The sequence below is a fragment of the Cupriavidus malaysiensis genome (assembly GCF_001854325.1).
Lineage (GTDB): Bacteria > Pseudomonadota > Gammaproteobacteria > Burkholderiales > Burkholderiaceae > Cupriavidus > Cupriavidus malaysiensis.
In genome coordinates this window covers 344898-460240 of the sequence record NZ_CP017754.1, presented here as the reverse complement: position 1 = coordinate 460240, position 115343 = coordinate 344898, and the positions used below count along the sequence as shown (strand labels likewise).

The window sequence follows — 115343 nt, the reverse complement described above, 5'->3', positions numbered from 1 at the left end:
TGCGCATCGTTGAGCGGCCCCACGGCGATGCCGTGCAGGCCCTGGCGCAAGGCTTCGCGCAGCACCGCCATGTCGTCGCAGGTGCCGCCTGACATGCAGTTGTCGCCATGGTCGAGCAGCAGCACCGGGCCGCTGCCGCCGCCCGCGGCCAGCGCCGCCGCGCGCGCGATCGACTGCGCCAGCGGCTCGCTCTCGTAGACGAAGCCGGCGCGCTCCTGCCAGATCTGCGCGGCCAGGCGGTCGGCGGCCGCCTGCGCGGCGGCGGCATCGCCATCGGCCACCGCCAGCACGCTGAGGCAGGGCGCGGCGATATCGGCCAGGCTGAAGCCGGCCAGCACCGACACCGCCAGCATGCCCTGCGCCTCCATGCGCTGCGCGGCCTCCACCGCGCGCCGCATCGCGCCTTCGGCGGTGGCGCTGCGCAGGGTGTGGCTGAGCAGCGGCAGGCGCCGCCACGCCAGCGCGGGACGCGCCTCGCCGCGCAGCCCGGCCAGCAGCAGGCGGCCGGCGTGCGCACCGCTCTCGTACATGTCGACGTGCGGATAGGTCTTGAAGCTGACCATCACGTCGGCGTGGTCGACCATCTTCTGCGTGACGTTGCCGTGCAGGTCCAGCGAGACCGCGATGGGCGCCTGCGGCAGCACCGCGCGCAGCCGCTCCAGCAGATCGCCTTCGCCGTCGTCGCTGTTCTCCGCCACCATGGCGCCGTGCAGGTCCAGCATCACCGCGTCGCAGCCGGGCGCGGCGGCGACGATGGCGTCGCACAGCGCGGTATAGGCCGCGGCCGCGACCGTGCCGCTCGGGTTGGCGCCGGCCGCCAGCGCCACCACCGGCGTATGGCCGGCCGCCTCGACCAGGTCGATGAAGGCGGCGATGGCCGTGCGCGTGCCCCGGCTGGCGCGGCAGGCATCTTCGCCGTAGCGCGGATGGAAGGATGCCAGCGGCGTGGCGATGGGCGAGAAGGTGTTGGTCTCGTGGTTGAGGCGGGCGATCAGGATTCTCATGGCGGGGGATGGCTCCTGGGGATGGCTGTGGCGACGACGGTCGGGATGCGCTGCGATGAGCCTCAGTCTAGCGACAGCCGCGCCGGCTGGAAATGGCGGAATTGCCACTTGCACGCTGGCCCCGCAGGACTGCCGCCTCGTGCCGGAGCCGGCACCACAAGTGCACCGCACCAGACACCACAAGTGGCGCATATGGCACGAATCCAGGCGAAGCCGCAAAAATGTCCAGACATTACGCCGTCGCCCCTCAAGTCCGCGCCGGGCGGGCCGTAAATCCCTCCGATTTGCCGCGCCCCCCGCCCTACCCGGGCAACAGCACAGGAGCACTCATCCATGTTCGCATCCCTACGCGCCCGCATCGTGGCCCTATCCGTGGCCATCGTGGTGGCAGCGCTGACCATCAATGCCATCCTCAACTACGTCGTCGCCGACCGCTACAACGACGCCTCCATCAGCGAAACGCTGTCCGCCATCGAAGGCGGCCACGTGGAAGCCATGGGCGAATGGGTGGCCGGCCACGTGCAGATGATCGTGTCGCTGCAGGACGCCGTGCTGCAGCCCGAGCCCGAGGCCGCGCTCAAGCTGGTGGCGGCCGCCGGCGGCTTCACCAACGTCTACGTCGGCTATGCCGACCACACCGCCCGCTTCTCCAACCCGACCGGCATCCCGCCCGGCTACGACCCCACCGTGCGCCCCTGGTACCAGCAGGCCGCCAAGGCCGGCAAGCCGGTGGTGACGCCGCCCTACGTGGACGCCGGCACCGGCAAGCTGGTGGTGGCCTTCGCCGTGCCGGTGCTGAAGGACGGCGAGCTCAAGGGCGTGGTCTCGGGCGACGTCAACATGGACAGCGTGGTGGCCAACGTCAAGTCCATCCGCCCCACCCCGGCCAGCTTCGGCATGCTGGTGGCGCGCAGCGGCGAGATCGTCGCGCACCCGGACGACAAGCTCACGCTCAAGCCCGTGACCGACCTCGTGCCCGCGCTGGACACCGGCAAGCTCGCCGCGCTGGCCGGCGCCGAGGCGCCGCTGCCGGTGCAGGCGGGCGGCGTGGCCAAGCTGCTGTTCGCGCGCCCGGTGCCGGGCACCGACTGGCTCGCCGTGCTGGCGATGGACCAGGCCGAGGCCGGCGCCGGAATGCGCTCGGTGCTGTGGACCTCGCTGCTGGCGCTGGTGGTGATCGCGGTACTGGCCGCCATCATCGTGGCCGGCGCCACCGGGGTCTCCTTCCGCCGCCTGACGCAGATCCGCGATGCCATGCGCGACATCGGCCGCGGCGAAGCCGACCTCACGCGCCGCCTGCCCGCCGACGGCCGCGACGAGACCGCGCAGATCGCCCAGGCCTTCAACGCCTTCGCCGACCAGCTCGCCGGCGTGATGCGCCAGATCCGCGACGCCAGCGCCTCCGTGCATGCCGCCGCCGACGAGATCGCCGCCGGCAACAACGACCTGTCGCGCCGCACCGAATCCGCCGCCGCCAGCCTGCAGCAGACCGCCGCCTCGATGGAGCAGATCACCGCCACCGTCGGCCAGTCCGCCAGCTCCGCCCAGCAGGCCGACCATCTCGCCGTTGCCGCCGCGCAAGGCGCCGGCAACGGCGGCAGCGCCATCCAGGACGCCATCGTCACCATGGGCGCCATCGAACAGGCCGCGGTCAAGGTCTCGGACATCATCGGCGTGATCGAGGGCATCGCCTTCCAGACCAATATCCTGGCGCTCAACGCCGCGGTGGAAGCCGCCCGCGCCGGCGAACAGGGCCGCGGCTTCGCCGTGGTGGCCGGCGAAGTGCGCGCGCTGGCCCAGCGCAGCGCCCAGGCCGCCAAGGAGATCAAGACCCTGATCGAAAGCACCGTGGGCAGCGTCAGCACCGGCTCCGGCCAGGTACGCCGTGCCGGCGACACCATGCAGCGCATCGTCGGCGACGTCGGCAAGGTCAGCCGCATCATCTCCGAGATCTCGCAGGCCGCCGGCGAACAGACGCGCGGCATCCAGGAAGTGAACCAGGCCGTCAGCCAGCTCGACCAGATGGTGCAGCAGAACGCCGCGCTGGTGGAGCAATCGTCCGCCGCCGCCGAAGCACTGCAGACGCAGGCCGCCAGCCTGGCGGGCGTGGTGGGGGGGTTCCGGCTGCACTGAGGCTGGAGACAGCGGCGGCGCTGCGGCGATGCGGCGCGGCGGCGCGTTGTCGCTTGGTGCGGGCGCCGGCCCTCACCCCCGCCCCTCTCCCGCAAGCGGGAGAGGGGAGCGAAACAGCGCGGTGCGAACCAGGTCGCGCTGGACGAAGCCGACGAGATACGCCAACACCGCGCGCCAAGCACGAGGTCTTGGCTCCCTCTCCCCGCATGGGGAGAGGGTGGGGGTGAGGGGTGGTTTAGCAAGGCGCCACATCCAGCGAAGCCCTCGGTGTGGTCCAGCACGCGAGCGCACAGACGAAGCCGCCAACGCGCTCCCAACCCGCCTCCACTCAAACCTCCTGAAACAACCTCGCACAAGCGAAATCGACGAACACCCTGAGCTTGGGTGACAGCTGCCGGCTCGATGGCCACAGGATGGAGAACTGCCCCGGCGCCTTGCAGTGCGCATCCAGCACCGGCACGAGCTGCCCCGCTTCGATCGCGTCGCGCACCAGGAAGTCGGGCATGTAGCCGATGCCGAAGCCGGCCATCACCGCGCCGCGCAGGGCTTCCATGTTGTTGCAGGTCATCGCCGTGCGCAGGTCCGGCGGCTCGCCGCCGTCGTCCGCCAGCGCCCAGGGCTGCAGCTTGCCGGTGGTCGGGAAGCGGTAGCGCACGCAGGCATGCGCCACCAGCTCGCGCAGCGTGCGCGGCGTGCCGGCGGCGGCGAGATAGCCGGGCGTGGCGCACAGCTTGAAGCGGAAGGGGCCGAGGCGGCGCGCCAGCAGGCTGGAGTCGCTGAGCGTGCCGCTGCGGATCACCGCGTCGAAACCGCCTTCGATGACATCCACCAGCCGATCGTTGAAATCGAGGTCCAGCTCGACCTCGGGATAGCGCTGCGCGAATTCCGGCAGCACCGGCAGCAGGAAGCGGTAGCCGATCGCCGGCAGGCTGACGCGCAGGCGCCCGCGCGGGCGCTCGGCGGCGGCGGACAGCGTGGCGCGCGCCTCGTCGAGTTCGTCGAGCGCGCGCCGGCAGCTGGCGTAGAAGTGGCGCCCCTCCTCGGTCAGCGTGACGCGGCGCGTGGTGCGATGGAACAGGCGCACGCCCAGCGAGCGCTCCAGCCGGGCAACGGTCTTGCCCACCGCCGAGGCGGAAATGCCCAGCGCGCGGCCCGCGGCCACGAAGCTGAGCGCCTCGGCCGCGCGGACGAAGGCGGCGATGCCGCCGAGCGGGTCCGCGCCTGCCTGATCATTCATGGTCGCTCCGATGATTGCCGGCACATCGGCAGGCCGGCCGGCAATGCCCGGCCGTCCCGCGCGCGGCCGGTCCGGCTTCGGTCCGCGCATGCATTGCGGAATTCTATTCCGCAGTCAGCGGAAGCTGGCGTGGTTTTTCCCTGATTCATTCCCCTCTATCGTTCATCGCTCGCCCGGCGCGGCCCCGGCCATATGGCACGACGGCAGGCACGACGGCAGGCACGACAGCGGGCACGACAGCGCGCCGGCCACCTTCCCCAGGCCCTTCCAACCCATCCAGGAGCGACCATGGATCACCCCCACCCGGCCGGCCCCGCGCGGCGCCGGCTCGCCATTCTTGCGGCGGTCTGCCTCGCGGCGCTCGCCCTGCCCCTCAGCTTTTCCGGCGGCGCCGTCGCCACGCCGGCCATCGGCCGCGATCTGGGCGGCAGCGCGGTGGCGCTGCGCTGGATCACCAATGCCTTCATGCTGACCTTCGGCAGCCTGCTGATGGCGGCCGGCACGCTGGCCGACCGCTACGGCCGCAAGCGGCTGTTCGCGCTGGGCACGGCCGCTTTCGCCCTGTGCTCGCTCGCCCTCGGGCTGGCGCCATCGCTATGGGCGGTCGACCTGCTGCGCGCGGCGCAAGGCGTGGCCGCGGCGGCGGCACTGGCGGGCGGCACCGCCGCGCTGGCGCAGGAATTCGACGGCCCGGCGCGCACACGTGCCTTCAGCCTGCTGGGCACCACCTTCGGCATCGGCCTGGCCTTCGGCCCGGTGCTGGCCGGCTGGCTGATCCACACGGTCGGCTGGCGCGCCATCTTCCTCAGCAGCGCGGCAGCCGGCGCGCTGGCGCTGGCCGTCGGCGTGCCGCGCCTGCGCGAATCGCGCGACCCGCACGCCGGCGGGCTGGACCGCGCCGGCACGGCCACCTTCACCGGTGCGCTGTCCTGCTTCACCTTCGGCCTGATCCAGGCGCCCGAGAGCGGCTGGTCCAGCCCGCTGGTGATCGGGCTGCTCGGCGCCGCCGCGCTGCTGGCGGCCGCCTTCGTCGCGGTGGAGCGGCGCGCACCGCGGCCGATGCTGGATCTCTCCCTGTTCCGCTATGCGCGCTTCGTCGGCGTGCAGGTGCTGCCGATCGCCACCTGCTACGGCTACATCGTGCTGCTGGTGCTGCTGCCGCTGCGCCTGATCGGCGTCGAGGGCTTCGATGAGATCGATGCCGGCTGGATGATGCTGGCGCTGTCGGGCCCGATGCTGGTGGTACCGCTGGCGGCCGCCGCGCTCACGCGCTGGCTCGCGCCCGGCATCCTCTGCGGCCTCGGCCTGCTGCTCGCGGCGGGCGGCCTCTGGTGGCTCAGCCTCGCGCTGCGCGCGGGCGCCGGCCCGGCCGCGCTGGCGCCGCTGCTGCTGATCGGCCTCGGCACCGCCCTGCCCTGGGGCCTGATGGATGGACTCTCGGTCAGCGTGGTACCCAAGGAGCGCGCCGGCATGGCCACCGGCATCTTCAGCACCACGCGGGTGGCCGGCGAGGGCATCGCGCTGGCGGTGGTCAGCGCCGTGCTGGCCGCGTTGACGCAGCAGCGCCTGCTGGCGGGCATGCCGGCGGCCGACGCGGGCCGGACGGCATATGACGCCGCACAAGCCGCAGCGCAACTTGCCGCCGGGGACTTCGCCCATGCCGCGGCATGGCTGCCGTCGGTGGCGGGCGCCACGCTGCGGCAAGGCTATGCCGACGCCTTCGGCCTGCTGTTGCGCGGGCTGGCGGTGGTGACCGCCCTGTGCGCGATCGCCGTGTTCGTCTTCCTCAGCGGCCGGGAGCGCAGCGCGCCGGATGCGGCCGGCGCTGCCACGGCGCCGTGACGCCGTGACGCCGCAGCGCCATGACACCGTCACGCGGACGCGGGCAGGCCCCGGCCCGGCGGGGCCCGCCAGGGCTCACCGCTCAGCCGCAGCTCAGGCGTGCACGCCCGCCGCCCCGGCATCCGCCGCGCGCCGGTACGCCTTCAGCCACAGCAGGTCCACCAGCAGCATCGCCGCCGAAGTCATGCCGAGCATGAAGAGCGCGGACTTCACCACATCGTCGCCGAAGGGCCGGAAGCCGGAAAACGGGTCGCGGGAGAGCGAGCGGCCCGATGCGGCCAGGCCAGCCGCCATCCGGCCCGCATGCAGACCCGCATGCGGACCCGCGGACCGCATGCCGGCAAGCAGGCGGCCCCGGCCGTATATCACCACGGCCGGGACCGCCGCCCGACGACAGCGCGCCAGGCACGCTGGATGACCCCGCCGACGCGTCACCGCGACGGGGATGCCGCCGGCAGCACCGCTGCCATCCGGCGACCAGCCGCCGCCGGCAGGCGCCACCGGCCGGTGCCTCGGCACCGCCGGTACTCGCCGCCTGCCGGCGGCCGCTTGTGGAAGCCCGACCGTGGGGGGGCGCGCCCGCCCTCGCTCTCTTCTCGGGCAAGGTAAGGGACAAGCCGCGGACGGACTTCCGGCAAAGCGGCGGGCCGTTTCCACCGGCCCGCCCCGTTACGCGGCCGCGCGGCGGCGTAACGAGGGGCAGCGGGAAACGCCCGGGACCCGGCACAGGGTGGCATGCGGGAGGCTGACAACGCCGCCTCCTCTGGGACCCCTCCGTACCCTGCCCCGATCCTCTTAGCGATCTTCATGCTATCCGCTCGCGTGAGTGCAAAGCTGACGAAATCTGACAACCAAGGGAATGTCCGGGGTATGGCAGGCATGTGGCGGGCGAATATCGGGCAGCTGGCGGGCCCGCTGCAGAGGTAGGTAGGGCGAAGGGGCGAAGCGCGGCCGCGCTTGCCGGTCCGGCGCCCGGGGTTCAGGGCCGGAGGATCAGGTGAAGGGAGAGATAGCCGAGCGCCCCGCGCCGCACACGAAGGGGGGGCGCTCAGCGCTTCGCGGACGTCGCCCGCAGCGGTACCTCAGGCAGGCCCCGCACCGGCGCGCCCAAGGCAGCGAGCCGCTTGGCTGCCTGGATCCGCACGAAGGTGCGCAGCGCCTCGCGAAAGAGTTCGGCCTCGTCCATCGGCGGATCGGCCGAGGCCAGCGCCTCCAGCGCCTGCTGGGTCAACTCGTCGTCGATCGTGATCGTGGTCTGCATCGGGTGCCTCACGCTGCCATGCCGGCCGGAGAGACCAGATGGTATCCATCGCGGGCAGGATCGCGTGAGCCCCAGATTGCACCAAGGCACCTGGTAGACCGGCGCCTGCGCAGCTCCACCTAGTCCAGCTTGGTGCCGGACTCCTTGATCACCGTGGCCCAGCGCCCGATGTCCTGCCGCACGCGCGCGCCGAACTGCTCCGGCGTGCCGCCCAGCACCGCGGCGCCCTGCTCGCCCAGCTTGCGCACCAGCTCGGGCGACTGCAGTGCCTTGTTGAAGGCGGCGTTCAGGCGCGCCACCACCTCCTTGGGTGTGTCGCCGGGCGCGACGAAGCCGAACCAGGTGGTGGCGTCGAAGCCGGGATAGCCGGATTCGGCAATGGTCGGCACCTGCGGCAGGTCGTCGATGCGCCTGGCCGAGCTGACCGCCAGCGCGCGCAGCTTGCCGCCCTGGATATGGGCCAGCAGCGTCGGCACCGACGACATATAGAGCTGCACCTGCCCGCCCAGCAGGTCATTGAGCGCCTGCGAGACCCCCTTGTACGGCACGTGGGTCAGGTGGATGCCGGCGGCCTTCTGCAGCAGCTCGCCGGTCAGGTGCGCCACCGTGCCGTTGCCCGGCGAGGCGAAATTGAGCGCGCCCGGCTTCGCCTTGCTGGCGCGCACCACGTCGGCCAGCGTCTTGTAGGGCGAGCCGGCCGGCGTCACCAGCACCAGCGGCGCGCTGGCCACCAGGCCGATCGGCGTCAGGTCCTTGAGCGGGTCATAGGGCAGGCGCGGATACAGCGTGGGATTGATGGCGAGGTTGCTGGTCTGCCCCAGCGCGATGGTGTAGCCGTCGGCGCGCGACTTGGCGGCGGCATCCACGCCCAGGTTGCCGCCCGAGCCCGGCTTGTTGTCCACCACGAAGGTCCAGCCGGTCGACATCGCCACGGTATTGGTGATCTCGCGCGCGATGATGTCGGTGCCGCCGCCCGGCGGGAACGGCACGATCACGCGGATGGGGCGGGACGGATAAGCGGTGCCGCCGGCGCTGGCAGAGGCGGCTGCAGGAAAGACGGTCAGGGCTGCACTCAAGGCCGCACTCAGGACCACAGGAAGGGGAACGCCCAGGGTGGCGCCGAAGGCGCGGGCGAACAGGCTACGGCGGGATGCGCGCATGGATGTCTCCGGATCTTATGGGTGGTTATGCCCCGGATTGTTGCCGTGCGTTTCATCTCCTACAATGCCGTTTCCCACAGCGAAACACGTTCTGCGCGATGAAATCCAAGACGGCCGCTCCGCCCGCCCCGCCATCCCGGCCTGCCCGGGCGCCACGCAGCACGCCCGAGACCGCCGCCGCGCCCCCGCCCGCCGGGCCCGCCGCACAGGAAGACAGCACCGGCGGCGTCGGCGCCGTCACGCGCGCGCTGCGCGTGCTGGAAGCCTTCGGCGTGAACGACCCGCAACTCTCGCTGGCCGAGCTGAGCCGGCGCACCGGCATCCACAAGACCACCGTGCTGCGCCTGGCCCGCACCCTGGCCGCCGACCACTACCTGGTGCAGACCGAAGACGGCGGCTGGCGCCTCGGCCGCGCCGCCGGCTGGCTGGGCGCCTGCTACCAGGCCACCTTCAACGTGCAGGAAGTGGTCGAGCCGGTGCTGCGCGAACTCGCCATCCAGACCGGCGAAAGCGCCTCCTTCTACGTGCGCGAAGGCGGCCAGCGCATCTGCCTGGTACGTGTGGAAGGCCCGCAGGCGATCCGCCACCACGTGCGCATCGGCGCCGCCCTGCCGCTCGACAGCGGCTCCCCGGGACGCGTCATCCTGGCCTTCTCCGGCGAATCCGGCGAACCCTACGAAATGATCCGCCGGCGCGGCTTCCACCTCTCGCTGGGCGAACGCGAGCCCGAAGTCTCCAGCGTCTCCGCCCCCGTGTTCGGGCTGCACTGGCGGCTGCTGGGCTCGATGTGCATCTCCGGCCCGACCGCGCGCCTGGACGAAACGCGGCTGACGGAACTGGCGCAGACCGTGATGGACGCCGCCAACCGGCTCTCGTACGCGATGGCGGGCAGCCAGCGCGAGCCGATGCAAATCGGGCGGCCGGCGACGTGGCATCCGTGAGGGGGGCGGCGGGCGGGCGTCCTGAAGCTTGCGCCCCCCTTGTCGAGGCGACGCGCGTTCGCCGTTGAGAACCGGCACAGATCATGGCCAGCAGTGAACACGGCCATTTCCTGCCCCTCGCCACCCGCGACGAAACCAGGCGAGTCAAGCCCGACAGCATGCTCGAAACCGGACAGCACGACTGCCCCTCATTCGAGCTATTCGCCTGCCCCATTGGCGGGCACAGAATGCGCCGATCCGACAACGATCATAAGAAACAGGGAGAGATCATGCGCGCCATTCTCGCCATATTGTTCGCTGCCGCGCTGCTTACGGGATGCAGCACGGTGCCGGACCAGCAATACCAGACTGCCGGCTTCCGCGACAAGTCGTGCTCGTTGAACGGTTCGGGGCGAGAGGCCACCTGCCCGCCGGACAGCAGCCGTGGTGAAGAAGGCCAGCGCATCGAGCGGAAGTTCAGCGTGGCCTTCCTCGAATATTGCGAGCTGGAAAGCGCCGCCTGCAAAGCCCCGGGCCAGTTGTTCGCTCCCGGGCAACTGCAGGCCATCCGGCAGCGCATCGAGAGCGCGAACGCCGCCGGCCAGGCCACGCTGGTCGCTGTCTACGTGCATGGCTGGCACCACAACGCCAGCACCGAAGACGGCAACGTCAAATATTTCGATCACATGCTTGCGCGCTATGCCGATGCACTCGCCCGGGCGGGGCGCACTGACATCCGCGTACTCGGCATCTATGTCGGCTGGCGCGGCGAACTGATCGAGGCGTCGATTCCCAGCGTGTTCACGGTGGCAGATCGTGGCCGCGCCGCAGATCGGATCGCGCAAGGCACCGTTGCCGCGGACCTCGCCACCATCGCCGCCGCTGTGCAGGCGGGGCCGGCTTCGAGCCGCATGCTGGTGACCGGGCATTCGTTCGGCGGCCGGCTGGTGTCGCGCGCCCTGCTACCCAAATTCCGCGAGAACTATCAGCCGCTGGGAGACAAGGCATTGATCGTCACCTTGAACGCGGCCATCGGCGCCGATGCCTACTACGACCTCTACCAGGATCCGGCCCGTCTCTCCCCCTCGGCTGGAAAGCCGACCTGGGTGAACATCACAAGCCTGGACGACTGGGCGACCAAGTGGACCTACCCGATCGCCCGCTACGTCGGCAACCTGCAACCCGACCACCCGGAGGACGACTCGAGCGGAAGGACGATCGGCCACTTCGGCCCATACAAGACGCATCAGCTCGGATTCGCGAACTGCAACGCCGTCGGCTGCGGAGATCCGGCGACCTTGTCCGGGTTGCTCAACGTCGACTACTGGTCCCCAGCTCCCTTCCACTTCTTCGTGTTGCGCTACGCGGTGGAGACCGGTGCCGATACGCTCGACATGTGCGGACTAGTGCGTGAGTACCCGTACAACCAGAAGGCCGTCGACGCCATGGAGCGTCCCGGCGTGTGCAAGGACCTGGTGGGCAGCGAGTCGCCATTCACCGGACGCAAGCGCTACCCGGCAAACGGCCACTTGTGGAACATCGAAGCCGACAAGAGCGTCATCGACACCGACGGCCTGCAGCCGACCAGCACCGCCGTGCACAACGCCACCACCCAGACCAATCTGGCGACGATGCTGGTGCGCTTGTTGTACGCCGAACGCTAAGCGCAAGTGGCCACGCACCGCGTTCCGCAATGCCCAGCGGAATCGCGGTGCGCCCGTCGGCCACAGGTGTGGCCTTACTCCCCGTCCGTCCCGTCCTTGCGCACGAAACGCGCCTCGAACAGCTCGCTCATTGACATAGCGCTGCTGGAACACCGGCAGCGTCGCCTCCCAGCCGCGCAGGCGCTGGCGCCGCTTGTCGATCTGGCGGATCAGGGATTGGAAGGTCTTCTGCGCCCGCGACAGGGCAGGTCCGTTGAGGCCGGGCGCAAGGCTGACCGCCGGAGTGACGGTTTGGCCATGGCTGGGGCTGCAGGATGGGGCGCTGAGCGCCATCGATCCGCATCCTGATGGGGTACGCCGGAGGCGCCCGGCGGCTGCTTCAATACTCCCCCAGCACCCGCCCGCTGATCAGCGCGAAATACTCCCGCAGCCAGGCGTTATAGCGCAGGTACAGCGGCGTCGGCGCGGCCGCGCCCGCCACCTGCGTGAAGCCCGCCTTGCGCGCGATGCGCTCGGCACGCATCAGGTGGAAATCGCTGGTCACCACGATGACCGGCTCGGTGGCCGGCACGCCCTGTTGCGCCAGCAGCTCGCGGCTGAAGCGCAGGTTCTCGTCGGTGCTGGTGGCGCGGCCCTCGCGGATCAGGCGGATGGGCGCCAGGCCGCGCGCGAGCAGGTAGTCGGCCATCACGTCCGCCTCGCGGCAGCCGCGCAGGAAATCCTCGCCGCCGCTCACCACCACCCAGGCGGCCGGCAGCTGGCGCGCCAGCATCAGGCCCGCGTCCAGGCGCGCCGCCAGCGTGGGCGAGGCCGCGCAGTTGGGCGTGCCGGCGCCCAGGATCACGATGGACTTCGCCGCCGTCGCGCGCGCCGCCGCAGCCTCCGGCGCCGCCGCGACGATCTCGCCGTGCAGCGTGTGGAAGAACACCGCCACCGACACCAGCCACAGCCCGAAGGCCGTCCACCCCGCCCGCCACAAGCGCTGCCGCCACCGCCGCGCCGCGCGCCAGCGCGCCACGGCGGGCCAGCGCCAGCCCAGCAACAGGAAGGCCGCGCCGATCGCGGTGGGCAGGATCACGCCGAAGTTGAACAGGCCCAGCGACATCAGGCCGACGGCGTCGCCCAGCAACAACGCGCCCAGCAGGACCAGGCCGATGCGGCCGATGCGTTCGAGACGCTCGATACACCGCCCCCGGGCGGTCCCTACGTGCTGCGGATTTCCTGCAAACGGCATCTTGCTCTGCATTGCCTGCGTGACGGTGATGAAGCAGAGCATACGGCATCCGCGCGGCAGGTTCCTGCAGCCGCTTCCCCTCAGCGCTGCGGCATATCCTTCGCCGAATACCCCAGGCTCACCAGCGCCTCCTCCGGAATCGCCGGCATCTGCGCGTTCCACGCCAGCCACGCCTCACGCATCGCCGCCAGCCGCCCGGGCTCGCGCGCGGCGCGGTTAGCGCGTTCGCGCTCGTCCTGGCTGAGGTCGAACAGGTAGTCGTGGCCGTCCACCTGCAGGTACTTCCAGTCGCCGTCGCGCAGGGCGCGCTGGTCGCGGTGCTTCATGCGCCAGTAGAGCGGGCGCGGGAAGCGGTGGCCGGCGTCGCGCAGCAGCGGCAGCAGCGAGATGCCGTCGAGCGGGTAGTCGGGATGCGGCGCCACGCCGGCGGCGTCCAGCATCGTCGCGGACCAGTCCATGGTCATGCAGGGCTGGGCGCTGCTGCCGCCCGGCGCGATCACCGCCGGCCAGTGGGCGATCCAGGGCACGCGGATGCCGCCTTCGGTCAGGTCCATCTTGCCGCCCACCAGCGGCCAGTTGTCGGAGAAGCGCTCGCCGCCGTTGTCGCTGGTGAAGACGATCAGCGTGTTGTCGAGCCGGCCGAGCCGGCGCAGCGCCTCCACCAGCCAGCCGATGCCTTCGTCCATGTGGTGGATCATGCGGCGGTAGGTGTGGATATTGCCGCCGTCCAGGTGGAACAGGTTGTCCTTCACCTGCGGCGCCAGCGCGGCGTCGTCGCGCGTCTCCCACGGCCAGTGCGGCGCGGTGTAGTGCAGGCTGAGGAAGAAGGGCGCGTCCTGCGCCGCCATGCGCTCCACGAAGTCCACCGCGCGGCGCGACAGCAGGTCGGTCAGGTAGCCGGGCTCCTGGTGCGGTTCCTCGTTGTGCCACAGGTCATGGCGGCCGGTGGAATCGCAATGGGTGAAGTAGTCCACGCCGCCGGCCATCGGCCCGAAGAACTCGTCGTAGCCGGACAAGAGCGGGCCGAAGTCCGGCGCGAAGCCCAGGTGCCACTTGCCGATCAGCGCGGTGCGGTAGCCCGCATCGCGCAGCAGCGACGGCAGCGTCGGATGCGAGGGCGGCAAACCCTGCGGCCTGCCGATACGCTTGCTGCTGATGGGCTCCTCCGCCGCGCCGCGCAGGCGGTACTGGTAGCGCGCCGTCATCAGCGCGAAGCGGGTGGGCGAGCACACCGGCGAATTGGCATAGCCCTGCGTCAGCAGCAAGCCGTTGGCGGCCAGGCTGTCGAGGACTGGCGAGACGGGCACGCGGCCGCCGTAGCAGCCGAGGTCGGCATAGCCGAGATCGTCGGCCACGATGTAGATCAGGTTGGGTTTCATCGTTCACTCGATAACCGGCGCGGCGCGACGGACACGCGCGCCGGCGTTCAGAAAGTCATGCGCGTGGCGGCCGCGGCCGGGCGACGCTCAGTCCTCGATACTCAATCCGCGCCGCTCAATCCGCGCCCCTCAATCCGCACGAATACCGGCGGCGGCAATCAACTGCCGGTAGCGCTCCGACAGCGCCGCCATGCGCTGCGCCGCCGCCGCGCCGACCGCGCCATCCGGACGCATATCCAGCGCCGCCAGCCGCGCGCGCACCTCCGGCCGCGCCAGCGCATCCGCCATGGCGCGCTCCAGCACGCGCTGCACCGGCTCCGGCGTGGCCGCCGGCACCATCGCCACGTACAGCACCTCATGCTCCAGCGCCTTGAAGCCCAGCTCCGTCACCGTCGGCACCTCCGGCAGCAAGGTCGAGCGCTGCGCGCCCGTCACCGCCAGCGCCTTCACCCGCCCCGCCTTCACGAAAGGCAGCAGCGCCGGCGTGGCCAGCATGCCGCCATCCACCTCGCCCGCCACCACCGCCGTGGCCGCCGGCGAACTGCCCTTGTACGGCACGTTGTTCAAAGTGGCCCCCGTGGCGCGGCGGAACGACTCCACCGCGATATGCCCCGGGCTGCCGCTGCCCGCCGAACTGAAGTTCAACGTCTTCGCCTTGGCGCGCGCCAGCAGGTCGGCCATGCTGCCGATGCCCGTGGCCGGATTCACCCCCACCAGCAGGCCCGAGGTAGCCAGGATCATCAACGGCTTCATCTCCCCAGGCTGGAACGGCATGCTGGCGTAGAGGTGCGGATTCACCGTGAAAGTGGTATCGATGCCGAACAGCACCGTATAACCATCCGCCGGACTGCGCGCCACCGCGCCCGCCCCCAGGTTGCCAGCCGCGCCGGGCTTGTTCTCCACCACGAACGGCTGCTTCAGCTCGCCCTGCAGCACCTGCGCCACCGAACGCGCCAGGATGTCCGACGGCCCGCCCGGCGGGAAGTTGTTGACGAAGCGGACCGGCTTGCTGGGATACAGGTCCTGCGCGTGCGCCACGCCAGCAGCACCAGGCAGGCCCATCGACAGCAAGGGCAGCGCCGGCAACCAAGACAGCGCGCCCAGCAAGCGGCGCAGCACCGCGCGACGCGGACGGCCCGCGGACGGCGCAAGCGACAACGGCCGGCGCAGCGACGCGGCAGGCCATCGGGACCGCCAGCAGGAACGCGGCCCGTCCTGCGGGCCAGGGGGCAGGGAACGGCAAACAGACATGTCTCCAACTCCTCTAAGCGCCGGTTGGAAAGCGATGGCGATGACGATGCGCGCCCCGCGCAGGGCCCACGCATCCGCGATGCACAGCCCCCATCGCCACACACGAGGCCACCGACCGCGTACGGACGGCCAGCGGAACCCGCGCGCCGCCACGACATCCCTCCTCCACCGGCTGGTGGGCACCCTGGGCCAGGCCGCCGGCGCCACCGCGCCGGCCTGCCGACAACCCGGGTTGTCAGGGCAATGTACGTTGCGCACAATCAGTTGTTCAAAACAACCATCCCCCGTGTAAACCAGTGGCCAGTAACCCATGGCCACCCGCCCCACCCCACCATGCCGGACCGCACGCGCCTGACCCAGCCCCAGTCGATCGAAGACCTGCTCCTCTACCGCCTCAGCGCCGTGCTGGCCGGCGCCGGCGGCATCGTCATCCGCCAATGCGAAGGCCGCTTCGGCATCACGCGCCGCGAATGGCGGCTGCTGGCCCTGCTAGGCGCCCACGCCAGCGGCCCCGCCCCCACGCTATCCGCCCTGGCCACGCTGGCCCACCTGGACCGCCCGCGCGCCTCGCGCACCGTGTCCGAGCTGGTGCAGAAAAAACTGGTCAGCCGCACTACCCGCGCGGGCGACGCGCGCCATGTCTCGCTGGCGCTGACGGCCGAAGGGCTGGCGCTGTATCGGGAAGTCTTTCCGGTGACGCAGGCGGTCAATCTTGAACTGCTGGGGGCGCTGGAAGCGGGGGAAGTGGCGCAGCTGGAAGCGATCCTGGGGAAGCTGGAGCAGCGGGCGGCTGGGATGGCGGAGCGGGGTGGGTTGCCGTTGGCGGATCGGCGGGCTGGGGGGAGTCGGCGTGGGCGGCAGGGGGGTGGGGGCTCGACGTAGGCTAGGGTCCGCGCGGTTGTTTGCTTGGCATTGGGCCAGGACTCGGTCTACTGGCTAGTCCCAATACAGCTTGGGCGGCACTCTCCAACAGCGCACAGCCCTGTCTGCAACGTTCCGCAAACGTCGCCGCAGATTCGGAAGCGCCTGATTGTCTGTCTTTTCTGCTCCTGCTTTATTGGGACTCGAATCGTTTCCGTATCGAGAGCGCAGAGAACGTGGCCACCTACATCGTGGGGTTCCGGGATGATCGTACCTAAGCCGCTGATGGCAACGGCATGCCTGGCCGTCTCGCTGAACGCGCTCGCCTGCAAGCCCCTGGGACTCGATACCGAGGTGCAGTTCGAGCGCGGAGCCTCCACGCTCACGGCATCCAACGTCCGCAAGCTCGCGCATTGGCATGCCGCCATCGAGGAGAACTTCCATGGCAAGGGGGCCTATCTGGGTGAACTGAAGATCGCGCCATCTCTCGGGGTATCAGTACACCTCACACAGCAACGCGAAGGCCATCTCAGACTTCTGCTCGGTCAGCTTGGCGTCAAGCCAGATCGCCTTGAAATCCGAACCTTTGCATTCAAAGGCTCGAAGCCTGAGCGAGCCGACATCGCAGGCATTGGCTTCGAGCCGGACTGCCCGAACCCTTGTTGTCCCGGTCCTTAGCCGACGGAAAAGAGGTGACGGTGGTCAAGGCACTTTGGCCGCATCAAGCCAAGAGCCAGCGCGACACGACCCGGCGGGCATCGCGACCGGCCCGTCATAGGTGACCGCGGGTCGGCTTCGATCCCTCAAGAGGATCCCAGCGCGCGCATGCTGTGCAAGTTCTTATTCAGACATCATCAAGGAGCCAGCCATGGCGATTTCTGCCGGAGACCTGATTCCGCTGTCGCAAGCCAGAGCGAATCTGTCCGAACTGGCTGACCAGGTGAAGGCCGGCGCCGAGAAGATCATCACCAAGCACGGTGAAAGCTACGTGGCCATCATCGACGCCCAGCGGTTGGACTACTACCATCAATTGGAACGCGAACGCATCCACCGGGCGCTGATCAACGACGCCAGCAGTGGCCTTGCCGATGTCGCTGCCGGCAAGGTCAAAGACGCGCATAGCGCCCTTGCGGCCATCAAGCGCCGCCGCGCCGCCAAAGTCGCAGGGTGACCAATGGCTTCGTATCCTGATCGCGAAACACACCATCAAGCTCACTGCCAACTTCGAACTCAATCCTGAAGAGGTGGAAGCCCTCTATTGCCGCTCTCCAGCCTGTTCTGCCTGCGGTGTTGCCCGGCCTGCGCCGGGCCAGGGCTGCCCTGTATGAGACATGGGTCTTGAGGCACAGGCTGTCGGCCTCGAACTGCTGACGGTGCTGGAAGTGGGCGAGACGACACCGTTGGACGCGGCCCTGAACAAGCTGGAGTGATGGGCGGTGGGGATGGCGGAACGCCGGGATGGGGAAGTCAACGAGGGCGGCAGGTGCGCACGGGCGGTGGCTTTGGGGTAAGCCAGGGCCCGCGCGGTTGTCTCCTCGATGGTTCAGTACAGGGCCTGGACGCGGTCTACCGCCTCATCCATCTGCAACTTCAGCGGCAGGAGCAAGGCGTGAAGGCCATTGCTGTCAAAGCTCTCGCCTGCCTGCAGTTCCAGCAAGGTCAGCAAGGCATCCAGGCCGGCGCTGACGCGCAGGAGTTCGTCGCAGGATTGGAGGATGATGTCGCGGTGGGGTTCGTCTTCCTCATGCTCCAGTACGGGCTCGTCGAGCGTCTCAAGACGGTCGGCCAGCAAGGAGGCATCTGCGGGAGCGGTGGCAACACGTAGGCGGCGTTGACGAGCGGTCATGGGCAACTCCTTTGAGCAAGGTTTTGGGTAAGATCGTCCGTGGTTAGATCGTCATCATAGCGACAGGATCACGGGATGCCAATCGCATCCCCTCGGCACGGCGGTGCCGCACCTCTCGTCCAGTTAGGACAAGCCATCAGACAGATCCGCAAGGAACACGGAATGTCACAGGAAGAACTTGCACTGCGTGCCGGGATTGACCGGTCTTATATGGGCTCGGTGGAACGGGGCGAGCAGAACATCGGGGTGATGCACTTGGTTGCGATTGCGGAGGCGTTGGGGGTTTCGGTGGTGGAAATTGCCACAGCTGCGGCGCTGTAGCCCTCAATACGATCCCCGCCCAATCCCTCCGCCAATCCATTTGCACTACGTCGCGCATCCATAGCGATGCCACCCGCCCGGCCTGCTGGCATGGGCGATAATGCGGCGGCTATGCCTTCGACATGCGCGATATGCGTGGCCGTGCTCGCGCTTAAGCGTATCGCGCGGATGCAGATAGCCCTCAGTCCGATGCTTCGTCATCGGACTGTCTGTTTGGCTTCGCGAGCCATGCTCGCAAGAACCGGAATTCGATGAGTGAACAGGCTCTCGGCTGTGACCGCCATGCTGCACGAGGCTTCTGACCGCCCTCCCGGGACTGATCAGTGCTACGCGAAGGCTCGTCGGCAGCCCCGCCTGATTAGCACAAATTTAGACGATGAGCACAAATTATGCTAATAGATATGCGCCATCGGGTTGTTGAGTTGATAGATTTCGTGACGGATAGTCATCGTCGGTTCAAGCACATGGAGGATCTGACTGGTATCAAGGCTGCCAGTTGGAAGAACACCTATCACGATGATCAGCGGGTTGTTCAAGGCATGGTCGAGGCGATCGGCCGAGTCTGGCCGCAGTATGCGTACTGGCTTGTCACTGGAAAGACGGACGAGGAGCATGGGCATACGTCGCCAGTTCGGGAACGGATTGCCAGGGACTTGGAAAAAGTGAAAGAAGCCGAGAAGTAGTTGCGAGAAAGTCACGTCTCCAGCGGCACACGTCTCCAGTACTCGTAGCATCCTCACGGCGCCGCGTCGCACCCTAGCCAGCCCCACAACTCAATAGCCTCAAGCCCTTCAGCGCCTCGCCGCGGAAACCGCCCCTTCATCTCGATATCGACCGCTTGACGGCTTGGGGGCGGTGCTAGGCGCTTGGCGCGACGAAGCCCCCCACATTCCGACATCGAAAAAATCGCATAGGGAAATCATTCCGCCCCTATCAGTACGCTCCCCAAATGTTGCATAGGAAAATTCTTAGCGACATACTGATACGCAAGAAAACGAGCATGCCTGTGCATGCCGAAATCTCGGGCAATTGGGGGCAAGACGTTGAGTATTCCAAGGGTCGACAGGTCTGCTATCACCTTGGCGATGAAGGAGTTCGATCGAGAACTCCGCGCAACCAAGGAGTGGGAGGGATGGGAACGCAAGAGGTCGCAGTTGTACGCGATCTCGGAGGAAGGCTTGCTGTATCCACCGAAACAGATTGTTTCCATGGCTACCGGTCTCTCGGTCAGCGGCTTTTACGGTGGCAACCCCACAAATTCCTATCTTGAGGAACGGGGCTTCAAGATCGTGCGGCTTCCAAACGAACGCCAAACGCGGGAGCACGCTGAAGCGCCATTCTTTTCGCTCGGGAAGATTTACGACAGACGGACCGACATCCACGAACCCTTCGGCGGCAGCTACCAGAGTGGCATTGCACCATCGAGTACTGCACGAGCCATATTCGTTTTCACAGGGGAAAGCGGCGAGCAGTATGGCTATGTTGATGGCCGCGATGAACTCGGCGTGTTCTCATACACCGGCGAGGGCCAAGCCGGCAACATGACGTTCACTCGTGGCAACTTGGCCATCCGCGACCATGCAATACATGGAAAAGCGCTGCACTTGTTCAAATCGCTCGGCAAGGGCAAAGGCCAGGAATACCTCGGCGAGCACGCCTATGCTGGTCACTCAATTCGACGTGGCCCCGACAAGAATGGAGCGCAGCGCGATGTGATTGTGTTCCAACTTGTCCCTGTAGCACTGCTGGATGATGAGAGCAGCGCTGGTTTCGACGAAGAAACAGATGATCCGATGCCTGTCAACTTGGAAGAGGCTCGTCAGCGAGCTATGGAGGCGTTTCACGATGCGCAAAGCGCAACGGGGAAGACTGCGCTCAGGCGGCTCTACCATCGCAGTAAGCGGGTGAAGGACTATGTATTGCTGCGTGCGGCAGGAATCTGCGAGTCATGCCTCCAACCGGCGAACTTCCAGCGGAAGGATGGAACTCCCTACTTGGAACCCCATCACACGACACGCGTTTCAGACGGCGGTCTCGATCATCCGCGTCACGTGGCGGCAATCTGTCCAACGTGCCATCGGCACATTCATCATGGGCTTCGGGGGTACCAGAAGAATTTGGAGCTGATGGAAGCGATTGCGGCTAAAGAAGTCGGGCAGTAAGCGTCGAACCCGCACCCAAGACGAGCGAGCATCTGCTGCTCTCCCGGGAATCCGTGCCATGTGAAGCTGGAAGATTTCAGCGTAATGTTCACCTTGGAGACAAGGAAGTCGTGCCATGACGAAGAGCAAGTACACCGAGGAGCGGTTTGCCTACGCGCCGAAGTAAGCGGAGCCCGGTACCCTAGTGGCGGAAGTCTGCCGCAAGTAAGACTTCGTCGGCGCTTGTCCCTCGCGGGCCTTACGCACGAGCGCAGCCGTCGAGGCTTTCGCCTCAGGGTCGAGTAGTGTGGCCCCAGACTCGGCTCTAGGGATTGAAGCGGCGGCCGGCCTGCTGAATCGCTACTCACGCTGAAAACAGCACATCTGGAGTGATCGGCAATGATTTCTGAATATTGCAAGCCCGCATCTTTGCCTTTCAGATCGAACACCGCGTATAGCCCGTTGTTCGCGTTCAGTCAAACGTGCGTCAATACTGGTGGGTCATGCGGGCATGACTCCAACACGCGACCAACGGATTGAATGCTCTCTAGCTTATTGATTGCTGTCTCCCCTATCCTCCCTCCCCGCAACTCGCACACGCTGTCACAAATTCGAGGCACAAAAGGTGCGTCCGACAGCTCTTAAGGCCCCCTTGCCACCTCCCCCCTTCGTCAGACGGATTGGGCCCAGTAGCGGTGTGTGCTAAGGTCGTGGCACCTTGGAAGCTAGGCTTCCACACGAGGGACGAACGAAAGAGAAGGTGAAGCCTTGCCCTATACACCCAACTCCCAGCACAGAAATCAGCAATTCGCCGCTCAGAAATCGCAATGGCACATTGGTCTCCCGGAAGAGCAGGCATGCTACCAACAATCGCTGGCCGAAACTTGGACATGTGGGCGCTTCTATTGGGGGGTACACGCGGTTGGCAGTCGTGCGGCAAAGTTAGGGGTCTCGCCTCACCCGGATTGTGAGGATTTGTTCGTGGCCAAATTTGTTGGCGACCAACAGGACAACTGGCATGGCTATCCGGTAGCGCCCTGGCTATCTCCATTTGACAAGCCGAGCCATGACGTCTTGGCCGCATGGTGCGAGATCGGCTATATCACGGTTGCGCAGAAATCTAAACTCCATCGAGGCAAGAGATGCGCCCTGTGAAGCTAACCATTCCCGGTGAATTCTGGGATTCGCAGATATATTCCGGCGAGCTGCTGCTTCTCGAGGATAACGGCGCAATCAACAAGATTGATTGGCGCCAAGCAGTTAATGCGATTGCTGACAAAAGCAATGACATTCAGACAGCCGTTCGCGTTGCATTCTCCGACAGCGATCTCTTTTACAACCCAAAGGTTCGAAAAATCCTTCTGGACCCTCAGATAGCAACCCCCATAAAGGCACAGCTATCAAAACTCGCCTCAACCGCCCTCAGTTCGAATTTCAGAGACTGGGCCGGATTTTGGCAAAAAGAGCGAAGCCCATTCAATTTTCTGCCGATAGACACAGAAATATACTATAACCAATTTTTTGCATGTGGCGACGAAGGTCTCTACTCCACCCCGCGGGGTAGCGCATCTTCGAAGGGACCCAAGAGTTCTGGCATCAAGCATCATGATGCTAGAATTTTTCAAGTCAAGGCCTCCGATAGATATACTGCGATCGCCGCTGCAGCCGGCGATGACGGGCTCTTTGAATTTTCGTTTAACCGAAAAGAGACAGATGACGTTCTCAGCAGCGAAACTAGGCTATCCAAACAGCCGTGCAACGCATGTGAATGGGCCTTTCAGAGCGTGATGGGCTGGACGGCTAAGGGAGCATTCCTGGCCAAATTCAAAGAAGAAAAAGAAAAAAATACCTCGAAGACTGTTCGCACTTTTGACCGAGTCGTTAGTGTAGGTGATTATTTTAACGTCACAAGCAGCCAGGCGCCCAGCAGCGATGGATTTTCTTGGGGAGCACGAGAAAAGATATATCGAATCACCGAAAATGGAATTGAGGTTGCAGATTACCAACACTCGACACCAAAAAAGTCACCAAATGCGCAGATCAAGTTGATCGATGATGAGACATTTGATCGTCGCGGCACCATTAACACAAAAATTGGCGCTAACCAAGTAGTCGCAACGGGAACCGCACCGTTCGGCGCGATCATTGAATTGAACGACAGGATAATCGTAATTCGAAGTGACAATGAGGTCGATGAGTTTCTAGGGGAGCCGGTTCACTGGCGGGTATTCCCCAGATCAGAGCACTACAGCAATCAGCTCCACATCATTTACGAAGATCGCCTTGAGGTCATTTCCTTCGTCCATGATTATTTTGTCAATCAGAAGAGTAAACTTGCTGGCTTTGCACGAGGCACAACCGACGAGCTAACCGAGGCCTTCTAAGAACAACACGCTGGAAATATAGACTCCACAAGCCAGAAGGAATCTAGCAAGGATGCCTAATAAGTTTCACAACGAATAACTCCCGTTCAATGCGCTAAACTACCGCTTGCCACGAAGGTTCAGGCGCGCCAAGGAACTATCAACCCAAGGAGGTGACCGCGTCCAAGGATACGGTCACGATTCGTTTAAGAAGCTGTAGCTCAAAGATGTGCGTGCTGTTTGCCATCTGGCGCCGGCGTCCGCAAGAGGAATCTAGAGCTGATTGCACTCATGAAGGACGAGGGGGGCAATCACTCCTGAGAAAGCCTATGGTTCGTGGCCGCACCGACGCGACGATATGTGGCACCTGTTGGCAGAACGATTTGCTGAGGCCAGCACAGTCAAGCGCGCGCTCGCAGCGCCTCATACAACTGCGCCGGCCCAAGCAAAATCTCCCTCAACCCCTGCCGCACCCTCTCCGACCCCAACGCCTGCGTACTCATACTCGTGTGCGCCTCCAGCGCATCCATGATCGCGTGCATCAGTGCATCCTTCAGGTCCGGCGAATTGGCGAACTGCTCCTTGCTGTTGCTGGCCGCTTGCTGCACTAGCGTCTCGTTCTCCAGCAGCTTGCCCTTGAGCACACCATTCACATAAACGAGCTGGTCATCGTCGGTCAGTTCGCCTTCGAAGAGACCGTTGACCTTGTCGATAATCTCGTCGAGGTAGGCTTGCTGCTTCTCCTGCACCGAGCCGCTGCCGACGGCGTCCATCGGCGTCAGCTTGTAGCTGCCGTCGTGGTTCAGGCCCATGGGTTGCTTGCCGCGGTGCTTCAGCGTGTGGTGCGTGAGCACGACCTTGCTCAGGTCTACGGTGTCGCGCTCGCGGCCGAAGTCCAGCAGGGGGATGAGGCGCTTGTAGAAGAGGAAGCGCTTTTCGATGTCGGTGTTGCCGTAGTCGAAGATCTGGCTCAGGAAGGCATACAGGCGCACGAAGGCGCCCATGTCGTTCTTGAACAGCACCAGCGCATCGAGCTGGTCTTTTGCGGCCTTCGCGGCTTTGTCGTCGCCGGCCTCTGTGGCGGCGGACTGTTCCTGCTGCGCGGCCTTGTAGCGCTTGAGCAGGCGGTCGGCCACCGGCGCGATGGCGGCGTCGAGGGCTTTTTGCGTGCCGTTGGGGTCCAGGTCTACCTTGGCGACGCGGTCTACCTCGAATTCGTCGTAGTAGCCCGCGGCATCCAGCTTGGCGCGCAGGTCGTAGACGAGGTGGGGGTCGGTCTGAGCCTCCAGTTCGGCCGTCTCGTAGTAGGTCTTGAAGGCCTTGAGGATCTCGGCCGGTTCGTTGACGAAGTCGAGGATGTAGGTGGTGTCTTTGCCGGGATGGGCGCGGTTCAGGCGCGACAGGGTCTGCACGGCCTGGATGCCGCCGAGCATCTTGTCGACGTACATGCCGCACAGCAGCGGCTGGTCGAAGCCGGTTTGGAACTTGTTGGCCACCAGCAGCAAGTGGTAGTCCGGCTCGGCAAAGGCATCGCGGATGTCGCGGCCCTTGAGGCCGGGGTTCAGGTCTCGGCTAGCCTCGGTGACGGGCTCCGGGTAGCTTTCGGGGTCATCCACTTCGCCGGAGAAGGCGACCAGCACGCCCAGCGGGTAGTTCTGCTTGGCGATGTAGGCTCGGATGGCCTTCTGCCAGCGCACGGCCTCTTTGCGGCTGCCGACCACGACCATGGCCTTGGCCCTGCCCTCGAGCAGCGGCTGCACGTTCTCGCGGTAGTGCTCGACAATGATCTGCACTTTGCTGGCGATGTTGTAGGGATGCAGCCGCACCCACTGCATCACGCCTTTCATGGCGGCGCTGCGTTCGACCTGCTTGTCGTCGAACTCCTGGCCGTCGTGGGCGAGCTTGAAGGCCAGTTTGTAGCTGGTGTAGTTCTTCAGCACGTCGAGGATGAAGCCTTCCTCGATGGCTTGGCGCATGGAATAGACATGGAAGGGCTGCGGCATGCCATCCGCCCCCTTGCGCCCGAACAGTTCCAGCGTCTTGCCTTTGGGGGTGGCGGTAAAGGCGACGTAGGTCAAGCCCTTCGCGCCGGTGCGGGCTTCCATCTGGGCGGCCAGCAGCGCTTCCGTATCCACCTCTCCTCCGTCCTGGAGCTCCGCCCACTCCTCCGCCGACAACAACTCCTTGAGCTTGGAGGCGGCCTCGCCTGTCTGGGAGCTATGGGCTTCGTCAGCAATCACCGCAAAACGTTTGCCCTCCGTGGCAGCCAGGCTCTGCACGGCTTTCAGCGCGAAGGGGAAGGTCTGGATGGTGCAGACGATGATCTTCTTGCCGTCCTTCAGCGCCTGCGAGAGTTGGGCGCTCTTGCTGCCGTGCTCGTTGGTGACGCTAGCCACCACACCGGTGGTGCGCTCGAAATCGAAGATCGCTTCCTGTAACTGTGCATCGAGCACGGTGCGGTCGCTCACCACCAGTACGCTGTCGAACAGCTTGTTGTGCTGGGCGTCGTGCAGGTCGGCCAGGAAATGCGCCGTCCAGGCAATGGAGTTGGTCTTGCCGGAGCCGGCGGAATGCTGGATCAGGTAGCGGTTGCCGGGGCCGTTGACAAGGACGTCTGCCACCAGCTTGCGCGTGGCGTCGAGCTGGTGATAGCGCGGGAAGATGACGGCCTTGAGCTGCTTCTTGTCGTCGCGCTTGCCGATCAGATAGCGATGCAGGATGTCCAGCCAGCTCTCGCGCGACCAGACTTCCTCCCACAAGTAGGCCGTGCGGAAGCCATCGGGGTTCGGCGCATTGCCGGCGCCGCCGGCATTGCCTCGGTTGAAGGGCAGGAAGGTGGTGGCCGGCCCCGCCAGCTTGGTGGCCATCATCACTTCCGACTGGCTGACGGCGAAGTGCACCAGCGCGCCGCCCGGGAAGGCAAGCAAGGGCTCCAGCACACCGCCCTTGGGCTGCGGCGGGCGGTCGAAGCGGTACTGGTCCACCGCATCGTGCACGCTCTGCGTGAAGTCGGATTTCAGCTCGGCGGTAGCCACTGGAATGCCGTTGAGGAACAGCACCAAGTCCAGCTCGTCCTTAGGCTGGTTCGGCGAGTGGCAGACTTGCCGCACCACGCGCAGCCGGTTGGCCGCGTAGTGCGCCTGGATGGCTGGGTTGATGGCCAGCGCCGGCTTGAACTGCGCCAGCATCAGCGGCTCTTTCAGGCCCAGCATCTCCACGCCGCGCCGCAGCACGTCCAGCGTGCCGCGCTCGTTGAGGTTCTTGCGCACGCGCTCGGCCAGCACCTGGGGCAGCGCAGCGCCGTGAGTCTTGGCCAGGCGCTGGTAGCTCTCAGGCTGAGTGGCTTCTACCCAGGCCAGCAGGTCTGGGCGGAACAGACCGTTGGCGCGGTCGAACTGGGCGGCATCGCCTTCGGCGTACAGCCAGCCATGCTTGGCCAGGTGCTGGCAGATCTCCTCCTCGAAGTGATGCTCCTGGTGCAGGTTCTTCTGGCTCATGGTCTTCCCTGATGCGTGTTCTTCGAATTGTTCGGTGCGGCCTGCTTGCCGATGGCAGCGTCAGTTCTCTGTGTAGCTTCGCTCCAGCAAAGGCTTGGCGCGCTCCAGGTCGTGCGCGTTGCGCAGGCTGAGCTCCACGTCGCCGGTGCCCCAGTGGCCGACCTGGCTGACGTCTCGGCTGAACTCCCCTTCCATGACGACCGTAGCGGGGTCAAGCTTTAGCGTTACGACGAGCCGATAGGGGTAGACGATCACACAGGCGAAGTTCTTCAGGCGCCGGAAGGCGGTGTAGAGCTTGAGTTGCTTCTCCTGAACGTCTTCGCCCAGCGCCTGCAGGAAGGAGACGATCTGCGTGTACAGGGCGCGGATTTCCGGCGTGGCCAACTCCAATTGCTCGGCCAGGGACTTGTCCTTACTTGCAGCCTTCGGCTGGACCGGTTCTTCGGGCAACGCCTTCGCCGCGGCCGGCTTCACGGCCGTTGCGTCTGGCACGCTCTGCGCATTCACCAGCTCCAGCAACAGCAGGTCGTCACCGAACAACTTGTAGCGGAGGAGCTCGATGTTGCGAGGGATCTGCTGGACGGCGTGCTGGTCGTAGCGGGTGTAGTCGGCGGCGATGCACAGCAAGCGCGTGCCGGACCACTCGATCTGGTCAGCCACTGCCTTGCCCAGTTTCTCCATCACCAGCCAGCGGAACTCGGCCTGATGGTCCAGCAGCCAGTCGAGATAGAACAAGCCCTGGTTGATGACGTTCTCATTGCTGTGGCGCTTGTATTCGACGATGACTGGGCAGCCGTTTTCGTCCAGGCCCAGCGAGTCGATGCGGCCTTTGTGGGTTTTGCCGGTGGTGTACTCGGTCGCGAGGAAGCGCACGCCTAGCAGGGGCTCCATCTGACTCTCGAAGAGGGTCTGCAGGGTCTTTTCCAGTGGGGCCGCTTGGCCGGTGAGTTCTGTGACTTTGCCGGCGTTTAGGCGGAAGAGTTGGATGTCGCTCATGCAGCTGCGAGTTCCCGTGCGACCATCGGGCGGGCACCTGCCTTGCGAACGTCGATCTGGCCGGTGACGGCCGCCGCGATTATGGCGCCGCGCCGTTCCTTGAGAAGAGATATCATCCGCTCCGCTTCGCGCTTAAGCACTTCAAGCTTAGCAAGGGAAAAATCGAGAAATTCGACGATCTCCTGCTGCTCATTTTTTGGGGGCAAGGCCATTGCAAGCTTCGCAACATCTGGCATATAGATAGTCTGATGTGTAGAGCCCATCATAAGTCTATCGAACTCCGACCTCATCCCACGTAGCACATACAGGAGAAATTCCGGCACAAGTTGCGGCCCGCAGACCCAATTAATGAAGTCCTGCGTAGTCGCCATATCACACCCCATGATGGCAGAGTAGCCAACAGAGGCTGTCCGAGAGAGAATCACCGTACCCGCCGGAAGCAATCGAGCCGAGGAGTTCGCAATACCCAACTCACTAATCATCTCCTTCGTCTCATAGACATATCTGACGTTACCTTCCCGTATTTGCCAAACGTCAGCGAGTGAGAACCAAGGAATCGTGCAATTTTTCCAGTACTCAGGATTTTGCCGGCTTGGCGTGTGACCCGACTCACGACGCGCGAAGGACTGGATCTTCCCCGTCTTCCAGTGCACTGGAATTTCCCCGAGCCACTCCACCCCAGAATCCTTCAACTGGACATCAGAGTTCAAACCACGTGCGACAGCGTGAGCGATCGTAGCTTGATGCTTCTCGACCAGCAAGGCGATGAGCCTTTTCTGTTCAGAAATAAGTGCGTCAATTTTAGCGACTTCATGGTCAAGAAAGCTAACAACAGCGGTCTGTTCATCGCGACTCGGCAGCGCAATTGTGAACCGCATAAAGTCGCTTTGGGCCAGATTTTGCATGCTTGAGCTGGTACCATCACAGGCCATTTCAACCTGAGTGCGATAGGCAAGTGAAAGCGTCCAGTAGTGAACAAAAGCCGGGGCAACCGCATCGAAATGAACTTGCCAAAGGCGATCTGGCAAATACAGATTTTCATTACTTTCTCGAACTAGGCCCGCAGCTCCAACAAGAGCAGGCGTATTCATCCGACTTACAATTAAAGCCCCCGCCTTGACTGGACAAGCGACGCGACCGAATTCGTCTTCGAGCACGGCCTTATTCTCACTGGGGTCGAACACCCCCCCATAGACACAACTAGTCTTAAGAACACCCGGAGAGTACGGATTCGCCGGTGCATCAACTGCATTAACGCTGACACCGGACTCGACCTTGAGAACAATCCGCTTAAGAGCACATATCTCCCAAGTCGATGGCACCTCCGCACACCAGTGCACCCCACTCTTTCTGTACTCTGGATACCTTGGCATTCTCATTCCGCCAACTCCGCTAGCATCTTCATAATGCTTGCCGATGTCACCTTCAACTCCTCGTCTATCGCGCACAAGCTCCTCGGTGCCTCAAACACATAGAAGTGCCGGTTGAACGGGATCTCGTAGCCCACCTTACTTTTCTCCTCGTCGATCCAGGCATCCGCTGCGTGCGGCAGTACCTCACGCTCGAAGTACGCACCAATGTCTTCGGCCAGCGGCACATTCTCAGTATCACGTAGCGCGCTATCGGGCTGCGGCTTGCCTTTCTGCTTGCCCTTCAGTCCCACCACGACCTCGCCCGCCTCATCGCGCAGCGGCCGTTCAACGGTGATGGTCGTATAGCCGAAGTCCTCGTTCTTGAAGATCCGCGCAATCGGCACACGCTTGAGCTTGCCGCCCTCCGGCACAGCCGGCGCATTGTCCGTACCCGTGACCAGCTTCGCTTCGCCGACCTGCTGGCCTGCCGCATCGAACACCGTCACCAGCTCGGCTTCTGTGAAATCACCGAACAGGCGAGTCACGGTGGCGATGTGGTCGTCGCTCATCTCCTTGCGCTTGCTGCCCAGGCTCTTGCGCATCTTCTGCCAGAAGCTGCTGGCATCGATCAGCTGCACATAGCCCTTGCGGTCGGCCGGCTTCTTGTTGGACAGGATCCAGACATAGGTGGAGATGCCCGTGTTGTAGAACATGTCGGTGGGCAAGCCGACAATGGCTTCCACCAGGTCGTTCTCCAGTACATAGCGGCGGATCTCGCTTTCGCCAGAGCCGGCACCGCCGGTGAAGAGCGGCGAGCCGTTGAGCACGATGCCGAAACGGCTGCCGCCGTCCTGCAGCGGGCGCATCTTGGAGATCAGGTGCAGCAGGAACAGCATGGAGCCGTCCGACACGCGTGGCAGGCCCGGCCCGAAGCGGCCGTCGAAGCCCTTGCTTTCATGCTCCTGGCGCACGACCTTCTCGACCTTCTTCCACTCCACGCCGAACGGCGGATTGGAGAGCATGTAGTCGAACTGGCGTCCGCCGTGACCGTCTTCGCTGAGCGTATTGCCGGCGATGATGTTCTCCACCGGCTGGCCCTTGATGAGCATGTCTGCCTTGCAGATGGCGTAGGACTCGTCGTTGAGTTCCTGGCCGAACATGGTCAACCGCGCCTGGGGGTTGTGTTCGAGCAGGTACTCGCCCGCCACCGAAAGCATGCCACCCGTGCCGGCCGTCGGGTCATAGATGGTGCGCACCACGGCGTTGCCCGGCGAAAGCACGTCGTCATCCTCGATGAACAGCAGGTTCACCATCAGGCGGATGACTTCGCGCGGGGTGAAGTGCTCCCCTGCCGTCTCGTTGCTGATTTCGGCGAACTTGCGGATCAGCTCTTCGAACACCAGCCCCATGCTGGCGTTGTCCACCGTCTCGGGATGCAGGTCGATGTTGGCGAACTTCTCCGTTACCAGATAGAGCAGGTTCGACTTGGCCAGACGCTCCACCTGGGTGAAGAAGTCGAAGCGCTCGAAAATATCGCGCGCCGCTGGCGAAAAGGCTTGGACGTAGGCATAGAGGTTCTGACGGATGTGATCCTGGTCGCCCAGCAGCTTGATCAGGTCGAGCTCGCTCGTGTTGTAGAAGCCAATGCCTCCCGCCTTGCGCAGCAGGAAGGGATCCGGATTCAGGCCGGCCTTGGTCTTGGCATCCCGCTCGGCGAGGACTGCCTTCTTGGTCGGCTCCAGCACGCAGTCCAGGCGGCGCAGCACGGTGAACGGCAAGATGACGCGGCCGTATTCCGACTGCTTGTAGTCGCCGCGGAGCAGGTCTGCGACGGACCAGATGAATGACGAGAGGGCTTGGTGGTTCATCGGTTCAGGTGCGGGCTTGGAGGATATGGCCCGGCAGTGCGATGTTTCGTGGGAAACATCTGATTTTCAGTACGTTGCCACGGCATTTTACTCAAGGCCGGCCGCCCTCGTCCCCTTGTTCTTGAGGGATATGCAGTAGGACGGCTGCATCCAACGTCGCCTTCAAAAAACCCCCGCTTTTCACAGCCTCGCTACGTGATCGAGAGTGCGAGAATATGCACAGAGACAAACAAACAGCCAAGACCAGGGAATCCTCAACGCATGGCCGAACAAGAACAACTCCTCGACATTCTCGATTACTGGCACAAGATCGAGTTCTTCATCCCGTTCGACCTGAAGCAGGTGCTGGACAAGGCGGACGAGGACGACGGTGCGGTCCGATGGATCCAGCCTGATGCCCTCGCGCCCGACGGGCCCATGCCCTGGCAGAACGTGACCGTGCCCGAAGGGCGCGAGCTGACGGGATTCAAGCTGTATCTCGGCGTGTTCGACATGCAGCGGATCATAGATTTCGCCCGTGCGTTGCCATCCGACGGTACGTCCGATGCCGTGGAGGAGGAAGAGCGCACCACGTTGGATGGCCGCACGTGCATTGCGCGCGTATCGCTGAGCCCCTATGGGGAGCCGGTGCTTGATCCAATTTCCGTGTCGACCGTGCCGTGGGCGATCGGCACCGCAGAGCAAGCGGGACTCGGCGCTCTCAGCGCTGGGACCTTCGACGCAGCGCGACGCGGCCTGGCGGACCGTTTGGCCGATTTCGCATCTGAACGCCGCCAGCAACGCACCAGCGGCGGCGACGAGGCCAAACCGCTCCCCCTGACGGGCGACGAGCTACGTACGTTGAATGCGTTGCTGCTGGATTGGGCGGGCTGCTTGTGGCCGCCGTCGTCTCTTGTAGCACTTCTTGAGATCAACTCGAAGGAGCGAAAGGAGCACGGAGAAACGGCAAGCCGCGGCACGCCAGCGAGCGGGAGTGGTCCAGCGTCGTTGTCGCCGAACAAGCCTAACGGTCCGGCGAAAAATGAGAGCGGTGACGAAGACGACGACGATACCGAAGAGGAAGCGCAGAAGATCGACATCCTGAACAGCTTCTTCATCGAGGACATCGAGCGGTGCATAGCGTCCGTGCGTGAGGGAAAAGTTCCTGAAACCGTGCGCGCCTACTTGCTACCGGGCGATCCCAGCCGGCGCGTCGACCTGTACACCGATGCCGGCCGCCAGGAGATCATACGGGCACTGCATCCCGCCAAGATGAATGCGGGGCACTGGCCGGAAGACGCGACGCGCAAGATGAGCCTGATGCAGCAATTCGCCATCAATACGGCGTTCGATCGGCTCAAGGATAGCGGACTGTTCTCCGTCAACGGCCCGCCGGGCACCGGCAAGACGACGCTGCTGCGGGACATGATCTGCGAGAACATTGTCCGCCGCGCACGCGAGCTGGCCCGCTTGCCAAGCGCCGACCGCGCATTCCCAGTGCGCGAGCGCGTGGAGTTTGCCGATGGCAGCCATGCGACCGTCGGTGTCCTGCGCCAGGAGCTCACGGGATTTGAGATGGTGGTGGCATCGTCGAACAATGCGGCAGTGGAGAACATTTCCGCCGACTTGCCCAAGCGCAAGCAGCTGGGCGAGGCATGGCAGGAGATCGGCTATCTGCAGCCGGTTGCGCACAAGCTCGCGGCACAGAACAGCCGTGCCAAGTTCACCAGACTGCAGCCCAAAGACGTACCGTGGGGACTGGTGTCCTGTGCGCTGGGCAATTCGAAGAACCGCCGTCGATTTGTGGATCGCGTCTTCTTCGACGCCCGGGGTTCCGACAATCGGACCGCTTCCGATGACTACCAGACGATCTGGACATGGCGCGCCCAGTATGTTGGCCCGACCTTCGACGAGGCCAAACGGGCCTTCCAGCGCGCAGACCAGGCCTTGCAGCAGGCACTCGACCAACGAAAGGACTACGCCGAACTGCAGGCCGCCTGGTCTGAGGTGACGGAGGAAGCGGCCACGCGGACGGCTTCGGCGGCGCTCGCCTCGTCATCGCAGCAGGTTGAGCAGGCCAATGCCGCCGCCGAACGCAGCCAAAGCGCCCATCAGGCAGCCGACAGCGCCCTCGCCGACCTGCGCGAAGAAGAGCGCCTGCTCGATCGCGCGAAGCCAGGGATGCTGTCCAGGCTGTTCCGCACGGCCGCCGCTCGGCAGCATGCCGGCGATGTGGCTCGTAATGCCGGGGAACAGATCGCGGCGCGTAAGCTGGCAGCCCGCTGCCGCGCCGAAGCCGCCGCAACAGGTTCGACCCTACGCGACGCACAAGCGCTCCATGCACGCGCCGAGCAAGACCTGCACAAGGCCCGCACCAGCTGGCGTGAAAAGCAGGACAAGCTGGCCGCATATCGCGAGCAATTCCCCGAGATGCGCGTGCCGGGTGTCGCCGAAACGATCGAAGCTGACGAGGTACAGCGCGACGGGCTCTGGCAAGACTCAGCCTTGGCGCAACTGCGCTCCGGATTGACCGTGGCTGCCTTGGCCTTGCACGAGGCCTGGCTAGCCGAAGTCTTAAAGAAGGGGGGCGGCTTCGGCGGGAACTTGGTCGCGCTCAGCAAGATGCTCAGCGGCCCGCCGTTACAAAGGCCAGAGCAAGCTCTGCTCCTCTGGCAGAGCTTGTTCTTGATGGTACCCGTGGTCTCATCGACCTTTGCGTCGTTCGCACGGCAGTTCCGCGGCATGGGCCCCGGCTCGATCGGCTGGCTGTTCATCGACGAGGCCGGCCAGGCCGTGCCGCAGGCAGCGGTCGGTGCGCTATGGCGATCACGAAGGGCCATGGTCGTCGGCGACCCGCTACAGATCGAGCCAGTCTTCACCGTGCCGAGCCGATTGATCGACGCACTGGCGGAACTGTCGGCACACACCTCCGACAAGCGCTGCGCACCCACCATGACCTCCGCACAGCAATTGGCCGACTCTGCCAATCCGTTTGGTACTGCGGTACCCGTGGAGGGCGCGCCGCCGCTGTGGATCGGCAGCCCATTGCGGGTCCACCGGCGCTGCCTCGACCCGATGTTCTCGATCGCGAACCGGATCGCCTATCACGGCAAGATGGTGTACGGGCTGACCGAGCGTATGCCGTCATCCGATCCGCTCCGCCTGGGAAACAGTGCGTGGATCGATGTGTCCGGCAAAACAGCCAGCAAGCAGGTGGTGCCCGAGCAGGTCGAGATCGTGGCGAAGCTGGTAGTGCGGCTGTATCAGGCCTCCGGCACACTGCCTCCACTGTATGTCATCTCGCCCTTCAAGGCGATCAAGCGCGCGCTGCAAGATCGCTTGCGTGCGATCGATTGGCAAGCGGAGGCCGGCGAGCGTGCTCCGAGCAAAAAGGCCTGGGCGTCCTGGTGCAGGGAGCGGATAGGCACAGTGCACACGTTTCAGGGCAAAGAGGAATATGTCGTCGTCTTCGTGCTCGGTGCCGATCACGACAGCGCGGGATCGGCGAAATGGGCGGCGACCAAACCCAACCTCCTCAATGTCGCCGTCACGCGCGCGCAGAATCGCGTGTTCGTCGTTGGGGACGCATCACTGTGGGGTGACATGCCGTACTTCGGCGAAGCGATGGCGCAGCTCGGGACGCCGATTGGGGAGCGGCAGTGGTTCGATAGGCTGGGTGCGGCAGTGTCCGGCTCCGAGCTATACGCCTAGGTTCCTTCGGCCTCGCCTCGGTGAGAGGCGAGGCTCTCGATTGGGCCTAAGTGCCGACAACTGCCCCCCGAGCCTTGGCGGCTCGTCCTACAAGCCTTATGCGGGGGGGGGGCCGGCCGCCTCGCCGAGGTCATCTGGCCCGATCTCAAGGCGCTCTCCTTGTCCGATTACCTCGGCATTGGATTTACTATGACCGACTCTGAAATCACGGCCTCGTCGTCGCCTTCCCCTGCTCTGGGTAAGACTGCTTGGTGCCGGCTCCTTACTGCGGAGAATTTCGGCAAGGCAATCTAGGGGCGGCTTCAAGTGCGAAGTGCTCAGTTCGGCGTGCCGGGTCATCTCCCGGTCCTGGTCGTAAGTCAGGGTCTGACGCAGCGGCGCCACCAAGGATCGCAGCTTCACGGTAAAGCCGGCCAGAGCCGATCAGCGGTAGCGTCCTGCATCTTGACCAGCAGTACGACGCGGCTCATGCACTCGACCAGTACGCCTACGGCCGATGGGTTGCCCCCCTTAGTGAGGTCGCCCTCCCTGTGCCCGGGCATGAGCCGATCATTGACCTCAAACGGGCGCACGTAGACGCTGACCATGTCGGGACATCTGGCTGCACCGGTCGGTTCCGCGCGAGCGCGGCAGACGCTTGGCCCGGACCTGTCGCAAGCAGGCGATGAGTTAGCGGCGCGGCTCACCTCGCGGATAGGCGTAGATGGCGATGTAGATGGTCTCGTGGGACACGTTGAGGTCGGGTTGGTCAGGAAAGCCCCGCTTGAGCGTAGCGGAGATTTCCTGAGGCGACCACATCTGATCGAGGAAGTGACGCACCACGCCCCGCCGCACGCCATCAGTAGCAAGCCTAGGGGCTGGACGGCTGGCTTTGAGGCGTTATGTACGGCAGGCTTGCGCGCGCATTGCGCCATAGCCGCCACGGGCGGTGGCATTGCGACGAAGCTCACGCATCAGTGTCGAGGGCGCGTGACCAAGCCTGCGAGCAATGCCTCCCAGGCTGAGATCTGCTGCCTTCCAAATCTCGATGCGCATGCGCTCTTCGAGTTGTAGTTGTTGGTACTTCGCTTTCGTCATTCATTACACCTTACCGAATGGCAAGGTGTTGCACTTCAGATTTGAGGCCGCCTAGCATATCTCGTATCAAGTGCCATACACCCCCACATTATGGTGGCACTAGAATTGATTAAAATCTGATAGGCTCCAATATTCATAAAAAGGTGGCGTGAATGGACAAGTTCACTCTTGCTGTATTTTCTTCTGCGGCCGTCTTCGGCGTCATGCTGCTGACGTTGGTTTATCAGTTTGCCGGGGTGCAATGGAAAAAAAGACCATGGATCCCGCTATGCCTTGGCATTGCCCTGCTCCTAACGATGTTTCTTTTTCATTGGTGGCTGGAGACTGTTGCCAGCCACGATACCAAGCTGCTTGAGGTACACGCTAGAAAGCTGGATGATGGCGCAAAAGGAATACTCATGTCCTTGTCTATTGCCTACACCCGGCAGGCAAAATTTGTGGAGTTGGCGGTTATTCCTATGGCTATGGCGCTGATAGGCGTCGCACTAGCCCTCCGAATCGAGAATGATTTTTACACAAAACTCAATGAAATCGATAGCAATAGGAAAATAGCACTGCGACTAGAAGCGGAAATCCGAGAAGCGGAGAACGATGTGGTTGACGCATTGTCTTCCAATAGACGCGGCATTCAATTGCTACATCTTCACGAACAGGTTCAATCGCTCAAGAATGACCTACTAAATCAATTGGAAACAATCCGGATATTGCAGCGGAACGCTGGGCTTCGTGTGGAGTATGGCCTTGGCGGACATTGATCATGGACTTGCTTCCGTAGCTCAGGACACCCGGACATTGCTAAATTGATGGCGGCAGCTCGCCGAAGCTCCCCCGGTGTGCAATATCTCAACGCTTTGTGCGGGTGATGTTCGTTGTAGTGTTCGAATGCAGCGGTAAATTGGGAGAGTGCTATTGGCGCTTCCGGCTTGTCCATGACGACTATGTAGTCACGCTGCATGGCCTTGACGAAGGACGCGGCCATGCCATTGCTCTATGGGTCGTCAGCGGTTCCGGCCCCGGCCCCGGCTCTCGCACGAATCTGCACGTGCAATGGCCGATGTAGGCGGAACATAAAGCAAGCCATCGTGCATCCAAACTACGCGGGGCTCTGGGTGCTCGTACAAGCGTTCAGCTGTTCTGCTGCACCACGAATCGAACTTCCACTCGCCGGTTGCGCGCGTCTTCTGACGCGACGTTCGCTAGCGGATGCGAGTCGCCGAAGCCCGCCACAACCACGCGCTTAGCAACTTGACTACCGAGCTTGCCGATCAGCAAGCGCCGAGCTTCACGTGCACGAGCCGCGGACAACGTGTAGTTGTCATCATAGACGGTGCAATAGTGAGCGAAGTCGGTCACTGGCCGGGAGACTTGAAGATTGTCGGTATGGCCTTCCACGTAGATTTGACCGCCGGGGATCCGCGCAAGATAGTCGGCGACTTTCGCTTCTATCTGTGCGATGGCCATCTTTGCCTCAGGCGTGATGCAGGCGCTTCCACGTGAAAAGACGCCGTCGCGCAGCGTGATCTTGCCGGCGTCCGAATCGATTGAAACTAGCCCCTCCAAGCCCTGGCTTGAGAACGTCTGTTTCATGTCCTGCAGCATCTCGGTGATGTGCTTGCGATAGGCGGCCGAACCCTGTTCCATTTCCGCCTTGTGGCGAATCTCCGCGTACTGTCGCTGAACGACCGATAGGACCAGCAGCAACATCACCACAGCCATCACGCCAGCCATCAGGTCCGCAATGGCCACCCACTCGTTTGGCTTCTCTTTCATGGAATGTGCCTTCAGGCATCAAGGGTGAGGCGGCGTCTCGACGCGGCCGGGCGCGATGCCTTGCCTAGCAGATCCGAAACCTGGCGGTCGATGCTGTTCACGGCTTTCACAAGATCGTCCTGTCCCACGTTCTTCTGCAGGGCTATTGCAACGCCTTGCATGGCGCTCGTCGCGTTGCCGAGATCGCTGGATATCGCCTTGCTATCTTCGACGGTCTTGCCGATAGCCATGACAGTCTTTTCGCTCGCTTCGACGATTGCGGTGGAAATCTCAGCGATCTTCCGGCCTGTTGTTGCGACTGATCCTAGACCGTTGGTAATGTCTTTGCGCAGTTCTGTCACCAGGCCGGTCATGGCCTCAATATTGCCCTCAAGCGTTGTGCTTGTGCTATTGAATAGGACGAATGCCTTGGTTTGAGTCGCCTGCGAATCCTCGATCGATTTTTTGACACCCTGCAGCGTCTCGTCGACGTTGGACGATAGTCGATTGATCGAACTCGATATGTCGTTGGCGGCGCCCCCCAGACGTTCCGAGATGATGTTCATATGCTCGGCGAACGAGTGCCCCATGTTGTCGATCGTCTTGCCCAGCTCCCGATTCATGTCGCCGATCACCTCACTCACGCCGGTGCGCAACTCGCCGATGACAGACTGGAGATCATTGGTCGAGCGAACGGTGTCAGCTGCTGCTTTGGCCATCTTCTTCGCGGCGTCGGCGACAGCAGCGGTGCTTCCCGATACCCCGTCAACGAACGATTCCATGGCATCACGCGTCTTCTTCGACTCGTCGGCTACGTCGCTCAGCTGCGCAATCTGCTGTTTGTGCGCGTGCTTCTGGGCTTCCAGCATTTCTAGGTGCCGCTCGACGATCGCGTTGGCCTGCAACTCGGCGATCTGCTTCATCGTACTTCCCAGCATTCCGATGGCGTCGACAATGCGCGCATTGTCTTCCTGCTGCAGGTTGCGTGCTTCACTGTGCCGACGGTCAACCTCGCCCTTCATCTTTGCCACGCACCAGGACAGGCGGTGCCCGTCGTAGTTGACGCGGCTGCTCCAAGTCTTGAGGATCAGGAAGGCCGCAATGCCCCAGGTCGATGTTTTGAACTTGGACCCGAGGCCGTGCATCATCGACATAAGGTTGCCCATCATGGCGTCCACGTTGCCGCCACCGGATGCATCAGACAGGATCATCGAGGCCTTGTCCAGTGCCATGCCCAGGCCGATGAACGTGCCGAGCAGACCCACGATGAGAAGCATGCCGGGCATGATATCGGCCAGCTTCTCCTGCTTGGTAGCCACTGCTGCGCAGAGGTCGTTGACCGAACCATGCTCGACGTCTAGGTTCGCTGCATCATCGCCCGCTTCGCGATGCCAGTTGCGCTCCCAGTTCTCCGGCTTCGCGTGTCTGAGCCCGAGGCAGGTGTACGCCGCGAAACCAAAGATGATGGTGAAGAATGCTATCTGCAGAGGTTCCAGCGGTTGCAATTGAGGCGTCAGGAAATGGCGCAACTGATCCAGTAGCTCAAGCATGGCTCTCTACCTCCAACAGGTTTCCGCGTGCGTGCGATGCGCTTTCGAAGATATTGGCAAAGTCGATGATGAGCGACTGTTGCTCGGCGGTAAGGCCATCCCACGGCTTCCCGTTCTGAGCGCAGTCGATCAGGATCATGCCGACCTCACGCCCCTGGCTGATCAAGTACGTCTTGTCTTCGCTTGCGAGTTGCTCTTCGCTCTTTTCCAGCAGTTGCAGGAAACCTTCGCTCGCGTACACGTAGTTTCGGCGCTCCCGATTGAGCTTTGCGAGGGCTTCGGTGGCAGCCGTGAGGCCGGGAACTGTCGCCTGCAAATCTGTCAGCATTGATGCCTCCTCTGCCGACAGTTCACCCAGAAGCTGCTGGGTTTCGAGTTGGCGCTTAAGCACGCGGTCCTTTGCCACTCTCCGATTTTCCAGCTCCCATCGCTTCTCGTCCGCCTGAAGAGCCAAGTCCCAGGACTTTGTGAGCTCTTCGAACACGAACGGCAGTAGGTTCTTCCGGTAGCGCTTCTGAATGATCTGGTCCAGATGTTCCCCCTCGGACTGCGTCAGTGTCGGCGTCGGCGCGATTAGTGCAGAAGCAATCCTTACCAAGAAGATATCGTCATCGGAAATGGATTCCACGTCCTTGGCTGAGCGAAGCGTGTCTTCGGCCATGCGCAACAGTTTTTGAGTGGCACGCAGGCGGAGGTAGTGATCGAAGTCGGCAATTTCTTCGGCTTCGAGCATTGCCTCAACGCCCTCGCAAGCCAAGGCGTAGTCATTGATCAGTGACGCCATATCAATTTCGCGCTTGACTTTCGCGGGAAGGCTCGCCTGGGCTTCGTCAAATATCTTGCGATGACGGCGCGCTTCAGCAGCCTCCGCCTCTGTCATGCGCGACTTGAATTCACGTGCCCAGCGGATGGACCACTGGATTGCGGCATCGAGCCTTTTTAGTACCGGGCTGTTCTCGAGCTTAAACAGTTCCGTCAGCACCCTGTCCAGCACGAGGATGGCGGCGCCGAGCCAAGGGAGGTTGTTCTTCAAGGCTAATGCTGCGGCGTCTTTGAAGTATGGCTTGATGGCAGCCAACACAGGGCGCACCTTCTTCCAAGTTTCCTTGACTGAGCCCACGAAAGTTTCGGCCTCGTCCGCCAACCATCCAATAGCCTTGCCCGCCACCTCCTTGGCCGTTTCATAGACCTTTCTGGCGCCGGTAGCTACTGCTGAGACCACACTCCGAAAGCCGGATGCGATCGAGGACAGGAATCCCATTTTTTTCCTCTTCTTACTGTACGTGAGTGACGCCAAGCAGCTGCCGGCTGATGGTTACATCGCCGGCTGCCGATTTAGCAACAGGCTGAGTACTGGAGATCTCCGTGTTTGCACGGCGGACTTCGCCGATCGCTGCTTCGATGTGCGTGGTGGCAAGGGCGGCTGGACGCGACAGGCGCTCGGCATCTTGCAGTGCCTTGGGCAAGGCCAAGCGCATGCACGTGCGGATCTCGCGTCCTGAGAACCCGTCGCTTAATGTCGCAGCATGAGTGACCAACGCATCGCGCGTGCTTTCGATCGGGATATCGGGCACCAGCATCCGGCCCCACAAGCGTTTGCGTGCAGCAAGATCGGGGAGGTCGAAATGCACGTGATAGCTGATGCGGCTGCGGAATGCCTCGTCGTAGTTCTTGGCGAAGTTGGTGGCGAAGACGACGATGCCGTCAAAACGTTCGAGTTCGATGAGCAACGTCGAGCGCATCGCATTGACCTCGTTGTCGACGCCCTGCGTGACAGACGACAGCCGCTTCCCGAGCAAGGTGTCCGCTTCGTCAAAGAAGAGTAGCGCGCCTTCCATGCGCGCCGCCTCGAAGGCCGCCTGTATGTTCTTCGCAGTGTCGCCCATGAACTTGCTTTCCAGTTCAGCGATGCCTAGAGGCATGAACGGCATTTGCAGGGTGCCTGCGAGGGCCTCGGCAGCCATGGTCTTGCCGGTGCCGGGCGGCCCATAGAAATTGAGGATGGTGCTGAGTCCCATCGGATCGACTGAGCCGAAATTCCAGTCGACATAGATCGTCTTGCGATGACGGAGTTTGGTGAGGCATTCAGAGAGCCGCAGCGAGGTGCCTTGAGATAGCACCAGATCGCGATCCAACTGGAAACGGGGCTCTTGGGTAAGGAACTGCTGATTGGTCGGTGCGCGCAGGGGCTCAGCAGGTCTGGGGCGCTCAGGCGCGGGTCGTTTTCCAGCCTGGGACGCATGATCACTCATCGTGTGCACAATGATTTTTGCTTGGAATTCAAAACGGGTTGGACTGCCGTGTGGAACGATAGAACTGACACCGCACGCTATCTATCAGCCAATGGATTACGGTTCGAATGACGTCCCCTGGGATACCTCTAAAGTAGGGAACGAGGGGCGACGGTCGAAGCGGCTTTGGAACTAGCTCAGGCTCTTGCCAAGAGCGGTCCGGTCAAGCCGCATCTCAGCTGCGACATCGGTTGCGGACGTCAGCAAGGCTTGCATGACATGCATGACATGCGTCATTTCATGGGGCGCCGCGAGCGGTCTGTCGAAAGGATGCCGCACGATCTGCGCACGTCTTGCGCAGATCGTGGCTACCATTGCCCCCCCAACGGTACGATCGGATCGTGAGGTAGGCGGAAAACGTCTAGTTCAAGAGTTGCCGAGATCTACCGATGTAGCTCGGGGGCAAGTGGCCACCGCCTCGACGTACGGGAAATAGCAATGTGTCATCGAAATGACACCGGGCAAATGGCGGCCGTGTTGGAGAGGAAGGAAACGGCTACTGGAGAACCTTGATCTGCCTCGAGACGATCGCCCTCCTATCACCATGGCATACGGAAGGCAGGGGCATAAGCCGGCGGGAAAGATGTCGTAGGACTATAAGTCGAGCAGAATGCGGAAGCGCTGCGTCTCGCAGCGCCTTCAGCTTAACGACGCACCCCGTGCCTGGCCGGCAATTGGCCGGCTAGAACACCAGCCAGGGCGAGCGCAGCGAAGCTTCCATCGGTCATGGCGTGAATGTCGCGGGGATTCGTCTATTCACCTGAGTCAAGCCTGTGCCAGAGAATCGCCGCAGGTCATCGCTTCGCTTGTGCCGCTCTGTGTACCATCCGACGGCACCTAGCGAAGGTTCCCTTGATCGCAGCAGAGATGCGGGCAGCGTGGCTGAAGAATCAACGATGCAGTGTTGAGGAATCGCTCGTGCTCCATGACGAGGATCTTTTCCCTGCTCTGATACACGTCTTCCGGGCCGATATCCCGACGCGCCACGCCCAGGTTCTCAAGCAAGCCGCGCAGGAACGCCACGCGACGCGAGACGAGCGATGGTGGGATACCTGCACTGGGGTTTTCCCACACCTCAATGAGAACCTCGAATCCTGCCGGGAAGGCCTGGCGCGTCTTGTCGCGCCAATCCAGCATGCGTCGTATCTCCTCGCTGGATAGTGATCCCGAGCCGGACTCGAAGAACGATTCATATTCTATGTACGGAGGCTTGCAAGCGCAGGCATTCAAGGAAACGCCAAGAATCAAGAGCACGGCCAATTGACGCATCATGGCTTGTGTATAAGACGATGCCCTCTACCTGAGATCGCCCAGGTCGCAGCACGCATGCGGACAGCGCGGAGCCAGGTGTAATTCGGCACGGTTGAAGAGCGCCTCAGCCCCGGGCTTGCTAAGCCGCATGGTGTTTCTTCGAATCCCCACCTCTACGATGTCGTCTTGCGGTACGCCGAGATTCCGTAGCAGGGTTCTCAGATGCTCGGACCGATCCTATGCAAGTGACGCCGAAATGCCGGCGTAGCTGTTCTGCCAAACCACGATGTCTACGCGAAAGCCTGCGGGAAAGGCTCGACGTGTATCGCTGCGCCAGAAGGCCATACGCTTCACTTCGCTTCCAGACAGAGCACGATCCCCAACCTCGAACACCGGCTCATACTCGATATAGGGGAGCTTGCACGCGTAGGCGTTCCATGAAAGCCCGACGAGCAGCAAGACAATGGCTTTCAGCATCTCGGTCTCCGTAGCGGTGGTACGCCAGGTCGTCGGCGCGGATCTTCAGGTCGATGGCGTGCAGCTTGGCCGGCGGCTCCTGCAGCAAGGCGACGCCGGAGGCAGCGCGGAGTGCCTTCGGCAACCGCGCTTTCGCGATCTTCATCATGCTTTGGCCTCCGCGTGCCTGCTGTCCGTTGCCCTAGGGCTACTTACTTCACGATGGGCACCATTCCAGGGCAACACGGATGCGGGCAGCCCGGCATGAAGTCCACTTGCGCGAAATTCAAGGGCTCATACGTTACCCCTGGCCGATAGCGGCCGACCTCCACGGAGATATTGCTCTCCGGCACGCGGAGCGTGGTCAGCCAATGTTGCAAATGGGATGCCCGCCGGTGTGCCAGGGCTTGACTGACGCCCAAGCCAGGTGCGGCATACAGGAAGATGTGGAACTCCTTTTGGTTCTCGTACTTTCCCGGAGAGTCGATCAGCCACTCCGCCATACGACGGACTTCCGATGCCGCAAGACGATCCTTGCCCGGCTCGAACTCGGAGTTGAAGGAGATATCGAAGCTACAAGCCAGCGCGGGCATAGCAAGCAGCATGGCAATGCCCGCGACAGCGTGGAATGCCTTGGGCAACTGCGCTTTCACGATCTCCGAGCCCCTTGGACCTCCGCGTTTCATGCTGTCCATTGCCCAGTGCTACTTCACGATGGGCACCATCCCGGGACAGCACGGATGCGGGCACCCCGGCAGGAAATCCACTTGCGCGAAGTTTGGTGGCTCGGCCGATTTCCCCGGCTTGTAGCGAGCGACCTCCTGGATGATTCTGCTATCTGGCACATGGAGCATTGTCAGCCAATGCCTCAAATGAGAGGCACGCTTGCGCGCCAGCGCATCACTGATGCCTGAGGTGGGTGCGGCATACAGGATGATGAGAAACTTGTCTTGGTTCTCGTACTTGCCCGGCTCGTCGATCAACCACTCTGCAAGCCTGCGCACTTCAGAGGCCGGCAGGCGGTCTGCGCCGGGCTCGAACTGCGTATTGAATGCAATGGTGAAGCTGCAGGCCAGCGCCGGCATCGCGAGAAGCCCGGCCAGGAGACCAACCGCAACGCGAAGTCTAGACAATGACATAGCCGGCCACGTTATCCGCATTTTCGATGCATTGGGGATTTTCAGCTTTAGCTTCCAGCTGAGCGATGAGCGACGAGCAGTGGATAGTTCACACTCTGGGAAATTCGTCATGCCGTCCGCCTCCCCTCACCCAACCTCGACACAAACACCTCAAACGGAATGAAATGCCACTGCGCAGCCTCCGGGTCATACATGGCCAGCTGGTTGACCTGCGCATCCGCCGTCGTTCTTTCCGGCATGTTCTCGATGGCGCGTCCCACCTGTTGCCTCCGGCTGCGCTCGTCCAGCGCCAGGATCTGCTCGAAGGTCTCGGTGTAGGCGTATAGCCCGGCTTGTTCGCGCGTGTAGCGGTGGTGCGCCAGGTCGTCGGCGCGGATCGTCAGGTCGATGGTGTGCAGCTTGGCCGGCGGCACCTGCAGGGTCTCGCGCAAGTACACGCTCGCCAGGCTGCCTTGGCGGCGCATGACCAGCTTGCCGTCGCTGGCGCACCAGCCGAAGTGCAGGAAGTAGTGGAGTTTGCCGTCGTGCTCGCAGATCATCTCGCGCGGGTCGAAGGCCACCGCGGGGACGACGTGGAAGGGCTCGCCTGGGGCGGACCGGAATGCCGCGTCCAGGTACGCGTCGAACGGCGAGAGGTAGAAGACCAGTCCGTTGCCCATTTCCGGGTTTTCGGCATCCAGGGCTTCGCATGAGGCCCGGCAGTAGTCCGGCTCATCCGGGCGGGGCGCGTAGCGCGCGAGCACGTAGAGGTGGGGATCGGTGTGGAGGACATGGCCGCAAGGCCGGCTGGTCGGTTTGGGTTTCCGCATCGCAGCGCGCTCCTGTCGCAAAGACAATGCGGTCCTTTTACGTCCATCGCATTCGCCCAGAATTCGGAATCGTCGGAAACTGATCGCGCTTGTTCCTGAATGCGCTGAAGCGGGGGGCCTTGGTCTTTTCCACGGCCACAAGCACAACGAGAATGAACGCCGTCCTGCCACGCAGGACGCCCGTTCTCTTCTGGCTCGTAATGGCTGCTCGGCAGCTTGCTTCGATGACTCTCGCTTGGCGCCTGCCCTTCTTCCGCTTCCGTTCATTCGCCAGTGCCGCCCTGGCCTGCCCGACAATCACCCTCGCTTCCGCCGCCCCCGCCTGCCCACCTTCCACCCCAACGGTGACCTTCGCCGACCTCTGGCAGGGCTACGTCACCGGCAACCCGTATCGCGATCCCGCCAGCGGCGGGGTGCCGCCCGGCTTCGGCAACCAGTGCGCGATCCGCTTGAGCGTGACCTTGCACAAGCTGGGCGTGGAGATGCGGTCGTTCACGCCGGCCAACGTCACGGTGAAGCCGGGCAATGTGTTCGGGCGCATCCTGCTCGATGGCAAGTTCACCGCGGTGCGTGCCGACCAGATGGGCTCGTGGCTGGCCAGGCGGCCGTTCTGCGGCTTGCCGGCGCGGCCGGAGGACATCACCGGCAGGGACTGGCAGGCGCGCATCCGGGGCCGGACGGGGATCGTTGCCTTCGATGGCTATTGGGCGCGGACCGGGGAGTCGGCGGCGCGGGCGAGCGGGGGCCATATCGATCTGTGGAACGGCTCGCGGCTGACGAACCACGGCATGGCGAGTTCCTTGCTGAACGGGCTGCGTTTCGCGCTGGGCATCCAGGATCCGTGGATTCCGCTGTACTCCGACCTGCGCCGGGCGAAGACCATTCTCTTTTTCGAGATCCGATGATGAAGCGGGCTTTCCTTCGCGTGCTCCTGCGGGCTTTGCTGCGGGCGTTCCTTTTCCTGGTCGGGCTATTGCTCGGCCTTGTCTTCGACATGGTGGTCGGCGTTGTCGAGCGCCTGGCGGGCACCGATGTGTGCCGGGAGTCGTGTCCGCCCTGGTTGACCAGCGCCTCGCTGGCCGTGTACGTGGCCATGCCGCTCGGTTGGGGGGTGCTTCTGGCCATTGCGGGCAGCAAGCCTCGGGCGGGAAGGGTCCTGCTGGCTTGGGCCTGCGCGTCCTTGCTGCTGATGCTGGCGCTGACATGGTTGCTGTATCTGGCCCAGCATCCGGTGAGGTAGGGCCTGCCGCGGCGGCATTCGGTCATCCGGCCCGGCTCCGGTGAAGCGGGCCGGCGAGACCCGCCGGATGGAAGGCGACTGCTGCGGCGACGGCATCGGCAATCCAAGGAATGACGTCCCTCACAAATGTCTGCCAACCGAAAGCCCGATGCCGGAAGGCTGTGACGCCGGCGCCCCTCCGCACCGCAGCGGCTGCCGCTCCCCCTGCCGCGCGCGTTCCCCGCTCGGACCAGCACGGGCCCCACCGTCGCTAAACTTTCGCCCCCCACTGCCGTTAGGCACCCGGACTCCCGCCCTCCCCGCCCTCGCTGCCAGATGCTGCCCTCCTTCGCCCTAGCGCCTCCTGAAGCACATGCCTCGGATTCCGCCAGCGACAACCCCGCCCCTTCCGTCACCGAGTGGCTGCTGCATGACGACCAGGTGATGCGCGAGTGCTTCCGCCACGCGGCGGAGATCATCAAGGTGGCGACCGGCGCGTCGCTGGCGCTGGTGACGCTGATCGACCGCAACCACCAGCACTACCGCGGCGAGGCGGGCCTGGCGGTGCGGCCCATCCCGCGCCACAACTCCTTGTGCGAGTACGCGATCCGTTCGGGCGGGGTCTTCGTGGTGGAGGACACGATGCTGCGGCCCGAGGTGCAGGAGTGCATGCTGGTGCAGGAGGCGCCGCATGCGCGTTTCTATGCGGCGGTGCCGATCCGCCTGCCGGACGGTGAGGTGGTGGGCGCGCTGGCCGCGCTCGATCCGCAGCCGCGCCGGCTGGAGCCGCGCCAGGTGGACGCGCTGCGCCACCTGGGCGCGATGATCGAGAACGACCTGAAGCTGCGCACCGCGGCCGCCGTCGATCCGCTCACGCAGCTCTTCAACCGCCGCCAGACGCTGGAGCGCATCCACCGCCAGTGGCAGGACACGCGCGCAGGCGAGGGGCTGGGCGCGGTGATGATCGACGTGGACTGGTTCAAGCAGTACAACGACGCCTACGGCCACCCGGCCGGCGACGCCTGCCTGCGGCAGGTGTCGGCGCTGCTGCGCGAAGAGGCCGAGAAGCACCAGATGGTGGCCGGCCGCGTCGGCGGCGAAGAGTTCGCGCTGCTGGTGGGCGCGGCGCAGCGGCCGGCGCTGGGCGCGGTGCTGGAGAGCGTGCGCGCCGGTGTGGAGCGCTTCGCCATCGCGCATCGGGGCTCGCCGTATGGGCGGGTGACGCTGAGCATCGGCGGCTCGCACACCTTGCGCAACGGGCCGTGCGATCGGGGGTATCGCGAGGCCTTCGTGGTGGCGGACCGGGCGTTGTACCGGGCCAAGGAGGCGGGGCGGAACCGGGTGTGGATCGAGTAGTTGTCGCCCAGGCCCACCCGGTCCAACGGCTCCGGCCACGGCTGCCGCCTGCTGCCGCCAACTACCGCTAACGGCCGGGCTAGCTGGCGCCTGCTTCGACGCGGCGGGCCGAAGGCCATGCAGCCCGGCGGCACGGCAAAACTCTCCACGGCCGCTGGTGAACCACCGTCACAGGCTCAGGGCAGCTTCGTCCAGGACCAGACCAGCCATTTGTAGTACGAGACCTCGGCGGTCTCCTTCGTGTAGCTCATGCGCATGTCGCCTTGGCGGGCGAAGATGTCGAGCCTGGGACCGGTGCCCTGGTCCAGCCAGAGCGATCCGTCGTGGAACGTCCACTTGCCGCACCAGACGCAGCGCGCGGCAGCCCCATCGCCGGGCTGGTGGAAATTGAAGCTGCCGTCCGGCTTGATTTCCAGGTAGTCGAAGGCGCGGTAGAAGGCCAGCGTGGTCTGCTGCCAGGCCGCGGCGCCGTTCTTCTGCTCCGGCGTTTCCGGGCTCTTGAGATCCGGCGGCCGGCGCAGGCCTGCGCCGGTGAGTTCCCATCGGCCGATGAAGTCCTGCGCGGTGGGGACATATTCCGCCTCTGCCGCTGCCGCTGCCGCTGCCATTGCCCCTGCCCCTGCCCCTGCCGTTCCCTGGGCGGCAGGCGGCGCGGCGAGCGCCTGGGCGGAGAGTGCTGTGATGCCGGCAGCGAGGCAGAGTGAAGCGAGGAAGGAGGTCGATTTCATGGGGGTGAGCATGGTGGCATGTCTACAGGGGTAAGCGTTTGGCGTGACAGGGTGCCTTGCCGAGCTCCAGTGCGGCCGCCCCGGTCCGGCACCCTGGCGCGCGCCCCAGGTGCTGCCGCAACAGCCCGCACAGGCGCGGCAGGACGTGGCCATCGGCGTCGGCACGCTTGGGAATCACGAAGCAATAGCTCGGCTGGATGAACAGCAGCAGCAGCCGCTCGTCCTGGTACCAGCGCACGATGTCCGCCCATTGCAGCCGCATCCGGCCGCAGGCGGAGGCCAGGGCCACGCCATCGTCGTCGACGCGCATCGTGGCCGCCATGCCCAGCGTTGGAGAGCGGCGATAGCAGCGGCGTGACAGCGGCGTGGCCACGGCGTAGCGCAATACCCATGGCGATACCGCGTAGGCCAGCGCGCCGGCCATCCACACCAGTTCGCCGCGCGACCAAGCTACGCCGGCAAAGACCGCGCCGGCGATGGGGTAGATGACCAGCGCAAGCAGGCGGACCCACGCCTGGGGCCAGGCCAGCACGCGCCGCACGGCAACAAAGTCGTCTTCCGAAACACGGTAGTGCAGTTCAGCGGGCTCGGGCATGGATTGGCGGGCTGGGATTAGCGGGCTGGGATTAGCGGGCTGGGAATGGCGGGCTTGGAATGCCAGACAGAGCATGGCGGGCAGCGAGTCCGGTGCGCCTGTCGGCGTACCGATGGCATCGACGCCGTGCCTGCTGCACCGTCTGCAGGCGCGCGATCCAGCCCGGCATCTTGCGGCCAACGGCGGATCGTGCGGAACCGAAGAATCCCAACTGGGAGCACCACATTTCCCATCGTCAGCAGCGGCGGTGCGGGAGGCTGCACGTGACGGGCCCGCGAGCGCGGCCAAGCGTGGAGGCTGGAAGGCTGTCAGGCCGAGCAGACAGCAGGCATGGCAGGACGATCCTGACGATAGCGCTGGCGCCATATCCGCGCCATATCGGCACCAGGAACGCCCTGGGCGAGCGGGTAGGGATCGAGCCCGCTCAGTCGGCCGGCCGCTGCAGGACCTGATCCAATGCGAGCGACGCCGGCAGCATCAGCCGCTTTGTCTTCAGGCAGAACGGCAGCACCCACATCCGCATGCCCGGCGTGCGAGGGAAGTCGAACACGGGCAGTGCCTGGGCGAAGGCGTCCGTGCGCGGATAGATCAGGGCCAGGTCGCCCTGGCCGTCCAGGTAGTGGTGGCCGTAGGCATAGAGCTGGTAGAAATCGGCCTGGCTGAGCTGGTACTTGTCGCGCGCCGTGTTCTGGCTCGCGTCCAGCAGCTTCCATTTGGTGTCCAGCACCACGCGGGTATTGCGGCCGGCGCGGATCAGCAGGTCCGGCTTCAGGCGGAACCATTGCGCCTGCCGGTGGGAAACAAGATGGTGCTGGCTGGCCTGGGCCGTCAGCACGTGGCCATCGCGCAACTGGCTGGCGAGGTGCTTGCGCACGTAGGCTTCGAAGAGTTGCTCCATGGGGAACAGCAGCGATGGCGCCTGCTGCGCACCGGCGCTGGTGACCGGGCCGAAGCCCTGCAGGATCAGCCTGGCCCAGTCGAGCGCCGCTTCGTAGTGCGCCATGCCGCGATCCAGGCGGATCGCGCGCAGGTCGCCGGAAATCGACGACGACGGCGGTACGTCGGCGAAGACGAAGCACAGTTCGCGGGCCAGCCGCTGGTTCTCCTGGGCGCGCGAGATGGCGATGGCGGCGCGCAGGGCGGCGTGCAGCAGGCGGTTCTCCGGGCGATTGGGCGAGTACTCGTCGTGCGCGGTGAAGAAGCGGTCGCGGCGGGCCAGGTTCTGCGTCAGGTGCGGCGCCATCAGCAGCTTGCCGCGCAGGGCCGCCAGGTTGTCCTGGTGCGTGACGTAGTCATTGCGCACACCACGCTTCACCACGCTCTGCACGCTCGCCAGGAAGGAGCGGATGAAGACGTCCAGCAGCGGCATGCGCACTGTGGACAGATCGGCCTGCGCCGTCTGCAGGTGGCGGAAGCCGCCCAGGCACTTGAGCATGTCGATCAGCCGCGCCCTCGCTTCGTCCGCCGAGGTGTGCCTGCCGATCTTGGGCAGCACCTCGATCTGGAAGCCGCAGGGGGCCTGGACCACGCCGGCGTAGTGGCGCACCTGCACGGCCCTGCGGCCATCGACGCGCGCCGGCCGCAGCCAGGCGGGGCGATCGTCGCCTTCGTGGAAGCACTGGCTTTCCAGCCAGGCGAACACGCGTTCCGGCACGGCGTGGCGGGTGGCGCCGTGCGCCTCGCTCACCACGCAGTCGAACTCGTGCAGTGTCAGCGCGTTCATTCTTCCATCTCGGAGCGACGCGCCGCTTCGCGATAGATTCCGACATATGCCTCCGGATCGGAGAAGGCAGAGATGTTGAGCTCATAGCGCGGTCGAACGGAGTATTGATCCAGGTTATGCCCCGAACCGAACAACGCAGTCAGGTCATCTGACTTCTGGAGCGCCCGAATAAACTGCTTCTCCTCGCTCGTCTTCTGGTTGTCGCCAAGGACCAGGCGGATCTTCTGCCAGTCTTCGAAGAAGTATTCCTCCAGCAGCGGCAGTATCTTGCGGCGGAAGATGGCGGCCAGCTGTTGGAAGGCGTCCGCTCCCTCGGGCAGCGTCTTCAGCGGCATCAGGTAGGCGTGGCCGATGGTGTGGTCGCGGTCGTACAGCGCTTCGATGCGCTGGTTGATCTTGGCCAGCATCGCTTCCAGGTCGATGTCGATGCCATGGCGCGAGACCCTGATGCCCGTCAGCAACGACGGATCCGGCATGTACTCGATGAACTCGAAGCGCCGACGCAGCGCGGTGTCCACCAGCGCCAGCGAGCGGTCCGCGGTGTTCATCGAGCCGATGAGATCGACGTTCGGTGGAATGGTGAAGGATTGCTGCGAATAGGGCAGCGTCACCTTCGCCTCGTAGGGTGCGCCTTCGCGCTTGTCCGCCTCGATCAGGGTGATCAGTTCGCCGAAGATCTTGCTGATGTTGCCGCGGTTGATCTCGTCGATGACCATGGCGTAGCGCTGGCCCGGGTCCTGGCGGGCCTGGTCGCAGAGATTCCAGAAGATCCCGCGGCGGATCTCGTACTGCACGTCGCCTTTGGCTTCGGTCGCTTGGGTCGCTTCGGTCGCTTCGATCGCTTCGGCCTTCTCCTCTCCATTCGCCCCTGCGGCAATGCGAGCCGCATCGTCGGCCAGCACCGGGCGCAGGCCTTCGACGAACTCCTCATAGCCATAGGACTGGTGAAAGGTGACGAAGGCGTGCCGGGCGCCGGACTCTCCGGTGTAGTGTGTCTTGATCCATTCCTGCAGCGCGCGCGTCTTTCCGGTGCCGGGCGGGCCGTAGAAGATCGTGTTACTCGCGCGCTCCAACGCCCCCACGTCCGGCTCGTCCGGCTCGTCCGGCTCGTCGGCTGCCTCGCCCGCATCGCCGTTCGCCAGGTAATCCACCGGCCAGTGTCCGGGCCGGTCCGGACGATTGCCCAGCCGCTCCTGCCAGCCGCCGTCGCCGTCGATGACCGCCTCGATCCGCTGCAGCAGATCGTCCGAGATCATGGCGGTCTCCGCTTCGCCGCCGGGCGACGTCAGCACCTGACGGACGCGGATGCCTTCATGCTGCAGATAGAACGATCCGACCGGCGTTCCTTTTCCCGCTCCGAGCTCCTTGCGGCCGAAGCGCAGCTGGCTGTTCGTTGCGCGCGTGTACCACCAGTCCAGCCCGGCTTCGTGCAGGGCGCTTGCCATGCGCAGGAACAGCGCGGTGGTCTGCGCGCTCCATTTCGGCTGCCGCGCCTCGAAATCCTGGTGGCCGCGGAACTTGGCCAGCAGGCTCCGATCGTCCTGGCCGTTGGCGAATCCCAGTCGCTCCACCAGTTGATCGTAAGTCGGGGTGAAGGACTGGATCGCCTGCACGGCCCAGTCCACCAGGCCATCCAGTCCCATCTGCACACCCTGCTCCGTCGGCATGACCTTGACGATCCCCGATGCCGTGAACTCACCGCGCATCTCCTCGTACCGGCCACGCAGCGAGGGATCGCTCACCGCCTTGTTGACGACGTCGATCTTGACGACAAAGCCGTGCCCGGCCTCCATCCCCACGGTGTACGCCAGTCCGGCAGGTGCGTCCTTCGTCGGGTAGATGCGCGCCCAGTTATAGGAAAGGAAGCGCTCGGTCCATTGGTGGGTCGGACGCTGCACCACACGCGTCTTGCCCTGCGGAAACAGCCTCTTCTGCACCCGTTCCGCCCACTGCTTGGTCAGCCCGTAAGCCGCCTTCAGCCTCTCGTAGACGTGCTCATGCTGTGCGTCGTTCTTGTCTCGGACCTCCCCTTTCCAGGAGTTGAGCAAGTGGAAATGTTCAATATCAAAGGCCTGGTCAGTCATCGCTTGCTTTGCCCGTCTGGTGTTCGTCTGGTGTTCGTCTGGTGTTGATCTGATGCTCGTCTCGTGTCCTCTTCCCGTCCGCCGCCTCGGCAAACTCATCGCTCGCCGGCAGACTTCCCGCTTCAGGAGTCACATGGAGAGTGCCTCTCGCCTGACCTCCCCCACCGCCTCCCCGAACCCCCGCAACCACCACTCCAACTGCGCCGTCTCCACCACCGTCGCAGAAATCTCAAAACCATCCCCCACCTCCCGCACCTGCTGATCGCTCGACAACGGCGACTCCAGCAGATGCAGGCCGGCCTCCTTGGCGATGCGGAACATGAGCCGGATCCGCTTGCCATCGCCGAAGCCGAAATGCCCGTCGGCGTCGTATCGCTGCAGATCGAAATCGCGCGGACGCTCAAATGTGTGCACGGATGCCTCGGCCGACAGGATGCGGTGCAGCGCCAGGATGCGTTCGTTGTCATAGCCTTCGTAGCGGCACACCAGGTAGAGGCGCACGCCTTGCTGCGCGAGGCCGAGCGGCATCACGCTGGCGGTCTTGCGCTTGCCGGCGGCGTTCTTGTAGTCGAGCGCCAGCCAGCGGTTGGCGTAGAGGGCGTTGCTCACCGTTTCGAACACGCCGGGCCGGATCTTGGGCGGCAGCAGGGGCTGGGTGGTGCTGACCACGCGCACCTTGTTGAGCCATTCGCGCTCGCGCCGGTTGCCCCTGCCCGTCACATTGCCCGTGGCGTTGCCGCCGTGGGGTGAAAGGTTGGCGCGGGCCTGCTGGAAGAAGCCGTCCATGGACTGCATCAGGCTGCTGGGCAGCAGGTGGCGCAGGTGCTGTTCGGCCAGCATCAGCATCAGCGATTCCTGTTCGCTGAGCACCGGCAGCGAGAGGCCGCTGGCGCGCTCTTTCCAGCGGTAGCCGAAGGGCTTGCTGCGGTCGTCGCGTTCGATGTCGAACTGTTCGCTGAGCTTTTCCAGCTGGCGCTGGATGGTGCGCAGTTCGCGTTCGATGCCGGCGTGCTTGAGCTGTTCGTGCAGCTCGACGGCGGAGATCTTGCGGTGGCGCGGGATGCGGCGCAGCAGTTCCACGGCCAGCAGGGTGGTCTCCAGCGTATCCGGTCGCTTGGGCATGTGGCGGTGCGTGGGAGCTTGCCCGCCATCCGCGCGAAGGCGGATGGCGTGTCGTTGTTGGGGTCGGGTTCCCGTGGCACGGGACCCGTGTTTCGATGATGCCATGTGCGATCGCGCCGCGGCTACCGGAACCCGATCGCCGCCTTGCCGCCGTCCTTGAGCGCGCATTCGCCCTCCAGCGCCGCGACGAAATCGGCGGCCGAGGCCAGCGCGTTGAAGCGGTGCCGCCGCGCCACCGCGGCGTAGTCGCCGGGCGTCAGCGTGGCCAGGCGCGCCAGCTGCGACACGCGGGGCAGCAGCGCGGCTTCCGGCGCCGGCAGCGCGAGCTGCTCTGCATATCGGCACAGCAGCGTCCAGGCTTGATCGGATTTCAGGGGGTGGAATGCCACCTTGAGGTCGAAGCGGCGCAGCGCGGCGGGATCGAGGCCGTCCATCAGGTTGGTGGAGGCGACGAAGACGCCGGGAAAGGCTTCCATCTGCGTGAGCATTTCGTTGACCAGGCTGACTTCCCAACTGCGCTGCGCGCCGCGGCGGTCCTGCAGGAAGCTGTCGACTTCGTCGATCAGCAGCAGCGCGCCGTCTTCGGCCGCGCGGCGGAAGGCGTGGGCGAGGTTCTGCTCGCTTTCGCCGACGTAGGGCGAGACCAGGTCGGAGACGCGCTTGACGTGCAGCGGCACCGCGAGCCGCTCGGCCAGCCAGCGCCCGAAGGCGGTCTTGCCGGTGCCCGGCGGGCCAACCAGGCACAGGCGGCCGGCGCGGGAGCGCTGCAGGCCGGCGGCCAGGGCGTCGAGATCGGCGTCGGCGTGGACCAGGGTGGGATCGTAGAGCTCGGGCAGGCGCTCGGCGCCCGGCCGGGCGAGGTCCGGGTGGCCTTGCGCGCGCAGGGTGTTGCCGATCAGCAGTGCCATCGCGCTGGCGGTGCCGTCCGGGCCGAGCTCCTGGCGGATGGCCTGCACCACCGCGGCGGCGCGCGTGACGACGGCAGGCGCCAGCACTTCGGACTCGGCCATGCGGGCCACGGCGCGGGCGTCCAGCAGGCCGGCGCAGGCGCCCTCGATGATACGGGTACGCTGCCGGCGCGGCGGCACCGGCAGTTCCATCACCATGTCGAAGCGGCGCAGGAAGGCGCCATCCAGGCCGCGCGCCGAGTTGGACAGCCACAGCGTGGGCACCGGGTTGGCTTCCAGCGTGCGGTTGATCCATGCCTTGCGCGTCTGCGCGGTGCTCTTGCGCCCGCCCAGGCCGAACAGGCCGTCGCCATCCTGGAACACGTCTTCGACTTCGTCGAACAGGATCAGCGCGCGGCGCTGGCCGAGGAAGCTCTGCCCGGCGCGGTAGGCGCGCAGGCGGCGCTCGCCGCTGATGGGATCGCCGTCGTCGTCTTCGCTGGCCACCTCGAACAGCTCGGTGCCGATCTCCCGCGCCAGCACCTTGGCCAGCTCGCTCTTGCCGGTGCCGGGCGGGCCGTAGAGGAAGACGTTGACGCCCGGGCGGCCTGCCGCCATGGCCTGGCGCAGATAGGGCAGCAGCACCGCGAGCGAGCTGCGCACGTGTTCGTAGTCGTCAAGCCGCAGCGTGGCCGGCGCCGCCACCGCGACGGTGTCGCGCAGCAGGCCGATGGGGTCGGCATCGGTGGAGACGATGTGGTCGGCGAAGCTGTCCGAGAGCAGTTCGAGCTTGCCGTTCAGGGTGTAGCGGCAGCTGCGGTCGATCGACACCAGGCCGGAGCGGGCCAGCACGCCGTGCGGGCCGAGCGCGGCGCGCACCGCGGGCTCGGGCTCGTCGAGCAGCACGGCGAGGGTGTCGAAGACCTTGGCGGCCGACAGGGAACCGAGCCAGTCGGCGGTGTCGTCGAGCAGGCGCTCGTTCTTGAGCAGGACCACGAAGGCCAGGATGCGGCAGTCCAGCGCCGACAAGCCGACCACTTCGGCCAGGCGGGCGATGTTGCGCGCCAGGAAGGCGGGCATGTCGCGATCGCCGCCGGCGCCAGCATCACCGGCGTTGCGCTCGGCCTCCTGGTGCAGCTTGCGCAGCCGGCGGCGCACCGCCTCCGCGTCGAACTCCAGGTCTTCCGGGTCGACAAAGGCACCGAGGCCGATCGCGTGGGCCAGCGCATCGTTGCCGAAGCCCGAGCGCTGGATGAACTCCCGATGCGCGCCGAGCGGCACCAGCAGGCGCAGCAGCCAGAGCCGCACGGCGGGCGAGACGTCCTGGGGATCGCGGTGGGAGCGGCTTCGGTGGTGGCGCAGCATGGGGCGGTTCTCCGTGGGCATGGCAGGCCATTGTCCACGGGGGTGCGACAGGATGTGTCGCTGGGCGGAGCGCGCAGTTGCGCACCGAACTCGCCACCGTTGCTGCTCCGCCCCCCAAAGAGCCGGCGCGGGCAGGTCGCGGCAATCGCGAGCGTGCTGCCGGTACCGCGAACCTGCCTGCCCGCCCGCCGCTCAGAACCTCGCCGCCGCGAAACCGTCCGCGATGGCCGCCCAGCGAACCCGGTCGCGCTCCAGCGCCGACGCCTCGGCCTCCGCTGTCTTCAGGTCGGCCTCCACCGGCTGCGCCTGCTGCGCGAAGATGCCGTCGATGGCTTCGTACAGGCTGGCTTGCAGGCCGGCGAAGATGTCGGCCGAGATCTGGTCGAGGCACTGGCTGCGCTGGATGGCGCGCGCGCGGGCGCGCTCGTTCTCGCGCCGCTCCTCCATTTCGGCCAGCCCCATCTGGCCGAGTGCGACCACCACACTGATGGCCGGGCCGGCACGGCCTGCCCATTTGTCGAACGTCTTCTCCCAGCGACCCTTGAGGCCGGGGATCTTCAGCTGGCGCCCCCACATCAGCAGTTGCTTGATATGGCCGCTGTCGACGTTCTTGAGCTGCTCCAGCGCGGGGCCGACCAGGCGCCCCCAGGACTTCTCGTCGAGCGACTGGAACTGGGTGGCGTCCAGCACGTTGTCGCCCAGCGCCGCATCGATGCGCGCCTTGTGCTGCGAGGCGAGTTCAAGCTCCAGCCATTTCCGCATGGTCTCGGCCAGCTCCCCGACCAGTGTCGATGCCTTTGCCGTGAGCTCGGCCTCCGAACCCGCTTCATCGAGCGCGACGCCGAGCGCGGCGCGGCTCTGCTGGAGCTCTCGCCGCAGCCGGCTGGTGGCGGCCAGCCGCAGCACGTTGTGGTCGCGCCGCAGGTGCGCTAGTTGCGCGGCGAGCAACTCGGCCTTGCCATCCGCGCCGCCCGCGCGACCGTTGCCGAGCGCCGCCCGCACCGGATCGAGCAGCTCGCGCGTGATCAGCGCGTGCGTGCCCGCCAACCGCTTGTGCTCGTCCTCGTACTCACCCAGCCATTGCGCGAAGCGGTCGATGAACATGTCGTAGCGCGCGTGCTCGAGCAGCAGCGGCTTGCCATCGACACGGCCACGCTCGGCCGAACGGAGGTTCATCATCAGCACCGGCACGGCGGCCAGCATTGCCTCCGGAATGCCGCGCGCCGCACCGGCGCGCGCCAGCGTTGCGGCGAAGCGCTCGATCAGCGCGGCAATGTCCGCTTCGCCCCGGTAGTTCAGCAGCACGAAGAGCGGATGCCCGCTTTCGATGATGTCGAGCAGGCGCTCGACGATGTCCTGCGCATCCTGGTCTTCCTGGCGCAGCACGAAGAGCACCAGGTGGGCCTGCTCGCGCATTTCGTCCAGCGTGACGGTCTCATGCTCGATCGGTGCATTGATTCCCGGCGTGTCGAGCAGGACATGGCCGTTCCACGGATAGGGCTGCACCGCGGCCGTGGTCGGCACGTCGTCCACCTTGGCAACGATGGCGCCGCTCAGCGCATTGATGAGCGTGCTCTTGCCGGCGTTGTAGGCGCCGAACAGCATGACGTGGATGGTCTTCTCGGCGACGGCCGCGCGTAGGCGGGCGATCACGGCCGGCGCGCCCTCCAGATGGCGTGCCGCGAGTGGTTCGGCGTCGTTCAGCAGCACCTGGTAGATTTCAAACGGACTCATGGCGGATAGCCTCCTTGATGACGGCGAGATTGCTGCGGCTGGCGTCGACGATGGCCGCCAGTCCGCGGGCCTCCGCTGCGACGAAGCCGATGGCCTTGCGGCATTCGCCGACGCAGGTGGCGACGGCATCGGGCAGCACGCGGCGCAGTTCCTGCTCCAGGCTGGCGTAGAGCCGGTCGTAGCTGATGCCGACCGGGATGGTCTTGCGATGGGTTTCCAGCAGGCGATCGCCGCCCTTGTCGCCCAGCCAGCCTGCCACGGCACCGCCGATCACGCCACCGAGCGGTCCGCCCGCAAGAGTCCCCAGCACCGTGCCGATCAGTCCCGCGCCGGTGGCCACGGCGGCCTTCTTGACGCCGCCGCTGCGCACCATCACTTCGATGGTCTCTTCATCGTATTGCGCGCCGTCGGCATTCAGGTCGAGGGCGATCTCGCGCAGCTGCTCGGCATAGTCGGCCAGTTCCTTCCGCACATGGTGCTCGACCGCGTCGCGCCCGCGCGCCGACAGCGCACGATAGAGCGCATCGATGTCGCGGCTCTCCTTGTGCGCTTCCAGCAGCTCGGACAGGCCGCCCAGCACTTCCGCCACCACGGCCGACGCGATGCGCGGCGTGCGCTCGGCCAGCAGGGCGGTCGCCTGGTGCGCGGAATCTTCGAGCCTGGCCAGTTGCGGCAGGATGTCGCGCTCCAGCGGCGCCAGCACATCCGCTTCGAGATGGTTGAGGACGAGCGTGGCCGCCTTGGTGCGCTTGTAGCCGCTCGCGGGGGCGACGATCTCGAGCAAGGCCCGGAACAGCGTATCGATGCCGGCCGCCGCGCGCCCGGCGGCGGTATCGTCCAGACGCGCCATCTGCACCGACAGCGACACCGGCTCGCGCACCAGCGCGGGGTCCAGCTGCGCCGCCTCCAGGCACTGGCGCGCCCGCTTCAACACATCTGCCTGCTGGCTGTGGCGGTTGTCGGCAGTCTTGTTGATGCAACGCATGACGATCTGTCCGTCGACCTCGTCCTCGTCGTCGATATCGCTCTTGGTGATCACCGGCAGCAGGGGCTTGCCTTGCGCCAGCTGGCGCTTCAGTTCCGCCAGCTCCTGCACCTGGCCTGGCGACGTGGAGCTGGTCAGCCACAGCACGCCATCGGCACTGTCGATGAAGCGCTGTGTCAGATCGCCGTTCTCCGCGGTGATCGAATGCAGGCCCGGCGAATCGAGCAGCACCAGTTGCTCGCCGACGCGGACGCCCTGGATGGTCGCCGTGGTCTCCGTGGCGCCGACGCTGAAGGGCTGATCGAGTGCCTCCAGCGCGCCATCGCGCACCACGAAGGCCTCGACCGGCATGCCCAGCGCACGGAACCTGTCGACCAGGTAATTGCAGAACGAACTCTTGCCGGCGTTGACCTTGCCGAATACCAGCAGCACCGCGCGGTCGCCGAAGGTCTCGGCCAGCTGACGCATGGGGGCGCGCCGGGCGAGATCCTCTTCCCAGCGGGCCATGCTGTCGCGCAGCAGGGTGCGCACGTGCTCGGCCTGGCTGGCCAGCGCGCTGCCTGGCTTCAGGCCTTTCGGCGGCGGTGCAAGTTCCAGCGCGGTCCGCAGCGTGCTGCGCCAGTGCTCCAGCCGCGCCACCTGCGGCGCCACGTCCCGGGCGATCACGTCGAAGCTGGCGAGCGCATCGAGAAAAGCGCGTTCCGGCGTGCGGGCCTTTTCCAACGCGCTCATCGGACGTCCCCGTTCAGCAGGCGTTGCAGTGCCAGCTCGGCGGCATCGAACGTGTCGAGTTCCTGGGAGGCGGCTTCGACGCGGGCCGCCAGCTCCCGCATCGGCGGTGTGCGAGCGAAGTGGTCGGTGAACGGATTCTCCTCGCTGGCGGCGTTGTGTGTCACGAAGCGCTCGACCAAGCGCTGGATGGCAGCGTCGCCGGGATCCAGCCCGTGGCGTGCCAGCAGGCTGTTCAACTGCACGGTGGCATTGCGGCGCACCAGTGCGCGCTGCGCGGCTCGGCGCTCGCCGTCTTCGTCGCGCTGGGAACCTCCGGACGACGAGTGCGACGTGTCGTCATCGCTGGAGAAGTGCTTGACGGCGGCGGTGACGGCCGCGATGGCTGCCGCGGCAGCCAGAAAGGGCAGCATGATTCAGTTTCCCTTGAGTTCCCGTCGAAGCCTGGTGCGCATATCGACGTAGTCGTGCTTGAACGCCGCCAGGCGCGAAGCCATGTCCTTGCGCAGGCGCCCGCGCGCAGCCTCGCATGCCGCCCGCTTTTGCCGCACAGCTTCGAGCAGCAGCTCACCCAGCGCGCGGCGCGAGCGCTCGCGCCGCTCCGTTACCTCGTCGGCGCATTCGCGCAGGAAGGCCAGCAGCTCCGGCACGCCGCTGCGGCCCGCCAGCAAGGGCTTGTTCTCGCGGGTCCCGCGCGTATAGCGCGATGCGGACACGGGAAACACGGGCAGGTCGCCGGTCTGCTGGCGCAAGGCGCCGAGGATCGCTGCCATGTCGGCCTCGTCGACCTGCGCCATGCGGGTGAGCACCACGACAGTCTGCCGGGACGAGCACTCGTCGTCCGCGCACAGGGCCTCCAGGCACGCCTGCTCCTCGGCATCCAGCTCGCCCTCGCCGGCGGCATGGATGAACAGGCGGATATCCGCCTCTCGCGCATTGCCTTCGCGCGCGAGCGCGTCGTCACCACCGGCCACGTCGGCGCCGAGCCCCGGCGTATCGAGCCAGCGGATGCCCTGGCTCTCGTGAGCCTGCACGCGCACGGTCTCGCGCACGTCGGACACCTTGAAGACCTCGTTGCCGATCAAGGCATTCAGCAGCGTGCTTTTGCCGTGGTTGTACTTGCCCAGCACGGCGACCGTCGGCAGCCGGCCGCTGCTTGACAGCAGTTGCAGGCGCGCGATGTCGTCGCGCCGCTCGGGCAATGCGGTGGTGATTGCCGATATGTCCATTGCATTCCTCTTCGCTGCGGCCGCGGCCGCCCATGCGTATCCGGCCCCGCCGCCGCCGGGAAGAGCTTTGTCCGCGCAGCCCTATATCGGAAGGCATGCGCGCATCCTTAGCCCCCCATGCGAGGGGGACCGCCTGGCCGGATGCATCGACCTCGCCGATTGCATCGCACATGGAGCGGGAGCGCTGCCTGCAGCGCCATGCGGTATCCTCCCGCCACATCATCCACATCGGCTACATCGGCTACATCGGCCACCTCACCAAGACGGAGAATCCAGATGGCACGCGTCGTTCCCGACGGCTGGGAGACCATGGAAGCGGACGGTCCGCTGCAGCGAGAGCTCGATACGCTGGCGGTGCTGGCCAAGGGCCTGCCGGACGGCTACACCGTCTACCACGCGGTGCACTGGACCAATGTGGAGCGCGCCCACGCCATCTACGGCGAGATCGATTTCGTGGTGATGAACCGCGCCGGCCACCTGATGCTGATCGAGCAGAAGAGCGGCTACCTGGTCGAGACCGACGAGGGGCTGGCCAAGAACTATGGCGGCAGGCTGAAGTCGGTGCCGGTGCAGATGGGCCGCACCGCGGACGGCCTGCGCGGCAAGCTGGGGCGCGCGCTGCCGGCGCAGCCGATCCGGCTGGAGCACCTGCTGTACTGCCCGGACCACGTGGTGCGCTCGCCGGCCACGGCCGGGCTGTCGCCCGAGCGCATCATCGATGCGCAGCGGCGCGACGCGCTGTGCCAGTGGATCCAGCAGGTGCTGCCGGTGGGCGAGGACGATGCGCTGGCGGCGCGCGTGGACCGCTTCCTGTGCGACATCATCCAGCTCGAGACCGACGTCAGCGCCCTGGTGGGCCAGGCGCGCGCCATGGTCACGCGCGTCTCGGGCGGACTGGCGCACTGGGCGCGCCAGCTCGATCTGGAGCCCTTCCGCCTGCGCGTGACCGGCACGGCGGGATCGGGCAAGACGCAGCTGGCGCTGGCCGAGTACCGCGCCGCCATCGAGGCCGGCAAGCGCCCGCTCTATGTCTGCTTCAACCGCCCGCTGGCCGACCACTTCGCGCGCATCGCGCCGGCCGGCGGCCATGTCGGCACCTTCCACATGCTGTGCGACCAGTTGCTGCGCGCGGCCGGCATCACGCCGGACTTCCAGCAGCCGGATGCCTTCGGCCGACTGGTGGCCGCGGCCGCGGAACGGGAGGTGACGCCGGCCTTCCTGTTCGACAGCGTGATCGTGGACGAGGGCCAGGACTTCGCTCCCGCCTGGCGCGACCTGGTGCTGCGCCACGCCCGCCCCGACGGCCGCGTGCTGTGGCTGGAAGACCCGCTGCAGAACCTGTACGGCCAGCCGCCGGTGGAACTGCCCGGCTGGGTGCGGCTGCGTGCCGAGAGCAACTTCCGCAGTCCGCGCCCGGTGGTGAAGCTGCTGCAGGCCATCGTGCCGCCCGAGGTGAAGATCGAGGCGGCCGCGCCGCTCGCGGCCGCCGAGGTGGAATTCCTGGTCTACCGCGACGACGCCACCCTGCGCGAATGCGTGAAGGACGGCATCCGCCAGTGCTACGCGGCGGGCTTCCGCAAGGGCGACGTGGCCCTGCTCAGCTACCGCGGCCGAGAGAGCTCGCGCCTGCTGGGCTTCAACCAGCTCGGCCCGCATACGCTGCGCACCTTCACCGGCGAGTACGACGTGCACGGCCGGCCGGTCTACTCCGACGGCGACGTGCTGGCCGAGACGGTCCACCGCTTCAAGGGCCAGTCGGCACCGGCCGTGGTGCTGGCCGAGGTCGACTTTGAAACGCTGGACGACCAGGCCGTGCGCCGGCTCTTCGTCGGCGCCACGCGGGCGACGATGAAGCTGGTGCTGGTGTTGTCGGAGCGGGCGGCGGGGATCCTGGTGGAGCGGCTGTAGCAAGCACCCTGCCCGCCGTCCCGCGCGATCAGCGTTCGTGTGTCCGGCTCGGACTGTAGGTGCACCCCGAGCCGGTGGCACTGGAACCGCACCAGCGGCACTTGTTGTTGCCACTGCCATGGCGGTGTGTTTTGGTCGGGCTGTAGGTGCAACCCCGTCCATGGCTGCTCGATCCACAGAACTCGCACTTTTTTTCGTCGCCATTGTGTTCGTGACGCTTGTGCGGACTGTAGGTGCAACCACTGCCATAGCTGCGCGAACCGCAGAATCGGCATTGACTCATCTTCTTGTCTCCTCTTGGAAAATCGGCCTTGTCAGGCCCGGATCAACCCACCAGGCGATCGCTGCGATGTCTCGCTGCGATCCCGGTGCAGGCAAACGCATCACCAAGTCCAACCTCCCTCAGAACCGCTCCGCCCAAGCCTCCCAGAACCCCGGCTCGTCATGGTGCGCATTGCGCATCGCCACTTCGAGCGAGACCGCCCAGAACTTCATGCCGGGCAGGCGCAGCGTGCCGTCGGGATGCTCGAGGAAGGCGGCCAGCGCCTGGTAGGCCGGGTCGGCGAGATCGAAGGGCACGTCGAGATAGAGCGTGCCGCCATAGCTGCGCATGGCCGTTTCGCTGGCGATCTCGCCGCACTCGCACCAGCCGACGCCGTTGGCATCCAGCCAGTCGATGACCTGGGCGCGCGTGGGGTTGGCCCGCCAGTTGCCCGGCCGGCGCCAGTCGGCGTCGTCGTCGAAGAAGGAGAGATAGAGGACGTCACGCTGCTTGCGGCGGGCGATGGCGTCGATGTGTTCGATCAGTTGGGGCATGGTGTTCTCCTGCTGGCGCTCTGGCGTGGTGTGCTTGTCATGCGCGGAAGCTCTCCACCTCGATCACCCGTCCCGACGTCACCATCACGATGAGCCCCCGCCGCGCCCCGCTCATGGCCAGGTACTGCCGCACCTGCGCGCGGTAGTGCTCGACGGTCTGCGGCGCGGGATCGACGTCGCTCTTCCAGTCGATGACCACCTGCGGGCGGCCGTCGTCGCCGAAGGCGATGGCGTCGGCGATGCCGGCGGTGGCTTCTTCCTGGTCGTCCCAGGCGGTGGCCGCGTACAGCGTGTACTCGGGTACCAGCGCGGACCGCAGCGCGGCGACCTCGGGCAAGGCCAGGGTGCGGGCGACGCTGGCGGCGATCTCCTCGGCGGCGGGACCCCGGGCGGGGTCGGCGCACGGCGGCAGGCCCAGCATGCCGATCAGCTCGGCGGCGCGCGCGGCGAGCGTGTCGGGGACGTCGGCGGTTTCGCCGTTCAGCACTTCTTCGAGCAGCTTGTGGATCAGCAGGCCGCGCTCGCGGCCGCCCTGCACCTTGGCCTCTTGCACCTTGGCCTCTTGCCGCTCGTCCTGTGCCGTCGCCTGCGCCGTCGCCTGCGCGCAATCGGACGCGGCGGCGGACGGCGCGTCGTCGAGGCTGCTGGCGATGCGCTCCGTGTCGAGCGGGCGCAGCAGCGGCGTGCCGGCGCCTTCGTCGCGGCTGGGGGCCACCCAGGCGAGCCGGCGCCGGCCGGCGGCGATGGCTTCGGCCTGCTGCGCGAAGACCTCGGGCGTCTGCGCGCTGGCGGTTTCGGCGGCGCCGAGGCCGCCAGCGCCGGGGTCGGCAGGCAGGTGGGACAGGTCGAGCGCGGGCAGTGCCTGCAGCGGGAACTGCGGCAGCGCGATCCACGCGTTGCTGCGCGGCGGCGGCACGTCCAGGCGCGGCAGCACCAGCAGTTCGCGCGCGCGGGTGGCGGCCACGTACCAGAGGCGCAGGCGCTCGCGCTGCAGCTCGTCCTGCTCGGCCTGGCGCGCGGCTTCCAGGCCGACCGGGTCGGTGCCGAAGACGGGGCAGAAGAGATGGCCGGTGTGGCGCTCCACCACGGTGCTGTCGGCCGCCTTCACCTGGGTCATGGTGTTGATCGGCACCACCACCGGCCATTCGAGGCCCTTGGCGGCGTGCATGGTGTAGAGCGCCACCGCCTCTTCCTGCGCATCGGGGCGGCCTTCCGGGGCGCGCGCTTCGTCGCTCCAGGCGGCGGTCATGGCCTGGGCCAGCGCGCGCAGGCCGCGCACCGCGTAGGCGCGGCAGAGATTGAGGTAGAGGTCGACGTTGGCCAGCGCGCGCTCGGCCTGGCCGCGGTGGCGCTGCTGCAGCAGCGGGCGCACGCGCAGCGCCTCGACCGCCTGCGCGATCAGCGCGTGCGGGGTGGTGGCGTTGGCGCGGCGGCGCAGCGCCTGCAGGGTCTCGACGATGTGGCGTGCGAGCGGATGGGCGATGGCCTGCGCCTCGAGGTGGAGGGTGAGCGCGGCCAGCTTGCCGGCGGCGATCTCCTCGTCGGTGCGCGGCAGCGCCCACACGATATCGAGCAGCTCTTCCTCGCTCAGGCCGACCAGCGGCCCGCGCAGCAGCGCGCCCAGCGCGAGCGTGTCGCGCGGGTCGGCCAGCACGCGCGTGACGGCGATCAGGTCCTGGATCTCCTGGCGCCGGTACAGGCCCTTGCCGGCCTGCGTGGCGACCGGCACGCCGCGCCGCTCCAGCGCTTCTTCGTAGCGCCACAGTTCGCTGCCGGTGGGGGCCAGCAGGGCGATGTCGCCGGGGCGGCAGGGGCGGGCCTGGCCGCTGCGGCGGTCGATGACGGGCTCGCTGCCGATCAGGCGGGCGCACAGCTCGGCCACGGCTTCGGCCTCGGCGTCGCGCTGTTGCTCGGCGCTGGCGGCGCCGTCCTCGTCGGCGGCCGCCACGTCCAGCGCGGCCACGCAGGGCCGCTCGCCGGCATCGGCATGGAAGGGCTGCAGGGCGGTGAAGCCGGGCTGGCCCTGCGCCTCGGACAGCAGGTCGGCGAAGCGCGCGTTGACCCAGTCGAGGATGGTGGCGCGCGAGCGGAAGTTGGTGGCGATGGCGAGCACGCTGTCGCCGTCCTGGCGCGCGAAGGCCGTGCGCGCCTCCACATAGGCGGCCACGTCGGCGCCGCGGAAGCGGTAGATGGCCTGCTTGGGATCGCCCACCAGGAACAGCGCGCCCGGGCGGATGCGGTAGGCGCGCCAGTCCGTGCCGCCGTCGCCGCCGTCGCCACCGTCGCCGCCGTCGCCGCCGATCTCGCCGCCATCGCCACCGGCGACGGGCTCGCCGCACAGGCGCCAGAAGATCTCGGACTGCAGCGGGTCGGTGTCCTGGAACTCGTCGACCAGCACGTGGGTGAAGCGCCCGGCCAGCGCGCGGCGCACCGGCTCGTGGTCGCGCAGCAGGTCGCGCGCGGCGTGGATCAGGTCATCGAAGTCGAGCAGGCCGGCCTGGCGCTTGTAGTCGCGGAACTGGTCGGCGACCGGGCGCAGGGCCTCGACCAGGCCGGCCAGCACCCACGAGGCGGTGTGCTGCTGCAGCGCCAGCCAGGCATCGCGGCAGGCGGCATAGCAGGCGGTGGCACGCTGGGCCATGGCCTCGCCGTCGGCAGCCCGCAGGCCGGCGGCGCGCGCGGCGGCGCTCCACTTGCCCTTCTTCTTGTAGGCGGCAAAGCCGCCGCTGGCCGTCAGCAGCACGGCGGCGGGCCGCGTGAGCACCAGCGCGGCCAGTTGCTGGGCGGCGTGCTCGTTGCCGTGTCCTTCCCAGCGCGCGGGAATGGCCTGCGCCATCCCGGCAAACCCCGCGACGATGGCGGCGGTCTCGGCTTCGTCCACCGTTGCGCACTCGGCCAGCAAGGCCTGGAAGTCCTGCACCGCGGCGCGGAAGGCCGCCAGCCGCGGCGCCAGTGCCTCGGGCGCGCGCACGCCGGCCTGGCGATGCTGGCGCAGCAGGTCCAGCACCTTGCCGGCCAGCGCTACGGTGGCCGCCGGCTCGCGCCAGGCCAGCTGGGCGAGCAGGCTGCCGCCCTGCGGGTCGGCCGCTCCCGCTGCGCCGGCATCGGCGAGGGCCGCGCGCAGCCAGGCGTCGGCCAGTTCGCGGTAGACCAGGTCGGCCTGGTCGCGGTCCATCAGCGTGGCGCCGGGGTCGATGCCGGCTTCCACCGGATAGGGCCGGATCAGGCGCTGGCAGAAGCCGTGGATGGTGGAGCACGTCATCTCGTCGATGGCGTGGCTGGCGGCCTGCAGGTGTTCGAGCTGGCGGGCATCCGGACCGGCGGGCAGCGCGGCGCGCATCTCGGCCGGCACCTGGCCCGAGGCCAGCGCGGCGACGAACTCGCGCACGCGGATCAGCAATTCGCTGGCCGCCAGCTCGGTGAAGGTCACCGCGGCGATGTGCGCGGGCGCGATGCCCCGCGCCAGCAGCAGCGCGATGCGGCCGGCCATCACGGCAGTCTTGCCGGAGCCCGCGCCGGCTTCCACCAGCAGGGAGCGCTCATGCGCGGCGATGGCGGTGCGGCGGGCGGCTTGGTCGAGGAGGACAGGCATGGCGGTGGTCATCATGCGGCTTCCCAGATGCGGGCGGCGTCGCCCAGGCGTGCGGTGGCGGCGGCGAGCTTGCGCCGCAGGTAGCCGGCCTTGGCATTGGCCGGCAGGGCGAAGCCCAGGTCGTCGTAGTCGCTGCCGCTGTCGATGCCGATCACGGTGGCACCGCCCAGCAGCGCGTCGCGCGCGGCCCGCAGGCTGGCCACCACGGTATCCAGCGTGCCCTGCGGATCGTCCAGCACCAGCTCGACGCCGTCGCGCGGGTAGAGCAGCGCGGCGCTGATCTCGACGCCGTCGCCCAGCAGGGCCCGCACGGCGAAGGCGTACAGGCAGCGCTGCAGTTCCTTGCCGCCGTTGAGCACGAAGGGCTTCTCCTTGCCCTCGCTGCCGGTGTCCGGGACGGCGCCGGTCTTGTAGTCGAGCACCAGCGCGCGGCGGCCGTCGCCGGAGATATCGAGGCGGTCGATATAGCCGCGGATGCGCAGGCCGGTGCCGGGGATCTCGACGCTGGCCTGGTGGTCCCAGGGCACGGCGCTGCCGGTCTTGGGCGCCATGCCGCCGAAGGGGACTTCACCGAAGGCGCGCGCGGCGGGCAGCCGCCCCTGGCTGGCGGCCAGCGCGGTGGTGCTGATGGCGCGCACGTCTTCCAGGGTGCGGCGCCAGATCAGCGCCGGCGGCACGGCCTCGCCGGCCTCCCATTGCCGCGCGGCCTCGGCCGCGGCCGCCTGCACGGCGGCGGCGATGCGCTGCGGGCTGGCGGCAGCCAGCCCCCCTTCCTCCGTTCCCTGCGTTCCCTGCGTTCCCTGTGCCTCCAGCGCCTGCAGGGCCAGGTCCAGTGTCAGGTGGACCAGGTTGCCCAGGCTGGGCGGATCGAGCGTGAGCCGCTCCGTGCCGTCTTCCGGCGCGCGCCAGCCCAGACCGTACTGCCACAGGTAGCCGAGCGGATTACGCAGCAGGCGGCTGAGCGAGCTGGCCGACTGCGGGCGCGCCAGCACGGCGGCCAGCGCGGGATGGCCGGCGCGCACCAGGCCGTCGTGCGGCGTGAGCTCGGTGCGCTGCCAGTCGAGCCAGCAGCGCTGCGCGGCCTCGGCCTGCGGCAGCCGCGCGAATTCGTCGGGGCGGGCCAGCAGGCGGTCGCCCTCGCTGCAGGCCTGTGCCGGTGCCGCGTTGCGGCGCAGATAGGTTTCGTCGGGCTGGCCGTGCAGCAGCGGGCTGCGGCCCAGCAGGCGCCCCTCGCCGTCGCGGCGTGCGCGCGACAGCACCACCTCGCTCTCGGTGGTGGCGAGGATGATGCCGAAGTCGCGCCGGTCGGCGGCGGCGACGGGCAGCGGATCGAGCTCGGCCGCCGGCACGATGTGCTCGGACAGCAGGCGGTCTTCCGCGCGCCCGCGCGGCCAGTGCGAGGAGTTGAGGCCGAGCAGCCGCACGAAGCGGCGCGGCGCCGACGCCAGCGCGCTGGCGGGCATCCAGGCGGCGCACACGCAGGCCTCCAGGCCGTCGTCCTGCTTGAGCCCGGCCAGCGTGACGTCGAGCGCTGCCGCCGGACCGGCCAGCAGGGCGCGGCGCCAGATGGCGAGCGCGCGCCCGCCGAGCAGCGCCTCGCCGGCCTCGGCCGCGCCGTCATGGCCGCGCGACAGCAGCGCCACCACGGCGCGCAGCGTGGCGCCGAGTGCCTTGGCCTCCGGCCACTCGGTGGCGCCGGTGGCGCCGGTGGCGTCGGTGGTGCCGGTGGTGCCGAGGCGGTCCAGCAGCCGCGTCCAGGCGGCGGCGCTGCTGAGCGGCGCGTCGGCCGGCAGCGCCCGCGTCCAGTTCTCGGGCAGCTGGCCCAGCAGGCCCGCGCCACCGGCGCACAGGGTGGCGAGGCGGCGCAGGCGCGCCTGGCTCAGGCCGCGCAGCAGGACGTCGGCCAGCGCGGCGGCGGCCTGGCCGTCGCGGCTGGCAGCAACCGTCACGCCATGCACGAAGTGCAGGTCGAGCCCGCTGTCGGAGCGCAGCGCGAGGAAGTGGTCGTCATAGTCGGCCGGCGTCACCGCGGCGATGGCGATCTCCTCCGGGCGCGCCTGCCCGGATGCCAGCAGCGCGCGCGCCCAGCGCATCGCTTCGATGGCCTCGTGCTGCGCGGTGGCGGCGCTGACCACGCTGCGCGCCGGCGCGCAGGGCGCGCTGCGCTCGACCGCCACCGCGCTGCCGTCGAGCCATGCCGGCACAGGGCGCGGCCCGGCCAGCCAGCGCAGCGGCAGCACGGCGGCCAGCGCCAGCAGCAGCGGGCGCCAGCAGGGCGGCAGGTCGGCCAGGCCGTCGACGTCGACGCGGCCGAGCAGCGCGGGGGCGTGCGCCAGGCGCGCCTGGGCGGCGGCGGCCAGCGCGGGCGGATGGAGCATGCCCGGCGGCAGCTGGGCCAGCACGGCGCGCTCCAGGGCGGCCATGGCCGCCAGCCGCGCGTGGTCGCCGGCGCGCGCCTGCAGGTCGATGCCGGCGCGCCAGGCCTTGCGCAGTGTGTCGGCGGCGGCGCCGACCATGCCGGGCAGGTCCTTGATGGTGTCGAGCTCGCCGAGCGGCGTGCCGGGCAGCACGGCCTGGATGGCGGCGCGCAGGGTGTCGTCGTCCAGCGGCGCGATGAAGCCGCCGGCCAGGCGCGCGGCGAGCTGTTCGATATCGACGATCTGCACGCCCTGTGCGCGCGTCCGCGCGGCGCGCAGGCGCTGCCCGCGCAGGGCGAGGCGCCCTTGCGTGACGATGGTGTGCCGTGGTCTGGTGTTCACAAGCTGTCCTCCTGGCCGGCCCCGCGCGATGGCGGGGCCGGCATGTTCCGCGTTGGCTGCGTTGGCTGCGTTGGCTGCGTCTTCTGTACCGGCGGCATGGACCGGCGCTCCGGCAGCGTCACCGGCATGCGCCCGCTGGTGTCCTCGGTAGTGCCCTCGCTAGTGCCCTCGCTAGCGCCCTCGGTAGTGCCTGGCGGTACCTGTCCGCCCTCTCCCGCCTGCCCTGCATTCTGCGCAGATATCTGCGCACGCCTTGCGCAGATGCCGCGCCACACTGGCCTCATCCAATCCGAGGGAGAGCCAATCCGTCTATGTCGCGCATCGATGCCCATCTCACCGTACACAACGTCCAACCGCAAGCCGTCGCGCAGCGCATCCTGCTGCGCCGCTGGGGCTTCTCCGAGGCCGAGGCCGCCGGCCTGCTGCCGGACCTGGACTCGCTCGACGGGCGGCTGCAATGGAGCGTCGACGAGCGCGCGGCGCGCCGGCCCGATATCGTCATCCACCTGGTGGATGCCACGCGCCTGAGCGGCGTGTTCGGCGGTGCGCGCTGGAACGCGATGGGCCCGGTGGACGCCATGCGCAAGGCGCGCCAGCGCCGCACTGTCGAGATCGCCCTGGTGCTGGGCTCGACCCAGCACCTGCCGCTCGACCGGGTCGGCTGCTGGGTGCTGGCGGGCGAGCGCAGCCTGGCCACGGCGCTGAACATCCTGGCGCGCACGGCGATCGAGCCGATGCTGTCGGCCGAGCCCGGCCTGCCCGTGGGCCTGGAGGAACTGGCCGCCACCAATGCCTTGTGCGTGCTGACGCGGGAACAGGGCACCGACCGAGACGCGCTGGCCAAGCGCACCATGGAGGTGCTGTGGACCGCCTGCGAGCGCGCCTACGCCGCGCCGCGCCGCGTGCTGGTGGCCGCGCAGACGCATGTGGTGGACCTGGTCGAGACCTTCCGCCCGCAGATGCGGGAACGCCTGCGCCTGCATCGGCGCCAGACCGGTTCGCTCGACCTGTCGGCCGAGTTCACCGTGGTCTATCCCTGGCCCGCCACCCCCTTGGCACCGTTCTGAGCGGGGTGGCCGTGCGCGCTTCACGGCTGCGCCGGCAGGTCGTCGTAGTAGCGGCAGGCCTGCCGCAGGCCCTGCGCGATTTCCGCGCGCAGCTCGGCCGGGGCCAGCACCTCGACCCGCGCGGCGCGCTCCATCAGCAGGTTGCGCAGTTCCACCGAGGGGATCACGGTCGCGCTCAGGCGGAAGCCGCCGGCCTCTTCCTCGATGCACTGGTCGTCGGACAGACGCTGCTCGCGGAAGCGGTCGCGCAGGCCCACGTCCTCGCGCACGCGCAGCGCGATGCGGATCGGCTCCTGTGGAAAGAAGGAGAAGAACTGGTTGTGGCGCACGTAGGCGTCCAGGTCGAAGGCGGGATCGGGCTCGCCGGGCACATCCGTGCAGGTGGCGTCGACGAAACGGTCCAGGCGCAGCTGGTAGCGGCGGAAGGCGCCGGTGCTGCTGCTGCGCCGGCTCGCCACCACGTAGAGCACCGGGCCGCGTTCGACCAGCGCCAGCGGCACCACCTCGTACGAAGCCGGCGCCGCGGTCTCCAGCCGCGAGTTGCGGTAGGACACCGACAGCACCTTGGTCGCGTACAGGGCGCGGCGGATCTCGTTCAGGATCCCGCTCTCGACGGGCGGCGAGACGAAGGGATAGCCGGCATCGATGCGCACCGTCTTGGTGGCCCAGGCGCGCGCGTCGACCAGGGTGGGATCGACCGGGCTCTCCTGCAGCACCTTCTCGGCGCCGGTGAAGTACTCGGTGAGCAGGCCGGTCACATGGCTGGGCAGGTGATTGGGCGCGTGGCGCTGCAAGGTCAGCAGCGCGATCGCCAACTCGAGCGGCGGGCGCCGCGCCACACCGTTCGCGGCGCGCGGCTTGCCGGTCTTCCACCACTTGCGGGCACGTGCCTCGCCGGATTTGCCGACATAGCCCTCCAGCTCCAGTTGCTCCAGCGCGCGGCGGATGGTGTCGCGGCTGGGCGGCTGGCGCGGATGCAACTGCTGGACGCGGTCGATCAGCTCGCCCGAGGCGATCGGTTGCTCGGCCGCGGAGGGCATGCGCGCGAGGATGTCGTTCTCGAGCTCGGGCCAGAGGGAAGAGGTGGCCATGGCAGGTCTTTGGCTAGGCCCTGGTACGGCGGGATGCCGGGCGGAATGCCGTGGGCTCGGCATTTAGTATCGGTGGCCGGGCGTGCGGCTTTAGGGGAATCGGCCCCCTCCTGATCGGGGGGGTGCATCGGACGATCGGCACGGCGACGATGCCGCGGCAGTGTGCGAGCGAGACACGCCCGGCAGGGCACCCTCTACCGCATCCGAGCGCTCCCTGAACGCACGACAGCCCCTGCCAAGCCATGAGACGATAGTCGCGCCCCATCCGCCCCGCCGACCATGCCCCCACCCACCCACCTCCCCGTCCTCCCCACCCCCGACACCCTGCTCCAGCCGGTCGCCCGCGCCTACCCCGACGGCCACGAGATGCCCGAGCACTGGCATGAGGCGCCGCAGCTGATCCATGCGGTGAGCGGCGTGATGGAGCTGCGCTGCGCAGACGGCTTCTGGGTGATCTCGCCGCAGCAGGCCTTGTGGATGCCGGCCGGCGCGCCGCACCGCTTGCGCGCGCGGGGTGCGGTGGCGTTGCGCACGGTGTACGTGGCGCCGGCCTTGTGCGCGGCGCGCATGCCGGCGCAGCCGCGCAGCCTGGTGGTGGCGCCGCTGCTGCGCGAGCTGGTGCTGCAGGCGCGGCCGGTGACGCGGGCGACGCCGGCGGATGGGCGCGAGGCGCACCTGATGCAGTTGCTGCTGGACGAGCTGGCGCTGGCGCCGGCGATCCCGCTGCAGCTTGCCATGCCCAGGGACGGCCGCCTGCAGAAGATCTGCCTGGGCCTGCTGCACGATCCGGGCGACGAGCGTGGCCTGGAGGCGTGGGGGCGGCTGGTGGGGGCGTCGACGCGCACCTTGTCGCGCTTGTTCCAGGCGGAGTTCGGTACCAGCTTTGCCTTGTGGCGGCAGCAGGCACGGGTGTTCGCCGCCATGCCGCGCCTGCGCGAGGGCGAGGCGGTGGCGCGCGTGGCGGCGGACCTGGGCTATGGCTCGGCGGGGGCGTTCGCCACGGCCTTCCGGCGGCTGACCGGGTACTCGCCGCGCGAGCTGCGGCGCCAGGCTGGCTGATCCGCGCAAGTTCGTGGCGCGCCGGCGGCAGACGGGGCGGGCGCGGCGGCCTATGCTGCGGGGTATCGCTTCGCCGCGTGGGCCGGCCTCTTCGGCACGGGCCCGCCGCGCGGCGGCATCCCTTCGCTACCCACGCAAGCAGGAGCCGACATGGCAGGACCCACCCGTGAATCGCACCGCATCCCGGCCAACGGCATCGAGCTGGATGGCTGGCTTTACCTCCCGGCGCTGCCGGCCGCAGCGACCGCAGCAGCATCGACTACATCCGCGGCAGCGGCCCCGCTGATCGTCATGAGCCACGGCTTCGCGGCGGTCAAGGAGCTGTATCTCGACCGCTTCGCCGCGGCCTTCGCCGAGGCTGGCTTCGCGGTGGTGCTGTACGACCACCGCAACTTCGGCCGCAGCGGCGGCGCGCTGCGCGGCGAGATCGATCCGCGCCAGCAGGTGGACGACCTGCGCGACGTCATCAGCTGGGCCATGGCGCTGCCGCAGGTGGATCCGGCGCGCGTGGGCGTGTGGGGCTCCAGCTACAGCGGCGGCCACGCCATCTCCGTGGGCGCGCACGACCGCCGCGTGCGCTGCGTGGTGGCGCAGGTGCCGACCATCAGCGGCTACCAGAGCCTGCTGCGCCGCGCCGGGCCGCAGCTGCACGCGGTGCGCGCGGCCTTCGCGCAGGACCGCGCGGCGCGCTACCGCGGCGAGCCGCCGCGCTACCGGCGCGTGATCGACCAGGACGGCGAGGCGGGCATCTACGGCAGCGATGACGCGCAGGCCTTCTACAGCGCGGCCTGGACGCTGGCCGATGGCTGGGACAACCGCGTCACGCTGCGCTCCAGCGAGCTGGCCAGCGAGTACGAGCCGGGCGCGTGGATCGACCGCGTCAGCCCGACCCCGCTGCTGATGGTGGTGGCCGAGCACGACACGGTGACCCCGACCGACCTGGCGCTGGCGGCCTACGAACGGGCGCTGGAGCCGAAGCGGCTGTGCCTGCTGCCGGGCGGGCACTTCGATCCCTACACCACGCATGCCGGGCGCGCCATCGCGGCGGCGCGGGACTGGTTCGTGCAGCACCTGGGCTGAGCGGGGCCGGCGCAGGGCGGCGGAGGGCGGCGCGGCCCCGCCAGCCTGAACCGCCGCGCGAATAAATCCCGTCCTGCCGGCGTCATACAGGTGCCGGCACGGACAGCAACGCCGCCATGGCGATGCCGCCATCGGTGCCGGCCACCTCCACCCGCGAGGAGCGCACCATGCCCGACACCCACTTCCCCCCGGCCCCCGGCACCCACCTCGTCACGCTGCGCTGCGGCTATTGCCACCACGGCATCTACGTGGGAGACGGCAAGGTCGTGCATTACGCGGGATTCGGCGGCGCGCTGCAGCGCGGACCAGTGGAGGAAGTGGCCCTGGCCGGCTTCACCGCCGGCCAGCCCGTGTGGATCGACGCCGATCCCCGGCCCGGCTACCCGGGCCCGGAGGTGGTGCGGCGTGCGCGTTCCCGGCTCGACGAGAACGACTACCGGCTCCTGAGCAACAACTGCGAGCACTTCTGCACCTGGTGCCTGTCCGGCGAAAGCCGCAGCGAGCAGGTGCGGGACTGGCACTGCCATCCGCGCGCGGCGCTCTGCCGGGCGGTGCGGCTGTTCCAGGCCTATCGCGAGGCCTATCGCGCGGCATATCGCGGCAAGCGGCCACCGGCAGGCGCCGGCGTGCGGCTGCTGCCCGCCCGCGCCGCCACCAGGCAGCCGGGCCTTCACGCGGCCACGGGGGAGGCCTTCCTCAACCAGACTGAGACCGTCGGAGTGCCATCATGAAGCCCGCTTCCCTGACCCGATCCGCCCATGCGCCGCGCCCCCGCCGCGCGGGACTGTGGCTGGCGCTGTGCGCCCTGCCCCTGCTGTTCGCCTGCGCGGATCCCGCCTGGCGCACGGTGGCGCCCGGCGCCGGCAGCGACGCGCTGCAGGCCAGGCTCGGACCGCCGCGCGAAACCTATCGCCTGCCCGACGGCTCCCAGCGCTGGCTCTACCCCGGGCCGAGCCAGACCAAGTGGTCCGCCAGCCTCGACCCCTCCGGGCACGTGATCCGCGTGCATCCGATGCTGAGCGGCGCGGAGGCCGGCGAAGCCAAGGTCGGCGAGTGGACCATGCAGGACGTGCTGGCCCACTACGGCAAGCCGGTCGACACCAGCCGCTTCCCGCGCATGCGGCGCCAGGTATGGAGCTACCGCTTTGCCGAGGACAACGTGTCGTACGCGACCATGCATTTCTACTTCGATCCGCAGGGCGTGCTGCGGCTCACCCAGGTGGTGCCGGACTACCTGCTTGAGTCGTAGTCCATCGTGCGGGGCGCCGCAAGCGGCGCCCCGCACGCGCCGGTGCCGGCTGTGGCGGCCGCTGCGGGAATAGCGCGCGGCCGCGCCCGGTAAGACAGGTATGAGGGACAGGAGAATGCCGTGGCCCCGACCGACGAGTCCCGCCGCTTCGAGCAGGTGGCGTTGCCGCACCTGGATGCCGCCTACAACCTGGCGCGCTGGCTGAGCGGCAGCGCCAGCGAGGCGGACGATATCGTGCAGGAAGCCTGCCTGCGCGCCTTCCGCTTCTTCGACAGCTTCCGCGGCGACAACGCGCGCGCCTGGCTGCTCGCCATCGTGCGCAATACCTGGTTTACCGAATGGCGGCGGCGCAGCGATGCCGCCGACGGCACGCCTTACGACGACACCCTGCACGGCGACACGCGCCTGCCGGGCTGGGTCGACGGCATCGGCAGCGATCCCGAGGTCCTGGTGATGCGCCGGGAAGCTAGCCGCCTGGTGCACCACGCGCTCGAACAACTGCCGGTGGAGTACCGCGAGGTCCTGGTGCTGCGCGAATTGGAAGACCTCAGCTACAGGGATATCGCCGGCATCGCCGGCATTCCGCTCGGCACCGTGATGTCGCGGCTGTCGCGCGGCCGCCACCTGCTCTGCGCCGCGCTGCGTGCCGCGCAGGCGGACGGCGCCGCGCTGGCGCGCGCGCCGGCATCCGGCCATCCGATGGGAGCAAATCATGAGCCATGACCCGACCGGCCGCCCGCTGCCTGCGCAGCAGCATGAGCGGCTGAACCAACCACTGCACGAACTGCTGCATGAACTGTTGCGCGACGACTCGCTCTATCATCGCGCGCCGCCGGATTTGCGCGCGCGCGTGATGGCGCGGCTGGCCGGCGATGCTCGCCAGGCCGACCTGCCACACCAGGCAGATCAGGCAGATCAGGCGGATCCGGCGGATCCGGCACGCCAGCCGCGCCGCACACGCTGGCTGCGCTGGCTACGCTGGCCGCAATGGCAACGCCCGCAATGGCAGCCATCACGCCCATTGCAGCAATGGCCGCGCGGGACGCCATGGCTGCGTCCGGCCATCGGCCCCGCGCTGCCCTGGGCAGGCGGCGGCCTGGCCGGGCTTGCCGCCTCCGCGCTGCTGTTCGCCCTGCTCGCGCCGGTGCCGGCGCGGCACGACGAACGGCTCGGCCAGGAGATCGTGGCGAGCCATGTGCGCGCGCTGCTGTCCCAGCATCCGGTCGACGTGGTGTCGACGGACCAGCATACCGTGAAGCCATGGTTCAACGGCCGCCTCGACTATGCGCCGCCCGTGGTCGACCTGGCGACCCGCGGCTTCCCGCTGGCCGGGGGTCGCATGGACTACGTGGCGCATCGCCGCGTCGCGGTGCTGGTCTATCGCGACCAGCGGCACCCGATCGACCTCTATGTCCTGCCCGCCGCCGAGGGCGCCTGCACGCCCGCCAACCGCTCGGCGGACGGCTACGCGATGGTGCGCTGGTGCGCGGCCGGCATGGACTTCTGGGCCATCAGCGACGCCGAGCCGGCGCACGTGCGCGCGTTCGCGCAGGCCTTGCGCGACGCCGTCGGCGATCCGGGGGAATAAGTCCGCCGCCGGCCCGGTCCTACGGATGCATGGCCCACCCGCCGCCGCGCGCTGCAACACCGCGGCAACCGGCGCGGCCGCCATGCCCCGGCGCGATGCCCGCCACAAGGCCGAGGCAGCGCACCGCGGAAGTCATCACCACTCACCTGGAGCGCATCATGAAAATCCTGATCCCGATCGCCATCGCCGCCCTGGCGGCCATCGCCGCCGATGCCAATGCCGCCAGCCTGCACGACGGCACGCGCGCCACCGACAACCGCGCCGGCATCACCTATCGCACCGGCGCGCGCGATCCCTACACCGATGGCGCGAAGGCCGGCAAGTTCGATGTCTATGCCGACAGCGCCAGGACCAATGATCCGCGCGACCCGTACACCGACGGGGCGCATGACTGAACTGCCGGCGGTGCATTGATTGCACCCGGAAAAAAGCCAGCCCTGCGGGGCTGGCTTTGCTTCATGCACATGACGCCCTGTGCGGTGCACGGCTTCGAGCCCCGCATCCTCATGGCCATCGCATCGAAAGGCAGATGCGGCCACAAGACCGGCGAGTCGATGTTGGACGACCCGGCTTGCTCATCGACAGCGGGCACCATGTCTACGAAACGGACATCGGGCCGCTGCTGACGCCGGAGAGGGCCCGCTTTCGACGACGCGCTGGCATAGCGCGCCATTTCGGGGATGGGCGGGAACGGTATCCGGAGACGCGCTCTGGACTCAGGCCGCAAGCTTGTCCGCCGCCGCCTGCAATCCACCAAGGATGGTGTCGGCCAGTGCCGAAGGGAACCCCGCTGGCAACAGGCTGCGCACGCGGGTGACTACCGCAGGCGTGCTTGCTGCGAGACCGTTGACCACGGACTCCGCGTCGCCGCCCTCCGGCGTGACGATGGCGTGGCGGCGCCCCAGTTCCAGCCAGTGCCGCCGCCGGATGTCCCGTACTCGCCAATGTGCGTTGCTGGAACGGACCGCCATCGCCAGGCGGACCTTGTGCGGCGAGAGTTTCCCTGGTCCTTCGCCAAGCAGTGGATAGGCCGACATCACATCGTATAGGGGTGTCAGCTGGTAGGCGCCACCAGGACGCAACGCCAAGCTGAAATTCTTGGCATGTCCGTCGGGGGCGCACAGCATCCAGAACAGAACCTGTGCCTGGAAAAAGCGCAGGCGATCCGCCTCACGATGCATCGAGCCATCGAGCAGACGCATGATGCGGTCGATCCCCGGGCCACCATCGGCTTCGTACTTCCGATATGGCGGCGTGGCGGTGGCCTGGCACATGTCCTCCTGAGGCAGGCGGATGAGCCAGGGCTTGCTTCCCTTCGACCACATGCGATCGAAGCGTTCGACACAGAGCACCTTCTGGTTCTCGAACATGAGCGGCCGGCAAGCGGCCACGGGCATGCCATAGGCCGCGAGGATCTGTGCGCACAGCCATTCATTCTCGACCGATTCGCCCAGGTCCAGTTGCATATTGCCGACCAGTCCCATGGGGAGCTTGAAGATATGACTGGTGGGCGTGGAGCCTCTGGGGCGCAACCATTGACCGTCCGCCCACAGGAAAGCAGTCTTCTCCTGGGCGCCGGCGATCGATATGCGGAACTCACCATCATCGGCCCCGGCTGGCGGCTGCTGCATGACCGCTCCGCGCAATGCCCTCGCCATCTGCGCTTCGTTCAGTGGTTCCCCATCGATCGTGGCGACGCCTGTCGGCGCCATGCCGTCCGGCAGCAATTGCAGTGCGCCCGCACAGTCGCGCCCGACTTGTGCCAACAGATCGAAGGCATCGGTCGTTTCCGTGCGGAAACGCCGTGCAATGCGATCGCGTATCTCCCGACTGTCGGGCAGCAGGTTTTCGAAGTAGGCGCGCACGGCGTCACCCCGATGCGCGGCGTTGCCCGGCGTGAACGGCAGCGACAAGGACAGCGGACGCCCTTCGGGCGCCGAAAGCCAGGCCTCCGCATATTGCAGTACGTCCCCGTGTTGCGGCTGGAACTGCCAGTTGCCGACATAGACGCCGTTCATCCAGAGTCCGAGGCTGCGCGTGCGAGAGCGGCGCCCCATCGGCGTCACCACTGAGGAAGATCGGTTGGCGGGGGCGCGGCCTGCGCGGCAGCGTCCGCTTGCCGAAGCACGAGTTCGACACCCAATACCGACAGCAGCGTCAACAGGCGCCCGGCGCTGACGCTTTCCGCGTTGCGCTCCAGCCCCGACAATGTCTGCTGGCGTACGCCCAGACGGGCAGCCAGTTCGGCCTGGGTCAGGCCGGCTTGCTTGCGGAAGCCTCGGAGCATGGCTGGGAGTTGCTCGGGCGTGCGGACCGTGAATTCGCGCATACAGTCTATGGCCTGTATTTTTACTTTACAAAGCATAGGCTGTTTTTTCCTGATACACAATCCGGATTGTAGGCACCAAAGTACGGCCGATGGCAGCGTCGTGCTTCCACCTGCCGATTACCACGCAGGCACCAATGCGTCGGGACAGCTGGCAGGCGCGCCGCCCCGGCGCACCATGGCCGCCCGCGCTCAGATCGCCGACGGATGCCGCGCCAGCGGCGTGACCTGGATGGTCATGTAGGGGAACAGCGGCAGCGACGACAGCAGCGCGTGCAGCTCGTCGTTGCTCTCCACGTCGAAGATGCTGACGTTGGCGTAGCGGCCCACCACGCGCCACAGGTGCGGCCACTTGCCGGCCTGCTGGATCTCGATGGCGCGCGCCTTCTCGGCGGCCTTGATGGCGTCGGCCTGCTCGGCCGGCAGGGTGTCGGGAATCTTCACGTCCATCTGTACGTGGAACAGCATGGTGTCTCCTGGGTGGTTTCGATGGGGTCGATGGGGTCGGCGTTGTCGATGGCTGGCGTCTTCGTCGAGGCAGTCGTCGGGCTCGTGGATATCGGCAAGCCTGGCCGGCGCCCGCCGTGCTCAGGCCGTGTCGTCGCCGCCGACGGTTTCGGTGCGGAACGGCTTGAGCCGGCCGATGAAGGTCTTGCCGTGCTCGAACCATGCCTTGCGGACGTCCGAGGCCAGGTAGGTGGCGTAGGCCGCTTCGTTCTCGAACCAGCATTCGCCGATGGCGTCCACGTGGCCGATGTCGAAGAACGGCACGTGCGTGTCGGTGGGCTGCTCGGCGACCAGGCGCACCTCGTAGCGGTGCAGGCCGGGAATGCCGTGCGACATGTCGTAGTGGCGCTGGCATTCGGCGCGGAAGGTGGCGTCGGACATGCCTTCAGGCTTCACCAGCAGGTACAGCATGCGGATCATCGTGTCTCCTCAGGGTGGAATCGGTGGGCCGGCACCTGGCAGCGCTGCGTGGCATCGCATAGCGTCGCCGTACCGGCCGTCTCTTTCAGGTGTTCAAGTATGCGCCCGCGCGGCGTCGGCGAGGGCCACCGCGGCCGGCTCGTCCTCCGCCGCGCCGATCGCTTCGATGGCGATGCCGCGCGTCTCGGGCAGCAGCAGGATGCCGAACACGGCGATGGCGTAGGCGACCAGGCAGAACGCGCCCATGGCATTGGCCAGCCCGATGTGGGTGGACAGCACGCCGACGCCGACCACCGAGCCCGCGCCGACCGACTTGCCGACGTTGTAGGCGAAGCCCATGCAGGTGGTGCGCACATGGGTGGGGAACAGCTCGCTGAGGAAGGGGCCGAGCGCGGCGAACATGCCGATGGCGGAGAAGCCGACCAGGAAGCCGAGCACGGCGGCCAGCACCGGGTTGAGCGGCAGCAGCATGTAGCTGGCGGTGACGATCCAGGCGCACACCGCCAGGCCGATCAGCGTGGGCCGGCGGCCGATGCGGTCGGCCAGGTCGGCGGCGACGGCGAAGCCGCAGAACGAGCCGAAGGCCATGATGAAGACGGTGACGATCATCGACGAGGCAGCCACCTGGCGCTGCGCCAGCAGCGAGGGCAGCCACACCAGGATGGCGTAGCAGCCGGCCTGCAGGCCGATCACCAGCACGCTGGAGAGGATCAGCGAGCGGGCGTACTGGCGGTTGAACACCGAGGCCAGCGAAGCGCGCGGCGCGCGGCTGCGGCGGGCGCGCTCGAACATGGCCGAGTCGCGGATATGGCGGCGGATGAAGAGCACGATCGAGGCGGGGATCACGCCGAACCAGAAGGCCATGCGCCACGCCATGTCGTGCGGCAGCCAGGCCAGCAGCGCGGTGGCCACCACCACCGCCAGCGCCCAGCCCACGGCGAAGCCGGATTGCACGTAGCCCATGGCCTTGCCGCGGTGGCGGGGATCGATCACCTCGGCCATCAGCGCCGCGCCCACCGCCCACTCGCCGCCGAAGCCGAGCCCCTGCAGCGTGCGCGCCACCAGCAGCTGGTTGTAGGTCTGCGCGAAGCCGGCCAGCACACCGAAGAAGGTGAACCAGACGATGGCGAACACCAGGATGCGCGCGCGGCCGTAGCGGTCGGCGAGAATGCCGGCGCCCCAGCCGCCGATGGCGGTGACCACCAGCGCCACGGTGCCGAGCACGCCGACTTCCGCCTTGCCCAGCCCCCAGGCCGCGGTCAGCGCGGGCAGCAGGAAGCTGAACATCTGCATGTCGAAGGAATCGAGTGCCCAGCCGGAATAGCAGGCCCAGAAGGTCTTCTTCTGCTGCGGCGTGCCGGACTTGTACCAATCCATCATTGTCGTCTCCTGTCTGTCTTGTCTGTCTTGTAGCCGCTGCTGCGGCCTGTCTTGCGGCCTGTCTTGCGGCCTGATTTTCGGCCCGTCTTGTGTACTCTCCCGAACGCCGGCGCGGCAGCGGCTGCCACGCCGGCGTCCGGGCATTCATGCGTCCGGGCGTTCAGGCGTACTCGGGCGATGCCAGGCGCGTGAAGTCGAGCGCCACGTCGGTGACCGACTGCAGGGCCTGCGGCGACATGTCGCCGACGAGTTCCAGCACCGCCACGCCGTGCGGACCGATGGCGAAGGTGCCCAGTTCGGTGTAGACGCGGCTCACGCAGGCGAGGCCGGTCAGCGGATAGCTGCACTGGCGGCGCAGCTTGCTGGCGCCGTCCTTGCTCAGGTGGTCCATCATCACGAACACCTGCTTGGCGCCGATGGCCAGGTCCATGGCGCCGCCCACCGCCGGAATGGCATCGGGCGCGCCGGTATGCCAGTTGGCGAGGTCGCCGCGCTCCGAGACCTGGAAGGCGCCGAGCACGCAGATGTCGAGGTGGCCGCCGCGCATCATGCCGAAGGAGTCGGCATGGTGGAAAAAGGCCGCGCCGCGCTCCAGGCGGATGGCTTCCTTGCCGGCGTTGATCAGGTCCCAGTCTTCCTGCCCGGGCTCGGCCGCCGACCATTGGCCGAGCACGCCGTTCTCGCTGTGCAGGATCACCTCGCGATGCTTGGGCAGGTGGTTGGCCACCAGGGTGGGCAGGCCGATGCCGAGGTTCACGTAGGCCCCGTTGGGGATATCGCGCGCCACGCGCGCGGCCAGCAGGTTTCTTGCCACTTGGTCCATGCGCCTCACCTCCCCCAAGTATTGATGGCCACGCCGGCTGGCACGACGGCCGGCACGCGCACGGCCGGCTCCGCGGCCGGCGGCGCGCCGTCGCGCAGCACCACGCGCTTGACGAAGATGCCGGGCGTGACGACGGTCTCGGGATCCAGTTCGCCCAGCTCGCACACGCGCCTGACCGCGGCGATGGTGATGGTGGCGGCCATGGCCATCACCGGCGCGAAGTTGCGCGCGGTCTTGCGGTAGACCAGGTTGCCCCAGCGGTCCGCCGCCTCGGCGTTGATCAGGGCGACGTCGACGGCGATGGGAAATTCGAGCACGTAGTCGCGCGTGCCGATGCGGCGCGCTTCCTTGCCTTCGGCCAGCAGCGTGCCGTGGCCGGTCGGCGTGTAGAAGCCGCCGATGCCGCAGCCGGCCGCGCGCAGGCGCTCGGCCAGCGTGCCTTGCGGGATCACCTCCAGCTCGATCTCGCCGGCGCGGTACAGGCCCTCGAACACATGGGCATCGCGCTGGCGCGGGAAGGAGCACATCAGCTTGCGCACGCGGCGCGCCGCCAGCAGCGCGGCGAGGCCCGTGTCGCCATTGCCGGCGTTGTTGCTGACCACGGTGAGATCCCGCGCGCCCTGCTCGATCAGGGCATCGATCAGTTCGTCCGGCATGCCGGCGCCGCCGAACCCGCCGATGGCGACGGTGGCACCGTCGGCCACGTCGGCCACGGCCGCGCGCGCCGTTTCGTAAAGCTTGTCGATCATGTCTCGCGTCGTTGTTCTGTGGATGCGAGAAGGTTGCCACCGCGCCGCGCGACTCACAATTTCGCGATCGACAAGCACCCTTAGCGCCGCGTTAAGGCCAGGCTGCCGGCAGGCAGTGACATGGCACGCCGACGCGTGGCGATGCGCGGCGCAGCGCGCGCCAGGATGTCTTGGCGGTTCGGATGGCAACGTAAGCGGAGATCGTGGCGACCATGGAAGCGCCGGCCCCGTTGGCCGGCACGCGACGCCGCGCGGGCGCGCGGCGAAGGACGGTGTCAGCGCGGCGCCACCCCGTCAGGCAACGCCGCTACGGTTCTACACCGCTACACCGCTACACCGTTGCTCCGCTACGCCGCGCCGCCACCCGGCGCGTAGCGCCCGATCAGGCGGTTGGCGAACTCGCGCGCGAAGCTGGACAGGCCTTCGAGATCGCGCGCGCAGAGCTGGAAGGTGCGCACGGCCCAGTCGTCGAGCAGGTCGCAGCTGCCGAGCGGCTGCTCGCCGCGCAGGCGCGCGAAGGCGGCCTTGGGCATGATGGCGATGCCGGCGCCGGCGGCCACCATGCGGCAGGTGGCGTCGTAGCTGGCCACGTGGACGCGGATGGTCATCGGCTTGTGCAGCGCGCCCGCCGCGCGCGTCAGGAACATCTGGTAGGCGGTGGCTTCGAGCAGGGCCACGAAGGCGTACTCGAGCGACTGCTCGAACCACACCGCCGGCCGGGCCAGCAGCGGATGACCGAGCGGCGCCACCAGGATCAGCGCGCTCTTGACGAAGGGCACCGCCTGCAGGCCGGCCGTGGGCACGTTGCCGGAGATGATGCCGAGGTCGGCGCCGCCCTCGCGCACCACGCGCACGATGTCGTCGCTGAGGCGCTCGCGCACGTCGATGCGCACGTCGGGGTGGGTGGCGAGGTAGTCGCCGATCACCGGCGGCAGGTATTCGGTGATGGCCGTGGTGTTGCCCACCAGCTTGAGCTGCCCGCTCAGGCCCGCGGTGTAGGGCTGCAGGTTGCCGGTCAGGCGCTCCAGCTCGGCCAGCACCACGCGCGCGTGCTGCAGGTAGACCTCGCCGGCCGCGGTCAGCGCCACGCCCTGCGGCGAGCGCTCCAGCAGGCGCACGCCCAGCGTGTCTTCCAGGTTCTTGATGCGGTTGCTGACCGCCGGCACCGACAGGAAGGAGCGCTCGGCGCCGCGCGTCAGGCTGCGTGACTCCGCCACGTTGACGAAGAGGCGGAAGTCGGTGATATCGAAGGGAACAGCCATGCTGCAGGTCTCGCGGCTCGATCGTATTGCCCGGATGATAACCGCGCGACCCGCCGCGGCAACATGCGGGAAGACGCGGAAAGCTGCGGCAATACGCGGGGCCGCGCCGCGCTACCAGCCGGCCGGCTCGAAGCGGAAGCCCTGCCCTTCGCGGCGCACGTAGCCGCAGTACGGCTCGCCGAAGTGCACCGGCAGCACCAGCGCGCCGCTGTCGGCGGCCTGGTGCAGGAAGCCCAGGCGCGTGCTGCGCGCCAGGTCCGGGCGGATGCAGTAGCCGGAGTTCACGTCCGGGCGCACGATCTGCAGCGGGCTGTGCAGGATGTCGCCGCAGAACACGGCCTCCTCGCCGCGCGAGCGCACGCGGAAGGCGACCTGGCCCGGGCTGTGGCCGGCGGCGTCCTCCACCTGCAGGCAGTCGGCGATCTCCTGCCCGGGCACGATCATCTCGGCCAGGCCCTCGTTGACCACCGGCATCACGCTGTCGAAGAAGGACTCGCCGAACACGTCGACCACGCCGGGCTCCTTGTTGCGGCCCTGCTCGCAGAAGACGAAGTCGTCCTTGGGAATGTAGTAGCGCGCATTGGGGAAGGTGGGCACCCAGCGGTTGTCCTGCCAGGTGGTGTTCCAGCCCACGTGGTCGGCGTGCAGGTGCGTCATGACGACGTGGGTGACCCGCTCCGGCGGCGCGCCGGCCGCGGTCATCCATTCGCGCACCAGGGTGTTCAGCATGTTCATGCGCGCGATGCCGGGCCGCGGCTTGAAGTTGCCCACCCCGGTATCGACCACGATGATGTGGTTGCCCGCGTGCACCACCCAGAACTGGATCGTCACGATCAGCTTGTTCATGTGCGGGATCCAGTGGTGCGGCGCCATCAGGCCGGCATTGGCGTCCAGCACCGAGCGGTCGATGTCGGGAAACAGGAAGGCGGGATCGTGGGTGGGGCCGGCGTATTCGAGGATGCGGGTGACCTTGAGGTCGCCGATGGTGCGGGACTGCATCATGGGGCAGTGTCTCCTGGCTTGTTCTGTGCGGGCATCCGCGGCGGGCGGCGGCCATGGAAACGGCCATCGAAGCGGTGGCGGTGGCCGTCGCGGCGCCATGCCCGCGCGCGGATGCAGGCCACAAGCATCGGCGATTTCCCCCCGGCGGCCAATTTCGCTTTGCGAAAGCCGGGTTTCAGGATGCTTTAGCAGGCACGCCGCGGGCCGCGCAGGCGGCGCGGCATCAGGCTCACGCTAGCCGCGCGCCCTGCCTTTGCCACCCTTGCCGCCCTTGCCACCGCCCTTCCCATCCTTCCCGCCCGTCGCCTCCTTCTCGCGTGGCGCCAGCTCGCCCACCTGCCCGGTGCACACCTCGCGCACGCAGCCGCGCAGCCACTGGTGCACCGGGTCGGCGTGCAGGCGCGGATGCCACAGCATGGAAACGGTCAGCTCGGGCGTGGCCACCGGCAGCGCGAAGCTGTGCAGGCCGGCGCGCAGGTTGCCGGTGTGGCGCTCGGGCACGCTGGCGATGAGATCGGTGGCGCGCGCCAGCGCGAGCGCGGTGGCGAAGCCGCCGACGATGGTGGCGACGTGGCGCGCCAGGCCCATGGCCTGCAGCGCGTCGTCGATGGCGCCCCTGTCGCGCCCGCGCCGCGAGACGCTGATGTGCTGGCCGGCGGCGTAGCGCGCGGCGGTGACCTTGCCGCGGCTGAGCGGATTCCCCTGGCGCACCACGCCGATGAAGCGATCGCGGAACAGGGCCTGCACGCGCAGCTCGGGGCCGCTTTCCTCGCTGACCACGCCGGTCTCCAGGTCGACCGTGCCGTCGCGCAGCGGCGCGCTGTCCTTGTCGGGCTTCTGCACGAAACGCAGCCGCACGCCGGGGGCCTGCTGCGCGATGCGCGCGAGCAGGCCAGGGCCGAAGTTCTCGACGAAGCCTTCGCTGGTGCGCAGCGTGAAGGTGCGCTCGACCTGCGCCAGGCGCGGCCGCGCGGCGGGGCGCAGCACCGCTTCGACCTCCTGCACCAGCTGCCCGGCCTGCTCGCGCAGCGCCAGCGCGCGCGGCGTGGGCACCAGGCCGCGCCCGGCGCGCACCAGCAGCGGATCGCCGGTGGTGGCGCGCAGGCGCGCCAGCGCGCGGCTCATGGCCGAGGCGCTGAGGCCCAGGCGTTGCGCGGCGCGCGCCACGCTGCCTTCGTCCAGCAGCACGTGCAGGGTGAGGAGGAGATTGAAGTCGGGCGTGCTCATGGCGCCATCTTGGCGCCGCCATGAGATGGCGTCAAATGCAGGAATACCTTGCGATCCATGCGCCTTCCGCCTGCGCTCGCCGAGGCCTAGGCTGTTGCCCCATGGCCTGCCCCCGCAGGCGTGGAGACCTGATGACCACTTTCCGATCGATCGACGCCGGCAGCGAGCCACCGGCATCCGGACGCAACCGGGACCGCGCTTCGCCGCGGCTGGCGCTGGCCGGGCTGTCCTTGTCCATGCTGCTGTCCTCGCTCGGCACCAGCAGCGCCAACGTGGCCCTGCCGGCGCTGGCGCAGGCCTTCGCCGCGCCGTTCCAGGCCGTGCAGTGGGTGGTGCTGGCCTACCTGCTGGCGGTGACCGCGCTGGTGGTCAGCATGGGCCGGCTGGGCGACCTGGCCGGACGCCGGCGCCTGCTGCTGGCCGGCCTCCTCCTCTTCGCCGCGGCCTCGGGGCTGGGCGGCGCCGCGCCGGCGCTGGGGTGGCTGGTGGCGGCGCGCGCGCTGCAGGGGCTGGGCGCGGCCATCCTGATGGCGCTGACGCTGGCGCTGGTGGGCGAGGCGGTGCCGCAGGAACGCGCCGGCAGCGCCATGGGCCTGCTCGGCACCATGTCGGCGGTGGGCACGGCGCTGGGGCCTTCGCTGGGCGGCCTGCTAATCGCCGGCGGCGGCTGGCGCGCCCTGTTCCTGGCCAACGTGCCGCTGGGGCTGCTGGCGTGGTGGCTGGCACGGCGCGGCCTGCCGCCCGATCCCGACCGCAGGCAAGGCGGCGCCGGCCAGCTCGATCCGCTCGGCACGCTGCTGCTGGCGCTGGCGCTGGCCGCCTATGCGCTCGCCATGACCACCGGCCACGGCCGCTTCGGCCCGCGCAATGGCGCGCTGCTGGCGGCGGCGCTGGCCATCGGCGCGCTCTTCGTGCGGGTCCAGGCGCGCGCGGCGGCGCCGCTGCTGCGCCTGGGCATGCTGCGCGAGCCCGTGCTGCGCGCGGGGCTGCTGGCCAGCGCGCTGGTGGCCACGGTGATGATGGCGACGCTGGTGGTGGGCCCCTTCTACCTGGCGCGCGGCCTGGGCCTGGATGCGGCGCGGGTGGGGCTGGCGCTGTCCGCCGGTCCGCTGGTGTCGGCGCTGGGCGGCCTGCCCGCGGGACGCCTGGTCGACCGCTACGGCGCCGCGCGCGCGGTCGCGGCCGGGCTGGCGGCGATGGTAATCGGCACGGCGCTGCTGGCACTGCTGCCGGCCACGCTGGGCGTGACCGCCTACCTGGCCGCGATCGTGGTGGTGACGGTGGGCTACGCGCTGTTCCAGGCGGCCAACAATACCGCGGTGATGCGCGGCATCGGCGCGGACCGGCGCGGTGTCGTCTCCGGCCTGCTGAACCTGGCGCGCAACCTCGGGCTGGTCACCGGCGCCGCGGTGATGGGCGCGGTGTTCGCCCATGCCGCCGGCGGCGGCGATATCACTGCCGCGCCACCCGCCGCGGTGGCGGCAGGCATGCGGGCGACCTTCGCGGTGGCGGCCGGGCTGGTGGGCCTGGCGCTGGTGGTGGCACTGGCGGCGCGGGCCCGCGGCGAGGCGCGCGGCTGAAGCGATGGCCGCGCAGCCCCGCGCGGCTCTCGCCCCCTGTCCGGGCCACGACCGCTCGCCAGCACGACGCCATCGTCGCCCGTCCGCTGCGTGCGCGCAGACGGCGCCCCATCGCCATGTTACGTAACGCGTAACACGTATCCGTCTAAGCGCTAGCCCATACCCGGTGCCCGCCTTGCCTTGCCTGGCGCCTGCCGGCGGCGGAGCGCGGGCAGGCGCGGCCGCCGGCCGGGGCAATGGCACGCATATTGCGATTCTCCTTTCCCTTGGAACGTCCGCCGCGGCGAGCCGACTCACCGATACTACGGATCAGGACAAAGGGAAGCATCATGAACAGGAACGACAAGCCGGGCCGCAAGGGACCCAAAGGACCCAAAGGACCCAGAGGACCCAGAGGACCCAAGGGGCTCTGGATGGCCGCCGCCACGGCGGCGGCCTTGCTGGCCGGCTGCGCCGGCAGCGCTGTGCAGAACGACGGCGCGCCCGCCGCCCGGCCGGCGGCGGGCGGCACGGCCAACACCGCCAGGGCCGACGCGGCGGCGCTGACCACCTCGGCGGCGGCACGCGCCGAACGGGGGCGCACGCTGGAGCAGATCCAGGCGCTGCAGCGTGAGCGGCGCTACTACGCCTCGCTGGCGCATATCGCGGCCTACCAGCAGCGCTTCGGCGCCGACGCCGACCTGCTGGCGCTGCGCGCCGCCGCGCTGCGCGAGACCGGGCAGGAAGCCGAGGCGGCGCAGGCCTACCGCGACCTGAACCGCCAGGGCAAGGCGGTGGACAGCCACTACGGCCTGGGCATGATCGCCACGCGCCAGGGCGACTTCGCACTGGCGGCCGGCGAGCTGCGCCAGGCGCTGGCGCTGGAGCCGCTGAACCCGCAGATCGCCAGCGCGCTGGGCTATGCGCTGATGCGCGCGGGCGCGCTGCAGGAGGCCAAGGCGCCGGTGATGCAGGCGCTGGAGCTGGACGGCGCCAGCCCGGTGGCGGTGAGCCGTGCGGCGATCTGGCTGACGGCCAGCGGCCGCCGCCACGATGCGCAGTCGCTGGTACGCGTGGCCAAGCTGCCGGCGGCGGCGCGGCGCGAGGTCGACAAGGAATCGGCGCTGGTGGCGCAGGCGGTCAGGAAGCAGGCCCTGCGCGCGGCGCAGGAGGCTCGTTCGGCCAACTCGGCCAACTCGGTGCCGCCGGCCCAGCCGGCCCAGCCGGCACCGGCTGCGCCGGCCGCCGCCACGGCACAGTCGCAAACGCTGGCCCAGGCCCAGCCCCTGGCGCGCAGGCCGATCAAGATCGTGCTGACGCCGACCGCGCGCCTGGCCGTGGCCGGCCAGGCGATCCCCGCCGTGCCGGCGGCGGGCGCCACCACCACCGTGGCGGCCAGCTCGGGCGGCAACTGACGACGGGCGGGCACGGCGCCGGCCGGGAGCGGCTGGTAGCGGCTGGCGCACCTGCCGCTGCCGCCGGCACAGCCTGTGCCGGAGCGGGAATGCGGAGACGGCCGCAAGCGGCGGCCACGCGGCACGGCTAGAATGTGGCGATTGCCTCGCCTGGCGCGCCGACGGCACGCCCCGGGCAAACCCCGCCCGCAGGCGGCAAGGATGCGGCAGCCACTGCCTCGCTCCCCGCTGGCCGGCACCCACGCTCTCCTCTCCCAGGACCCGCGCCATGCACCTGTCGTCCGCCATCCCCATCCTGCGCATCTTCTCGGTCGAGCACGCCAAGGCCTTCTACCTCGACTTCCTCGGCTTCACGCTCGACTGGGAGCACCGCTTCGAGGCCAGCTTCCCGCTGTACGCGCAGATCCGCCGCGACGGCCTGACGCTGCACCTGAGCGAGCATCACGGCGACAGCACGCCGGGCTCGACGGTGTTCGTGCCGGTGCAGGACATCGACGCGCTGCATGCGGAACTGGCCGCCCAGGACTATCCCTATGCCCGTCCCGGCATCGACACGCTGGACTGGGGACGCCAGTTGCAGGTGGCCGACCCCTTCGGCAACCGGCTGCGCTTCTGCGAGCTGAACCCGGATTGAAGCAGGGCCGCCACCGCCCGCTCCCTCGACGCCACCCCCAGCGAGTCGCCATGTCCTTCCTGCCCTCCCGTCTCCCCATCATCCAGGCCCCGATGGTGGGCTCCCTGAGCCCGCTCGCCATCGCCGTGTGCGAGGCCGGCGGCCTCGGCTCGCTGGCCTGCGCGGCACTGTCGCCGGCGCAGCTGCGCGAGCAGATCGCGGCGATCCGCGCGGCCACGCCGGCGCCCTTCAACGTCAATTTCTTCAGCCACACCGCGCCGCCGCCCGACGACGCCGCCCAGGCGCGCTGGCGCGAGCAGCTGGCACCCTACTACGGCGAGATCGGCCTCGAGCTGTCGGCGGCCGGCAGCGGCCCGGGCCGGGCGCCCTTCGACGAGGCCATGTGCGCGGTCGTGGAGGAGACCCGGCCGCCCGTGGTCAGCTTTCATTTCGGCCTGCCGGAAGCCGGCCTGCTGCAACGGGTACGGGCCACCGGGGCCATGATCCTGTCGTCCGCCACCACGGTGGAAGAGGCGCGCTGGCTGGAAGCGCGCGGGGTCGACGCCATCATCGCGCAGGGCAACGAGGCGGGCGGCCACCGCGGCATGTTCCTGACCGGGGATATCCATGCGCAGCCGGGCCTGTTCGCGCTGCTGCCGCAGATCGTCGACGCGGTGCGCGTGCCGGTGATCGCTGCCGGCGCCATCGCCGACGGGCGCGGCGTGGCCGCTGCCTTCGCGCTGGGCGCGAGCGCCGCCCAGATCGGCACCGCCTACCTGCTGACGCCGCAGGCCGGGCGCTCGGCGCTGCATCGCGCCGCGGTGCGCGCGGGACGCGACGACACCACGCGCCTGACCAATCTCTACACCGGCCGGCCCGCGCGCGGCCTGCTGACGCGCTTCATGCGCGAGCAGGGCCCGATGAGCGAGGTGGCGCCCGCCTTTCCGCTCGCCACCGGCGCCGTCGACCCGCTGCGCGCGGCCTTCGAGAAAGCGGGCCGCGACGACTTCTCGGTGCTGTGGTCGGGCGAGGCGGCCGCGCTGGCGCGCGAGACGGATGCGGGCGACCTGACGCGCGAGATCTGGGAAGCGGCGCGCCGCTGCGCCGGGGGCGTGGACGCGGCACTGGCGCGCCAGCTGGACACGGCCCGCGCCGGCTGAGCGGCTGAGCGGCTGAGCGGCTGAGCGGCTGCAGCACCGGCCGGACACAGCCGGCCCGGCACCCGCCCGGCGCGCCAGCGGCGCCGGCATGCAGCGCAGTATCATCGTTGCCGGCAGCGTCCCGCGCTCTTGCGGCACCCTTTAGCGGGCACCTTGCCGGACCGCTTACCGCCGTCCTTGATCGCCGTCCTTGATCGCCGTCCTTGATCGCCGTCCCTGAGCGCCGTCCCTGAGCGCCGCCCCACATCGCCCCCGCCATGGCAGACGACACACCGCCTCCGCCCAGCCAGACGGGCGCCGGACCGGCGCCACCGCTGGCCATCGTGCATGGGCACTTCGACGTGAGCGTCGCGCCGGCGGCCGGCCAGCTGCTGGCCTGGCGCGAGCGGCTGGGCATGATCATCGACGTGCTGCCTTCGCGCGCGACCATCGCCCTGCCGTTCCACGGCGTGATGGACCGCTACGAGGTCGGCGACCTGCTGTTCACCGACTCGGAGACCGACCAGGTCACGCAGGAACGCACCATCGCCCGCATCTCGCGCGACAACCTGCGCCGCATCGCCTTCCACATGGTGCTCAGCGGCGCCAACGGCTGCGTGGTGGGGCGGCCGGCCAACCGTGCCGGTTCAGCGCAGGAAGTCGGCATCCTGGCGATCGACCTCGACCAGCCCATCTTCGCGCAGCGCGACGCCTGCCGCCACGCCACCCTGTTCGTACCGGGCACACGCCTGCAGCACCTGTTCCCCGACCCCGGCGCGCTGCACGGGCGCGTGCTCGGCCCGCACCAGCCCACCGTGCGCCTGATCCTCGCGCGCGCGCTGCGCCTGGCCGACGGCATCCGCCACCTGGCCGCCGAGGCCGCCTGCCGCGAGCTGCTCGCCCTGGTGGAGCTGATCGCGGCCGCCTACGCCGAGGCCGCCGGGCTGCGCGGCGGCAAGCGCGCCATCGCCCGCGCCATGGCCTTCGACCACGCCCGCCGCTTCGTGCACGCCCACCTGACCGACAGCGAGCTGACCCCCGAGTCCGTGCTGCAGGCGCTCGGCCTGTCACGCCCCAGCCTGTACCGCCTGTTCCAGCACGAAGGCGGCCTGGGCGCCTACATCCGCCACCTGCGCCTGCGCGCGGCGGCCGACGACCTGGTGCGCTACCCCGGCCTGACGGTGCAGGAGGTGGCCTATGCCGTGGGCTTCCAGAGCGCGTCGGATTTCACGCGCGCGTTCCGGCGGGCTTATGGCATGGCGCCGCTGGAGATGCGGCACTACGGCGGCGCGCGGGACGGCGAGCAGGCGGAGTAAGCGGTGCGGCCCCAGGCGGGGGCGGCAGGGCCGATGCAGGTGAAGGCCGTGTGGCGGACCACCCCTAGCGGCCTGATGGCCCTGACGGGCCCGGCGGACGCACACGCAGGATGGCCTGCGCGCGGTTCTTGACGCCGAGCTTGAGGTAGAGGTTCTTCAGGTGGAACTTGACGGTGTTCTCGGACAGGTAGAGCTGCTGCGACATTTCCCGGTTCGATGCGCCGCTGCACAGCAGGCGCAGGATCTCGCGCTCGCGCTGCGAGAGTTCGCCGTTGCCGGTGCCACCGGCGGGGAGCGGGTCGGCCAGGCCAGCGGCCAATCCCGCAGCCGGGAATGCTGCCGGCAGTGCCGCCGCCACGGCGGCGGGCTCGGGCGGCGGCGCCAGCAGGCTGGCGACTTCGGCGCCTTCGTCGAGCAGGGCGCGCAGGCAGCCGCCGGCGCGCGCCGTCTCGCGGGCCTGCAGCAGCAGGCGGCCGGCCTGGCGCGGCTGGCCCTGGTAGTGCAGCAGTTGCGCCTGCAGCACGGACAGCTTGAGGCTCAGCAACGGCCGCGCCGGCGTCATGGCCTGGGCCGCCTCCAGCAGTCCGGCGGCCTGGCTGAGATGGCGCTGGTACAGCGCCAGGCGGATGCGTCCGAGCACCGGCCCGCTCAACAGCTCCGTGACCGATAGCCAGCTGCCGTCGGGCGGCGCCTCCTGGCCGGGCACCTGGCGCAGCAGCTTGTCCACCAGCGCGGCGTCGCCCGCGGCGGCCGCCATGCGCAGCCGCTCCCAGGCCACCATCTCGCGCACCACGCTCCAGCGGCTTTCGAAACCGATCCGTTCCAGCGTGTCGAGCGTGTCGCTGGCGCGCGCGGGGCGTCCGCGCAGCTGGTGCAGGCGCGCGATCGCCACCATCGAGAGGGCGACGAACTCCGGCACCGCGGCGCGCGTGATGTCCTGTTCGAACTGGGCGGCCAGGGCCTCCGCGGCATCGAGCTGGTCGGCCTCGTAGCTGGCCCAGATGCGTACCGCCCCCAGCGCGGCGGCGGCCATGCCGCGTTCCAGGCGCGGCCGCAGGCCCGGCGGATAGGGCGGCGCGCCGGTGGCCTCCAGGGGCCGGGCGCGGATGACCTGCAGCAGGCAGCGCAAGGCGAGCGTGTAGCCCTGGCTGAAGGCGGCCTGGGCGCGTTCGTTGTGGCTGTCGGCCAGCACCAGCAGCCGGCGGATGTCCTCTTCCTGCCATTGGGCCATCGCGCGGAAGGCCAGCAGGTTGGCCGCGGCGCCACGCTCGAAGGCGACGAAGCGATCCGGCGCCGGCTCCTGCACCGCGGGCACGTCGGCCAGCCGGGCGGCCCCGCGCAGGTCGCCGCCGAACATGGCGGCCATGGCCAGCACGACGACCGGACTGTGCCCGGCCGCGCCGGCGCCCGCTCCCCCGTCCCCGCTGTCTCCGCTATCCCCGCTGTCTCCTGCCTTCCCGTCGCGCCCATCTTCCGCGCCGCTGCGCGCCAGGTGGGCCAGCAGCGGGTGCGGGCCGGCGGCGCGGCGCAGGAACACCAGCGCCCAGGCGATCTTGATGGCCAGCCCCTCGCGCTGGACGATCTCGTGCGGCGGCAGGCGGTCGAACCAGTCCACCACCGTGACCAGCTCGGCGCTGGTGATCAGGCGCGGTGCCCACCCGTCGAGGATCTCCATGGCCAGCGCGAATTCGCGTGCCTCCACCGCATGGAACATCGCCTCTTCCGGCGTGCCGTGCCGCGCATGCCAGTGGGCCGCGCGCCGGTGCACGGCGCTGGCCTGGTCCGGATCCTCGCGCGTCAGCCGCTCGGCGAGGAAGCTGGCGAACAGGCTGTGGTAGCGGTACCAGCCGGGGCTGCCCTGCAGGGCCTCCAGGAACAGGCCGGACTGCTCCAGCTGGCGCAGCCTGGCGGTGCCGTCCGCGCCGCCAGCCACCTCGTCGCACAGCGGACCGCTCAGGCGCCGCAGCAGCGCTGTCTTCTGCAGGAAATCCTGCATCTCCGGCGGCTGCATCGACAGCACGTTCTCCGACAGGTATCCGGCCAGCGCCAGCGGCTCGCGCTCGCGCAGGGCGTGCAGTTCGTCGAGGGCGCGCGCCATGCCGGGCCGCGCCATCGACAGCCGGAACAGTTGCAGGCCGGCGGGCCAGCCTTCGGTGCGGCGATGGATCGCGGCGGCGGTCTCGGCGTCGATGCCGTCCGCGTCCGCGTCGGCCTGCGCGCGGCCCCCCTCCGCCCCCAGGAAGGCCGCGGACTCGGCGGCGGAAAAGCGCAGGTCCTCGGTGCGCAGCACCATGGCCTGCTCGGCGACCAGCAACGAGCTGAGGCCGATGTCGGGCAGGCTGCGCGAACCGATGAAGACGCGGCAGCGCGGCGGCAGCGCGCGCAGCAGGTCGCGCAGGAAACGCAGGATCACCGGGTTGTGCAGGCATTGCACATCGTCCAGGCACAAGGCTGCCGGCGTGGCGATGCGGGCGAGCTGCCCCAGCGTCCAGTCCAGCATCTTGTCGGCCGCCACGCGCGCCGCCACGCCGGCCACGGCGGCGCCGGCCTGCTCGGCCAGGCGGGCGACCAGCGCGGCGAAATGGACTTCGAAGCGGTGCGGGTCGTCGTCGTCCTCGTCCAGCGTGAGCCAGCCGGTGGCCCAGCGGCGGACGCGGCACGTGTCCATGGCCTGCTGCAGGAAGGTGGACTTGCCCCCGCCCAGCGAGGCCTGCACGATCACCACGCGCGGCGCGCCCAGCGCCAGCACGCGCTCCAGCAAGGCATGGCGCACGATGGCGCCGGGCCGTGCCGGTGGCGCGAACAGCTTGTGCTCGCGGATCTCCACGCCCGAGCCGGACGCACGGCGGCGCGGCGCGCCGGTACGGCTGCCGCGTTGCGGAGGGGCGGGAAGGTCGGCCACGGTCAGTGCGGGAGGGGATGGCGGGCGGGAAGGCTCGCCAACGAGCTTAGCGGCCGCCCTGCGCGGGGGCAAGCGGGGTTTCCCGCGGGACCCGGGCCGGCGCGCCGGCGGCGGCATCCGCCGCCTCACCGCGCTCGGGCAGCGGCGGCGACCAGCCGCCCACGCGCGCGAAGGCGGCCAAGGCGGCGAGGGGGTTGCAGCACAACGGTGCCAGCCCGGCGTAGCCGGCGCGCGGATGCTCCTGCGGGCAGGCCGCACCGGGTCCGGCCGGCTCTGCCATGGCGGCCATGGCTTCCACCGCGCTCATGCCGGCACCTCCGTGCGCGCGAAGGCGACATAGGCATCCAGCGCCGCCGGGTCGGCCATGGCATCGCGGCTGGCCGCCTGCTCGGGCGGGCGGCCCATCAGGATCTTGCGCACGGGCACCTCCATCTTCTTGCCGGTCAGGGTGTAGGGGATGCGCGCCATCGCCACCATCACGTCCGGCACATGGCGCGGGCTGCACAGGGTGCGCAAGCGCTGCGCGATGCGCGCGCGCAGCGCGTCGTCGAGCGGCACGCCGTCGCGCAGCCGCAGGAACAAGGGCATGAAGAAACGCCCGCCCGGCAGCTCGCAGCAGACCACCAGGCTGTCGGCCACCTCCTCCATCTCTTCCACCACGCGATAGATCTCGGCCGAGCCGATGCGCACGCCGTAGCGGTTGAGAGTGGAATCGGAGCGGCCGTAGATGTAGCAACCGCCCTGCGGCGTCAGGCGCATGAAGTCGCCATGGCGCCAGGTGCCGGGGAAGACCTCGAAGTAGGACTCGCGGTAGCGTGCCCCGTCCGCGTCGTTCCAGAAGCCGATGGGCATGGAGGGCGCCGGCCGCGTGACCACCAGTTCGCCGACCTCGTCGACGACCGGTTCGCCGGCGTCGTTCCACACCTCGACCGCCATGCCGAGCATGCGCGCCTGGATCTCGCCGGCATGCACCGGCAGCAGCGGCACGGCGCCGACCAGGCCGCTGCACAACTCGGTGCCGCCCGATTGCGAGGTCACCCAGAGGTCGCGCTTGACGCTGCGGTAGAACCAGTCGAAGGTCTCCGGCGTGCTGGGCGCCCCGCTCAGCACCACGCTGCGCAGGCGCGCGAGGTCGAAGTGCCGGCCCGGCTCGAGCCCGTCCTTCTCCATCATCTGCACATAGGTGGGGCTGGCGCCGAAGCTGGTGGCGCCGGCGTCCGCCGCCAGCCGCCACAGGCAGCCGGGGCCGCCATGCACCGGGCTGCCGTCGTACAGCACGGCCGCGGCTCCGGTCATCAGCGCGGCCACCAGCAGGTTCCACATCATCCAGCCGGTGGTGCTGTAGAAGAACATCACGTCGCCGGCGCGCAGGTCCATATGCAGGTGCATCAGCTTCAGGTGCTCGACCAGCACGCCGGTGTGGCCATGGACGATGGGCTTGGGCAGGCCGGTGGTACCGGACGAGAACACGATCCACAGCGGGTGGGCGGCATCCACGCGCGCATAGCGGAAGGCCGCGCGCGGCACCTCGGGCCCGGCCAGCAGCGCGTCCCAGGCCTGCACGCGGCAAGGCAGGTCCGGCAGGTCGGCCGGCACGCCGCCGCCCAGCACCGGCAGCCACACCAGCTGCTGCAGCGACGGCAGCGCCTGCGCGATCTGCACCACTTCGTCGCGGCGGGCGAAGTCCTTGCCGCCGAAGCGGTAGCCGTCGGCGGCGATCAGCACCTTGGGAGCGATCTGGCGCAGGCGGTCCACCACCGAGCGCACGCCGAAGTCGATCGCCGCCGACGACCACACCGCGCCGATGCTGGCCGTGGCCAGCATGGCGACGGCGCAGGCGGGCACATTGGGCAGGTAGGCGGCGACGCGGTCGCCCGGCTGCACGCCGAGTTCGCGCAGGCGGGTGGCGAGACGGCGCACCTGGCTGCCCAGCTCGCGCAGGCTCATGGCGCGCAGCGGCTGCGCTTCGGTGGCGTGATGGAAGGCGATGCGCCCGCCCTCGCCATCGGCCTCCGCCTGTTCCTCGTGCCGCAGCACGTGCTCGGCATAGTTGACGCGCGCGTCGGGAAACCAGCGCGTATGCGGCATCGGCGCGCCGTCGGTGACGCGTGTCGCATCGCCGTCATAGCGCACGCCGCACCAGTCCCAGATCGAGCGCCAGAAGGCATCGGGCTGCTGCACCGACCAGCGGTGGAGCGCGGCGTAGTCGTGGCACGGCTGGCCGCGTGCCTCACCGAGCCAGTCCATGTAGCGCTGCAGGTTGGAGGCGCGCGCCTGCTCCGCGGCTGGACTCCACAGCCACTGGCCTTCGCTCACCATGCCCCGCTCCTCTCGCGCAGCCGCGCCAGCGCGGCCAGTACCGACTCCGGCTCGGCTGCAGGCGGAATCGTGGCGTGGTCGAAGGCGCCGGCGGGCGCCGCGGGCAGCGGCTCGCCCTGCCAGATGCCGGCCGGCACCGCCACGCCGCTCAGCACGCCTTCGAGCGGCGCCGGCGCGATGACGAAACCGGGCAGATGTCCGCCCGGCAGCGCGATCGCCTCGGGCAGTTGCAGCCCGTAGCTCCAGCCGTAGTGCGCGGCCACATTGGCGACCGGCTGGTACAGCTCCAGGCACAGCGCGGCGCTGTCCGCATCGGGCCAGGGGCGGTCTTCCTGCAGCAGCACCGCATCGATGCCGCTGGCGCCGAAGTGGCGCAGGAAGTCGGCGCTGTAGGAGGCGGCGGCGTCGAGGCTGTCCTCATCGGCCTCATCGACCTCACCTTGTCCCTCCCCCGCCACACCGGCCGCGGCCGCCGCGAGCCGCAGCCACTGGCGCGGTGCCGGCACAGCCAGCGCGATGAGCGTGCCGGGCAGCGCGGCGCGCAGCCCGGCCAGCAGCGCCGCCACGTGATCGCGCAAGGCGGCGTCGGCGAGCCACACGCGCAGCGGGCCGGCCGGCCGTGCCGCCTTGTCCGCCATCGCCTGCCTTAAGCTCGACGAGGCCGACGCGGCAGGCGCACCCGGCGCCTGCGCGAGCAGCGCGCGCGCCACCTCGCCGGCCGGCAGCGTGACGACGTCGGAGCGCAGCAGGCCCTGTGCCTGGCGCATCCAGGCCAGCGTCGCCGCCACGTCGCGCCAGGGCGCCTCGCCGCCGGCCAGCAGCCGGGCGGCGTAGCCGCCATGCTCGAGCCACAGCAGCCGCCGCGCCTGCGCGGCTTGCTTCAAGCTATCCATGATGTCTCACCTGTTTCGTTGCCAGGGCCTGCCGCCTGCCTCGCTTCCTGTGCGCTGCACCAGCATGCGGCGGGCCCGTGGAATGGACCGGATGCGCCGCGCCTCAGCGCGGCAGCGCCGGCGCACCGCCCTCGAGCGCGGCCAGCCGCGCCTCCAGCTCGGCGATGCGCACATCCTTGGCGTTGAGCATGAAGGCGCCCTGCATCTGCTCGGCCGGCACCTTCACGCGCTGCCCCATGGTGGTCATGTAGATGGTCTTCGGATCGTCCCAGCTGCCGAAGTAAGGCAGGCCCGCCGGCGGTTCCGGCTTGACCCATTCACGGCAGAAGGCATCGAAGGGCTTGCCGCGCGCGATGCGCTCGCGGCGCGCCGCCGCGCGCAGCTCGGTGGTGGCCTCGACATCCACCACCAGGGTCTGCGCGTCGTAGGCCACGCGGTAGATGTCGCGCGCGTTCTCGTGCGACATCAGGTCCTCGCGCAGGTCCTGCATGACCAGCTCCGGATCGCGTTCGAGCACGTCGCCGTAGCCGCCGCCCGAGCCCTGGCAGATCATGTAGATCTCGCCCTCGTTGCAGAGCTCGAAGGTCATGCCCATGTCGTGGCTGCTGTACTGCGCGCCAGGGATCGGCCGCTTGTTCATCAGCTCGACGATGTCGAACACCTCGACCGTCTTCGGCGCGGCCTTCAGCACCTCGAAGATATTGATGCCCTTGATCTTCATCAGCTGGTAGCTGGGGCAGGAATAGCCGCCGAACAGGCCCTGCGCCGACGGGAACTTGGAGCCCTCGCAACCGGTCATGAAGCCCCACAGGCCGGACCCGCGCGCGGTCGCGATCTGCTCGTAGCCCATGCCGCCGCGGTACTTGCCCCAGCCGATGCGGTCCTTGGCCAGGCGCTGGGCGCCGAGCCGGATGATGGGCGTGTCTTCCTCGGCCACCTCGTGCTCGCCGGTATCGCACATGAAGCCGAACACCGGCGAGATCGAGTGCTCGCCGTCGGCATGGCTGCGCGCGCCCTGGCCGTTGCCGTTGATGTCGGCGCAGAAGTTGCCGGTGACGTCGCCGTGCTGGGTCAGGCCGCCATAGATGAAGGTGGCGGCCTGGTCGTACTGCGAGGCGATGATGGCCGAGTAGCGGTGCGGCAGGCTGTAGCTCAGCTTGTTCATCGGGATGGTCCACACCACGCAGCCCTTGAACAGCGGCATCAGGCTCATCGCCTGCGGCATCTCGCCCTCGGCATCGAGGATGGAGTTGCGGTCGGTCAGGATCTCGATGGGCGACAGCACCGCCATGGTGTGCGGCAGGTCCGGCCAGATGTTCTGCAGCAGGCCGGTGCACAGCGCGGCCTTGAAGGAGGCCAGGTTGGTGTTGACCGAGCGGTTGAGGAACTGCGGCGAGGAGCCGCGGAAGTCCATGGTCATGCGCTCGCCCTTGACGGTGATGGCGCACGAGATCTTCTGCAGCGCGTTCTCGCGCAGCGTGGAGTCCATGAACTGCAGCACGCGCGTGGTGCCATCCGGCAGCTCGCCGATGCGCCGCCGCATCTCGCCCTCGACATCCTCCAGGTGGGTGCGCAGCGTGCCGATCAGCGCGTCGCGGCCGTACTGGTCGAGGATGGCGATGATGCGCTCGCGCAGGCGCAGCACGGCGTGCAGCTTGACCTTCATGTCCTCGAGCTGCAGGCGCGGATCGCGCACCGAGTTCTGCAGGAAGGTGACGAGGTCGCGCTTGAGCTCGAAGTTCTCGACGATCTTGAACGGCGGCATCTTGATGCCCTCGTCGTACTTGCTCTCCGCCGCGGCCGGCAGGCCACCGGGCTCGGTGGCGCCGTTCTCGCCTTCGTGGATGGTCGAGGACAGCCAGCACACCAGTTCGCCGCGGTAGTACAGCGGCATCATCATCGACTGGTCGGTGTTGTGGATGCCGCCGTAGCGCGCGTCGTTGTGGATGAAGCCGTCGCCGTCGCGCACACCCACCGTCGGGTCGTTGGTCCAGTTCTTGACGATGAAGCGGATCGGGTAGAAGCAGCAGGCGGCGAAGGCGATGATGCCGTGCGGCGCGATCATCGACAGGTCGCCCTGCGCGGTATAGATGGCGGTGACCAGGTCACCCCACTTGGCGCCCGGGGCGGCGCCCATCTGGTTGACCATGGTGAAGGCCTCGGACAGGGCCGCGTTGATCAGGCCGCGCACATGGTGGACCTGGTGCGGGTCGAGGCCGCGGCGCAGCACCGCATCCTCCTGCGGCGAGCGCGGCAGGACGCTGTGGTTGCGCATGATCTCGGGATCCGGGCCGAGGAAGAGCGTGTTGTCGGCGAGGAATTTGTCGAGCAGGGCGCGCTCTTCGGCATTGCTTTCGTGTGACATGCTGAACTCCGTCTCCATCTGTTCTGTCGTGTGCGCCGCCGTGGGCATCGTCGCCTGCATCGTCTTATGCATCGTGTGCGACGTCGTGCGCACGGCCTTGCGCAAGGTGTCGTGCGGCGCCTACCGGCGCAGGAACCAGGCACCGCCCTGCGCCACGGCGCGGTAGGTCCAGCCGGGTTCGACCAGGTAGGTGGTGGCGCGCGTGGTGATCACGGCGGGGCCATCGATCTGCGTGCCTTCGGCGCGCGCGCGGTCGTCGTACACCGCGGTCTGCAGCGGTGCGTCGTGGCCGACGAAGTGGCACTCGCGCCAGGCCACCGGCTCCGGCGGGGCCAGCGGCTCGCCGCGGATGGCCAGGCTGGCGAAGCGGACCGAGGGCTGCTCGACATAGGCGCACACGCGCAGGGTATTGATGCGCACGCCGGTCTCCGGGCTCTGCGAGCCTTCGCCGAAGCGCTCGCCATAGCGCGCGTGGAACAGCTCCATCAGCTGCAGCACGTCGCGCTGCGAGCGCAGCCGCGCCAGCGGCGTGACCACCGCGGTCTGCACGCGCTGGTTGCCGTAGCGCATGTCCAGCTCCAGCCGGTAGCGGATCAGTGCCGGGTCGAGCCCCTGGCGCACCAGGTCCTCGCGCCCGCGCCGCTCCAGTTCCTCGACGCCGCGGTTGAAGGCGTCGAAGTCGCCGAAGAAGCTGCGCGTATTCGGATTGAACAGCACGGTCCAGGTGTTCATCTCGTGGATGTGCATCTGGTTCACGGTGCCGGCGCCGCAGGCCGAGAAGGTCGACGAGTACGGCGGTGCCAGCACCTTGCTGACGCCCAGCGCGGAAGCGATGCCGCAGGCATGCAACGGACCGTTGCCGCCGTAGGCCAGCACGGTGAAGTCCTTGGGCTCGTAGCCGCGCGTGCGCAGCTCGGTGGCGATGCCGTTGGCCATGGCGGCGTCGACCTGCTTCTTGACCAGCTTGGCGACCTCGATCACGTCGAGGCCGAGCTCATCGCACAGGGCGTCGCGCATGACCTGGCGGGCGCGCCGCACATTGAGCGGAATGCGGCCGTTGGCGTAGTGCTTCGGGTCGAGGTAGCCCAGCAGCAGGTCGGCATCGGTCACGGTGGGATGCTGGCCGCCGCGGTCATAGCAGGCCGGACCGGGATCGGAGCCGGCCGACTGCGGCCCGATCTCCACGGTCTTGTACATGCGCTCGTAGCGCGCGATGGAACCGCCGCCGGCGCCCAGCGCCACCAGGTGCACCATCGGCACGCTGACCAGCCAGCGGTCGATCACCGGGTTGAAGTCATAGAACTTCAGCCCGCCCTGCACCACGATGCCGATGTCGAAGCTGGTGCCGCCCATGTCGGTGGCCACCACATTGCCCAGCTCGGCCGCGGCCGCCAGGTACTCGCTGGCGGCGATGCCGGAAACCGGCCCCGAGTGCACCGTCTGCAGCGCATCGGTGGAGTTGAGCTGGGCCATGCCGCCCGAATTGTGGTTGACCAGCATCGGCTTGAGGTAGCCCTGCTGGCGCAGGTTGAGTTCGAGCGTGCCCAGGCCGTGGTACATGATCTGGTGCAGGAAGGCGTCGACGATGGTGGAGGTGGCGCGCGCGTACTCGCCCTTGCGCCCCACCACCTGGTGCGACAGCAGCACCGGCACCGCGCCCAGCATGTGGGCCGGGTATTCCTCCAGGAAGATCTCGCGCACGCGCAGTTCGTGCGCGGGGTTGACCACGCTGTTGGTGAACATGACCACCAGCGCCTCGGCCCCGGCATCGACCAGCTCGCGGATGCGCAGCCGCACATCGTCTTCGTCCAGCGCCCAGAACACCTGGCCCAGGTAGTCGACGCGCTCGCGCACCTCGCGGATCATCGGGATGGGAACCAGGGCATCGGGGCGGGCGGCGTTCGGGATGTCCATCTGCTCCGGCTCGCTCAAGCCCTCGCCATAGCCGCGTGCACGCGACAGCGGTACGGTGTGCTTGAAACCGGTGGTGACCAGCAGGCCCACGCGCGGGCCCTTGCGCTCGATCAGCGCGTTGGTGCCCAGCGTGGTGGCGTAGCGCACCGAGTCCACCTCGGGCAGCAGCTGCTGGGGCGTCAGCGCGAGCTGCCGGCAGGCATCGGCCAGCGCGTCGTTGAAGCCCACGGCGAGGTTGTGGTGCGTGGTGAGGGCCTTGCCTTCCACGCACTGCTCGCCCCAGGCGACGAAGCAGTCGGTGAAGGTGCCGCCAATGTCGACGGAAACGCGTTTCATCTGTGGCTCCGTGGTCGGGTCAGGGGGTGGGGGTATCGGGCGTGGAAGGCGCGGAGCCGGCGTCCGCCGGCGCACCGAGGTGGCGCGGATGGTGCGCGGCGGCGTGCAGCGCACGCTGCAGCTTGACGCGCTCCAGCGCCAGGTCGGGCGCCTGCGCGGGCTCCTGCATCTCGGGGCGGTCCTTCCACTGCGCCTTGAGGGCGTCGATGTCGAGTTCGATGTCGTGCAGCGGCGGATGGCCGGGCGGCAGGTATTCGGCCTCCACCAGCGTGCCGCAGTCGGGGCAGTAGTACTCCAGGATGCGGCACCAGTCGGGATCGGGCGAATAGGTGCGGGCGTACAGGCGCGTATCCAGCAGCGGCTTGTGGATCTCGCGCGGATCGCGGTCGTACACCAGCAGGCCGCGCTTGTAGTTGTCGCGCGCGCTGCCGTGCACATGGCCGCAGCGGCGGCACTCCCACTGCTCGCTGTCGAGGTTGATGCGCAGGGTCTCGGTGATCAGGACGTTCATTGCACGCTCTCCGTGCCGCGGCTGAGCAGGATGTCGCCGCTGGCGTTGATTTCGAAGGTCCAGCCGGCATCGATGCGGCCGGTGAAGAAGGCTTCCTCCAGCACCGCGGGACCGGCGGCGCGCACCGCCACGCCCTTGGGCTGGTCTTCCACGCGGTACAGCGGCAGCTCGGACTCGCGGCCGCCCACGGCCACGCGGCGGCTGCCACCGGGCACGGCCGGCTGGCTGGTGCCGCCGAAGCGTCCCGTCATGGCGGGGCGGTCCATCGGCTTGACCGCCGTCAGCGAGAGCGACAGTGCCGCGCCCACGGGCAGGCCACGCGGCAGCGTCCGGGCCGCGCCGTCCGGCAGCGCATGGGCCTGGACCTCGCCGTCGGCCGTCACTGCTTCGAGGGTGTAGCGCAGCGCGCAGTCGTCGATGGCGGCGTCCTCGCCGAACATGGCGCGCTCGGCCTGCGCACGCAGGACCGTCGCGGCCTCCTGCAGGGCGGCGTCGCTGGCCTGCGCCAGCGGCGCCGACACGGTGTGGCCGACGTCCGAGAAGCCGATGCCGTAGGCCGAGAACACGGCTGCCAGGCCCGGGATCAGCACCTGGCGCACGCCGATCGCCTCGGCCACGCGGCAGGCCACCAGCGCGCCGGCGCCGCCGAAGGCCGCCAGCGTGGTGTCCGGGCGGATCTCTGCATAGGCCTTGAGGCTGTCGGCCACCTTGGCCACCCAGGCCGCTTCCATCGCCGCGATGGCCTCCTGGCCGCCCATGCGCAGCGGATCGGCGATATGGGTGTGCACGGCCTGCCGGGCACGCTCCTGGTCCAGGCGCAGCTTGCCGCCGAAGAAGGAATCCGGATCGAGCAGGCCGGACAGCAGGAAGGCGTCGGTGATGGTGGCGAGCGTGCCGCCCAGCCCGAAGCAGGCCGGTCCGGGGGCGCTGCCCACGCTGTCGGGCCCCACGCGGATCGCCGCGCCGTCGGCGCGCAGGATGGAACTGCCCCCCACGCCCGCGCTGACCACGTCGCACAGGGGAAAGGCCGTGGCCACGCCCTCGACGCGGCCGCGCCGGTCGGCGCGCACGCCGTCGGCATCGACCAGGCCGATGTCCGTGGTGGTGCCGCCGATGTCCATCGACAGCAGGTGGCCGAAGCCGTAGTGTGCGGCCAGCACGCGCGTGCCCTCCATGCCGCCGCGCGGCCCCGAGCTGTAGGTCTTCAGCGCGATGGTCTTGGCCACCCGCCCGGCCAGGCCGTCGTTGCGGAAGACCAGCAGCGGGCTCTGCGCGCGCGCCTCGCGCAGCTTCTGCTCGGCGCTGTACAGGAAGCGCTCCATGGCCGGGTGCAGGAAAGCGTTGAGCAGCGCGGTCCAGGTACGGCGGGCGTCGTCCGCGTCGTCGGCCACTTCGTGGGCGTAGAGGATGGGCAGCGCGCCCAGCAGATGCGGCGGGAAGGTGCGCAGCAGCTTGCGCTTGATCTGCTGCTCCAGGGCGGCGCGGCGCGGGCCGCCGATCGCCACCACCAGGCGGTTGGCCCCCGCCGCCGCCAGCTCGCCGACCTGGCGCACCGCTTCGTCGTCCAGCGCATCGTCCTGCAGGCCGCTCGGCAGCGCCACGGCACGGTCGCCGAGCACGCTGTCGAACAGCGCGGCGGCGCCGTCGGCGGCGCGCACCTGCTCGACCGACAGCGTGCCGCCCACCACCAGGCCCAGGCGCGGCCCCTTGCGCTCGACCAGGGCGTTGGTGCCCTGCGTGGTGGAATAGCGGATGGCGGCCGTGGACAGCAGCAAGGCTTCCAGGTCCTCGCGGCCGTAGACGGCTTCCGAGGCCTTGCGCAGGCCGTCGAACAGGCATTGGGACAGGTCGTGCGGCGTGGTCAGCGTCTTGGTGCGGACCACCTCGCCGCCGCCCATCACGCAGATGTCGGTGAGGGTGCCGCCGTTGTCGATGTTGATCAGCAGCTTCCGCGCCGCGCCGGCGTGGGCAGGCGCCGGCGGCGTGCCGGCGGCGGGGTCGGGATCGTATGAGGTGCTCATGCGCAGTCTCGCTTTTCGAGGAGCAAAAGGACGCCTTCGCTCCGGCGCGAAGGCGGAGCGCGTGGCAGGTGGCAAGCGGTACGTCTGGTGCGTCAGGCAGCCGGCGCTGCGGCCGGCGCGGGGCGGCCGCTCAGGGACCGTGGCGGGCGGGGTGGTCGGTCATGGCTGTCTCCGGTGGCTTATCGTTGTGCCTGCAGTGTAGGCAGCGGGCGGCCGGCCCGGTCCCACCCGTCCGGGTAGTTCTGGCTTATAGGTTTCCCTGATCAGGGGGTGGGGAAGACGGGAGCGCGCTGTGCAGCGCCCCGCCCCTCAGCCGCGCAGCTCGGCGCGCACCGAATGCGCGCGCCGGTGGGCGCCCGGCGGCTGGCCGGTGTGGCGCCGGATCAGGCGCCGGAAGGCGGACATGTCGTGATAACCGCACTGTTCGGCGATTGCCGTCAGGCTCAGCGTGCTGACTTCCAGCAGGTGGCAGGCGCGCTCCACGCGCAGCCGGTGCAGCAATTGCAGCGGCGAGGTGCCCAGGGTCTTGGTGAAATGCCGCAGCAGCGTGCGCTCGCTGGTCGAGGCGGCGGCGGCCAGCTTGGCCAGGTCGAACGGCTCGTGCAGGTGCTGCTGCAGGTAGCGCCGCGCCCGCAGTACCACGCTGGTGCGGATGGCGGGCTTGCTGCGCAGCCAGATGGCGGTGGACTCGCCGCGCGACGGGTGGTCGAGCACGGCCTGGCCGAGGGTGCGTGCCAGCCGGGTGTCGGCCAGGCGGCCGACCAGGCGCTGCGTGAGCGCCACGCCGTGCTCCATCGCGCGCGCCGTCAGCACGTTGCCGCTGCTGACGATGGCCTGCTCCGCCACCACCTTCAGCTGCGGGTAGTTGCCGTGCAGCCAGCCGGCGATCAGCCACGTCACCGTCAGGCGCCGGCCGGCGGGCAGCGCGCCGGCCAGCAGCGCCACGCCGGTGAAGGACGAGGCCACCAGCCTGCCGGCGTCCAGGTAGCGCCGGATGGTGGCGCGTTCCCACTCCAGCAGGGCCAGGCGCTGCTCCAGCGTGCTGATGTGGTCGAAATGCAGGGGCGGGACGACCAGCGCGTCGCCCAGCGCGGCGTCGTCTGCCGGCAGCGGCTGGCAGCGGCAGGCCAGGGTCTCGGCGGCGGCCTGCCAGCGGGCCGGGTCGCGCGCGACCAGCCGCCACCCGAACACCGGGCTGGCGGCATCGGCACGCTTGCCGGCATGCATGGAGGCGAGCGCATTGGCCACGCCGAGGGTGTCGGCGACGGTCGCCAGCGTGGAGAGGCCGGCGTCGGGAAAGGTCAGCAGGTCGATGGTCGGCATGCCGCAGAGTATAGGGGGAGGCGGGGCGGAGGCCTCCTGCGTGGCGGGATTGACCCCAACTCTGGCGGGAATACCTCTTTCCTCCGGGCGGGCCCCAGTCGACGATACGGCGGTGGCTGCGCCTGCGCGCCGCCGCAAGACTAGAGCGACACAAGACACGACCGACAACAGGAGACAACGCATGATGCAGGGATTCGCGCTGCGCGGCACGCTCGCCATGGCCGCGCTCGCGGCGCTGGCCGGCTGCGCCAGTTCCACCGATGGCCGCTGGGGGTCGCTCAGCGACACCGGCCTGTCCGCCGAGATCCGCCGCACCGGCTTCGGCATTCCGCACATCCGCGCCAACGACTACGCCAGCCTCGGCTATGGCATGGCCTATGCCTACGCGCAGGACAACCTGTGCCTGCTGGCCGACCAGGTGGTCACCGTCAACGGCGAGCGCTCGAAGACCTTCGGGCCAGAGGGCACCGTGACGGTCTCGTTCAAGCCGATCCCCAACCTGCAGTCGGACGCCTTCTTCAAGGGCATCTTCGACGAGGACGGCCTGCGCGCCGGTTATGCGCAGATGTCGCCCGAGGCGCGCGAGCTGCTGCGCGGCTACATCGCCGGCTTCAACCGCTATCTCAAGGACACGCCGCCCGCCAACTTCCCGGCTGCCTGCCGCAATGCCGCCTGGGTGCGTCCGCTCACGCTGGGCGACATGATGCGCATGGGCGAAGAGAAGGCGATCCAGGCCAGCGCCGGCGCCATGCTGGCGGGCATCGTCGCCGCGCAGCCGCCGGGCCGCACGCCGGTGGCCGAGCGCGAGATTCCGCCGCAGGCCGTCGACACCGTGGCGCTGGACCGCGAACTGCAGCTGCGCGACATGCCGATCGGCTCCAACGGCTGGGCCTTCGGCGCTGACGCCACCGCCAACCGGCGCGGCGTGCTGCTCGGCAATCCGCACTTCCCGTGGACGACCACCAACCGCTTCTACCAGGTCCACCTGACGGTGCCCGGCAAGCTCGACGTGATGGGCGCCTCGATCGCGGCCTTCCCGGTGGTGAGCATCGGCTTCAACAAGGACGTGGCGTGGACGCACACCGTCTCCACCGGCCGCCGCTTCACCTTGTTCGAACTGAAGCTGGCCGAAGGCGACCCGACCACCTACCTGGTCGACGGCACGCCGCACAAGATGACCACCCGCACGGTCGCCTTCGACGTGAAGCTGCCGGACGGCCGCCTCGAGCGCCGCACGCACACCTTCTACGACACCATCTACGGCCCGGTGCTGTCGATGCCGAGCGGCGGCATGCCGTGGACCACGCAGAAGGCCTACGCCCTGCGCGACGCCAACCGCAACAACACGCGCTCGGTCGACAGCTGGCTGCATATCGGGCAGGCCCGGGACGTGGCCGGCATCCGCCAGGCCATCGGCAACCTGGGCATTCCCTGGGTCAACACCATCGCCACCGACCGCAACGGCCGCGCGCTGTTCGCCGACGTGTCGACCACGCCGGACGTGCCGGCCGCGGAGCTCCAGCGCTGTGCCCCGTCGCCGCTGGCCGGCAAACTCTTCAAGGACGCGGGCCTGGTGCTGCTCGACGGCTCGCGCGGCACCTGCAACTGGCAGGTCGATCCGGCTTCGCCGGTACCCGGGCTGGTGGCGCCCGCGCGCATGCCGGTGCTCGAGCGCGACGACTACGTCGCCAACAGCAATGACAGCTCGTGGCTGACCAACCCCGCGCAGAAACTGACCGGCTTCTCGCCGGTGATGGGCTCGGTCGACGTACCGCAGCGGCTGCGCACGCGCATCGGCCTGATCGAGATCGGCCGCCGCCTGGCCGGCACCGACGGACTGCCCGGCAACCGCATCGACCTGCCGAACCTGCAGGCGATGATCTTCAGCAATGCCAACCTGGCGGGACAACTGGTGCTGGGCGACCTGCTCGCGGCATGCAAGGCCACGCCGGCCCCGGATGCCGACGTGCGCGACGGCTGCGCCGCCCTCGGCCAGTGGAACCGCACCAGCAACGCCGACGCCCGCGCCGCGCACCTGTTCCGCGAGTTCTGGATGCGCGCCAAGGACATCGCGCAGGTGCACGCCGTCGAGTTCGACCCGGCCGACCCGGTCCACACGCCGCGCGGCCTGCGCATGAACGACGCGACGGTACGCACGGCGGTGTTCAAGGCGCTGAAGGAAGCCGTGGGCGCGGTGCGCAAGGCGGGCTTCGCGCTGGATGCGCCGCTGGGCACGGTACAGGCCGCGCACGCACCGGACGGCTCCATCGCCCTGCACGGCGGCGAGGAATACGAAGGCGTGCTCAACAAGCTGCAAACCCTGCCGATCGGGCCGAAGGGGCTGCCGGTGTATTTCGGCACCAGCTACATCCAGACCGTGACCTTCGACGACCAGGGCCCGGTCGCCGACGCCATCCTCACCTACGGCGAATCGACCGACCACGCCTCGCCGCACGCGTTCGACCAGATGCGCGCGTACTCGGGCAAGCACTGGAACCGGCTGCCGTTCTCCGAAGCGGCCATCGCGGCCGATCCGGCGCTGAAGGTGACGCGGTTGTCGCAGTGAGGGCTGCCGGTGCCAGGAAGAACGCCCCGCTTGTGCGGGGCGTTTTTTTGCCAGTGTGAATGGCTCAATCGTGTTGGAAACCGCATCCGGACATGACTGTCTTGTGACTCTGCCTGTGTTCCGTGCGATCGTCGAGCGCAAGCAGACGGTTGGAACAATAGGGCTAGACCGGGTGGCCGGGCCACAATTGGGAGGACAGGTTCGCTCGAACAGCTCGTCAGCATTGCGCTGACACCTAGCTACCGTGGTCAGCTCTGGCAGAGCTTTCAAGCAGGTGGCGCAAGCACCAGACTTCATTGCACCTTTCCCCTCACCGAGGACTCATCGCTCGTCTCTATTCCTTTAGAGCCAGTCGTTTGCGGCTTGCACAATTGGCGATATTCAAGCATCTGGAGTATCTACAGATACCAATCGCAATTGCCTTCTTCCCGGCAGCCACGTACCGCTCGGAAGGGCTCGGTAACAGAATGCATAGGCTGCGCGACTACGAATACGCTTTGACTGCTCTTGCGGCCGTAGGACGTTCGGTGGTGAGACACAAGAATTGACGCGTTCGGCCGCCACAACAAGAAATCGTAGTCTGACTGCCCCCCGGAAGTGCACAGATATAATGAATCGGCACTACACACAGCGGGACAGCTCCTTGCGACAGCCTTATCGGCAGCAGGACAACCAGTATCGCGGCTCAGCCAATGTGACGCCACGGGGCGCCCAGTCGAGCCAGTCACGAATAGGAAGGGGGACGGGGCCATGGCGCAAGGACAGGCAGATGAAGCGGAGATTTTGACGATTGCCGAAGCGACACTACCTAGTGTCCAAGTGATTGCGGACGCTACGATAGGTTATGCAGCAATTCAGAACAATGTCCCGGTAATCCGCGAAATTGTGGTGATCAATGACGGGAAGGCAACCCTCTCGGAGGTTGAACTGGTCGTCAAATGTGTGCCAGCCTTTGCTGAGCATGCCCGCTTCCGATTCGAAGCACTGGCACCGGGCGAGAGTCGCCGCTTGGCACCTGTCGACCTGCGTCCTGACCACCAGTATTTGAGCCAGCTCGATGAGTCTGAACGCGCCATCATTTCCGCATCGCTGAGCGCCCAGGGCACTGAACTCGCAACGGCAACCCGCAATATTGATGTACTCGCCTACGATCAGTGGGCCGGTACGCGGTCCTTACCCGAGTTGCTGGCCGCGTTCTGCATGCCGAACTCGCGGGTCGTGGACAGGCTCATCGCCCGGGCATCCGGATTGTTACGTCTGACGTCCGCCGACCTCTCGATAGACGGCTATCAGTCCAAGAATCGCGAGAAGGTCTGGAAACAGGTATCGGCCATCTACAGCACTGTGGCTGCCGAGGACATTCAATACTCCAACCCGCCGGCCTCGTTCGGTAGCGATGGCCAGAAAATCCGGACACCCGAGCGCATCTTGGACGGCAAGCTGGCGACCTGCCTTGACCTTGCCATGCTGTTTGCGTCGTGCCTGGAGCAAGCCGGCCTGCATCCTGTTGTGCTGTTCAAGGAAGGCCATGCCTGGGTGGGCGTATGGTTGATAGAGACCTGTTTTCCTACTGCACTGGTGGATGACGTTCAGGCGATTCGCAAACGGGTGAAGTCGGGTGAATTCATGGTTTTCGAGACCACCGGCGTAGCGGGCAGCCAGAAGCCGTCCCTGCGCTGGGCCAGCTCCCGTGGCGACGAGCATCTGAACGACGAGGAGCACTTTGCGTATGCGGTGGATATTCGGCGCGCACGTGAAATACAGATTCGCCCACTACCGTCCCGCTCGTCACACATCGACGAACTTGCCATCCCGATCGCCAAAGTTGATGTCCCTGTCATCGAGGACGTTCCCCAGTTGCCACCATTGGACCCTGTTGTGGTGCCGCTGCGTGACGACTTGACACCTGACACACCGGAAGGACGCTTGGCGAAATGGAAGAGCAAGCTCCTCGACCTGACGCTGCGAAACAAGCTTCTGAATTTCAGACCGTCCAAAACCACGTTGAGCGTCATTTGCCCTGACCCTGGCGCGCTGGAAGACAGGCTTGCTGAGGGAAGCGAGTTTCGCGTTCGCGCATTGCCAGAAATGATGACAGGTGCGGATGGCCGGGATGCCAACGTGTACGCCGGACGCAATGGCACCTCAGCCGTCGATGACCTGGCAGCCGACGCTCTCAGCCGGAACGAAATCGTCACTGATATCAGCGAAGGGGCCTTGGAAGGCAAGCTTCTCGAGATTTTCAGGGCCGCCAGCACGGGGATGGAGGAAGGTGGCGCCAATACGCTGTTTCTCGCATTCGGGATGTTGCAGTGGCAGGAGAATAAGGATGCCGAGTCCAGTCACCTTGCCCCGATACTGCTCATTCCGGTCACGCTGTCCCGTCAGTCCGTCAGGAGCGGCTTCCGGCTAGTCCGTCATGACGACGATGCCCTCGTGAACCCGACGCTGCTCCAGAAGTTGTTGCAGGACTTCAGCCTGAGATTGCCGTCGTTTGACATTGTGCCGACCGATGACCGCGGCATCGATGTCAATCGCATACTGCAAACCTTCCGACTACATGTGGGCGAACTGAAGGGATGGGAGGTCAAGGAGCAAGTCCACCTTGGTATTTTCTCATTCACGAAATACTTGATGTGGAAGGACCTCCAGGACCGCCAGAAGCAACTCCAGGAAAGCAGTGTTGTTGCCCATCTGATTAACAACCCCGGCCAAGCATTTGCGGATAGCGCGACGGGGTTCGAGCCCAGCACACTGGACGAGAGATTTCGACCGCAAGACCTATTCACGCCACTCCTATCGGACTCTTCGCAATTGCGCGCGGTCTGCGTGGCCGCCGACGGCAAGAATCTTGTTGTTGAAGGCCCTCCTGGGACAGGCAAGAGCCAGACTATCTCGAACCTGATTGCACATCTGCTGGCGACCGGGAAAACCGTACTGTTCGTCTCCGAGAAGATGGCTGCGCTCGAGGTGGTGCACCGCCGGCTCAGCAGCTTGGGCCTTGGCCCGTTCTGCCTGGAACTGCACTCTTCCAAGGCGAAGAAGGCTGACGTCCTGAAGCAACTCGGTATCGCGCTCGATGCCGCAGGTGGGCGCACGGTGAAGGACTGGGAGCGAGAGTCCGAACGGCTGCTCGCTCTACGCACCGACCTTAATGGCGTGGCGAGTGCACTGCACCGTATCCATTCGAACGACCTGACCATTTACGAAGCCATCGGGACCAGTCTGCAATATGCGGAAATGCGGCCGGGCGCGATGCCATGGACGGACGCCGACGCACACGACCGGGCTCAGCTTGAATCATTGCGCGAAACCTGTCGCCAGATGAGCGCACTGGCCGGGCAACTGATTGGTCTGCAGAGTAGCCCACTGGCCGCCATCCACAAGACCGAGTGGACGCCGACCTGGCAGCAAGAGTTCCTTGACGCGGTCTTCACGATTGAGGCTCAAATCAAGAAACTAGATGAGGCTGCATCAAACCTGTTGGATTTGCTTGGCCTTCCCAAGGTTGCCTTCTCCTTGAATGGGCTGGGTAAGTTCGACGCGCTGGCCGACGCGCTTTCCGCCGCACCGACAGTTCCCGTTGATGTTGCCCGGTCAGCGCATGACGAGTCTGTTCGCAGCAAGCTTGCCAGCCTGCGTCAGCATGGCTTGGCGCGTAACGAGGCATGGGCGCCGCTGAGCAAGCTCTACGTGGATGACGTAGCCACATTGAACGCTACCGAACTGAAACTGCAATGGGCTGCAGCGACCAATACTTGGTGGCCGAAGAGCTTTCTCGCCCAGCGAACAGTTACTGGACGATTGCGCCTGTATCGTCAGGACCAACGCCGTCCGCAAGGCGCCGATGTTCCGGCCGTCATTTCAGCATTGGCCACTATCAACGCCGAAGACAAGGCCATTGAGTCCATGTCTTCGGAAGCATCGCAGCTGCTGCACGAAGCCTTTGCTGCATCCAAGACGGATTGGAATGTCGTCGAAGCCGCGGGGCAATGGGCGACCGCATTTTCTGATGCGGTGACGGCCATTGCAGGCAATGACATTGAGTTCACCCAGATGCTCCGAGCAAGGCTCCAGCCGCTCGTCTCGGACAATAGAAGCATGCTGAAAGCGGACATGCCTCTTGGGGCGGCTTTGCTGGCTTACCGCGATTGCTACCGGGAGGCCACTGTTCAACTGCGTCGGGTCGTTGAGCTTGGGCATTGCCACGCAGACCTCGGGCTTGAACCGACCGCCGCAGGCGTAATTCCTCGACTTCTGGGCCTGCTTCAGGGGTGGCATTCAGCAACGCGTCAATTGCAGCCATGGTGTCTGTGGCGGAAATCTCGGGCCAACGCAATCAATAGCGGGTTGCAGGGTATTGTGGATGCGCTAGAAGCAGGAGAGGTGCCACTGTCCAGCGTGGCAACATTCTTCGAATACAGCTATCAGAGCTGGTGGCTGCGGAAGGCGATTGACCGGGAGCCGGTGCTCTGCAACTTCGCGAGCGCCGAGCATGACCGCAAGATTGCCGAGTTCAAGGAAGCCGACGAGCGTTTCCAGAAGCTAACCCAGCAATATATTGCGGCAAAGCTGGCAGGCCAGATTCCCGCCAGTGTCGGTGTAGTCCCCGGGGCGGATTCGGAATTGGGGAAGCTACGGCGTGAACTGCAGAAGCAGCGCAAACACATGCCAATTCGGCAATTGGTGCAGAACCTGCCAAGCCTGATGACCCGGTTGAAACCATGTCTGCTGATGTCCCCCCTGTCGGTCGCGCAATACCTGGATGCCTCTCATGCCCAATTCGACGTGGTTATCTTCGACGAGGCGTCCCAGATTCCGGTTTGGGATGCAGTTGGCGCAATCGCCCGCGGCAAGCAACTCGTTTGCGTCGGAGATCCCAAGCAGCTGCCGCCGACTAGCTTCTTCAGTCGGGCTGACGATTCCGAAGACGCGCAGGACAGTGACGATATTCAAGACCTCGAGAGCATTCTCGACGAGTGTCTGAGTATCGGGCTGCCGGAGCTTCGGTTGAACTGGCACTACCGAAGCAAGCACGAGGGGTTGATTACCTTCAGCAACGTCACTTATTACGATAACGAACTCGTGACATTCCCGTCGCCGGTCACGGACGACCAGAGCGTGCGCTTCGAGCGCGTTCAAGGTGTCTATGACCGTGGCGGCTCCAGAACCAATCGGGCTGAGGCGAACGCCATCGTCAAAGCGATTGAGCATCACTATCTCGACCCAACGAGGCGCGACTTGACGTTGGGCGTGGTGACTTTCAACCAGGCACAGCAAAGCTTGATTGAACGCATGCTTGATGAGCGCCGCAGGGCCTCACAACCGCTGGACCAAGCTATTTCGCAAGCGAGGCAAGAACCCCTCTTCATTAAGAACCTGGAAAATGTTCAAGGTGATGAGCGCGACATCATTTTCTTCTCAATTACCTACGGTCCTGACGCTTCCGGAAAGGTTAGCCTCAACTTCGGGCCTCTAAACCTCGAGGGGGGACATAGGCGCCTCAACGTGGCCGTATCACGTGCCCGAGTCGGCGTGGTTATTTTCAGTACGCTACTCCCCGAGCAAATTGACCTATCTCGAGTGCGCGCTAGCGGCGTACGGGACCTGAAGAACTATCTCGAGTTCGCCATACGCGGCCCGCGTGCTCTAGTTGAACAGAGCATGCCGACGGGAAGAGAACCCGACAGTCCGTTCGAGCGACAGGTGATTGCGGCGCTTCGCGAGAAGGGCTGGACGATCCATCCGCAGGTTGGAGTATCCGGATACCGGATTGATATTGGCGTGGTTGACCCTCGCGCGCCAGGGCGTTATCTACTGGGAATTGAGTGCGATGGCCGGACGTACCACTCGGGGGCTACGGCCCGTGACCGTGACCGACTTCGCCAGCATGTCCTCGAAGGGCTGGGTTGGGAACTCTACCGAATCTGGTCAACCGACTGGTGGCTGAATCCGGAAGAGCCGATGCGAAAGCTTCTGGCTCGACTCGAAGAATTGGTCGCGACCGTGCCGACCGAGAGAGAGCCAATTATTGAGGCGCAGGAAGAGGCTCGGAGCGAGGAAGGGCAGCATGCCTTGTATGCCGGGGCCGAATCGGTTGCAGAGCCGAGCGCCCTCGCAGTGCAGCTACCCGAGTATGAGCTGACCA

General features: G+C 67.5%; 86 protein-coding genes and 3 pseudogenes (2 of these 89 cut by a window edge). 31 read left to right on the top strand and 58 right to left on the bottom strand.

Going from position 1 to position 115343, the window contains the following annotated elements; genetic code table 11:
• Window positions 1-1004: pseudogene (locus tag BKK80_RS01865) on the bottom strand (M81 family metallopeptidase); its annotated part reaches 466 nt to the left of the window's first position; the annotation flags it as partial.
• A 333-nt stretch (window positions 1005-1337) separates the two neighbouring features.
• Here BKK80_RS01865 and BKK80_RS01860 point away from each other — a divergent pair.
• A complete protein-coding gene (locus tag BKK80_RS01860) occupies window positions 1338-3137 on the top strand; it encodes a methyl-accepting chemotaxis protein (protein WP_071010617.1) in 1800 nt (599 codons plus the stop codon).
• A gap of 328 nt (window positions 3138-3465) precedes the next feature.
• On the opposite strand, the gene BKK80_RS01855 is transcribed toward BKK80_RS01860, so the two are convergent.
• Window positions 3466-4374: a LysR family transcriptional regulator gene (locus tag BKK80_RS01855; RefSeq protein ID WP_071068529.1), complete on the bottom strand. Its 909-nt coding sequence runs from the start codon at window positions 4372-4374 to the stop codon at window positions 3466-3468.
• Between the two features lie 288 nt (window positions 4375-4662).
• Between BKK80_RS01855 and BKK80_RS01850 the strand changes: the two genes are divergently transcribed.
• Entirely contained in the window at window positions 4663-6216 is a 1554-nt protein-coding gene (locus BKK80_RS01850; RefSeq protein WP_071068528.1) for an MFS transporter, read from the top strand.
• A gap of 93 nt (window positions 6217-6309) precedes the next feature.
• Here BKK80_RS01850 and BKK80_RS01845 read toward each other — a convergent pair whose 3' ends face one another.
• From BKK80_RS01845 to BKK80_RS01835, 3 genes are all read right to left on the bottom strand, one after another.
• The gene (locus BKK80_RS01845) at window positions 6310-6510 is read right to left on the bottom strand and encodes a hypothetical protein (protein ID WP_071068527.1); all 201 of its coding nucleotides are present in this window, start codon (window positions 6508-6510) and stop codon (window positions 6310-6312) included.
• Window positions 6511-7264: 754 nt separating this feature from the next.
• On the bottom strand, window positions 7265-7477 hold the full coding sequence (locus tag BKK80_RS01840; protein WP_071068526.1) for a DUF2191 domain-containing protein: 213 nt from the start codon (window positions 7475-7477) through the stop codon (window positions 7265-7267).
• 119 nt (window positions 7478-7596) lie between these two features.
• On the bottom strand, window positions 7597-8637 hold the full coding sequence (locus BKK80_RS01835; protein ID WP_083383896.1) for a Bug family tripartite tricarboxylate transporter substrate binding protein: 1041 nt from the start codon (window positions 8635-8637) through the stop codon (window positions 7597-7599).
• A 98-nt stretch (window positions 8638-8735) separates the two neighbouring features.
• Between BKK80_RS01835 and BKK80_RS01830 the strand changes: the two genes are divergently transcribed.
• A complete protein-coding gene (locus tag BKK80_RS01830) occupies window positions 8736-9578 on the top strand; it encodes an IclR family transcriptional regulator (RefSeq protein ID WP_071068525.1) in 843 nt (280 codons plus the stop codon).
• 83 nt (window positions 9579-9661) lie between these two features.
• Window positions 9662-11221 carry a hypothetical protein gene (locus BKK80_RS01825; RefSeq protein WP_156811101.1) on the top strand — a complete coding sequence of 520 codons (1560 nt, stop codon included), beginning with the start codon at window positions 9662-9664 and terminating at the stop codon, window positions 11219-11221.
• Between the two features lie 379 nt (window positions 11222-11600).
• On the opposite strand, the gene BKK80_RS01820 is transcribed toward BKK80_RS01825, so the two are convergent.
• The 3 genes from BKK80_RS01820 to BKK80_RS01810 form a co-directional block, all read right to left on the bottom strand.
• The gene (locus tag BKK80_RS01820) at window positions 11601-12455 is read right to left on the bottom strand and encodes a YdcF family protein (protein ID WP_084545620.1); all 855 of its coding nucleotides are present in this window, start codon (window positions 12453-12455) and stop codon (window positions 11601-11603) included.
• Window positions 12456-12535: 80 nt separating this feature from the next.
• Window positions 12536-13834: a sulfatase family protein gene (locus BKK80_RS01815; protein WP_071068524.1), complete on the bottom strand. Its 1299-nt coding sequence runs from the start codon at window positions 13832-13834 to the stop codon at window positions 12536-12538.
• A 129-nt stretch (window positions 13835-13963) separates the two neighbouring features.
• A complete protein-coding gene (locus BKK80_RS01810) occupies window positions 13964-14953 on the bottom strand; it encodes a Bug family tripartite tricarboxylate transporter substrate binding protein (RefSeq protein ID WP_236903713.1) in 990 nt (329 codons plus the stop codon).
• Window positions 14954-15418: 465 nt separating this feature from the next.
• Here BKK80_RS01810 and BKK80_RS01805 point away from each other — a divergent pair, with 465 nt between their 5' ends.
• From BKK80_RS01805 to BKK80_RS01800, 3 genes are all read left to right on the top strand, one after another.
• Entirely contained in the window at window positions 15419-15967 is a 549-nt protein-coding gene (locus BKK80_RS01805) for a MarR family winged helix-turn-helix transcriptional regulator (RefSeq protein ID WP_071068523.1), read from the top strand.
• Between the two features lie 243 nt (window positions 15968-16210).
• The gene (locus tag BKK80_RS36200) at window positions 16211-16624 is read left to right on the top strand and encodes a hypothetical protein (RefSeq protein WP_157903149.1); all 414 of its coding nucleotides are present in this window, start codon (window positions 16211-16213) and stop codon (window positions 16622-16624) included.
• A 190-nt stretch (window positions 16625-16814) separates the two neighbouring features.
• Window positions 16815-17117: a type II toxin-antitoxin system Phd/YefM family antitoxin gene (locus BKK80_RS01800; RefSeq protein WP_071068522.1), complete on the top strand. Its 303-nt coding sequence runs from the start codon at window positions 16815-16817 to the stop codon at window positions 17115-17117.
• Between the two features lie 372 nt (window positions 17118-17489).
• Here the strand turns inward: BKK80_RS01800 and BKK80_RS01795 are convergent, their stop codons facing one another.
• Window positions 17490-17792 carry a DUF1484 family protein gene (locus tag BKK80_RS01795; RefSeq protein WP_071068521.1) on the bottom strand — a complete coding sequence of 101 codons (303 nt, stop codon included), beginning with the start codon at window positions 17790-17792 and terminating at the stop codon, window positions 17490-17492.
• A 162-nt stretch (window positions 17793-17954) separates the two neighbouring features.
• On the opposite strand from BKK80_RS01795, the gene BKK80_RS37860 reads away from it, so the two are divergent.
• Window positions 17955-18113 carry a helix-turn-helix domain-containing protein gene (locus BKK80_RS37860; protein ID WP_335582955.1) on the top strand — a complete coding sequence of 53 codons (159 nt, stop codon included), beginning with the start codon at window positions 17955-17957 and terminating at the stop codon, window positions 18111-18113.
• 392 nt (window positions 18114-18505) lie between these two features.
• On the opposite strand, the gene BKK80_RS36195 is transcribed toward BKK80_RS37860, so the two are convergent.
• Window positions 18506-18811 carry a hypothetical protein gene (locus BKK80_RS36195; RefSeq protein WP_157903148.1) on the bottom strand — a complete coding sequence of 102 codons (306 nt, stop codon included), beginning with the start codon at window positions 18809-18811 and terminating at the stop codon, window positions 18506-18508.
• Between the two features lie 387 nt (window positions 18812-19198).
• Here BKK80_RS36195 and BKK80_RS36190 point away from each other — a divergent pair, with 387 nt between their 5' ends.
• Window positions 19199-20275 (top strand): HNH endonuclease, encoded by a 1077-nt coding sequence (locus BKK80_RS36190; protein WP_236903712.1) that lies wholly within the window; start codon window positions 19199-19201, stop codon window positions 20273-20275.
• Window positions 20276-21405: 1130 nt separating this feature from the next.
• Window positions 21406-22638 carry a hypothetical protein gene (locus tag BKK80_RS36185; RefSeq protein ID WP_157903146.1) on the top strand — a complete coding sequence of 411 codons (1233 nt, stop codon included), beginning with the start codon at window positions 21406-21408 and terminating at the stop codon, window positions 22636-22638.
• A 380-nt stretch (window positions 22639-23018) separates the two neighbouring features.
• Here the strand turns inward: BKK80_RS36185 and BKK80_RS01775 are convergent, their stop codons facing one another.
• From BKK80_RS01775 to BKK80_RS01760, 4 genes are all read right to left on the bottom strand, one after another.
• Complete coding sequence (locus BKK80_RS01775; RefSeq protein WP_071068518.1) at window positions 23019-26114, bottom strand: type I restriction endonuclease subunit R; 3096 nt, start codon at window positions 26112-26114, stop codon at window positions 23019-23021.
• Between the two features lie 60 nt (window positions 26115-26174).
• Window positions 26175-27110, bottom strand: a complete 936-nt coding sequence (locus BKK80_RS01770; RefSeq protein WP_071068517.1) for a DUF5655 domain-containing protein — start codon at window positions 27108-27110, stop codon at window positions 26175-26177.
• Complete coding sequence (locus tag BKK80_RS35310) at window positions 27107-28267, bottom strand: restriction endonuclease subunit S (RefSeq protein ID WP_205683710.1); 1161 nt, start codon at window positions 28265-28267, stop codon at window positions 27107-27109. Before BKK80_RS35310 ends, BKK80_RS01770 begins: the two co-directional genes overlap by 4 nt.
• Window positions 28268-28485: 218 nt before the next feature.
• A complete protein-coding gene (locus tag BKK80_RS01760) occupies window positions 28486-30330 on the bottom strand; it encodes a type I restriction-modification system subunit M (RefSeq protein ID WP_071068516.1) in 1845 nt (614 codons plus the stop codon).
• A gap of 261 nt (window positions 30331-30591) precedes the next feature.
• Here BKK80_RS01760 and BKK80_RS01755 point away from each other — a divergent pair, with 261 nt between their 5' ends.
• Window positions 30592-34020 carry a DEAD/DEAH box helicase gene (locus BKK80_RS01755; protein WP_071068515.1) on the top strand — a complete coding sequence of 1143 codons (3429 nt, stop codon included), beginning with the start codon at window positions 30592-30594 and terminating at the stop codon, window positions 34018-34020.
• 309 nt (window positions 34021-34329) lie between these two features.
• Here the strand turns inward: BKK80_RS01755 and BKK80_RS01750 are convergent.
• Window positions 34330-35097, bottom strand: a pseudogene (locus tag BKK80_RS01750) (IS30 family transposase); the annotation flags it as partial.
• Window positions 35098-35249: 152 nt separating this feature from the next.
• Between BKK80_RS01750 and BKK80_RS36180 the strand changes: the two are divergent.
• Window positions 35250-35852 carry a hypothetical protein gene (locus tag BKK80_RS36180; RefSeq protein WP_157903145.1) on the top strand — a complete coding sequence of 201 codons (603 nt, stop codon included), beginning with the start codon at window positions 35250-35252 and terminating at the stop codon, window positions 35850-35852.
• Window positions 35853-35905: 53 nt separating this feature from the next.
• On the opposite strand, the pseudogene BKK80_RS37290 reads toward BKK80_RS36180, so the two are convergent.
• The 10 genes and pseudogenes from BKK80_RS37290 to BKK80_RS01705 all read right to left on the bottom strand — a co-directional run.
• Window positions 35906-36162 (bottom strand): annotated as a pseudogene (locus BKK80_RS37290) (integrase core domain-containing protein); the annotation flags it as partial.
• A gap of 60 nt (window positions 36163-36222) precedes the next feature.
• The gene (locus tag BKK80_RS01745) at window positions 36223-36867 is read right to left on the bottom strand and encodes an OmpA/MotB family protein (protein ID WP_071068514.1); all 645 of its coding nucleotides are present in this window, start codon (window positions 36865-36867) and stop codon (window positions 36223-36225) included.
• An 11-nt stretch (window positions 36868-36878) separates the two neighbouring features.
• On the bottom strand, window positions 36879-38396 hold the full coding sequence (locus BKK80_RS01740) for a hypothetical protein (protein WP_071068513.1): 1518 nt from the start codon (window positions 38394-38396) through the stop codon (window positions 36879-36881).
• Window positions 38389-39657 (bottom strand): hypothetical protein, encoded by a 1269-nt coding sequence (locus tag BKK80_RS01735; protein WP_071068512.1) that lies wholly within the window; start codon window positions 39655-39657, stop codon window positions 38389-38391. The genes BKK80_RS01740 and BKK80_RS01735 overlap by 8 nt, the downstream gene beginning before the upstream one ends.
• Window positions 39658-39670: 13 nt before the next feature.
• Entirely contained in the window at window positions 39671-40531 is an 861-nt protein-coding gene (locus BKK80_RS01730) for an ATP-binding protein (RefSeq protein WP_236903711.1), read from the bottom strand.
• Window positions 40532-41524: 993 nt separating this feature from the next.
• On the bottom strand, window positions 41525-41824 hold the full coding sequence (locus BKK80_RS01725) for a hypothetical protein (protein ID WP_071068510.1): 300 nt from the start codon (window positions 41822-41824) through the stop codon (window positions 41525-41527).
• Between the two features lie 351 nt (window positions 41825-42175).
• The gene (locus BKK80_RS01720) at window positions 42176-42415 is read right to left on the bottom strand and encodes a hypothetical protein (protein ID WP_071068509.1); all 240 of its coding nucleotides are present in this window, start codon (window positions 42413-42415) and stop codon (window positions 42176-42178) included.
• Between the two features lie 191 nt (window positions 42416-42606).
• Window positions 42607-43047, bottom strand: a complete 441-nt coding sequence (locus BKK80_RS01715; protein ID WP_157903144.1) for a hypothetical protein — start codon at window positions 43045-43047, stop codon at window positions 42607-42609.
• Window positions 43048-43098: 51 nt separating this feature from the next.
• Entirely contained in the window at window positions 43099-43644 is a 546-nt protein-coding gene (locus BKK80_RS01710) for a hypothetical protein (protein WP_157903143.1), read from the bottom strand.
• The gene (locus BKK80_RS01705) at window positions 43641-44342 is read right to left on the bottom strand and encodes a hypothetical protein (protein ID WP_071068506.1); all 702 of its coding nucleotides are present in this window, start codon (window positions 44340-44342) and stop codon (window positions 43641-43643) included. Before BKK80_RS01705 ends, BKK80_RS01710 begins: the two co-directional genes overlap by 4 nt.
• A gap of 152 nt (window positions 44343-44494) precedes the next feature.
• On the opposite strand from BKK80_RS01705, the gene BKK80_RS01700 reads away from it, so the two are divergent.
• The 3 genes from BKK80_RS01700 (at window position 44495) to BKK80_RS01690 (ending at window position 46917) form a co-directional block, all read left to right on the top strand.
• A complete protein-coding gene (locus BKK80_RS01700; protein WP_236903710.1) occupies window positions 44495-45247 on the top strand; it encodes a type VI secretion system amidase effector protein Tae4 in 753 nt (250 codons plus the stop codon).
• Complete coding sequence (locus tag BKK80_RS01695; RefSeq protein ID WP_071010594.1) at window positions 45244-45582, top strand: hypothetical protein; 339 nt, start codon at window positions 45244-45246, stop codon at window positions 45580-45582. Before BKK80_RS01700 ends, BKK80_RS01695 begins: the two co-directional genes overlap by 4 nt.
• 315 nt (window positions 45583-45897) lie before the next feature.
• Window positions 45898-46917 (top strand): sensor domain-containing diguanylate cyclase, encoded by a 1020-nt coding sequence (locus tag BKK80_RS01690; RefSeq protein ID WP_083383886.1) that lies wholly within the window; start codon window positions 45898-45900, stop codon window positions 46915-46917.
• Between the two features lie 176 nt (window positions 46918-47093).
• On the opposite strand, the gene BKK80_RS01685 is transcribed toward BKK80_RS01690, so the two are convergent.
• The 10 genes from BKK80_RS01685 to BKK80_RS01640 form a co-directional block, all read right to left on the bottom strand.
• Entirely contained in the window at window positions 47094-47657 is a 564-nt protein-coding gene (locus BKK80_RS01685) for a hypothetical protein (protein WP_162287342.1), read from the bottom strand.
• Between the two features lie 10 nt (window positions 47658-47667).
• Window positions 47668-48240 carry a YcxB family protein gene (locus BKK80_RS36175; protein WP_071068503.1) on the bottom strand — a complete coding sequence of 191 codons (573 nt, stop codon included), beginning with the start codon at window positions 48238-48240 and terminating at the stop codon, window positions 47668-47670.
• A gap of 424 nt (window positions 48241-48664) precedes the next feature.
• Window positions 48665-49963 carry an McrC family protein gene (locus tag BKK80_RS01675; RefSeq protein WP_071068502.1) on the bottom strand — a complete coding sequence of 433 codons (1299 nt, stop codon included), beginning with the start codon at window positions 49961-49963 and terminating at the stop codon, window positions 48665-48667.
• Window positions 49960-52047 carry an McrB family protein gene (locus tag BKK80_RS01670; RefSeq protein ID WP_071068501.1) on the bottom strand — a complete coding sequence of 696 codons (2088 nt, stop codon included), beginning with the start codon at window positions 52045-52047 and terminating at the stop codon, window positions 49960-49962. Before BKK80_RS01670 ends, BKK80_RS01675 begins: the two co-directional genes overlap by 4 nt.
• A gap of 129 nt (window positions 52048-52176) precedes the next feature.
• Window positions 52177-53169, bottom strand: a complete 993-nt coding sequence (locus BKK80_RS01665) for a helix-turn-helix transcriptional regulator (RefSeq protein ID WP_071010588.1) — start codon at window positions 53167-53169, stop codon at window positions 52177-52179.
• Window positions 53170-53291: 122 nt separating this feature from the next.
• Window positions 53292-55421 (bottom strand): ATP-binding protein, encoded by a 2130-nt coding sequence (locus BKK80_RS01660; protein WP_084545452.1) that lies wholly within the window; start codon window positions 55419-55421, stop codon window positions 53292-53294.
• Between the two features lie 192 nt (window positions 55422-55613).
• Window positions 55614-57155 carry a GTPase domain-containing protein gene (locus BKK80_RS01655; protein ID WP_071068499.1) on the bottom strand — a complete coding sequence of 514 codons (1542 nt, stop codon included), beginning with the start codon at window positions 57153-57155 and terminating at the stop codon, window positions 55614-55616.
• On the bottom strand, window positions 57142-58872 hold the full coding sequence (locus BKK80_RS01650; RefSeq protein WP_071068498.1) for a dynamin family protein: 1731 nt from the start codon (window positions 58870-58872) through the stop codon (window positions 57142-57144). Before BKK80_RS01650 ends, BKK80_RS01655 begins: the two co-directional genes overlap by 14 nt.
• Entirely contained in the window at window positions 58869-59282 is a 414-nt protein-coding gene (locus tag BKK80_RS01645) for a hypothetical protein (RefSeq protein WP_071068497.1), read from the bottom strand. The genes BKK80_RS01650 and BKK80_RS01645 overlap by 4 nt, the downstream gene beginning before the upstream one ends.
• A gap of 3 nt (window positions 59283-59285) precedes the next feature.
• Window positions 59286-60098, bottom strand: coding sequence for a GTPase (locus BKK80_RS01640; protein ID WP_071068496.1), 813 nt, complete (start codon window positions 60096-60098; stop codon window positions 59286-59288).
• Between the two features lie 276 nt (window positions 60099-60374).
• Between BKK80_RS01640 and BKK80_RS01635 the strand changes: the two genes are divergently transcribed.
• Window positions 60375-62006 (top strand): ATP-binding domain-containing protein, encoded by a 1632-nt coding sequence (locus BKK80_RS01635; RefSeq protein WP_071068495.1) that lies wholly within the window; start codon window positions 60375-60377, stop codon window positions 62004-62006.
• A 402-nt stretch (window positions 62007-62408) separates the two neighbouring features.
• On the opposite strand, the gene BKK80_RS01630 is transcribed toward BKK80_RS01635, so the two are convergent.
• Genes BKK80_RS01630 through BKK80_RS01620 form a run of 3 tightly spaced genes read right to left on the bottom strand, consistent with a single transcriptional unit; the run spans window position 62409 to window position 69173 of the window.
• Window positions 62409-62822, bottom strand: a complete 414-nt coding sequence (locus tag BKK80_RS01630) for a hypothetical protein (protein WP_071010581.1) — start codon at window positions 62820-62822, stop codon at window positions 62409-62411.
• A gap of 37 nt (window positions 62823-62859) precedes the next feature.
• On the bottom strand, window positions 62860-66429 hold the full coding sequence (locus BKK80_RS01625) for a UvrD-helicase domain-containing protein (RefSeq protein WP_205683709.1): 3570 nt from the start codon (window positions 66427-66429) through the stop codon (window positions 62860-62862).
• Entirely contained in the window at window positions 66426-69173 is a 2748-nt protein-coding gene (locus tag BKK80_RS01620) for a PD-(D/E)XK nuclease family protein (protein ID WP_205683708.1), read from the bottom strand. The genes BKK80_RS01625 and BKK80_RS01620 overlap by 4 nt, the downstream gene beginning before the upstream one ends.
• 311 nt (window positions 69174-69484) lie before the next feature.
• Here BKK80_RS01620 and BKK80_RS01615 point away from each other — a divergent pair, with 311 nt between their 5' ends.
• Window positions 69485-70240, top strand: coding sequence for a hypothetical protein (locus BKK80_RS01615; RefSeq protein ID WP_071068494.1), 756 nt, complete (start codon window positions 69485-69487; stop codon window positions 70238-70240).
• Between the two features lie 20 nt (window positions 70241-70260).
• On the opposite strand, the gene BKK80_RS01610 is transcribed toward BKK80_RS01615, so the two are convergent.
• Window positions 70261-71331 (bottom strand): helix-turn-helix transcriptional regulator, encoded by a 1071-nt coding sequence (locus BKK80_RS01610; protein WP_071010579.1) that lies wholly within the window; start codon window positions 71329-71331, stop codon window positions 70261-70263.
• Between the two features lie 279 nt (window positions 71332-71610).
• On the opposite strand from BKK80_RS01610, the gene BKK80_RS01605 reads away from it, so the two are divergent.
• The 7 genes from BKK80_RS01605 (at window position 71611) to BKK80_RS01575 (ending at window position 76702) form a co-directional block, all read left to right on the top strand.
• Window positions 71611-72390 carry an AraC family transcriptional regulator gene (locus BKK80_RS01605; protein WP_071068493.1) on the top strand — a complete coding sequence of 260 codons (780 nt, stop codon included), beginning with the start codon at window positions 71611-71613 and terminating at the stop codon, window positions 72388-72390.
• 150 nt (window positions 72391-72540) lie between these two features.
• Window positions 72541-73470: an alpha/beta hydrolase gene (locus BKK80_RS01600; RefSeq protein ID WP_071068492.1), complete on the top strand. Its 930-nt coding sequence runs from the start codon at window positions 72541-72543 to the stop codon at window positions 73468-73470.
• A gap of 167 nt (window positions 73471-73637) precedes the next feature.
• Window positions 73638-74201: a lecithin retinol acyltransferase family protein gene (locus BKK80_RS01595; protein WP_236903741.1), complete on the top strand. Its 564-nt coding sequence runs from the start codon at window positions 73638-73640 to the stop codon at window positions 74199-74201.
• Entirely contained in the window at window positions 74198-74719 is a 522-nt protein-coding gene (locus tag BKK80_RS01590) for a dethiobiotin synthetase (protein WP_084545449.1), read from the top strand. The genes BKK80_RS01595 and BKK80_RS01590 overlap by 4 nt, the downstream gene beginning before the upstream one ends.
• Before the next feature lie 120 nt (window positions 74720-74839).
• Complete coding sequence (locus BKK80_RS01585) at window positions 74840-75442, top strand: RNA polymerase sigma factor (RefSeq protein WP_071037678.1); 603 nt, start codon at window positions 74840-74842, stop codon at window positions 75440-75442.
• The gene (locus tag BKK80_RS01580) at window positions 75432-76307 is read left to right on the top strand and encodes an anti-sigma factor (RefSeq protein ID WP_157903141.1); all 876 of its coding nucleotides are present in this window, start codon (window positions 75432-75434) and stop codon (window positions 76305-76307) included. The genes BKK80_RS01585 and BKK80_RS01580 overlap by 11 nt, the downstream gene beginning before the upstream one ends.
• A gap of 158 nt (window positions 76308-76465) precedes the next feature.
• On the top strand, window positions 76466-76702 hold the full coding sequence (locus BKK80_RS01575) for a hypothetical protein (RefSeq protein WP_071068491.1): 237 nt from the start codon (window positions 76466-76468) through the stop codon (window positions 76700-76702).
• A gap of 321 nt (window positions 76703-77023) precedes the next feature.
• Here BKK80_RS01575 and BKK80_RS01570 read toward each other — a convergent pair whose 3' ends face one another.
• The 10 genes from BKK80_RS01570 to BKK80_RS01525 form a co-directional block, all read right to left on the bottom strand.
• Window positions 77024-78364 carry a type II toxin-antitoxin system HipA family toxin gene (locus tag BKK80_RS01570; protein ID WP_071068490.1) on the bottom strand — a complete coding sequence of 447 codons (1341 nt, stop codon included), beginning with the start codon at window positions 78362-78364 and terminating at the stop codon, window positions 77024-77026.
• Window positions 78365-78369: 5 nt separating this feature from the next.
• Window positions 78370-78636 carry a helix-turn-helix domain-containing protein gene (locus BKK80_RS01565; RefSeq protein ID WP_071015926.1) on the bottom strand — a complete coding sequence of 89 codons (267 nt, stop codon included), beginning with the start codon at window positions 78634-78636 and terminating at the stop codon, window positions 78370-78372.
• 189 nt (window positions 78637-78825) lie between these two features.
• Window positions 78826-79101: a muconolactone Delta-isomerase gene (catC, locus tag BKK80_RS01560; RefSeq protein WP_071010573.1), complete on the bottom strand. Its 276-nt coding sequence runs from the start codon at window positions 79099-79101 to the stop codon at window positions 78826-78828.
• 120 nt (window positions 79102-79221) lie between these two features.
• Window positions 79222-79560 (bottom strand): 4-carboxymethyl-4-methylbutenolide mutase MmlI, encoded by a 339-nt coding sequence (gene mmlI, locus BKK80_RS01555; protein ID WP_071010572.1) that lies wholly within the window; start codon window positions 79558-79560, stop codon window positions 79222-79224.
• A gap of 93 nt (window positions 79561-79653) precedes the next feature.
• A complete protein-coding gene (locus tag BKK80_RS01550) occupies window positions 79654-80940 on the bottom strand; it encodes an MFS transporter (protein ID WP_071068489.1) in 1287 nt (428 codons plus the stop codon).
• A gap of 160 nt (window positions 80941-81100) precedes the next feature.
• A complete protein-coding gene (locus BKK80_RS01545) occupies window positions 81101-81763 on the bottom strand; it encodes a 3-oxoacid CoA-transferase subunit B (protein ID WP_071010570.1) in 663 nt (220 codons plus the stop codon).
• Between the two features lie 5 nt (window positions 81764-81768).
• A complete protein-coding gene (locus tag BKK80_RS01540) occupies window positions 81769-82512 on the bottom strand; it encodes a 3-oxoacid CoA-transferase subunit A (protein WP_071068488.1) in 744 nt (247 codons plus the stop codon).
• A 347-nt stretch (window positions 82513-82859) separates the two neighbouring features.
• The gene (locus BKK80_RS01535; protein ID WP_071010568.1) at window positions 82860-83774 is read right to left on the bottom strand and encodes a LysR family transcriptional regulator; all 915 of its coding nucleotides are present in this window, start codon (window positions 83772-83774) and stop codon (window positions 82860-82862) included.
• A gap of 111 nt (window positions 83775-83885) precedes the next feature.
• Window positions 83886-84776, bottom strand: coding sequence for an MBL fold metallo-hydrolase (locus BKK80_RS01530; protein ID WP_071010567.1), 891 nt, complete (start codon window positions 84774-84776; stop codon window positions 83886-83888).
• Between the two features lie 234 nt (window positions 84777-85010).
• On the bottom strand, window positions 85011-86003 hold the full coding sequence (locus BKK80_RS01525) for a LysR family transcriptional regulator (RefSeq protein WP_084545448.1): 993 nt from the start codon (window positions 86001-86003) through the stop codon (window positions 85011-85013).
• 131 nt (window positions 86004-86134) lie between these two features.
• Here BKK80_RS01525 and BKK80_RS01520 point away from each other — a divergent pair, with 131 nt between their 5' ends.
• From BKK80_RS01520 to BKK80_RS01500, 5 genes are all read left to right on the top strand, one after another.
• The gene (locus BKK80_RS01520) at window positions 86135-87583 is read left to right on the top strand and encodes an MFS transporter (RefSeq protein WP_071068487.1); all 1449 of its coding nucleotides are present in this window, start codon (window positions 86135-86137) and stop codon (window positions 87581-87583) included.
• Window positions 87584-87996: 413 nt separating this feature from the next.
• The gene (locus tag BKK80_RS01515; RefSeq protein WP_071068486.1) at window positions 87997-88977 is read left to right on the top strand and encodes a tetratricopeptide repeat protein; all 981 of its coding nucleotides are present in this window, start codon (window positions 87997-87999) and stop codon (window positions 88975-88977) included.
• A 268-nt stretch (window positions 88978-89245) separates the two neighbouring features.
• Window positions 89246-89611: a glyoxalase superfamily protein gene (locus tag BKK80_RS01510; protein WP_071068485.1), complete on the top strand. Its 366-nt coding sequence runs from the start codon at window positions 89246-89248 to the stop codon at window positions 89609-89611.
• 50 nt (window positions 89612-89661) lie between these two features.
• Window positions 89662-90750 carry an NAD(P)H-dependent flavin oxidoreductase gene (locus BKK80_RS01505; RefSeq protein WP_071037683.1) on the top strand — a complete coding sequence of 363 codons (1089 nt, stop codon included), beginning with the start codon at window positions 89662-89664 and terminating at the stop codon, window positions 90748-90750.
• A gap of 257 nt (window positions 90751-91007) precedes the next feature.
• Complete coding sequence (locus tag BKK80_RS01500; protein WP_084545447.1) at window positions 91008-92045, top strand: helix-turn-helix transcriptional regulator; 1038 nt, start codon at window positions 91008-91010, stop codon at window positions 92043-92045.
• A gap of 64 nt (window positions 92046-92109) precedes the next feature.
• Here BKK80_RS01500 and BKK80_RS01495 read toward each other — a convergent pair whose 3' ends face one another.
• From BKK80_RS01495 to BKK80_RS01455, 9 genes are all read right to left on the bottom strand, one after another.
• Entirely contained in the window at window positions 92110-94947 is a 2838-nt protein-coding gene (locus BKK80_RS01495) for a winged helix-turn-helix domain-containing protein (RefSeq protein ID WP_236903709.1), read from the bottom strand.
• 46 nt (window positions 94948-94993) lie between these two features.
• Entirely contained in the window at window positions 94994-95254 is a 261-nt protein-coding gene (locus BKK80_RS01490) for a hypothetical protein (RefSeq protein WP_071010562.1), read from the bottom strand.
• Window positions 95251-97266: an acetoacetate--CoA ligase gene (locus BKK80_RS01485; protein WP_071068484.1), complete on the bottom strand. Its 2016-nt coding sequence runs from the start codon at window positions 97264-97266 to the stop codon at window positions 95251-95253. The genes BKK80_RS01490 and BKK80_RS01485 overlap by 4 nt, the downstream gene beginning before the upstream one ends.
• Window positions 97260-98159 carry a hypothetical protein gene (locus BKK80_RS01480; protein ID WP_071068483.1) on the bottom strand — a complete coding sequence of 300 codons (900 nt, stop codon included), beginning with the start codon at window positions 98157-98159 and terminating at the stop codon, window positions 97260-97262. The genes BKK80_RS01485 and BKK80_RS01480 overlap by 7 nt, the downstream gene beginning before the upstream one ends.
• A 103-nt stretch (window positions 98160-98262) precedes the next feature.
• Window positions 98263-100524, bottom strand: a complete 2262-nt coding sequence (locus tag BKK80_RS01475) for a hydantoinase B/oxoprolinase family protein (protein WP_071070605.1) — start codon at window positions 100522-100524, stop codon at window positions 98263-98265.
• 120 nt (window positions 100525-100644) lie between these two features.
• Window positions 100645-102774 carry a hydantoinase/oxoprolinase family protein gene (locus BKK80_RS01470; protein WP_071068482.1) on the bottom strand — a complete coding sequence of 710 codons (2130 nt, stop codon included), beginning with the start codon at window positions 102772-102774 and terminating at the stop codon, window positions 100645-100647.
• Between the two features lie 19 nt (window positions 102775-102793).
• Window positions 102794-103285, bottom strand: coding sequence for an acetone carboxylase subunit gamma (locus BKK80_RS01465; RefSeq protein WP_071010558.1), 492 nt, complete (start codon window positions 103283-103285; stop codon window positions 102794-102796).
• Window positions 103282-105306: a hydantoinase/oxoprolinase family protein gene (locus BKK80_RS01460; RefSeq protein WP_084545445.1), complete on the bottom strand. Its 2025-nt coding sequence runs from the start codon at window positions 105304-105306 to the stop codon at window positions 103282-103284. Before BKK80_RS01460 ends, BKK80_RS01465 begins: the two co-directional genes overlap by 4 nt.
• Window positions 105307-105615: 309 nt before the next feature.
• Window positions 105616-106629 (bottom strand): GlxA family transcriptional regulator, encoded by a 1014-nt coding sequence (locus BKK80_RS01455; RefSeq protein ID WP_071010557.1) that lies wholly within the window; start codon window positions 106627-106629, stop codon window positions 105616-105618.
• A gap of 181 nt (window positions 106630-106810) precedes the next feature.
• On the opposite strand from BKK80_RS01455, the gene BKK80_RS01450 reads away from it, so the two are divergent.
• Entirely contained in the window at window positions 106811-109195 is a 2385-nt protein-coding gene (locus BKK80_RS01450; protein ID WP_071010556.1) for an acylase, read from the top strand.
• A 750-nt stretch (window positions 109196-109945) separates the two neighbouring features.
• On the top strand, window positions 109946-115343 hold the 5' portion of the coding sequence (locus BKK80_RS01445; RefSeq protein ID WP_071068481.1) for a DUF3320 domain-containing protein. The gene runs 530 nt beyond the window's last position; the window shows 5398 of its 5928 coding nt (coding positions 1-5398); it begins with the start codon at window positions 109946-109948; its stop codon lies off the right edge, out of view.

Coding starts and splice junctions, on each gene's coding strand:
- BKK80_RS01860 (WP_071010617.1), top strand. CDS start 1,338: ATGTTCGCATCCCTACGCGCCCGCATCGTGGCCCTATCCGTGGCCATC.
- BKK80_RS01855 (WP_071068529.1), bottom strand. CDS start 4,374: ATGAATGATCAGGCAGGCGCGGACCCGCTCGGCGGCATCGCCGCCTTC.
- BKK80_RS01850 (WP_071068528.1), top strand. CDS start 4,663: ATGGATCACCCCCACCCGGCCGGCCCCGCGCGGCGCCGGCTCGCCATT.
- BKK80_RS01845 (WP_071068527.1), bottom strand. CDS start 6,510: ATGGCGGCTGGCCTGGCCGCATCGGGCCGCTCGCTCTCCCGCGACCCG.
- BKK80_RS01840 (WP_071068526.1), bottom strand. CDS start 7,477: ATGCAGACCACGATCACGATCGACGACGAGTTGACCCAGCAGGCGCTG.
- BKK80_RS01835 (WP_083383896.1), bottom strand. CDS start 8,637: ATGCGCGCATCCCGCCGTAGCCTGTTCGCCCGCGCCTTCGGCGCCACC.
- BKK80_RS01830 (WP_071068525.1), top strand. CDS start 8,736: ATGAAATCCAAGACGGCCGCTCCGCCCGCCCCGCCATCCCGGCCTGCC.
- BKK80_RS01825 (WP_156811101.1), top strand. CDS start 9,662: ATGGCCAGCAGTGAACACGGCCATTTCCTGCCCCTCGCCACCCGCGAC.
- BKK80_RS01820 (WP_084545620.1), bottom strand. CDS start 12,455: ATGCCGTTTGCAGGAAATCCGCAGCACGTAGGGACCGCCCGGGGGCGG.
- BKK80_RS01815 (WP_071068524.1), bottom strand. CDS start 13,834: ATGAAACCCAACCTGATCTACATCGTGGCCGACGATCTCGGCTATGCC.
- BKK80_RS01805 (WP_071068523.1), top strand. CDS start 15,419: ATGCCGGACCGCACGCGCCTGACCCAGCCCCAGTCGATCGAAGACCTG.
- BKK80_RS36200 (WP_157903149.1), top strand. CDS start 16,211: ATGATCGTACCTAAGCCGCTGATGGCAACGGCATGCCTGGCCGTCTCG.
- BKK80_RS01800 (WP_071068522.1), top strand. CDS start 16,815: ATGGCGATTTCTGCCGGAGACCTGATTCCGCTGTCGCAAGCCAGAGCG.
- BKK80_RS01795 (WP_071068521.1), bottom strand. CDS start 17,792: ATGACCGCTCGTCAACGCCGCCTACGTGTTGCCACCGCTCCCGCAGAT.
- BKK80_RS37860 (WP_335582955.1), top strand. CDS start 17,955: ATGTCACAGGAAGAACTTGCACTGCGTGCCGGGATTGACCGGTCTTAT.
- BKK80_RS36190 (WP_236903712.1), top strand. CDS start 19,199: ATGAAGGAGTTCGATCGAGAACTCCGCGCAACCAAGGAGTGGGAGGGA.
- BKK80_RS01775 (WP_071068518.1), bottom strand. CDS start 26,114: ATGAGCCAGAAGAACCTGCACCAGGAGCATCACTTCGAGGAGGAGATC.
- BKK80_RS01770 (WP_071068517.1), bottom strand. CDS start 27,110: ATGAGCGACATCCAACTCTTCCGCCTAAACGCCGGCAAAGTCACAGAA.
- BKK80_RS01760 (WP_071068516.1), bottom strand. CDS start 30,330: ATGAACCACCAAGCCCTCTCGTCATTCATCTGGTCCGTCGCAGACCTG.
- BKK80_RS01755 (WP_071068515.1), top strand. CDS start 30,592: ATGGCCGAACAAGAACAACTCCTCGACATTCTCGATTACTGGCACAAG.
- BKK80_RS36180 (WP_157903145.1), top strand. CDS start 35,250: ATGGACAAGTTCACTCTTGCTGTATTTTCTTCTGCGGCCGTCTTCGGC.
- BKK80_RS01745 (WP_071068514.1), bottom strand. CDS start 36,867: ATGAAAGAGAAGCCAAACGAGTGGGTGGCCATTGCGGACCTGATGGCT.
- BKK80_RS01740 (WP_071068513.1), bottom strand. CDS start 38,396: ATGCTTGAGCTACTGGATCAGTTGCGCCATTTCCTGACGCCTCAATTG.
- BKK80_RS01735 (WP_071068512.1), bottom strand. CDS start 39,657: ATGGGATTCCTGTCCTCGATCGCATCCGGCTTTCGGAGTGTGGTCTCA.
- BKK80_RS01725 (WP_071068510.1), bottom strand. CDS start 41,824: ATGCTGGATTGGCGCGACAAGACGCGCCAGGCCTTCCCGGCAGGATTC.
- BKK80_RS01720 (WP_071068509.1), bottom strand. CDS start 42,415: ATGCTGAAAGCCATTGTCTTGCTGCTCGTCGGGCTTTCATGGAACGCC.
- BKK80_RS01710 (WP_157903143.1), bottom strand. CDS start 43,644: ATGACGAATTTCCCAGAGTGTGAACTATCCACTGCTCGTCGCTCATCG.
- BKK80_RS01705 (WP_071068506.1), bottom strand. CDS start 44,342: ATGCGGAAACCCAAACCGACCAGCCGGCCTTGCGGCCATGTCCTCCAC.
- BKK80_RS01700 (WP_236903710.1), top strand. CDS start 44,495: ATGAACGCCGTCCTGCCACGCAGGACGCCCGTTCTCTTCTGGCTCGTA.
- BKK80_RS01695 (WP_071010594.1), top strand. CDS start 45,244: ATGATGAAGCGGGCTTTCCTTCGCGTGCTCCTGCGGGCTTTGCTGCGG.
- BKK80_RS01690 (WP_083383886.1), top strand. CDS start 45,898: ATGCTGCCCTCCTTCGCCCTAGCGCCTCCTGAAGCACATGCCTCGGAT.
- BKK80_RS01685 (WP_162287342.1), bottom strand. CDS start 47,657: ATGCTCACCCCCATGAAATCGACCTCCTTCCTCGCTTCACTCTGCCTC.
- BKK80_RS36175 (WP_071068503.1), bottom strand. CDS start 48,240: ATGCCCGAGCCCGCTGAACTGCACTACCGTGTTTCGGAAGACGACTTT.
- BKK80_RS01675 (WP_071068502.1), bottom strand. CDS start 49,963: ATGAACGCGCTGACACTGCACGAGTTCGACTGCGTGGTGAGCGAGGCG.
- BKK80_RS01670 (WP_071068501.1), bottom strand. CDS start 52,047: ATGACTGACCAGGCCTTTGATATTGAACATTTCCACTTGCTCAACTCC.
- BKK80_RS01665 (WP_071010588.1), bottom strand. CDS start 53,169: ATGCCCAAGCGACCGGATACGCTGGAGACCACCCTGCTGGCCGTGGAA.
- BKK80_RS01660 (WP_084545452.1), bottom strand. CDS start 55,421: ATGCTGCGCCACCACCGAAGCCGCTCCCACCGCGATCCCCAGGACGTC.
- BKK80_RS01655 (WP_071068499.1), bottom strand. CDS start 57,155: ATGAGTCCGTTTGAAATCTACCAGGTGCTGCTGAACGACGCCGAACCA.
- BKK80_RS01650 (WP_071068498.1), bottom strand. CDS start 58,872: ATGAGCGCGTTGGAAAAGGCCCGCACGCCGGAACGCGCTTTTCTCGAT.
- BKK80_RS01645 (WP_071068497.1), bottom strand. CDS start 59,282: ATGCTGCCCTTTCTGGCTGCCGCGGCAGCCATCGCGGCCGTCACCGCC.
- BKK80_RS01640 (WP_071068496.1), bottom strand. CDS start 60,098: ATGGACATATCGGCAATCACCACCGCATTGCCCGAGCGGCGCGACGAC.
- BKK80_RS01635 (WP_071068495.1), top strand. CDS start 60,375: ATGGCACGCGTCGTTCCCGACGGCTGGGAGACCATGGAAGCGGACGGT.
- BKK80_RS01630 (WP_071010581.1), bottom strand. CDS start 62,822: ATGCCCCAACTGATCGAACACATCGACGCCATCGCCCGCCGCAAGCAG.
- BKK80_RS01625 (WP_205683709.1), bottom strand. CDS start 66,429: ATGATGACCACCGCCATGCCTGTCCTCCTCGACCAAGCCGCCCGCCGC.
- BKK80_RS01615 (WP_071068494.1), top strand. CDS start 69,485: ATGTCGCGCATCGATGCCCATCTCACCGTACACAACGTCCAACCGCAA.
- BKK80_RS01610 (WP_071010579.1), bottom strand. CDS start 71,331: ATGGCCACCTCTTCCCTCTGGCCCGAGCTCGAGAACGACATCCTCGCG.
- BKK80_RS01605 (WP_071068493.1), top strand. CDS start 71,611: ATGCCCCCACCCACCCACCTCCCCGTCCTCCCCACCCCCGACACCCTG.
- BKK80_RS01600 (WP_071068492.1), top strand. CDS start 72,541: ATGGCAGGACCCACCCGTGAATCGCACCGCATCCCGGCCAACGGCATC.
- BKK80_RS01595 (WP_236903741.1), top strand. CDS start 73,638: ATGCCCGACACCCACTTCCCCCCGGCCCCCGGCACCCACCTCGTCACG.
- BKK80_RS01590 (WP_084545449.1), top strand. CDS start 74,198: ATGAAGCCCGCTTCCCTGACCCGATCCGCCCATGCGCCGCGCCCCCGC.
- BKK80_RS01580 (WP_157903141.1), top strand. CDS start 75,432: ATGAGCCATGACCCGACCGGCCGCCCGCTGCCTGCGCAGCAGCATGAG.
- BKK80_RS01575 (WP_071068491.1), top strand. CDS start 76,466: ATGAAAATCCTGATCCCGATCGCCATCGCCGCCCTGGCGGCCATCGCC.
- BKK80_RS01570 (WP_071068490.1), bottom strand. CDS start 78,364: ATGGGGCGCCGCTCTCGCACGCGCAGCCTCGGACTCTGGATGAACGGC.
- BKK80_RS01565 (WP_071015926.1), bottom strand. CDS start 78,636: ATGCGCGAATTCACGGTCCGCACGCCCGAGCAACTCCCAGCCATGCTC.
- catC (WP_071010573.1), bottom strand. CDS start 79,101: ATGCTGTTCCACGTACAGATGGACGTGAAGATTCCCGACACCCTGCCG.
- mmlI (WP_071010572.1), bottom strand. CDS start 79,560: ATGATCCGCATGCTGTACCTGCTGGTGAAGCCTGAAGGCATGTCCGAC.
- BKK80_RS01550 (WP_071068489.1), bottom strand. CDS start 80,940: ATGATGGATTGGTACAAGTCCGGCACGCCGCAGCAGAAGAAGACCTTC.
- BKK80_RS01545 (WP_071010570.1), bottom strand. CDS start 81,763: ATGGACCAAGTGGCAAGAAACCTGCTGGCCGCGCGCGTGGCGCGCGAT.
- BKK80_RS01540 (WP_071068488.1), bottom strand. CDS start 82,512: ATGATCGACAAGCTTTACGAAACGGCGCGCGCGGCCGTGGCCGACGTG.
- BKK80_RS01535 (WP_071010568.1), bottom strand. CDS start 83,774: ATGGCTGTTCCCTTCGATATCACCGACTTCCGCCTCTTCGTCAACGTG.
- BKK80_RS01530 (WP_071010567.1), bottom strand. CDS start 84,776: ATGATGCAGTCCCGCACCATCGGCGACCTCAAGGTCACCCGCATCCTC.
- BKK80_RS01525 (WP_084545448.1), bottom strand. CDS start 86,003: ATGAGCACGCCCGACTTCAATCTCCTCCTCACCCTGCACGTGCTGCTG.
- BKK80_RS01520 (WP_071068487.1), top strand. CDS start 86,135: ATGACCACTTTCCGATCGATCGACGCCGGCAGCGAGCCACCGGCATCC.
- BKK80_RS01515 (WP_071068486.1), top strand. CDS start 87,997: ATGGCCGCCGCCACGGCGGCGGCCTTGCTGGCCGGCTGCGCCGGCAGC.
- BKK80_RS01510 (WP_071068485.1), top strand. CDS start 89,246: ATGCACCTGTCGTCCGCCATCCCCATCCTGCGCATCTTCTCGGTCGAG.
- BKK80_RS01505 (WP_071037683.1), top strand. CDS start 89,662: ATGTCCTTCCTGCCCTCCCGTCTCCCCATCATCCAGGCCCCGATGGTG.
- BKK80_RS01500 (WP_084545447.1), top strand. CDS start 91,008: ATGGCAGACGACACACCGCCTCCGCCCAGCCAGACGGGCGCCGGACCG.
- BKK80_RS01490 (WP_071010562.1), bottom strand. CDS start 95,254: ATGAGCGCGGTGGAAGCCATGGCCGCCATGGCAGAGCCGGCCGGACCC.
- BKK80_RS01485 (WP_071068484.1), bottom strand. CDS start 97,266: ATGGTGAGCGAAGGCCAGTGGCTGTGGAGTCCAGCCGCGGAGCAGGCG.
- BKK80_RS01480 (WP_071068483.1), bottom strand. CDS start 98,159: ATGGATAGCTTGAAGCAAGCCGCGCAGGCGCGGCGGCTGCTGTGGCTC.
- BKK80_RS01475 (WP_071070605.1), bottom strand. CDS start 100,524: ATGTCACACGAAAGCAATGCCGAAGAGCGCGCCCTGCTCGACAAATTC.
- BKK80_RS01470 (WP_071068482.1), bottom strand. CDS start 102,774: ATGAAACGCGTTTCCGTCGACATTGGCGGCACCTTCACCGACTGCTTC.
- BKK80_RS01465 (WP_071010558.1), bottom strand. CDS start 103,285: ATGAACGTCCTGATCACCGAGACCCTGCGCATCAACCTCGACAGCGAG.
- BKK80_RS01460 (WP_084545445.1), bottom strand. CDS start 105,306: ATGAGCACCTCATACGATCCCGACCCCGCCGCCGGCACGCCGCCGGCG.
- BKK80_RS01455 (WP_071010557.1), bottom strand. CDS start 106,629: ATGCCGACCATCGACCTGCTGACCTTTCCCGACGCCGGCCTCTCCACG.
- BKK80_RS01450 (WP_071010556.1), top strand. CDS start 106,811: ATGATGCAGGGATTCGCGCTGCGCGGCACGCTCGCCATGGCCGCGCTC.